We start from the raw sequence: 115,343 nt of genomic DNA on the forward strand, positions 1-115,343 counted from the left end.
CAGGATCAAACTCTCAAGTTGAAAATTTGATAATTGGCTATTTTGGTCAAAGCATTCTTCGTTGCCGAAAAACACTCAGAACCGTGGTCACGCTCAAATTTGACGAGAACATATTTACACACCAACTCTAATCTCAAAGGCCGAAGCCTAAGATCAAAGCCAGGTAACATATTCTATCAAGAAACGTGTCCGCCAAAGTTCTGTTCGAATATTCCAAATCCCTCTCAGGACCCGAAACATTCAGCAGACAATGCCGCCCACGTTTCTCTTTCTTCTGTATAAAATTATCAAAGAACAGACAGTTCAAAACCGTCGAAAACTCTTCCGCTTAACTCCGCGCTCCAATCTCAATCACCAGAACCATTCGGCCCCAACTCTCAATCTCGTCTCGCTCCGTCTCTGCGGTGCCGGGTATCTAGTCTACATCGTAAACCGTGTCAACCCATTTTTTTCAAGAAATTCACAGCCTTATCAACCGTTCCTTCCTCATCACATCAACAAGACTTCCATCTCACCAATGCCGCTCAACTAACCACTCTCAACATCTCTGTCAATCGCCATCCGCTGAACTACAAGGACGAAGCAACCTGCCGCTAGCAGCGTCGCCGCCCTCGTTGAATGCCATATAGACCCTACTTCCCGAAACTGTCAACGAACTTTCATAAAAAATCGCAAACTTTCTTTCCACAGCTAAACCAAAGCAATTTTATCAAAAATTAACCAACACAAACAACCCGATTCTGTCGCCATATATATAAGTGCATTCACGGCCCCTCTCCCGCCCTTCTTCGCGGATAGCGCTGCGCTAGATATCTGCAGTAGATCAGGAACAATAAGTGGGAACGCGAACAGGCATAATCCAGGGAAGAGAAATGTAAAGGGAGGAAAGCATGCCAAATATTATTCGCCTGCACCGCGTCATCGCGGCAAAGCCTGAAAAAGTCTATCGGGCATTCATTGAACCAGACGCGATTGCGAGCTGGCTTCCGCCTTACGGGTTCTTATGTACGGTGCATGAAATGAATGCAGAAGTTGGTGGCAATCACAAAATGTCGTTCCGCAATTTTACAACGGGCGAATCGCATTCGTTTGGAGGCAATTATATAGACCTCGTTGCCGGAGAGCGTCTTGTTTATACCGACAGGTTCGACGACCCTAACATGCCCGGCGAGATGAAAGTGACTGTCGATCTGAAAGCCGTGTCTGTTGGAACTGAAGTCACGATCATTCAGGAAGGCGTTCCGGATATTATTCCGCTTGAGGCCTGTTATCTCGGCTGGCAGGATTCACTCGATAAACTCAGAAAACTGGTCGAACCTGAAATCAATCAATAATCACATTCTGAATAAAACAATGCCGCCGCATCATATTTAAGATGCGGCGGCATAAGATCGGGAGTTAAACGTATATTATTCCCACTCAATCGTGCCCGGAGGCTTCGAGGTCACGTCGTAGACCACGCGGTTGATACCACGCACTTCATTGATAATGCGGGTCGCCGCATTGCCAAGGAAGTTCATGTCGTAGTGGTAGAAATCCGCAGTCATACCGTCAACTGAAGTCACGGCACGCAGGGCGCAAACGAATTCGTAAGTACGACCGTCGCCCATCACGCCAACAGTCTGAACCGGAAGCAGAACGGCAAAAGCCTGCCAGATTGCATCGTACAGGCCAGCCTTACGGATTTCGTCGAGATAAATCGCATCCGCTTCACGCAGGATTTCGAGCTTCTCGCGCGTGATGCCGCCCGGGCAACGGATCGCAAGACCCGGACCAGGGAACGGATGACGTCCGATGAAGCTGTCAGGCAGACCAAGTTCCTTGCCCAATACGCGTACTTCATCCTTGAAGAGTTCGCGCAACGGCTCAACGAGCTGCATGTTCATGCGATCTGGCAAACCGCCAACATTGTGGTGCGACTTGATTGTCACCGAAGGACCGCCAGTAAACGAAACGCTTTCGATAACGTCCGGATAGAGCGTGCCCTGTGCGAGGAAGTCTGCGCCGCCCAGCTTGTTCGCTTCTTCTTCAAACACTTCGATGAAAAGACGACCAATAGTCTTGCGCTTCTTTTCCGGATCGCTTTCGCCTTCGAGAGCGCCAATGAAACGGTCCTGCGCATTCACGAGGATGAGCGGCAGGTTATAATGTTCTTTGAACATAGCCACCACGTCGGCAGCTTCGTTCTTGCGCATCAAACCATGATCAACAAGGATACAGGTCAACTGATCGCCAACTGCTTCATGGATCAGTAGGGCTGCAACCGAGGAATCGACACCGCCGGACAGTGCGCAAATAACCTTGCCCTTACCGACCTGCTTACGAATGGCTTCAACAGCCTGTTCGCGATAGGCAGACATTGTCCAGTCTGGCTTGATGCCGACGATGTTGTGAACGAAGTTCTGAATAAGCTTTGCACCATCCGGTGTATGCACAACTTCCGGGTGGAACTGAACCGCAAAATACTTGCGCTTCTCATCCGAAATGGCTGCAAAAGGTGCATTTGGCGATGTGCCGATAACCTTAAAGCCTTCAGGAAGCGCGGTAACGCGATCGCCGTGGCTCATCCAAACCTGATGACGGGTGCCCTTAGCCCAAACGCCAGCAAACAGCGCGCTGTCTTCTTGCACTTCAAGGAAAGCACGACCGAACTCACGGTCATGGCCACTTTCGACCTTGCCACCCAGCTGGGCGCACATGGTCTGCTCGCCATAGCAGATACCGAGAACTGGAATTCCAGTCTCGAAAATCGCCTGTGGCGCGCGCGGGCTGCCAATGTCCGTTGTCGAGTGTGGGCTACCCGACAAAATTACCGCCTTCGGATTGATGCGCTTATAGGCATCTTCCGCAGACTGAAACGGAACGATCTCGGAATAAACTCCGGCCTCACGTACGCGGCGTGCAATAAGCTGCGTGACCTGGCTGCCAAAGTCGACGATAAGGATAGTGTCAGGATTTGCTGTGGTGCTCATGCCGAGCATCTAGATAAAAAGCGGCAAAAATGCAATGGACGAAGTGCCACGTTTCAACAAACAAACGAAGAAACTTGCCCTATACTGACACATCCTTGTCAGGAAGTGTCAGTGCGTCAGCAACAATCGCCGCTTCAAGCGCCTCAACGGCTGTCGCGAGCTTCTCATCGATGACGTCTAGAAACTCGGTCCAATCATCGACATGTCGCAACTCACGCGCACCATCTGAAATGCCACGCAGGCCGATCAGATCAACGCCATGCGCCTGACACGCACGCAGACACGCATAGGTCTCCATATCAACCATATCGGCTTCAATGGCTTCATAGGCTTTACCAGACACGATATTTGCACCAGTCGAAAGCGATGCGCGCGGCAGCCCTGGAATAATGCACGACATGTCGACGACTTTAGGTAAATTGAGAAACGGCGTGCAGCCTTTTTCAAATCCCAAAGGTGACGCGTCCATATCGCGGTAGCTAACGGATGAAACCTGAAACACCTCTGTTTGAGGCAGGCGAGCCGATCCAGCAGAACCGATTGAAACAACAATATCGGGCAATTCGCCTTGCTGTTCAAACACCGTCAGAATACGCATCAGATTGATTGCTGCTTCAACCGGCCCAACGCCGATCATTAACGGCAAAAACAGCGAACTCAAATACGGACCATATTCCGCTTCCGTCGCCATAACGTAAAGAAGACGCTTGCCTGCAATGGTTTTGATCATCCCTGTAGCCCCTTGATCCTGCACAACCACCATGTCTGCGTTGCTCGAGAATGACGGCTTCTGTGTTTTCGACAGAACAAACTTGCCCATCACGAACCATATAATAATGCTCTGGCGTTCTTACCTTACCAAAGCAGATAGCGATCACCTTTGTCGGGGAAAACAAAGTGATCAAAGGCACGTCGCTGCCAGCCAATTCGAGCAAAATCTACAGCATACCGACGTACTTAATATGTTCGCAATTACAGCGCCTGTCTAGCGCCGTAATTACAATTTATTCTTACAAAGCGGGAAGTATCTTACCTTTTTAACTTTGAAATAGGCATCCAGCACCTTGAGTTAAGTATTCCTTTGCAGAACACTCACATAAAACCCATCCGTATCGGTCGATAACGGGGAAAATACACTACCTCGAGCCGGAAAAACGGGTGAAACTGCCCCAGCATTTGGAACGATTGTCTGCCAGAGGTCTTGTGGTGCAGTTTCAGTGAAATTGCTGTTCTCATCGAGAAACCGTTCAACTTGCTGGGTATTTTCTTCAGCAAAAAGCGAACAGGTCACATAAACCAGACGCCCTCCCGGTTTTACATAATGCTTTGCGGCATCCAGAACTTCCTTCTGGTCTTGCAAACGACGCTCGAGTTGCTCGTCATTGAGACGCCATTTGGCATCAGGCCTGCGCCGCCAGGTGCCGGAGCCCGTGCAAGGTGCGTCCGTGAGAACCAAGTCCATACGTTCCATTAATGGCGTAAGCGCGTCGAGATTGCCATGGATCTGCGTATTGCGAACCCCTGCCCGTTGCAAGCGATCATGCATCGGCGAAAGCCGGGCACGCGCGGCATCATAAGCGTGAACCTGCCCACTATTTCCCATAGCTGCGGCCAGCGCCAATGTCTTACCACCCGCCCCTGCGCAATAGTCCAGAACCTGTTCGCCAGGTTTTGCACCTGCGAACAATGCGGCAAGCTGCGAACCCAAATCCTGCACCTCAAACCAACCGTCAAGAAACGACTGATCGGTTTGCACATTCGGATGACGGCCAAGCGCCTCAATGGGAGGCATACGCAAAGCCTGATTAAGCAATGGCGCTTTACCAACGCCCGCTTTTTCTAATGCTTCAATGACAGCTTCGGGTTTTGCTTTCAGCACATTTACCCGAAGATCAACGGGCGGACGTGTCGAAAGCGCTGCAGCCTCATCCACCCAATGTTCGCCGAACTGTGCTTCTAACGAAGCAACGCACCATTCTGGTACGTCAGCGCGAATATAGGCAGGCGCATTAGCGATATCGCGATTTGCCCACGCTTCACGCGGAGCCGCCTCCAACAGGGCAGGAGCAAACTTATCGCCTTCAAGTGCTGCATCAATAGCAGCAAAATCCAAACCGCCTTCGGAGACCAGCGCCCCATAAGCCAATGCGCGCGCATCATCGCTATCCATACGCCATGCGATAGACAATTTACGGCGCAGCGCATCATAAACAATATTGCCAATGACGGCACGATCACCCGCACCGGCGAAGCGATGCGATGCACCCCAATCCTTCAGTGCGTCGGAAGCCGGGCGTTTACCCGCTTCAATATCATTTAAAACCTCTATCGCCGCCTGAAGGCGTCCGCCAAGCCGCATTTCTGCTCCTTCATATTTATTACGTCGGGCATAGCCTTCCTTAATGGGAAAAGGCAATCGGCAAATCAGTTGCAGCGGATTTAAAGTCTTAGTGAAATGCAAAAAGCCGGAGCGGGGGCATCCGGCTTTTCACAAAATGAAGAAAATGGGCGGCTATTCCGCTGCATCCACTTCCTCATTAACGGCAATCGTATTGGCCTGATATCCATGGGCGTTATGCAACGCCTTGCGAACCCCAGCTTCATAGTCTGGATGAACCAGCTTGAAATGCGCCAATTGGCGTTCGACGATAAAGCCCGGTACGCCACCCATCGCGGCTGCAATGTTAGAGAACAGACGAGCCTTCTGGCCGTCATCAAACAGATTAAACAATGCGCGTGGCTGCGAATAGTCATCATTGCCGATGCGATGATTGTAGCGATCTGCATCACCGCTCAAACGCAGCGGCGGTTCTTTGGCAGACGGTTGCTCAACCGGGCCGTTAAACGAGTTCGGCTCATAATAAGCATCCGGGTTACCCGTTGCGATGCCGCCATAGGTGTTCATCTGACCATCACGGTGATAGTGATGCACGGGGCATTTTGGCTGGTTCACCGGTAGATTCTCATAATGCGTGCCAAGGCGATGACGATGGGCATCGGCATAAGAGAACAAGCGACCCTGCAACATCTTGTCTGGCGAATAGCTGATACCCGGCACAATATTGGACGGTGAGAAAGCCGCATTTTCGATCTCAGTGAAATAGTTTTCCGCATTGCGGTTCAATTCCATCACGCCAATATCGATCGGCGGATAGTCCGCATGCGGCCAGACCTTGGTGAGATCAAACGGATTGTAGGGCGTCTTGTCCGCATCGAGTTCCGGCATGATCTGCACCTGAACTTTCCACTTTGGGAACTCACCCTTATCGATAGAGGTGAACAGGTCTTCCTGCGTGGATTCACGCGTACGACCGATCACACGTTCAGCCTCTTCATTGGTCCAATGCTTGTGGCCCTGCAGGGTCTTGAAGTGGAACTTCACCCAATAACGCTCGCCAGCATCATTCCAGAACGAATAGGTATGCGAACCATATCCATTGATGTGGCGAACATCTGTTGGAAGGCCGCGATCCGACATAAGGATCGTCACCTGATGCAAGCTTTCTGGCGAAAGCGACCAGAAATCCCACATGGCAGTTGCCGAACGCAGATTGGTCTTGGGATGGCGCTTCTGGGTATGAATGAAATCCGGGAATTTCACTGGATCACGCACGAAGAACACAGGCGTGTTGTTGCCAACAAGATCCCAGTTACCTTCTTCGGTGTAGAACTTCAGCGCAAAACCGCGAACATCGCGCTCGGCATCTGCGGCACCCTGCTCACCGGCAACGGTCGAAAAACGCGCCAGCATCGGTGTCTTTGCACCCGGCTGCAATGCTTTGGCTTTGGTATATTTCGAAATATCGCCAGTAATGGTGAGTGTGCCAAATGCACCCCAACCCTTGGCATGCACAACACGCTCAGGAATGCGTTCGCGGTTCTGATGCGTCAGCTTTTCGATCAGCTGGTAATCCTGCATTAAAACAGGTCCGCGCTCACCAGCGGTAAGGGAATTCTGGTTATCCGGAACAGGCGCACCAGCGCTTGTGGTCATAATCGGACGGTCTGCCATGGGAACTTCCCTCCTAAAAAATCTATTGGTCGATCCAGCATTCAGCCTGGCTTTTGTGTGTTGCTATTCATCGGGCTCACACACTGGCTGGGTAACGCACGCAGTTTAGACTTATTCCAAATATAATCTCCAATTGCTTTTTTTGTTATTATTGATAAGATTTTCTTATCATGTTTACGATCAGACAAATGCGCTATTTCGATGCGCTCGCCACCACACTGCATTTCAGAAAAGCGGCTGAACTCGTGCATATTTCGCAACCTGCGCTATCGGCACAGATTGCTGAAATGGAAGCTGTGGCGGGTGCGCCCCTATTCGAGCGCTCGCAACGTAAAGTCATTATGACGGAGCTTGGGCGCGACCTGCTGCCCGGCATTCGCACTATTCTGAAAGAGTTGCATGCGCTCGAAGAAATCTCCGCGCAGAGCAAAGGGCTTCTGCAAACTCAGCTACGGTTGGGAATCATCCCCACCGTAGCGCCCTATCTGGTGCCGCATCTCATTCCGCTATTACGAGCGAAGCACCCGTCATTTCGTCTGCAATTGCGTGAGAGTGTGACAGCAAAACTGCTAGATGAGTTAAATGCTGGCGAAATCGACGCCATCGTTGCGGCTTTGCCGATTGCAGATGATCGTCTCGCGCATCTCAAGCTGTTTGATGATCGTTTTCTGATCGCCACCTCAAGCAACGACCAGACGGTCCTCTCATCGCCTATGACGCAGGACAGTGCAGCACTCGACCGGCTATTATTGCTTGAAGAAGGTCATTGCATGCGAGATCAGGCGCTGGCGGTTTGCTCACTGCCATCACAGCGGCAACTGGTGCGGTACGGGGCAACTAGCATGACAACTTTGCTGCAAATGGTCAGCCACGGAATGGGGCTGACACTTATTCCCGAAATCGCCGTTCGCGCAGAAGCACGCAGCAATCATATGCGCATTATCCCTTTTGACGGTGAGCAGCCGAAGCGGGAAATTGCTCTTTTCTGGCGCAGACAGAGCAAACGCCGCAAAGACTTTCAGGCGCTGGCAGACTGCATCGTGGAAAGCGCAGAAACCCTTTTCGTTAATGATGTGGAGCTTGCAAGTCTTGCGTCATGAAAAAGGCGGCCATAAAGGCCGCCTTAATATGTTATAACAGAGGGTATGATATTACATACCGCCCGGATAGTTCGGGCTTTCGCGAGTGATTGCCACGCCATGCGAATGGCTTTCGCGCAGACCGGCATTGGAAATGCGCACGAAGGTTGCCTTCTCGCGGAACTCTTCCAGCGTCTTTGCGCCCACATAGCCCATTGAAGCACGCAAACCACCCGCAAGCTGATGCAGAACGGCGGAAATCGGGCCCTTATAAGCAACCTGACCTTCGATGCCTTCAGGAACGAGCTTCAGTTCATCGCGAACTTCTGCCTGGAAATAACGATCAGCAGAGCCACGTGCCATTGCACCAACCGAACCCATACCGCGATAAGATTTAAACGAACGCCCCTGATGCAGATAAACTTCGCCCGGGCTTTCTTCTGTGCCTGCCAGCAGCGAACCAGCCATGGCAGCAACTGCACCTGCGGCAAGTGCCTTGGCGAAATCGCCGGAGAATTTGATGCCGCCATCAGCAATCACCGGAATATTCTGCTTATGCGCTGCTTCAACCGCTGACATGATTGCCGAAAGCTGCGGAACACCAACGCCTGCAACGATACGCGTGGTGCAGATCGAACCTGGTCCGATACCGACCTTAACAGCATCCGCACCGGCATCAATCAATGCCTGTGTACCGCCAGCAGTCGCAACATTACCGGCCAGAATAGCGATATTTGGATAAGCCTTCTTGATACGAGCAACCGCATCGAGAACACGCTGCGAATGGCCATGGGCCGTATCAACAACCAGCAGGTCGACGCCAGCATCGATCAGACGCTCAGCGCGCTCATAACCATCTTCGCCAACACTCGTTGCAGCAGCGGCACGCAGACGGCCCTGCGCGTCCTTGGCAGCATTTGGATTGAGCTGCGACTTTTCCATATCTTTAACGGTAATCAGGCCAACGCAACGACCCTTATCGTCAACGACCAATAGCTTCTCAATGCGGTGCGCATGAAGCAGGCGCTTGGCTTCGTCCTGATTGACGTTTTCGCGAACCGTGATGAGATTCTCGCGGGTCATCAGCTCATAAATCTTCTGTGCCGGATCAGATGCGAAACGCACATCGCGGTTGGTCAGAATACCAACCAATCGACCCGGGCCTTTCGCACCATTTTCGACAACTGGAATACCGGAAATGCGATGCGCCTTCATAAGTGCCTGCGCATCAGCCAGTGTTGCATCCGGTCCGATGGTAACAGGGTTTACAACCATGCCGGATTCGAACTTCTTAACCTGACGGACTTCTTCGGCCTGACGTTCAGGGGTAAGATTGCGGTGAATAACACCGATGCCGCCCGACTGTGCCATTGCGATGGCAAGACGCGATTCTGTGACCGTATCCATAGCGGCCGAAAGAAGTGGGAGATTCAGTTCAATGTCTTTGGCAATACGGGTGCGCAGGTCAACCTGACCCGGCATAACCTCGGAATGACCGGGCTGCAAAAGCACATCATCGAAGGTGAGAGCGAGAGCGCCGGTGGAAGATTCCACGATTTTAGCCATTGCCAATTCCTTTACCGGTTTTACCGAATGAGAAAAGCCGCCTCCGCCGGAAAGGAATCCGGGAGCTGCGACTGCACTTCGTTACATGTTGAATTGGCACCGGCTGGTAACATGCTTATGACTGGTTGGAAAGTCTTTTGCGGACAAGTTTGAGTTACTGGCTGCAATTTTTATGATAATTCGCTGAGCGTAATTTTCATAATGAGCCCAAAAGGGGCCAAAATGCGTAAATCATATCGTCGATTACCGCTGCTTCGCCGTTCTCATGCAATGTGGATGAACCCACGCTTATGGAAGCCGCGTCTTGTATTCTGGTGCGGTGCTATCGCAATCGGCCTTATCAGCGTCGCCTTCGCCGAAGCTGCTGATATTGCTCAGAGCCTTTTCAAAAATCTGACCGACGGCACAGAAAGCGCATGGCGGGCATGGCTACCACTCATCATTACGCCACTTGGCTTCATGCTTTGCTCGTGGATTGCAATTACATGTTTCCCCGGCTCTGGCGGCAGCGGCATTCCACAAGCCATCGCAGCACGACACCTCAACAATCCCAAAGACCGCTCTCTCCTACTGTCACTCAGAATCGCATTCGGAAAAATCATTCTGACAATTGTTGGACTGTTCTCGGGTGCGTCAATCGGGCGTGAGGGACCAACCGTACAGGTTGGCGCTTCGATCATGTTGTTATCAGCCCGTATAGGTAGCATGGAACATGCGCGCGGTCTCATTCTCGCAGGTTCTGCTGCGGGGATCGCTGCGGCCTTCAACACGCCCCTCGCAGGCATTGTCTTCGCCATCGAAGAAATGGGGCGCGCCTATGCCGCGCGCACCAATGGCCTTGTGCTATCGGCAGTTATTCTCGCGGGGCTGGCCTCACTCGGACTTGTGGGGAATTATAATTATTTCGGCCTCACGACCGTTACGGTAACGACCAATACGGACTGGGTTCTGGTAGCAAGCTGCGGTGTGATTGGTGGCGCATTTGGTGCTGCTTTCAGTGCCTTTGCACTAAGCCTCACAAAGCGCGTAAGACGCCGCGTGCTAAAAGCACCGCTTCGCGGGACAGTGATGATTGCAGGCCTGTGCGGTCTCGCTGTCGCTGTGATCGGCATTGCATCCGGCGGAGCAACCTTTGGCACAGGTTACGATCAGGCACGCTCTGCGGTCGAAGGGCTTTCACTACCGCCCTTCTATTTCGTAGAAAAGCTCGTCGCCGGCCTTCTTTCGATGATTTCGGGCATTCCGGGCGGTATCTTTGCCCCTTCGCTTGCTGTGGGCGCTGGCCTTGGCAGCACCGTCGGACTGCTGCTCGGCACCAGTACAAGCCTCGCAGCGGTGCTTGGTATGGCAGGCTATTTTGCGGGTGTTGTTCAAGCCCCAATGACAGCCTTTGTGATTATTCTGGAAATGACCGGCAACCATAACAATGTTATCCCGCTAATGTGTGCGTCCATGCTCGGCTACGGAACCGCCCGATTGGTTTCTCATGAGCCACTTTATCATGCTCTTTCCCGCACTTTTGTCGCGGACGTCTTGCGTCTTCGTCGTTCACAAGAGAAGAATATTACGACGGATTAAAAGTCATCCGGGGGGACAAGCTATGGACAGACGAACATTTACGAAATCACTTGCAGGACTTGGGACAATACCGTTCATTGTCAGTCAGGCGAGAGCCGAAAGCGGGGGAGACACACAAATGCTGGAACTGATGGGCGGGAGCATCACCGATGTACCGGGAATAAAGCTTGGACATCACACAATGAGCAAGCGTCCGACCGGCTGCACAGTTTTGCTCTGCGAAGAAGGTGCGACAGCCGGTGTTGATGTGCGCGGCTCAGCGCCCGGCACCCGTGAAACTGACCTGCTCGACCCTATAAATCTCGTTGATCGGGTAAACGCAGTCATGCTCTCAGGTGGCAGCGCATACGGTCTGAACGCTGCAACCGGCGTAATGCGCTATCTGGAAGAAAACGGCCTAGGCTTCAAAATCGGCAAAGGCGTGGTCCCGATTGTTCCAGCCGCAGTGCTCATGGATTTGGGCGTTGGTGATTTTTCTGTCCGCCCTGATGATGAAGCAGGATACCTCGCGTGCAAAGCGGCCAAAGCAGAAGCTTCGAACGAAGGCAATATCGGCGCAGGTGCAGGTGCGACCGTCGGCAAAATGTTTGGCATGGACTATGCCATGAAAGGCGGACTAGGTACGGCAAGCTATAAGGTGCCCGGCACAGAGATCGTGATCGGTGCGATTGTTGCCGTTAATGCCGTGGGCGATGTTTATGCGCCCAATTCGCAGCAGATTCTCGCTGGTGCGCGCAATGAAGATGGCAAAGGCTTCCGCAACATTATGAATGCGATCATGCAGGGCCGGAATGTTGTGAAATCGGCAGGTGCCAATACAACTATTGGCGCAATTGCAACCAATGTCCCATTTAACAAAGCCGAGTTGAAAAAAATTGCTGGCATGGCGCATGATGGCTTTGCACGAACGATTAACCCGATCCACACAATGTGGGATGGCGATACTATCTTTGCGCTCTCGACAGGCAAGGCAACTGGGGTTGAAGCTGATGTAACTGCAATCGGTGCGATTGCGGCGACTGTTATGGCGCAGGCCGTGGCCCGTGCGGTCGTACAGGCCGAAAGTCTGCCGGATCTCAACCTGCCTGCCCACCGTGATTATACGTGAGTAGAAAGTTCTCGATAACCACGTAAACATGCAATGATTGAAACGGCCTAAAATATACGCGATAGGAGACGCGGCGCAGTATATTGATATTCATCTCTAAAACAGGTTTGAGCAAGATATGACAGGCAATTCTCTTAAATTCGGCACAAGCGGCCTGCGCGGCCTTGCAACCGAGCTTAACGGATTGCCCGCCTATGCCTATTCGCTGGCATTTGTTGAGATGCTTCGGGCTCGCGGAAGCCTGAACGCAGGCGACAAGGTTTTTGTCGGGCAGGATTTGCGCCCTTCAAGCCCGGATATTGCTGCCCTCGCGATAGGCGCTATCGAAGATGCAGGCTTCACACCGGTTAATTGCGGCGTCCTGCCGACACCAGCTCTAAGCTATTATGCTATGTCGCAAAATGCGCAATGTATCATGATCACCGGCAGTCACATTCCAGATGATCGCAATGGTCTAAAATTTTACCGTGCGGATGGGGAAATAGACAAAGATGATGAGGCGGCGATCAGCGCTGCTTATGCAGCCCTGCCCGATGATGTTGTTGCGCGCAAAGCTGAAAATTTGCCAATAAGCGATCGGGCAATCAATGCCTATGCCGAGCGCTATATCACGCTGTTCGGCGCAAACAGCCTCGCAGGTTTGAAAGTTGGCGTCTATCAGCACTCATCAGTAGCCCGTGACCTTCTCACGAAAGTGCTCGACGCTCTTGGCGCAAAAACTACCACCCTTGGCCGCTCTGATGTATTCGTGCCAGTCGATACCGAAGCGCTGCGACAGGAAGATGTATCCCTTCTCGCAACATGGGCAGGCGAGAATCACTTCGATGCTATCGTCTCAACCGATGGCGATGCTGATCGTCCGCTTATTGCCGATGAACATGGGCATTTTGTGCGTGGCGATCTTGTCGGTGCAATTACGGCAGCATGGGTAGGCGCTGATGTGATCGTCACTCCTGTTACCTCGAATACTGCTTTGGAAGAATGCGGAAAATTCACCCGCGTTTTGCGTACCCGTGTCGGTTCGCCCTATGTGATTGCTGGCATGCAGCAAGCGCTGAGCGAAAATGCCAATAGCGTCGTTGGGTTTGAAGCGAATGGCGGTGTGCTGCTTGGAAGCAGCATTGAGAAAAACGGACATGAACTCTCTGCGTTGCCAACCCGCGATGCGCTGCTGCCAATTCTCGCATGTCTGAGCACGATCAAGGAAACGCAGAAGCCACTCTCTGAAATCGCCCAGAGCTACGGTTTCCGCATTGCGCTTAGCGACCGCTTGCAAAACGTTGCTCAAGAAAAAACTGCCGCATTCCTTTCTGTCATCACGCAGGAGGAGGCACGCTTAAACCTGTTTCCTTTAACGGACGCAATTATTCGTTTGGAAACAATCGACGGTGTGAAACTGTTTTTTGCATCCGGCAACGCAATTCACTATCGCGCATCGGGTAACGCACCAGAACTGCGCTGCTACGTAGAAGCCGCGACTGAAGAGCAGGCCGCAGAACTTTTGACCATGGGACTTGAGATCGCCCGTAACGTAACGAAGGATGAGAACAGCAAATGAGCTTTATTCCGGTTATCATCAGCGGTGGCTCTGGTTCGAGACTTTGGCCGCTATCGCGCGACGCACACCCAAAGCCCTTTATTGAACTGCCTGACGGCGGCACACTCATTGGCAAAACCTATGCGCGCGCATCACATCTTGCAGGTGTCGATCAAATCCTGACTGTCACCAATCGAGATTTCCTGTTTTTGACGCTGGATGCCTATGCCGCAGCGAATGCACGCAAGATCGAAAACACATTCCTACTTGAACCACTTGGTCGCGATACAGCTCCAGCCGTAGCCCTTGCAGCGCTTCAGGCCGCATCGGCCTATGGCGCTGACGCAACCTTGCTGGTTATGCCCGCCGATCATCTGATTGAAGATGAGGACGCGTTTGGTGAAGCAGTGCTCAAAGCTCGCAAGCTTGCAGATACGGGCCGAATCGCCACGTTCGGCATTGTACCTGACCATCCGGAAACAGGCTTTGGCTATATCGAAGTCAATGGCGAAGACGTCCAGCGCTTTGTTGAAAAGCCGGATGCTGCAACGGCACAGAGCTATGTCGATAGCGGACGCTATTACTGGAACTCTGGCATGTTCTGCTTCAAGGCTGCAACCATGATCGACGCAATGCAGCTTCATGCGCCTGACGTTCTCAATGGTGCAAAAGCAGCCCTCGATGCTGCGCGTCGTGGCGTTAATGGCGAAACGAAAACGCTTGAGATTGCAAAAGACCAGTTCGCCGCAACACCCGCAATTTCAATCGACTATGCCGTTATGGAAAAGGCCGACAACATTGCCTGCGTTCCCGTATCTTGCGGCTGGTCGGACATTGGTTCATGGGCTGCAATGGCAGATCTGATTGAGCCTGACGCAGAAGGCAATCGATTGCGTGGTGAAACCGTTCTTGAGGACACCACCGATAGCTTTGTTCTTTCCGAAACCCGGCTTGTAAGTCTCGTAGGCGTTCATGATCTGCTGGTTGTCGATACACCGGATGCACTTCTGGTTGCCCATCGCGATAAGGCGCAAGACGTTCGCAAAGTGTTCAACAAGCTGCGTGCACAGGGTCATGAAGCAGCGAAGCTGCATCGCACCGCACACCGTCCATGGGGCACCTATACAGTCCTTGAAGAGGGCGATGGCTTCAAGATCAAGCGCATTGAAGTGAAGCCCGGCAGTCGTCTCAGCCTGCAGGCACATCACCATCGTTCGGAGCATTGGATCGTCGTTTCTGGAACGGCCAAGGTCGTCAATGGCGAACGCGAAATCCTGCTCACCAACAACCAGTCCACCTATATTCCATGCGGCTTCAAACATCGCTTGGAAAACCCCGGCATTCTGCCACTGGTTCTGATCGAAGTGCAGAGCGGCGAATATCTCGGCGAAGACGACATTGTTCGCTTCGACGATATTTATGGGCGCAGCTGATCAAGATGATGTCGAATTAGCGGTTCTTCGCGAAAGCGAATCCGCTATAATCGCAACATGACGATCCAGCATTTAAGCGAAACCATTATTAACCAGATCGCAGCTGGCGAGGTGATTGAACGCCCCGCCAGTGTGATCAAGGAACTTGTCGAAAACGCAATCGACGCGGGCGCAACCCGCATTGAGGTTGTGACGGCTGGTGGTGGCAAGACGTTACTGCGCGTGACAGATAACGGTTCGGGCATTCCATCGAATGAGCTTTCGCTTGCCGTTTCACGACATTGCACCTCGAAACTTACCGATGACGTGAACGATATTCGTGCCCTTGGCTTTCGTGGTGAAGCATTGCCCTCCATCGGCTCGGTTTCGAAACTATCGCTCAAATCCCGCCCGCAGGATGCAGAATCCGGCTTTGAGGTGACCGTGAGCGGCGGACATCTGGAAGGTCCACGTCCGGCAGCGCTTAATCGCGGCACGATTGCCGAAGTCCGCGATCTTTTCTACGCAACCCCGGCCCGTCTCAAATTCATGAAGACCGACCGCGCAGAAGCGACAGCGATCACCGATGTAATCAAACGAGTCGCAATCGCTTTTCCTCACGTACGCTTTTCACTTGCAGGCACCGACCGTACCCCACTTGAATTGCCCGCAACAGGCACCGGCGTCGATGCAACACTAGAACGTATCGGGCAAATTCTTGGCAAAGAATTTTCCGATAATGCACTGCATATTGATGCCGAACGCGACGGGGTACGACTGGCTGGTTTTGCTGGCATTCCATCATTTAATCGCGGCAATGCACTGCACCAGTTTGCCTATGTGAACGGGCGTCCTATCCGCGACAAGCAGATATTTGGTGCGCTGCGCGGTGCCTATGCCGACGTAATCGCGCGTGATCGCCATCCGGTAGCCGTGCTATTTCTGACAATTGATCCGGCATTAGTCGATGTGAATGTGCATCCGGCTAAAGCTGATGTTCGTTTCCGCGATCCGGGTCTGGTGCGTGGACTAATCGTTGGCTCGATCAAACAGGCGCTGGCACAATCTGGCATTCGTCCTGCAACCAGCGGTGCGGAAGCGATGTTACAGGCGTTTCGGGCTGAAGGTTTCCAACCACGCACAACGACCAACACTTACGCAACACCATCGTGGCGACCAGCAACCACGGCCACACCGCGTAGCGAATGGTCACCGCAGACCGCTCACCCTGCGCATAAGCCGCTTGATTTAGATAACCCACGCGCCTTTCGCGAAGACGAACAGGCTACGATTTCAACTTTTGCAGCGCCTGCTGCCGATGCGCGCGCCACGATCGCGGACGCCCCGGTCGAGTTGATGCAAAAGCCTTTGGGTGCTGCTCGTGCGCAGGTTCATGAGAATTATATCGTCGCGCAAACCGAAGACAGCCTTGTAATCGTGGATCAGCATGCCGCGCACGAACGTCTTGTTTATGAAGCGTTGAAAAATGCACTGCATTCGCGACCAATTCGCGGACAAATGCTGCTAATCCCCGAAATTGTCGATCTGCCAGAAGACGATGCCGAACGGCTCGCCACTCATGCGGAAACACTGGCGCGCTTCGGTCTAGGGATCGAACAGTTTGGTCCCGGCGCAATCGCCGTTCGCGAAACACCTGCAATGCTAGGTGAGATGAACGTGCAGCAACTCATCCGTGATCTGGCCGATGAAGTTGCTGACCATGATACATCCGATGGTCTTAAGGCCATGCTCAATCATGTAGCCGCAACCATGGCATGTCATGGCTCAGTGCGTTCGGGGCGCCGCCTGAAACCGGAAGAAATGAACGCGCTCTTGCGCGATATGGAATCAACACCCGGATCGGGCACCTGCAACCACGGTCGCCCGACCTTTATCGAGCTGAAGCTTACTGATATTGAACGCTTGTTCGGAAGGCGCTAAGACTTTTCTTGCATCAAGGAATTACACAATGAATAAATTTGAATCACCACGCTCTTCAGAAGCCGTCCTGCGCTATCTTGATGGCGATTTTGAAATCGTCAAACACGGCTCGTATGTTGTATGTGCGGTTTCGGCTGTGCAGATTCCGCTTGATGAGCTGAAATACTGGAGCGTTGCGCGACAGGAAGCCTATGCGTCCGGCCTTATTTCCTATGAGCGTGAGCTGGAACTTAATCCTGAACTGCGCAGCCGTAAGAAAGCTTAAACAACGCCTAATGAGCGGGCTTTGAACCGCTCAGCGGCTTTATCAAGAATCTGGCGCAGCGCGTCTTTGCGTTCAAACTCCAGATCGATATCAAATACGGCCAGTTTGCGCATAAAGTCGTCGGGCACGTCACGCATAGTTGCCAGTCGAACATGGTCCTTGGCGGTGGTAATCAGCCCAGTGCCAAGTTTTTCTGCGGTTTCGATTAGTCTACGAATATCGTCAGGCTGATAGCTGTAATGGTCCGGGAATGTCTGGCCTTCTACAACTTCACCACCAGCTTGCTTCACGCTTGCAAAAAACTTCGACGGATTGCCAATTCCTGCAAAAGCCAACCAGCGCTTGCCAGAAACTTCCCCTAATGATGAAGGTATCAACTGCGCGTCGTAGACAGGACGCCCGGCCCGCGATGCCTGTCGCACCGCATAATCAGCCTCACTGCCTTGACCTATACGCAAAAGCGCATCGGTCTTGCGCATCTGATCAATCAACGGTGCGCGCAGTGGGCCTGCAGGAATGACCTTGCCGTTCCCGATGCCGCGCGTGGAATCAACCACCAGCAGCGCAAAGTCAGGATGAAGACGCGCACTCTGAAAGCCATCATCCATAATGATGAAATCACAACCGCGTGCCAGCAATTCCTGCGCTGATTTTAGTCGGTCGGGGCAGAGTGCGACCGGCGCATGACGCGCCAGCAAAAGCGGCTCGTCACCAACGTGACGGGCACTATCATTTGACGGGTCAACAATATGCAGCCCTTTATAATCGCCGCCATAACCGCGTGAAACAATGCCCGGATTAAGGCCACGTTCTTTTGCAGCTTTTGCAAAAGCTATTGCAGTTGGCGTCTTGCCGGCACCGCCGACCGTAAAATTACCAATGCATAAAACAGGAGCTGCGATCTTTGGTGGCTCAGTTTTAAGAAGTCTGCGACCGGCAATGCCTCCATAAACCCACGCAAGCGGCGCGAGACTATGCGCACGCCAGTCAGGTTTTCCCCACCAGAAGGGGGGTGCCTCGCTCGCCATGCTCAGATGCCGCCATGGATGAAAGCCGCTTCATTGCGATTTCCCGGCAATTGCGCTTGCAGCACCAACGGCTGAATGAACGGTTCCAACGAATTGAGCGTGCGGTTAAGCGCACCGCGCATATCTTTAACCGTATCAGCACCCGCACGGATCATCGTGTTCAGGTGTTCGGGATTATTGAAGAGAAAATTGATTGCGCCTGCGAGCATATTGCGATCTTTCACAACACGCGCGCCACCATTCTTAATGAGGCGCTGGAAAGAATCACGGAAGTTCTGAACATTCTTGCCAGTAAGAACAGCAGTCCCCATCATCGCTGGTTCGAGCGGATTGTGACCGCCTTCTTTGGTCAGCGAATTGCCGATAAAGGCAACTTCCGTGAGTTGCAGATAAAGCCCCATTTCGCCGATCGTATCTCCCAGCAGAATATCGGTATCCGCTTCGATCACATCGCCACGGCTGCGCGCTGCAACCTTCAAACCTTTTTCAGCGAGCATGGCTTCAATAGCGGGCGCGCGGTTAGGGTGGCGCGGAACGATTATCGTCACCAAACGCGGATAACGTACTTTCAGCATCTGATGCACTTCGGCGGCGATTTCCTCCTCACCGTCATGTGTCGAGATCGCTGCCCAGGTGCGACGTCCACCAATCTGATGCTGGAATGCAGCCAGTGCCTGCGGATCGGCTGGAGCCGGAGCTGTATCAACCTTAAGATTGCCAGAAACACTGACAGGCCGTGCGCCAAGTGTCCGGAAACGCTCACCATCAAGTTCAGATTGCGCAATCACATGCGCGAAATTTTCAAACAAAGCCTCTGCCAGTTCCGGGCGCTTCTGCCATGACGCGAACGAGCGGTCAGAAAGGCGACCGTTGACGAGAACCTGCGGAATATGCCGCGTGCCAAGAGACAGCACAGTTGCTGGCCAGATTTCAGATTCGCAGCCAATCACCAGATCAGGTTTCCAGTGATCGAGAAAATTATTGACGGCTGGTTGCAGATCAAGCGGCGCATATTGATGAATGACCTGATTGCCGAGCTGATCCGCGACAAGCTTTGCAGAGGTAACTGTCCCGGTCGTCATGACAATATGGATACCCGTTGCAGCAATGCTTTCGATCAACGGTGCCATCGCGACCGATTCACCCACACTGGCAGCATGCGCCCAGATCACAGGTCCTTGCGGACGGGCAATCAATGTCTTGCCATAGCGCTCGCGACGACGCGAGCGTTCTTCTTTGCCACGCGAGGCACGGTAGGAAATGTAGGTGCCGATAAAGGGATAAGCGGCAGAGCCGAGCATACGATAGGCCGACAACATGTTTCGCGCCCATCGTTCACTCATTTACCTGCCTCCAATGCAGCATAGGCTCTGTTCGTCGCGTCATTCAGCTGTCGCGTCAGTTCCATGCGCTTTTCTTCCAGTTGTGCCTCATCGGCATTTTCATCCACCCAGACCGGCTCTCCGCACACAATCATCGAGCGTCCGAACGGTAATGGAATAGTGGTCTTATCCCATGTCTTATGCAAAACATGATTCCGCGAAAAAGCATATGCAAAAGGCATTATTGGCCGACCTGAAAGCTTGGCCAGCAAAATAATTCCCTCGCCAGCTTCCCGCGCCGCACCGTGAGCAATATCGGCAATCATCGATGCCGATTGTCCCTTTTTCAACGCATTTTTCAATGTCAGAAGTGCGCGCGCACCACCTTTTTTCGCTGAATTCCCTTCGCCGCGTCCACCAGAGCCGCGCACGGTGATAAAGCCGAACTTTTCAGCAATACGCGCGTTCAGCTCTGCATCTGCACTTTTAGAAAACATGGCAACGACAGCCAAATCATGCGGACGCACAACCGGAGCCATAATATGCTGGCCATGCCAGAAGGTTATGATCGACGGGCTATTCTCACGCAAAAGAACCTTGATATCCGCCGAGCCTTTGCGCGGCGGATTGGTCAAGCGTACGAATTTCAGATAGCCGGAAATCAACTGCACCAGCGCAGATTTCACGACAGCCGAACGCGCAAGCGGGCCGCGAATGCGGCGCCACAAGCGCTTGGCAAAGCCATCAGAACGGTCGCGTGAACCAGACAAGCGTTTATTCCGCTTTCAGATCAACGCCTTCCGGATCGAGCAAACGATGCAAATGCACGATGAAATAACGCATATGTGCGTTATCAACGGTCTGCTGCGCCTTGGACTTCCATGCAGTCTTGGCCGATTCATAATCCGGGTAGATACCGACAACGTCGAGATTATCGAGATCACGGAACTGAACGGTCCCAAGCTTTGTCAGCTCACCGCCAAACACCAGATGAAGAAGCTGCTTCTTGTCGCCTTCGACGCTCATTATAATATCCCTTGAAATTACTTGTTTTGCGGCATGATTAGCTTAATGGCCAGTCGGCTACAACACTCAACATTTCCTGCAAAAGGTTTCCGCTGGATGCCACCAATGCTCCGTGTTGCAACGTTGGTCCACCATAATGAAGCGGCTGAGCATCGTGATTTAGCAACGCCCCGCCCGACTCACTTAAGATCAGATCAGCTGCAGCCAAGTCCCAATCATGCGAATTTGGCCGAATGAAGGTGCCTGCAATATCGCCGCGTGCCACCATTGCAATCCGGTAAGCGAGGGATGGCACATATGGATGGACGATCACGCGGTCGCGCCAGCCTTCCGGCAGCACATCAACCATGCGTTTTGCCGAAGCCATCGAGATTTTTTCTCCGGGAGGCGGCAAGCGCGTCTGGATCGGCAATCCGTTTTGCGAAGCACCAAAACCTTTGCCAGCTTCAATGACCTCATTGAGCACCGGGCATTGCAGCACACCCGCAATCGGTTTGCCATCTTCGACAATTGCGAGACTCACGCACCACTGAGACTGGCCATTAATGAAACCACGCGTACCATCAATCGGATCAATCACAAAAGAACGTCGACGCACCGCATCCGCACGATCATCCGTTGTTTCTTCTGAAATCCAGCCGTAATCGGGCCGTGCTTCGAGCAAAACCTGCTTCAAATAGGTATCGACCGCGAAATCAGCTTCGCTAACCGGCGACTGCCCTTCTTTGAACCAGACTTCCGGCGACTGGCCGAAATAACGCATGGCAATGCGACCTGCCTCACGCGCTGCGTGACGCAGAAGTTCAAGTTCGTTCTGAATATCTTTTCGTTTCTCAATTTCCGGCAAGGGTCATGCCTTCAATCACGAGTGTCGGGGCGGTCATGCCAAAGTTCCGGTCTATATCGGAAGCGGGCGTCATGTTCAGGAACATATCTTTGAGATTGGACGCAATCGTTACCTCACTCACCGGATAAGCCAGTTCACCGTTTTCGATCCAGAAGCCCGACGCGCCACGGCTATATTGTCCAGTGATCATATCAACGCCCTGACCGAAGACTTCCGTCACGTAAAAGCCAGTTCCAAGCGCACGAATAAGCGCTTCCGGCGTCTCGAGACCCGGCTCAATCGCAAAATTGGTAGATGCAGGTGATACACCAGAACCAGAACGCACACCGCGCCCATTGCCGATGAGGCCAAGTTCACGTGCACTCGAACCCGACAGCAGCCAATGTGCCAGCACGCCATTCTCAACCATTGTGAGCGGCTGGCCTTCAATGCCCTCGCCATCAAACGGACGCGACGACGATCCGCGAATGCGCAAAGGATTATCGGTGACGTTGATGCCGGATTTCAGAACCTGCTTGCCGAGACTATCGCGCAAAAAGCTGGTCTTACGCGCGACAGACGCGCCATTGATCGCACTTGCAAGATGCCCTGCAATTCCGCGCGCCAAACGCGGATCGAACACAACATTGACTGGGCCTGTTTTGGCCTGCCGCGCTCCAAGACGACGAACAGCGCGTTCACCAGCGCTACGACCAATATTTTCCGGCGTATCAAGATCAGCAAAATGCAGGCGCGAACTGAAATCATAATCGCGCTCCATCTTTGTGCCTTCACCTGCAATCGCAGACACCGAGCGACCAAAACGCGTTGCCGCATATTCGCCAGAGAAGCCGGATGATGTGACAAGCACCAGACCGCCCATGCTGCGCGATGCGCCTGCGCCACCCGAATTGGTTACGCCAGCAACCGCACGTGCCGCCTCTTCAGTTGCAAGTGCATCGGCTGTCAACCGCGCGGTATCAATTTCGGTCGCGTCAAAGAGATCGAGATCACGTGGCTGCCTGACGAGCAAATCTGGATCAGCCAATTGCTCAAACGGATCTTCCGGTGCCACCCGCGCCATAGCGACAGCACGCTCTGCCAGTTGATCTGGATTGCTACCTGCATTGGCCGAAACACTGGCGATGCGGCGACCCACAAATACACGCAGAGAAAAATCATCGCTTTCGGACGATTCGGTTCCCTCGACCTTGCCAAGCCGAACAGAAACACTCACCGAGCGAGCGCGGATCACAACTGCGTCAGCATGATCTGCCCCGGCGCGCTTTGCAGCAGCCACCAGCTGCGCCGCGCGATCAACAAATTTACCCGATGAATTGTCTGAAATCATTGTATAATCCAAGATTGAAATTAACGTTGGGTCCAGTAGGAAACCACGCTATGTAACCAGCCGTAATCGGAATTTGCAAAAAACTTATGTCAAATTATTCGACATCGGACTGATTAGAGACATATCGTGTTTCTATATGGCTGAAATCAGATGGCTTCAAGGGAAGCCCTCACATTCTTCGAATTCCAAGAGCATATCATGGTCCCAACTGGCGGAAGTCTCTACTTACAAGCGCTGATGATTCTGGGCGGCGCGATTATCGCGGCTCCGCTGTTCAAACGGCTCGGCCTTGGGACTGTTCTCGGCTATCTCGCGGCGGGCATTGTGATCGGCCCGGTGGCACGTCTCATTTCTGATGGCGAAGATCTGCTGCATTTCTCAGAACTTGGCGTGGTGTTCCTGCTGTTCGTCATCGGGCTTGAATTAAAGCCTTCACGTCTTTGGGCTTTGCGTCATGCGATCTTCGGTTTAGGTGCGGCGCAAGTCATACTGACAGGTTCTGCCCTTGCCGCACTCGGCATCTATCTTGCAGGTTTGACCACTGAAGCGGCGATTATAATCGGCTTTGGTCTTGCTCTGTCATCGACAGCTTTTGCCATGCAGGTGCTGGAAGATCGTGCAGAAACCAACCAGAAACATGGTCAGCGCGCTTTCGCGATTCTGTTGTTTCAGGATCTCGCGATCGTGCCGATTCTGGCAATTATTCCGGCGCTTTCCCCAAATGAGCCGTCCCAAGCCAGCGCCGGGTTTCACCTTGCAACAGCTATCGCAGCAATCGCGGCGCTTGTTATCGCCGGACGTTATCTGATCAACCCGATGTTCCGGATCATCGCCAACACCGGCGCGCGCGAAGTCATGATCGCAGCCGCCTTGTTTGTGGTGTTGGGATCAGCAAGCCTGCTACAAGCCGCTGGACTCTCCATGGCTATGGGCGCGTTCATTGCAGGCGTGCTTCTCGCTGAATCATCCTATCGTCACGAACTTGAGGCTGATATCGAACCATTCCGCGGTATTTTCCTTGGTCTGTTCTTCGTAGCCGTGGGGCTTTCACTCAACCTCACAGTCATTTTGCAATATTGGCAGACAATCCTGATTGCTGTTCCGATTTTTATGATCGTTAAAGCGGCCATTACCTATGTTTTGTGCCGGATATTCCGCTCAAAGCACAATGATGCCATCCGGGTTGCGTTTCTGCTGCCACAGGGCGGCGAGTTTGCATTCGTGCTTTTTTCCGCAGCCGCCGCCGCAGCCGTCATTTCAAATGCGCTGAGCTCTGAACTCGTTGCGGCTGTCACCGTCTCAATGGCACTAACTCCGCTCTCCGTTCTCATCGGCTCGAAACTTCTCATCAAGGAGAAGACAGAGGAGGTTATCGAGGAGGATTTCGATGGTGCAGGCGCAGACGTTTTGATGATCGGCTTTTCGCGTTACGGCCAGATTTCGGCGCAGATATTGCTCGCAGGTGGCATCGACGTGACGGTGATCGATAACTCACCCAATCGCGTTCGTGCTGCCGGGAAATTCGGTTTCCGCATTTATTTTGGCGATGGCACCCGCAAGGATGTGTTGGAAGCTGCTGGCATACGCAAGGCGAAACTCGTCGCAGTTTGTACGCATAAGAAGGAAATCACTAACCGGATCGTTAATCTGATCCAGTCTGAATATCCAGATGTCCGTCTGTTTGTTCGTTCTTATGACCGTGAACACACGCTGCAACTGCGCGCGCAAGGCGTGGAATATGAACTGCGCGAAACTTTCGAATCGGGCCTTTTGTTTGGTCAGCGCACTTTGGAAGGATTGGGCGTATCGGAAGCCGAGGCCTATAATATTCGCGAAGATGTGCGCCAGCGCGACGAGGATCGTCTGCATGTGCAGGCATCAGAAGGAATCATGGCTGGGCGCCACCTGCTCTTCAACAAGCCAGTTACACCGGAACCATTGGTGAAGCCTGCACGCGAAGGTCAGCGCATCGACAAGGGCGGTCACGATATGGATGAAAGCACATCTTCAGCCGCTGTTGCGGCTGAATAAATCAGGAAGCGGCAGCGGCAGGCTTGCCGCTTAAAACTGTATCCAACGCCTGTTTGAGTTCTTCACGAATGGGTGCTGTTTGCGACAGTATCTGTTCGAATTTCAGGAAGTCCAACAGGCCAATCCGCTCGACATTCGGGCGCAAGAAAATATGCGGTGGACGGTTGCGGAACTTGTTCTCAATGATTGAACACATGGTGAGCTGATTGGCTCCCATGACAGCTTCCATCGTGGTCGGCATATAATCATCCGGGCCAACCGGCGCACCAACAACATCAATACCGATAACAATATCAGCCTTTTCGAAGAGCAGATCAAACGGAACCGGATTAAGCAGTCCGCCATCAACGAGAATGCGCCCATCGCGACGCACCGGCCTGAAAACAGGGGGGATAGCGCAGGACGCAGCAATTGCCGAACGCAGATCACCTTGTTCAATGTTGAGTTCTGTTGCGGCATGAAAATCTGAGGCAGTTATGCTCATCGGGATTTTCAATTGCTCGACATTTTCTGGCAATGATGCCGGAAGAAAGACGTCTAATATCTTTTCAAGATTGAACTGGCTGACGCGGAAGCCGCCTTTGAGCAGTTCCACCCAGCGTTCAGGACGCGCCTGCCACATACGACGGGCGACTTCGGAACGGCGATTAAAAATCGCCGCCATATATTCGCGTATTTCAGCGCCACTCATGCCATTGGCCATGCCAGCGCCAACGATCGAACCGATGGACGAACCAGCAATCGCCACTGGCTTGATGCCAAGTTCGTCAAGCACTTCGATAATATGGATATGGGCGATACCACGCGCACCACCGCCGCCAAAAGCGACGGCGATACGCGGAGATGTTGGTGGTGTCATATCCATAAAGCTTTTCTCTCGCCTTATGCGCTTAGGACTGCGCAGGTCCGAAAATCAGAATTGCAGGTTCTGCTTCTAAAAGCTTTTTGGCAATAGCTTTGACCTGATCAAGCGTCACCGCATCGATCAATTCATTGCGCTTGTCGATATAGTCCCGATCAAGGTCCGCTTCCTGAAGACCAACAAGCGTGTCGGCAATCGAGATAGAGGAATCAAGATTGTTCACAGCATAAGAACCCTTGAGGTAGCTTTTAGCAGCCGCAAGCTCAGCTTCCGTTGGTCCATCATTTGCCATCTTCGCAACCTGCTCGCGAATAATCTTGAGCGATTCCTGTGCTTTTTCAGGGCGCGTAGCCGTCGAAATGGTCAGCGCCGAAACATGATCGCGTAACGACATAGACGAGGATACCGAATAGGCGAGGCCACGCTTTTCGCGCACTTCCGCATAAAGGCGCGATGTAAAACCGCCACCCAGAATGTGATTCATAAGGTAAGAAGCGAAGAATTCATCATCTTTGCGCGGCACAGCCGGATAAACAAAGCTGATCGACGTCTGCGGCATGTCAAAGCTGAGGCTGGTCGTGGTGCCAAGCGCGAGCTTCGCATCCGGCACCGGAACCAGTTCCGCCGTTGCTGGCAAATCGCCAAAGACCTCATCAAGCATTTCGCCTAAGTCTTTCGCATTGATCGAACCGACCACGCCAACCGTCAGCTTATCGCGGGCGAAATTCTTACGATGGAAGTTTACAAGATCATCGCGTGTGATTGATTGCAGCGACTTGACTGTGCCTTCGTCCGGTCGAGCATAAGGATGATTGCCATAAAGCACATCTGCAAACTTGCGCGATGCGATGGTTGATGGATTACGCTGAGAGGCTTCAAGGCTTGCAACCACTTGCTGGCGGATACGATCAATCGCGTCCTGATCAAAACGCGGTTTGTTGACCGAAAGCGCCAGAAGATCGGTAACAGGCTTGCGGTTCTCAGCCAGCATACGAATGCTACCGGAAACAGAATCCGGTGAAGCTGAGAAGCTCATTTCTCCGCCGAGATTATCAATGCGTTCCTGAAAGCTATCGGAATCAAGATCGCCAGCGCCTTCATCGAAAAGCCCGGTCATCAGATTGGCCAGACCTTCCTTGCCGGATGGATCCTGTGAAGCCCCGCCCTTAAATGAAAAGCGCATAGAAACAAGCGGCACAGAATTATCTTCAACCAGCCAGGCCTTGATGCCTTTGGGTGAAACGACTTCCTGAATTTCGATAGCGTTTGCAGGCAGGCTAACAGCCACCAGCAACAACATCGAACCGACAACGGCAGCAACAGCATTTTTCGCACGCAGAATGCTCAATACAACAACCTTACTCACTGGATTGCTCCTTCTGCGCCTTGACCAACTGCATCGCCTGCGGCGGCATTAGGGTTTTCATGGGCGTTTTCTGGCTCGGTATCGGGTGGCAGCAGATAGCTCGTCACGGACTGATCTTTGACAAGATAACGACCCGCCGCATCCTTGATCTGATCAACAGTCACCGATTTAATGAGGTCCGGCCATTTCTGAATATCTTCGATATTCTGGCCAATCGATAAGGTCGAACCGTAAATACGGGCCATGCCGGACTGGCTGTCACGTGCAAAAGTAATCGCTTTCAGGAAGCGATTGCGCGCCTGATCAAGTTCGTCTTGCGTCACACCATCTTTGATGATCCGCGCAAGTTCAGCATCGACAGCCTTCTCCACATCGGCGAGTGTTTTGCCATTTTGTGGCGATCCATAGACTGAGAATGTACCATCATCGAGCGGATCGCCGTCGTAGCTCGCACCCGTATTGGACGCGATGCCCTTTTTGACGATCAATTCCTGATAAAGACGCGAACGCAGTGAACCGCCCAAAATTTCACCCAGCAGATCAAGCGCAGGCGCATCGCCCGCTTTTACATCGGGGAAACGCTTCTCATTGGCATAAGACGGCACAAGCCACGACATGCGGAACGAAGGCGTGCTGACGCGATCATCATGCAATGTCACGACGCGCGCTGCGTGCTTTTCCGGCTCCTGTGGGCGCTCACGCGGCAACACATCCGCACGCTTGGGGATTTTAGCCCAGGTTTGCATGACCAAATCACGCACGCGTTCCGGCGTCACATCACCAGCGATGATAAGGGTCGCATTGTTTGGTGTATAATATTGCTGATAGAAATCAACCGCATCCTTGAGGCTGAGTTTCTCCATTTCCTGCCGCCAGCCAATAACTGGCACGCGGTAAGGATGGTTATAGAAAAGCACGGAATCAGTGTTTTCCATCAGCATCGCTGCGGGATTTGAATCCACACGCATGCGACGCTCTTCAAGGATCACTTCACGCTCAGTCGTTACGGCTTCTTCATCCAGCACCAGATTGGCCATGCGGTCGGCTTCATAGCCCATCACCATTTCAAGCGCATCTGGCGCGACGCGCTGGAAATAGGCGGTATAATCATAGGAGGTGAAAGCATTTTCCTGACCGCCAATTGCCGCAATCTTTGCGGAAAATTCACCAGCCGGATAAGTCTTAGTGCCCTTAAACATCAGATGCTCAAGGAAATGGGCAATGCCGGATTTGCCGGGCGCTTCATCAGCGGAGCCCACATGATACCAGATCATCTGCGTAACGACTGGCGCACGATGATCGGGAATCACAACGACCTTCAAACCGTTTTCCAGCGTGAAGCTGCTGATGTCCTCGGACTTTGTTATTTCTGGAAGATTTTGTGCCGGCGGCACGGCTGCGGCTTCAGTGGATACAGCCGGAGCGGGCGACTGCGCCTGAACTGAACCGGCTGCTAATGGCAAAGCCAGTGCGAAACCGATTGCCGTAGACAACAATAAGCGCCGGAGTGAGGGGTTATGCACCAAACGACATCTCCAATCAGTTTTCATTTCGCCCATTCAAAAGATCGAAATGCTTAAAAATCAATATCAAATAATATTGCCTGTCCCCGTCTCCGGGGGCAGGCCGGTTTCAGCCTTGCTTCAACTGGATAAGGCGAATGATGGTGCCACCATAATTGCGCTCTTCATGCACGACGAATCGTTCATCCAGCTCAAGCGATGCTTCTGTTTCCTCTTCAAGCACGATAAGTGCGTCAGGATTAAGCCAACCGCCTTCCAGCGCCGATAAAAGTGCTTTCTCGCCCATACGGCGACCATAAGGAGGATCGGCAAAAATCAGATCGAACGGCTCCATTGTGCCAGCTTCACCGAGTTTGCAGGCATCACGGCGCAACACTTTGGTCTGCCCCTGCAAACCGAAAGCCTCAATGTTCTGCCGTAAAATTCCGCGACCTTCCGCCGATTCTTCGACAAAAACCGCGTAACGCGCACCACGCGAAAGTGCTTCGAGGCCCAGAGCGCCAGTCCCTGCAAACAGGTCGAGAACACGACCGCCGTCTACTTTTTCGGGGAAACTATGTGCGAGAATGTTGAAGAGGCTTTCACGGGTGCGATCCGTCGTGGGACGGATCGCATTTGTTGTCGGTGTAACGAGCGCGCGCCCGCGGAATTTACCGCCGACGATCCGCACCATTGCCTCCAGGCTTGCCACCGCGTGGCTTTCCATCGTTTGGCCTGTTGCCGCTCGGCTTTCCGCCCGAACCGCCACGATCTGGTCCCTTGCTGAAACCACCCGGACCCTTTGACGGGCCACGACCTTCGCCGGAACGTGGTGCACCGCTGCGCGGACCACGCTCAGCATTGCCACCACCGAAACGGCCTTCGCTGCGAGGACCAGAAGGCTTGCCGAAACTGCGGCCTTCATACCCACCCGATGATCTTTCGCCGCCGTCTGCCTTCAGTTCAGCGCGTTCGCGCTTACCCGGACGACGCTCTTGCTTGCGGTCATCGCTGCGACCCTCTGGGCGCGGTCTACGATCGTCGCGACCTTCTGGACGTGGTGTGCGAGGCTCATACCGACCTTCCGAACGCCCTTCTGGGCGACCTTCGGAACGGTTTTCAAAACGACGCGGGCGTTCTTCACGTCCTTCATCACGGCGCTGATCACCATCACCGAAACGGCGAGGGCGTGACTGGAAGTCACCTTCACTTCGCGGGCCACGGTGTGGCGGGCGGCTTTCCGAACGGCCCTCTGGACGGCCAGCTGGCTTGTCAAAACGGCGTGGACGATCCTCACGACCTTCTTCACGACGCTGATCGCCTTGCTCAAAACGACGCGGACGCGACTGCAAATCACCGTCAGAGCGGCTTGCACGTTCACCACGGGCTGTCGCACGCGCTGCTTTTTCGGCAGCCGCTTTTTCGCCCTGAGGGCGCGCGCCAGATGCCATCCAGACATTGGAATTGCCGCGACGACGCGGTTCAACCTTGTCTTCTTTGTTTTCTTTCGGCTTGCGACGTTCTGGCTGGCTGGAAATCCATTCGCGTTGCGGGCGGCGATATTCGCCTTCTGGCTCGCGCTGTTCCATTTCGCGTGCAGTACGTCCCTGCACAACATCGTTAGAGAATTCCGTCATAATTGGCGCATCAAAATCAGCGCCGGATTCTTCAACAAGCTTTTCACCAAGCTGGTCACGCAGAATACGGCCACGAATTTCTCGCACACTGCCTTCTTCAAGATCGCCAAGCTGGAAAGGACCAAAGGAAACACGGATCAGGCGACCAACCGTCAGACCAAGCGCGCCAAGAATATTCTTAACTTCGCGGTTCTTGCCTTCGCGCAAACCAATCGAAATCCAGACATTGGCCCCCTGCTCACGCTCAAGCGTCGCTTCAATACTGCCGTAGAAAATGCCCTCCACGGCGATACCCTCTTTGAGCGTATCAAGCTGCGCCTGTGTAACCTTGCCATGAGCGCGGACGCGATAACGACGCAACCAGCCCGTTGAAGGCAGTTCAAGAACGCGCGACAGACCACCATCATTGGTGAGCAACAGCAAGCCTTCGGTGTTGATATCGAGACGACCAACAGAAAGCACTCGTGGCATTTCTTCTGGCAGCGCTTCAAACACAGTCGGGCGACCTTCGGGATCGCGGTTGGTCGTCACAAGACCAGCAGGCTTGTGATACAGCCAGAGACGTGTGCGCTCAGCCTGTTTCAGCTGCTTGCCATCAACTGTGATGACGTCCGTGCGCTTGACGTTAACAGCCGGTGTCGAAAGCACTTTGCCATTTACGGTAATACGACCAGCCGCAATCATCGTCTCAGCTTCGCGACGCGAGGCAATGCCAGCACGCGCTAAGCGCTTAGCGATACGTTCACCGCTATCTTCACCGTCCTGTGCGTCGCGTGCTCCAAACTTGCGCGGAGCGCCGCGATCATCGTCACGACGTGGCCTATCATCACGGAAGCCACCTTCACGTGGCTTAGCATCACGAAAGCCACCTTCGCGTGGCTTGTCATCGCGAAAACCCGGACGACGCTCACCGCGTTCGCCACGCGTGCCATTAGGACGATCTCCGCGACCTTCGCCGCGTCCATCACGTCCATCACGTCCAAATGGAGGACGTCGACCGCCCTTATTGTCGTCTTCTGTACTCATCTGATATTAGCCTCTCAGCAGCGCCGCCGTGGTGTCTCTGGCCGCTGGGGAGCTGGCAAAGAACGGTCCGGTCAAGAGCGCTGTATAAATCCGTTCGTAAATCGGTTTTGATTTCGTGACTTATGCAGTAACAAATCGCTCATAAGCTTGCGAGCGAAATTTCCCTCTACCGGCCATGAAATGAGGTTGGATTGAAAAAAGTTGCAGATATTTCATCCCCGAACGGCGTTACGTTTATGGATATTGCGCTTGAAGAAGCAAAATCTGCGGCCCTTCGTGGTGAGGTGCCGATTGGTGCGGTACTCGTTCATGATGGCGAAATCATAGCACGCGCTGGCAACCGAACACGTGAATTGAACGATATCACCGCGCATGCAGAAGTGCTTGTAATCCGGCAGGCTGGTGAAACGCTCCAATCGGAAAGGCTTATCGACTGCGACCTCTATGTCACGCTTGAACCATGCGCGATGTGCGCGGCCGCGATCTCATTTGCACGTATTCGCCGTCTCTATTATGGGGCCGCAGACCCTAAGGGCGGCGGAGTTGAATATGGGCCGCGCTTTTATACGCAGCCCACATGTCATCACGTTCCTGAAATCTACACCGGTTTCTCGGAAGAAGAATCTCAGACCCTGCTCCGGGACTTCTTTCGCGAGAAACGCTGAACCAACTTAATTGGTTACGCGATGTCCTGTCATGTGTCGCAGCGTGTCATCACGCAGCACAAAATGATGAAGCAGCGCCATGGCCACATGACCAGCGATCACGGCCAACAACACCCAGCCCAACAGGCCATGCGCAGCATTGCCGGGAGCAGTTAAAGCCGCATCCTGAACACCGGTTTTCGCAAAAATCTCCATCCCGAGAAATGTAAACCCACGGCCATTGCCGTAAGTACGCAGCAGCGCAAGTGCTGGCACGACGAACATCAGCGCATAGATGACCAGATGCCCAAGACCTGCGAGCTTACCACTCACGCCCGCATAAGGCGGGCGCTTGGAAATATTAAGCAACCCCCACACGCCTCTGGCAAGAACCAGTAACAGTAGAGCAAAACCTACCTGATAATGCGTTGGCCAGATGAAATTATAAAGTGAAGTATCTTTGACGAATATACGAAGAATTGTTGAAGTGAATTGCCAGACGAAAATCATTGCCATCAGCCAATGAAGGCAACGACTGACCAGGCCGTAACCATTGGGAGAGTCCCATATACGGTTTAATTTATTCATAATAAGCACCTTACATCCCGAAAAGAAGCAGATTACGCTCTGCCAGAATATGTTCGTTGATTGAAATCAAATATTGTTCAGAATAATCAACATTAAAAATAATTAATATTATAAATCAAACCCATTAAATGTGTCACTTCGATGACGATGCTCCAGATATAAAAAATCAGCCGAAAGATTAATCTTTCGGCTGATAAAATATTCATCAAGAGTATTTTAGATAATCAATTCCAAGGCAGCATATCGCGCCAGCTCTTGCCGCCACCACCAGCGGCTTTCTTGCGCTCACGTTCTTTCTGCGCTTCATCCTGCCCCAGTTCACCTGTGGTCGCAGACGATGCTGGCTCACGATAAGCCAAAGGCGGCTCACTCAAATATTTACGCGTTGAAGAAGAACCCTGAGCCTGCTGCTCGCGCGCCTTCTTCAACTCTGCAATACGTACTGGATCGGCAGTCGGCGTGCGCGTTGCAAAATCTTCGCGACGGCTGTTGCCACCCGGAAGATGGCTGGCATTGCTTGCAATTGGCGCATCCTGCTCAATTGGCGACACGAAGTTCGGATTATCGCGATTTGCTGTAATCTCATCACGCAAACGCTTGCGGCGCTGCTCTGGCGATTCCGGCCAAGAGGGATCACCGGCACTGGCAAGGCTTTCCTGCGGCGCTGGCAGCGAACCCTTATCGCCCTCTGCAGGACGAACAAGATCAGGACGCGGTTTATAATCAATGCGGTCTTTTTTCTTGCCCTGACCGAAGCTTGCCATATTCGACATATCGTCGAGAAGCTGCGCACCTGCGGTTTTGTCGGTGCCATAGGTCGGCGACGACACGCAGCCAGACAGTGCGAGACCCGCAACTGCCGTCATCAAAACCAGAACTCGTCCTTCAATCTTCATTAGCGCCACTTCTTTTACGCCTGTCGATTTTCTCTTTGTCAGAGAAGCTTTCACTCCTCTGCCTCAGAAAACCGGCAACTCCAAGGCAGATTGCAAGTTTATCTTAAGGACAGCCTTTTACATGAGACCATCTCTACGGGCAATCGCGATATTAACCGCTATTTCACCATGTCCTCACATTATAAGGCAAGCGTTATAGCGAAAAAAGCCCGGAACCAATCGTGGTAACCGGGCTTTTTATTATTATGCAGAAAGCTTACCGAGAGCTTTCAGTTCATGCAGGGCAGCGGCATCACGGGCCGAAACTTCCGGAAATTCTGAGTCGGAACCCACATCAGTCGTATAACGCCACGAACGTGCACACTTCTCACCTTCAGCGCGAACAGGAACAACGGCCACGCCTTTAACGTCATCCAGCGTGAATGCGTCTTCAGGAACAGCTGCATCGCTCACCGAAATATCGCTCGTGATGCAGATCTCAGCGAAATCCAGACCTTCTAGCGAATCGGCAAGGCTATTGTCAGCGATATAAACAACCGGAGATGCTTCAAGCGACGACCCAATGCGCTTATCAGCGCGTTCGAGTTCGAGAGCGCCGGTAACAACGCGGCGGACATTGCGCACCTTGCGCCACTTCTCGGCCAGCACATCATCGCGCCATTCAGCCGGAATTGCCCGGAATTGTTCCAGATGCACGGAAGCTGCGTTCGGATAGCGATCAAGCCATGCTTCTTCCGTGGTGAAAGGCAGCATTGGCGCAAGCCAAGTCGTCACACGATCAAAGATCGCACGAACTGTCTGAAGTGCTGCCTTACGGCGAACGCTGGATGGCGCATCGCAATAAAGCGCATCTTTGCGGATATCGAAATAGAAAGCCGAGAGTTCGACATTCATGAAATCAATCAGTGCGCGGGCAATACGCTTGAAATCAAACGCGTCATAGCCGGAACGGACGACTTCATCGAGTTCCGCCAAGCGGTGCAGCATCAGACGCTCAAGCTCAGGCAGATCGGCATGCGGCAGCGTTTCGCCTTCATCATGGGCGAGCGTACCAAGCATCCAGCGGATTGTGTTACGCAGCTTGCGATAGGCATCGATATTGGTCTGGATGATGCTCTTACCGAGGCGCTGATCTTCCCAATAGTCGGTCGTCATAACCCAAAGACGCAGAATGTCGGCGCCGGAATCCTTGATGACGTCCTGTGGTGTCACAGTGTTTCCGAGCGACTTCGACATCTTCTTGCCGTTCTCATCCATGGTGAAACCATGAGTGACGACCGCATTGTAAGGCGCACGGCCACGCGTTCCGCAGCTTTCCAGCAGCGATGAATGAAACCAGCCGCGATGCTGATCCGAGCCTTCAAGGTAAACATCGGCAGGCCATTTCATGTCCGGGCGATCTTCGAGCGTAAAGGTGTGCGTCGAACCCGAATCGAACCAGACGTCGAGAATGTCGCGAACCTGCGTCCAGCTTTCACCGGCGCGATTGCCAAGGAAACGCTCACGCGCACCATCAGCGAACCATGCGTCAGCGCCTTCTTCCTCGAAAGCTTCGAGAATGCGCTTATTGACGGCATCGTCTTGCAAGATATTGCCTTCTTCATCGGCAAACACGCAGATCGGCACACCCCATGCGCGCTGACGCGACAGCACCCAATCCGGGCGGCCTTCGATCATGGCGCGCAGACGTGTCTGACCAGCGGCAGGCACGAAGCGGGTTTCTTCAATCGCTTTCAACGACCGCGAACGCAGCGTGGTGCCGTCGCCGAGGTTCTTGTCCATATAGACGAACCATTGCGGCGTGTTGCGATAGATGATCGGCTTCTTCGAGCGCCACGAATGCGGATAAGAATGCTTGATACGCCCGCGCGCGAACAGATTGTTATGCACAATCAGCTGCTTGATAACGGATTCGTTCGCATCGCCCTTTTTGCCGTTATCATCGATGACGCGTGCAGGACCACCTTCACGATCCGGGCCAAAGCCCGGCGTGTCCTTGGTGTAATAGCCATCATCGCCAACCGGGAACGGGATGCTTGGATCAATGCCGCGTGCTTCTAGTTCACGCGCTGCATCCATCCATGCCTCAAAGTCTTCGCGACCATGGCTTGGAGCTGTGTGAACGAAACCTGTACCCGCATCATCGGTAACGTGATCACCAGATATCAATGGAACAGTGAATTCGTAACCGCCGCCAAAGCCTTTAAGCGGATGGTTAAGTGTCACCGCGCCCAGCTCTTCAAACGACACATCACGCAGACGCTTGAATTCAAGCTTTGCCTTTTTCGCACATTCTTCAGCGAGCTTGTCACCGAAGATAAGCTTTTCACCAGCCTGCGGGCCGAAATCATTTTCAGCAGCAACGACTTCATAAAGGCCATAAGCAACGCGGTTTGAATAGGAAACTGCGCGGTTGCCCGGGATCGTCCATGGAGTCGTCGTCCAGATAACGACCGAGCTTCCGGAAAGATCACTCGCACCTGCAACAGGGAACTTTACCCAGATCATATCCGACTCAATGTCGTGATACTCAACTTCTGCTTCGGCTAGTGCTGTGCGCTCGACAACCGACCACATGACCGGCTTTGAACCACGATAAAGCTGACCGGAGGCTGCAAACTTAAGCAACTCGCCAGCAATGCGCGCTTCCGAATGGAAGTTCATCGTCGTGTATGGGTTTTCGAAATCACCACAGATTGCAAGGCGCTTGAATTCTTCCGCCTGAACCTTGATCCAGCTTCCGGCAAATTCGCGGCATTCCCTGCGGAATTCGTTGATTGCGACTTCGTCTTTGTTCTTGCCCTGCGCGCGATATTTTTCTTCGATCTTCCACTCGATCGGCAGGCCGTGGCAATCCCAACCCGGCACATAATTCGAGTTGAAACCGCGCATCTGGAACGAGCGCGTGATGACGTCCTTGAGGATTTTGTTTAGCGCGTGGCCGATATGGATATTGCCGTTTGCATAAGGAGGGCCGTCGTGCAGCACATACAGTGGACGGTCTTTCGCATCTTCGCGCAATTTCTTGTAAAGGTTCATTTCCTCCCAGCGCTGCACAAAAAGCGGCTCGCGCGCTGGCAAGCCTGCGCGCATCGGAAATTCGGTCTGCGGAAGATTGAGCGTCTTGGAATAATCGATCTTGGCGGTCGTGTCGGTCATTTTATCATTTGCCTGTAATCCCGCACGGCAATGTGGCGGGTGAAAATGCTTGAATATTTAGAAAGTTGCGAGGCATAGCCGGTCGTTCCCGGACCTTCCTGCCATGCATTGCAATTCACGCAACGCCATCAAGGCTTAGAGGAAGGCCGGGCCAATAATTCGTATGGCCGCAATAATATGCCGAAAATCCGTCATCATGGAGATGCTTTTAGCAATGACCTTCGCAGGAATAAAGAGGCAGGGCGCAATAAACTTGCAGCCCTGCCCCAATAAACTTTACAGATTGAAAACTTTACAGATTGGCTTGGTTTGATCAATCCAGCGAGAAATCGAAACGATAAGTTGCCGAAACGCCGACTGTGAACTGGTTTGCAGAACCATGTTCTTTCACGATGCTCGAATTTTTGGCTTTGTCCTGAAGACGGCTATATTCGCCAAAAAGACTTGTGTCGATTTTTTCAGTCGCACGCCACGTCACAGCACCTCCAACACCGACTGATTCCCAACCGCCGCCCGGACGATATTCTTTCAGACCAGAAGCCACGGATTCTTCAGCTGTCACACCATAATAAGTGCGCATATAATCTTTAGAAGCAAAGGTAGCGCGCGGGCCAGCCGAAACACGCACAACAGGTGTCACGTCATAAAAAGCATCTGCCGCGATATCAGCGACAACGCCCTTATGCGCACGGATACCGTGGCGCACTTCACCGCGAACACGCAGCCAATCGGTTGGATATACATCGACAAAACCACCGGCTTCACCACCGAATTTTGTTTCCTTGATGCCATCAATGTCTGTGTCGCGCTTGAACATCAGCTTGCCAACTGCACCTGCACGGAAACGATCCGTGTCGATGAAAGCAAAGGCCGCATTGTCATTGCGCGAGGAAAAACGCTCATATTCGCCCTGACGACCAAGCGAAATCAGCGGCTGTCCTGAAAAACGATACTTGTTTGATCCCTCAAACTTTGGCGCAATCATTCCGGCTGCGCCGACCTTTAGATACCAGTCGCCCGACCACGGATATTTGCGGGCAGGCTTCACTTCCTGAGTCGCATAAACATCTGTCTGCTGCATATCTGCGGCAATGACCGAAAGAGGACCAACGAACAATGCGGCGCCTGTAACAAAGGCGAGAGGGACAATACGCGTCACATGAAACTCCGAAAAACAGTTCCCCATAAAATTTAGGGATATTTATTACTGTTGAACGGAATATGTAAAATTAAACTTAAATCAGAGGTAGAAACATCAGCACATCTTTATCCAAGTGTTGCAAGTAAACACTAATATGCTGGAAATGACAGAAGTCGATCCAGTTCTGACAAGGGTTTTGCACCCGCCAAAATCGCTCGTGATTCTTCTTCGTCACGTTTCATCTGCGCAATCAGCGGATCAAGACCGTCGAATTTCACTTCGCCGCGCAGATAGCCGAAGAAAGAAACTTCAACGATTTCGCCATAGAGATCGCCGGTAAAATCAAAAACAAATGTTTCGAGCAGCGGCTTTCCATCACTTGCCACTGTTGGACGTCGGCCAAAGCTCGCAACACCATCATGCAGCACGCCATCTGCTCTGCGGAATCGAACGGCGTAAATACCGTGTTTCAGACTAACGTGATCGTCAATCACCATATTGGCGGTCGGAAAACCAAGGGTGCGACCAAGTTTCTGCCCGTGGATGACTTCGCCACTCACGCGATAGCGATAGCCAAGCAAGCCTGCCGCTTCCGCCACTTCACCAGCACATAAGAGCGAGCGAACACGCGTTGATGAAACGAGATTGCCACCTTCATCGCTAAATGCATCTACGAGGGACACACTAAAGCCTGATGATTGACCGGCCTCTTCCAGAAATTGCGGTGTGCCCCGGCGTCCTTTGCCGAAATGAAAATCATAGCCAGTCACGACGCGGCTGGCATGCAGCCGATCGACGAGGATATTACGCACAAAATCTTCAGCGGACTGGCCCGAGAATTCAGCCGTAAACGGCTGCTCGACCACGGCATCAAACCCCATCAACCGAAGGATTTCCGCTTTTTCGACCGCATCGGTGAGCCGTTCGATAGGCTCATCAGGTTTGAAGAAACTGCGCGGATGCGGCTCAAACGTCAAAACAACTGCGGGTAGATTATCCCGATCTGCTAATTCCAGCGCGCGCTCTAGCACAGCCTGATGACCGCGATGAACACCATCGAAGTTGCCAATCGCCACCACGCAATCACGCAGCGTAAGCGGCAATGCATCTGTTCCTGAAAGACGCTGAAAAGCAGATTTTGTCATGGTCGAAGCAGATTCTCGAAACAGGTATCAGACAAGAGCATAAAGCGAGGCGATGGGAGAATGTCCATGTTTTTGCAGGAAAGCAGTCATTCTGTCGAGATCAACATGACCATCCAACGCATAATCGGCTGCATGAACACCGCCCGAAATGTAAAGCACGTCGAGACCGTAATCCGCAGCGCCCTTCACATCCGTCAGCACGCCATCACCGATGCCAAGAATACGAGACTTATCAACGGCCTGTCCGCGAACTTCTTCAACGGCTTTCGATGCGGCTTCATAAATTGGGCGATGTGGCTTTCCGGCGATCAGCGTACGACCACCAAGCTGGCTATACTCGCGCGCAAGTGCACCACCACACCAGATCAGGCGCGGACCACGTTCAACCATAATGTCGGGATTGGCACAAATGAAAGGCAGATTGCGTGAGCGGATGCGCTGCAACAACTCAGCATAATTTTCAGGGGTCTCGGTTTCGTCGTCATAAAGCCCTGTGCAGACAACACCAGCGGCTTCAAATTCTTCAACCAGTTCGACATCGAGACCTTCATAGATCGCCAGTTCACGTTCACTGCCGATATGGAAAATCTTGCGCGGACCTTCAATGATCAAATCGCGGGTAACATCACCCGACGTAACAACGCGATCATAAGCGTCTTCTGGCACGCCTAGCAGCGTCATTTGCGCGATCACGCTACCAAACGGGCGCGGCGCATTGGTTACGAGAACAACAGTGATGCCCTTAGCTCGCGCACGTTTAAGTGCCGCGACCGCAGAGGCGAATGCAACTTCGCCATTATGCAAAACGCCCCAAACATCACAGAAGATCGCATCATATCCATCCGTCAGATCGTCAAGGCGTTCAGGCAGCTTCATTGTTTTCCTCAATACATTTCCTCCGGCCTATCACCGGTTAAATCGGAAGATGCGCAGTCGCACCATGCGGTCTCCTCTACAAGAATGAGCCCGCCATGTCACCCGGCTTGAAGCGCACGCGTCCAAATGAACAGCCCCATCAAGGAATAGTGTTAACCAAAAGCGCTATTTCCTGAATATAACCAAGCGCGCGACGTTATTTTTCCGTCCAGCTTGCCGAGGGGCTGTATATTCCCCACATGCTTAGCAAAGCACAGTTGTGCCGCAACAGCGCTTATCGGCGGATTTTATTTTCCGAACTGTCAAAAAACGGCAACGATCCTTGACAAATAATAGGTGCGCTTCTATCTCAGTGGCACGTTAGCACTCAACAAGAAGGAGTGCTAATAAGCGCGGATCGGGTCGATCCGTAACAGGGTTCAACGTCTATAACACCAAGGGTTATACCATGGCTGATATCAAGTTCCGCCCGCTTCATGACCGCGTCGTCGTTCGTCGCGTTGAATCGGAAGCTAAGACTGCTGGCGGCATCATTATCCCTGACACCGCTAAGGAAAAGCCACAGGAAGGCGAAATCGTCGCTGCAGGCGCTGGCGCCCGTGACGAAGCTGGCAAGCTGATCGCTCTTGAAGTGAAGGCTGGCGACAAGGTTCTGTTCGGCAAGTGGTCGGGCACCGAAGTCAAGATCGGCGGCGAAGACCTGCTGATCATGAAAGAATCCGACATTCTGGGTATTGTCGGCTAACGCCTCCGGCTGGGCATCGTAAGCTGATTCAGCCTTTAGAGCGGCTTCGCTCTTACCAGAAATCAATTCACCATAATCTGACCGGGATATTTCCCAGGAGAGTAAAATGGCTGCTAAAGAAGTAAAATTCGGCCGCACTGCGCGCGAAAAGATGCTGCGCGGCGTCGATATCCTCGCTGACGCTGTTAAGGTAACGCTCGGCCCTAAGGGTCGTAACGTTGTTATCGACAAGTCCTTCGGCGCTCCACGCATCACCAAGGACGGCGTATCGGTCGCTAAGGAAATCGAACTTGAAGACAAGTTCGAAAACATGGGCGCACAGATGCTGCGCGAAGTTGCTTCCAAGACCAACGACACTGCTGGTGACGGCACGACCACTGCGACCGTTCTCGGTCAGGCTATCGTTCAGGAAGGCGCAAAAGCTGTTGCTGCCGGCATGAACCCAATGGACCTGAAGCGCGGCATCGATCTGGCTGTGACTGAAGTTGTTGCAAACCTTCTCGGCAAGGCCAAGAAGATCAACACTTCGGAAGAAGTTGCACAGGTTGGCACAATCTCCGCTAACGGCGAAGCCGAAATCGGCAAGATGATCGCTGAAGCGATGCAGAAAGTCGGCAACGAAGGCGTTATCACGGTTGAAGAAGCCAAGACCGCTGAAACCGAACTCGAAGTCGTTGAAGGCATGCAGTTCGACCGCGGCTACCTGTCGCCATATTTCGTAACTAACCCAGAAAAGATGATTGCGGACCTCGAAGACGCATACATCCTTCTGCACGAAAAGAAGCTTTCGAACCTTCAGGCTCTTCTGCCAGTTCTCGAAGCTGTTGTTCAGACCTCGAAGCCACTCGTCATCATCGCTGAAGACGTAGAAGGCGAAGCGCTTGCAACTCTCGTTGTTAACAAGCTGCGTGGCGGCCTGAAGATTGCTGCTGTTAAGGCTCCTGGCTTCGGCGATCGTCGTAAGGCAATGCTCGAAGACATCGCAATCCTCACCGGCGGTCAGGTTATTTCCGAAGACCTCGGCATCAAGCTCGAAACCGTTACGCTCGACATGCTCGGCCGTGCAAAGAAGGTTTCGATCTCGAAGGAAAACACAACGATTGTTGACGGTGCAGGCCAGAAGGCTGAAATCGACGCACGCGTTGCACAGATCAAGCAGCAGGTTGAAGAAACCACTTCTGACTACGATCGTGAAAAGCTTCAGGAACGTCTTGCTAAGCTTGCTGGCGGCGTTGCAGTTATCCGCGTTGGCGGTGCAACTGAAATCGAAGTTAAGGAAAAGAAGGACCGCGTTGACGACGCCCTGAACGCAACCCGCGCTGCGGTTGAAGAAGGTATCGTTGCTGGTGGTGGTACTGCTCTGCTCCGCGCTTCGGCTCAGATCGTTGCTAAGGGTGCAAACGCTGATCAGGATGCTGGTATCAACATCGTTCGTCGCGCTCTGCAGGCTCCTGCTCGCCAGATCACGACCAATGCTGGTGAAGAAGCTTCGGTTATCGTTGGCAAGATCCTTGAAAACTCCTCAGAAAACTACGGCTACAACACAGCCAATGGTGAGTATGGCGATCTGATCAAGTCTGGCGTTGTTGATCCAGTTAAGGTTGTTCGTACTGCTCTGCAGAACGCAGCTTCGATTGCTGGTCTTCTGATCACCACTGAAGCCATGATCGCTGAACTGCCTAAGAAGGATGCAGCTCCTGCTGGCATGCCTGGCGGTATGGGCGGTATGGGCGGCATGGATTTCTAAGAAGTCTATAAAACACGCTCTGAACTATAGAAAAGGCGACCTTCGGGTCGCCTTTTTTACATTGCGTAACTCTTTGTGATTTATAGAAAATTCATCTAAATCGAGCTTTTCCGTAGATAGACCCCGTATTTTAGAATTTTCTGATTTACATTCCCCGGCTTTCATGGTCAATCGCGAGTGTAATACGAGATAGACTTCCTATTTGCCCCCGCACTTGGAAGTCTTGTCTCAGGCAACAGGAAAGGCAGGCGCAAGCCTGCCTTTCCACTTTTATGCCCCTCGCTTATTGATCCCTATTCAGCCGCTTCTGCCCGCACATCATCACCAGCCGCACGTGCGTCATAATGCACCCGCGCCATCATGACATGTGCTTCATTGGCAATGGCCCATTCACCCAAAGCACGGACAGGCTTCAGCAAATCACGGCCCAGATCGGTCAATTCATATTCCACCTTGGGCGGAATAGTCGGAAAAACGGTTCGCGATACGAACCCGTCACGTTCCAAATTGCGTACCGTCGTCGTGAGCATTTTCTGGGAAATACCATTCACCGTGCGACGCAGTTCATTAAAGCGCATCGGACCATTTCCAAGATAGCTCACCACCAGGACAGTCCACTTATCGCCGACGCGCGACAGAATATCAGTCACAGCCCTGCAAGCACTGGTTTCCTCGAAGTCACCGGGTTTCATAAAAGTGCCTCCTTGCGCCTGATCCAGTCACCAGTATAGCGTTAGTTTCCATTGGTTACCATCAAAAAGGAAACACCCATGAGCAAGCTAAAAGTCGCCGTGATTGTCGGCAGTACCCGCGAACAGCGTTTCTCGCCCGTATCGGCAGAATGGATTGCGAAGGTTGCCGCTCAACGCCCTGAGTTCGAGGTTGAAGTTCTGGATCTTGCCGATTACCCAATGGGCTTTTATGGCGATAGTGCAACGACAACCGCACAGGCAGAAACCGCCGATAAGTGGAAAACCAAGCTTCGCACGTTTGACGCTTACATCCTCACTGCGGCTGAATATAACCATGCCCCCACGGCTGTTTTGAAAAACGCCATCGACTATGGTGACTGGATTCAGAAGCCAATGGGCTTTGTCGGCCATGGTGGCGTTGGTGGTGCTCGCGCTGTTGAGCAGCTCCGCATGATTGCCGTTGAAATGTCGTCCATGTCGGTGAAGACTGGCGTCCATATCCTGTTCCCGGATTACCTTGCCGTTGTCAAAAAAGAGAACACGCTGGATGATTTCCCGCATCTCGCTGAAGCGGCAAAGAATATGCTCGACCAGTTGGCCTGGTGGGGCCACGCTTTGAAAGCCGCTCGCCTCGGATAAATAATTGGCGACAAGCTGGGTTCTCCCGGCTTGTCGCAATGCTGTTTCGCCCTATGATTATATTAAGTTAACGGAGATTGGATAATCATATGCGCAAAGAACTACCAATAGCGACGGCTCCGCAAGATGGTCGCAAAGTAACCGTGGTCTGGATCGATGACGACGATCAGCGCAATGAGTCGGTTGGCCAATATCGCTCGCTCGACAAGCTGAAAGCTGGCGGCGGTGATTGGGATGAAACGGACACTGGTTGGTGGATTTTCACCGATAGCAAGACCCAGCAAAAAGTCGAGCCGACTGCGTGGATTTCGGAAACCGATGACGGTGATGACGACAACGAAGATAACTAGGTTTTGATACCGTATAACGCTCAATAAAATTTGACTTTTATAATCATATTTTATCAAATGGTTACGCGATTTCGCGTTACCATGGACGCATGGCGTAGCCTATAATCGCCCAATGCTGTTATTCTCGAATCGATAGGCGGGCGTTTGCTGCCTGAAACCATAGCCGGAGACTGAAAATGACTGCCACGCGTACCGAAACAGATACGTTCGGACCGATTGACGTTGCCTCGGATCGTTACTGGGGTGCACAGACACAGCGCTCTTTGCACAATTTTAAGATCGGCGGCGAGCGTATGCCCCTGCCCCTCGTCCATGCATTGGGTGTGGTGAAGCGCGCGGCAGCAGAAACAAACATTGCGCTGGGCAAGCTTGATCCGGTTCTGGGACAGGTGATTGCCGTTGCGGCATCGGAAGTGATCGAAGGCAAGCTCGACGATCATTTCCCACTAGTTGTCTGGCAGACTGGCTCCGGCACGCAGTCGAACATGAATGCCAACGAGGTTATCTCAAACCGCGCGATTGAACTTCTCGGCGGTGAATTAGGCTCTAAGAAGCCAGTTCATCCGAACGATCACGTCAATATGAGCCAGTCGTCAAACGACAGTTTCCCGACGGCAATCCATATTGCAACGGCCGTTGAAGCCGTTAACCGCCTCTATCCAGCGCTTGAGCACCTGACCAAGGCACTCAAAGACAAGGAAGAAGCGTTCAAAAACATCATCAAGATTGGCCGCACCCATACACAGGATGCGACGCCAGTCACACTCGGACAGGAATTCTCCGGTTATCGTGCAGCACTCGAATATGCGCGTCATCGCATTGAACAGTCGCTTGCCGATGTCTTCCTGCTGGCGCAGGGTGGCACTGCTGTTGGCACGGGTCTCAACGCGCCGAAAGGCTTCGATACCGGCTTTGCCGATGCGGTGAGCGAAATCACTGGCCTCAGCTTCAAGACCGCACCGAACAAGTTTGAGGCGCTTGCAAGCCATGGCGCGCTCGCAAATTTCCACGGGAGCCTCAACTCGCTTGCCGCCGATCTCTTCAAGATCGCTAATGATATTCGTTTCCTTGGCTCAGGTCCGCGTTCGGGTCTTGGCGAACTCTCGCTGCCAGAAAACGAGCCCGGATCATCAATCATGCCCGGTAAGGTAAACCCGACACAGGCCGAAGCTCTGACAATGGTCGCCACGCAGGTCTTCGGCAATCAAACCACTGTGACGGTTGCTGCAAGCCAGGGTCATTTTGAGCTTAACGTCTTCAAGCCGGTTATTGCTTATAACGTGTTGCAGTCGATCCGAATCTTGAGTGATGCCATGGTTTCCTTCGCCGATCATTGCGTCGAAGGCATTGAGGCCAATGAAGATCGCATCAAAGATCTTCTGGAACGCTCGCTGATGCTCGTTACCGCTCTGGCGCCAGCCATCGGCTACGACAATGCTGCCAAGATCGCAAAGACCGCACACAAGAATGGTACGACCTTGCGTGAAGAAGCACTCAGCAGCGGCCACGTCTCTGAAGAAGACTATGAACGGCTTGTTCGCGCTGAGAAAATGATCGCTCCGGAATAACTGTTCACAAAAAACGAACAAACTGTCGAGGAATATCTATCTTTCCTTGACAGTTTGAGGCATGTATTTGGTAGCTCATATTAATTTGGAGATACCCCCTGATGTCCTCGATTACTCCTCAGAGCAATGGCGTTGCCACTCTCGTTGCACGCGTTTTCATTTCCATCCTGTTCATCCTTGCGGGCTTCGCAAAGCTGACAGCAATTTCCGGCACAGCCGGTTACTTTGCTGGCCTCGGCCTTCCAGCGCCAACCATCACCGCGATTGTTGTTGGCCTGATTGAATTTGTCGGCGGTCTCGCCATTCTCGTTGGTTTCCAGACACGCCTTGCTGCTGCAATCGTCGCTCTGTTCACCATTGGCGCAACTCTCGTTGCTCACATGAACTTCGCCGAAGGCATGAACGCTCTGATGGCACAGAAGAACCTTGCCATTGCTGGCGGTCTGATCCTTCTGACATTGCAGGGTGCAGGTTCTATCTCGATCGATGCCAAGCGCGGCTAATCAAAGCCTCTCCACGCAAATTCAAAAAGCCGTGCCTCATCAGCACGGCTTTTTTAGTATCTGCTTTATCAAGACACGCAACTGTTACTTATAAGGCGCAGAGATTGCATCGCGTTATCTTGTAAGTTAATGCAACTGCCTATTTTAATTTTGGAAAGACATATCGTCCTCCCAGACGTGTCTCATAACTTAGTTTGTAGAGAAAAAATGGCCGTTTCCCCGACAACGAACACTCAGCTTCGTGCTGACTCTCATTCGAGCAAAAACTACAGTTTTGCTCTTGCCAGCCTCACCATGCTGTTCTTCATGTGGGGCTTCATCACGTGTCTCAACGACATTCTGATCCCACACCTCAAGGGTGTCTTTCAGCTCAACTATTTCCAGTCGATGCTGATTCAGTTCTGCTTCTTCGGCGCATATTTCATTGTGTCGCTGCCTGCAGGTGCACTGGTTAAACGCATTTCTTATAAATGGGGCATCGTAACCGGTCTTGTGGTCGCTGCCATCGGCTGTGCGCTGTTTATCCCGGCTGCATCTTATCGCGTTTACGAACTCTTCCTTGGAGCTCTGTTCGTTCTGGCATCGGGCGTCACCATTCTTCAGGTGGCAGCAAACCCTTATGTCACCATTCTGGGCGCGCCTGAAACCGCTGCAAGCCGTCTAACCCTAACACAGGCTTTCAATTCGCTTGGCACGACCATTGCGCCAATCTTCGGTGCATTTCTCATTCTTTCAGCCGCAACGTCTGATGCCGCAAGTGCCGCAGACGCAGACGCTGTGCAGTTTCCATATCTTTTGCTTGCACTGGCTTTCGCAGTTCTCGCAATCGTTTTCGCGATTCTGAAACTTCCTGATGTGCAGGAAGAAGAAACGGATGTGATCACCAAGGAAGACGGTTCAGCCTGGCAATATCGTCATCTCGTGCTCGGCTCCATCGGCCTCTTCGTTTATGTTGGCGCAGAAGTCAGCGTTGGTAGCTTCCTCGTCAACTTCCTGAGCGACCCGAATGTCGCTGGCCTCGCTGAAGCTGAAGCCGCTCACTATGTTGCCTATTTCTGGGGCGGAGCCATGATTGGCCGCTTCATTGGTGCAGTTGCAATGCGCTATATAGATGACGGCAAGGCACTAACGTTTAACGCAGCCATGGCAATCATTCTGCTACTCATCACCGTTGCTACCACAGGCCACGTCGCCATGTGGTCGGTTCTGGCAATTGGTCTGTTCAATTCGATCATGTTCCCGACGATTTTCAGTCTGGCATTGCATGGTCTTGGCAAGCACACCAGTCAGGGTTCCGGCATTCTGTGTCTGGCAATTGTTGGCGGCGCGATCATCCCGCTTATTCAGGGTGCTTTAGCTGATAGCGTTGGTATTCATCTGGCATTCCTGATGCCAATCATCTGCTACATCTACATTGCTTATTATGGTCTTGTCGGTAGCAAGCCTAAAAACTAACAATAAAAAAAGCCGGTCTGAATTTCAGACCGGCTTTCTAAATTTGATATAATCTTTGCTAGCCAGCAAGACCCTTGCGGATACGCGAAACGACCTCTGCAACTTTTGCATTGGCTTCGTTGCGACGTGCTGAAACCAGACAAGCCTGCGAGCGCAGGATAATACCATCTTCAAGCACTTTGAGCTTGTTTGCAGTCAGCGTTGAGCCGGTCGATGTGATATCGACAATCATATCCGCCGAACCTGCCGCAGGTGCGCCTTCGGTAGCACCCAGACTTTCGACAATGCGATAGACCTGAATACCGTGCTTTTGCGAGAAGAACTGCTGCGTCAAGCGCCAGTATTTGGTGGCAATGCGCAAACGGCGACCGTGACGCTGGCGGAAATCTGCAGCAACATCATCCAGATCGGCCATTGTGGTCACATCGCGCCAGACTTCCGGCACCGCAACGACCACATCCGCATGACCAAAACCAAGCTCTGCTTCAATGGCCACACGCTCATCGGCATGAGCAAGCGTTTCGCGGATCAGGTCTTCACCCGTCACACCCAGATCAACGCTGCCATAGCCAAGCTCGCGTGCGATTTCCGATGCCGACAAAAACAGAATATCGAGATCATTCTCGCCTTCAACCCGCGCACGGTAATTGCGTGAGTCATCTGGTAGAATGACATTATATCCGGCCTTTTCCAGCACGGCGAGCGTCTGCTCTTTCAATCGTCCCTTGGACGGAAGTGCGAGCGTTACAGTCATGATTGTTCTCCGCTCAGCGCCTCAAGCCTGTCGAGCCAGATCGAAAAACCAACGCCCGGAATATTTTCGGATGCACCAAGCATAGTCAGCAAGCGGTCGTAACGACCGCCACCGGCCAGCACCATGTCTTTGTCGCCACCAGCCTGACGGATTTCATAAACGAGGCCCGTGTAATAATCGAGCGGCCGTCCAAAAGACGCATCGTAGACAATATCTTCGGCAGCAATTCCAGCAGCATAAATCGCATCGGTACGTGCTTCGAATTTTTGCAGGACAGCGCTCAGGTCAAGCGCATTGTCAGCGGCAAAAGCGCGAAGCGTGATGCCCGCAGTTTCAAGCGACACACGGATTGCGAGGAAGCGCTTTAGGACCTCAAGCGCAGATGAAGGGAACCGGGCCGCAGCCAGATCTTCCTTCTCGATCAGGCGGCGAGCGATTTCCGCAGGCGTGCGTCCAGCCCCCGGCGACATGCCGGCTTCGAGCATTTCTGCTTCCAGCATACGCGCCAAACCTGCCTCGTCACCTTGCGCCACGAGACCAGCCAGATTTTCCGGCAACGGGTCACTGCGCTGTTCGCCAGTCAGCTCGGCAAAAGCTGCTTCCATCGTATGTTCATCGCCAAAAGCACGCAGCAGCTTCTTGCGCCATCCTTGCGGAAGGCCCAAAGCTTTCAGCATGCCCGCAAAAACGGATTGATCGCCTAGCACGATTTCGAGCTTTGCATTGGGAGCAGCAGCATGAACACAGGACAGCGCATCAGCAATCGAACGCGCGTCGGATGCTGCCTCGTCCGTTGCACCAAGATCCTCGATACCGGCCTGAAGAAATTCAGCAGCACCATCACGACGCTGACGGAACACCTCCCCAAGATAGGCATAACGCTTTGGAGTTGCAGCATTCAGCGCAATATGATTGCGGCAGACCGGAATGGTAAATTCCGGGCGCAGGCAAAGACTGTCGCCATTTTCATTCTCAGTAAGAAAAATACGGCGGCGCAAATCTTCGCCCGCCATATCCAGAAACGGATCGGCAGGCTGGATCAGCGGAATATCGACAAGCTCGGCTTCGCTGGCACCAAGCTGCCCGCGAAGCGTCGTGAAGACCAAAGATGTACGTTGACCAGCCATGTTATCCGTCACTTCGTCTTCTGTGCGCGATCACGTGCTTGCGCATCAAGGATTTCGCGCACTGCCGCAACAATACCCTCTTCCTTGACCGTGACCTGCGCCGGGCGGCTTTCTCGCCAGGTTGCATTGTCTTCGATCTCGGCAGAGATACGCTTGCCTTCGATCAGATCCTTGATCTGAACTTCGCCCGCTTCACGTTCCTGCGAACCCTGAATGATGACGCATGGCGCATCACGACGGTCGGCATATTTCATCTGCGCTTTCATGCCGGAACCGCCGACATACATTTCAGCGCGGATACCAGCCTGGCGCAGCTGAGAAACCATCTTCTGATAGCCACCAAGGCTCTGCGCATCCTTGTCCATAACCAGCACGACGACTGGGCCAACGACATCGGACACATCCAGCTTGCCGAGGTTTTTCAGCGCCGTCATCAAACGCGAAACGCCGATGGAGAAGCCCGTTGCAGGAACCGGCTCGCCACGGAAACGTGACACCAAACCGTCATAACGACCGCCGCCGCCAACCGAACCGAACACGACCTTCTGGCCATCTTCGTTGGTGACATCAAACAGAAGCTCGGCTTCAAACACCGGACCAGTGTAATATTCGAGACCACGCACAACTGAAGGATCGATCTTCACGCGACCTTCATAGCCGCCAGCGTCAAACAAAGCTTCCATATCGGCAAGCTCTTTCACGCCTTCTTCACCCTTGGCGTTACCCGCAACAACGGCCTGCAAATTGGCGATGGTTTCAGCACCGGTTGCGCCACCGGCAGCGGTGAAGGCTAGAACCTTGTCGACCGCCGTATCATCAAGAAGAGCGCCCTTGGTGAAATCGCCGCTTTCATCCAGACGACCCTTGCCCAGCAGAAGACGCACGCCTTCAGCACCGAACTTGTCGAGCTTATCGATAGCACGCAACACATTTAGACGCTTGCCAGCATTGTCATCGCCTTCAAGGCCAATGGCTTCAAGCACGCCGTCGAGAACCTTACGGTTGTTGACGCGGATCACGTAATCGCCGCGCGCAATGCCAAGGCGTTCAACAGTATCGGCCATCATCATGCACATTTCAGCATCAGCCGAAACATTCGGCGCGCCAACTGTATCGGCATCGAACTGCATGAACTGACGGAAACGACCCGGGCCCGGCTTTTCGTTACGGAAAACCCAACCGTTACGATAGCTGCGATAAGGCTTCGGCAGGCTTTCGTAGTTTTCAGCCACGAAGCGCGCCAGCGGCGCAGTCAGATCATAGCGCAGCGACAGCCACTGTTCGTCATCATCCTGAAACGAGAACACGCCTTCATTCGGACGATCCTGATCCGGCAGGAACTTTCCGAGCGCATCGGTATATTCAATAAGCGGCGTTTCCACCGGCTCAAAACCATAAAGGTCGTAGACTTCGCGGATGGTCGCGGTCATCTTTTCGGTGGCACGCAGATCATCTGGCACCCGATCGACAAACCCGCGCGGCAACCGCGCCTTCATCTTGTCCGCTTTATCGGCCATTTTTCCCGCCTGATCACTGATTTTGTTCATATTACGCCAGAAAAAACCGGCAAATTCATTGCCGGTTTCCTAACGTATCAAACGGGGTGCGGCAAGTGCAGGAAGAGTTTTAAAAAGACGCGCTTAACGCGTGGCTATCGCAACTGCAGCGCCTGCCATCATCCCGGCACTTGTCCGATTGGCAATTCTCATAGCACGCGGACTGCGCAGAAAACGGCGCGCCTGTGCTGCAAGCACCACCCAAGCACTATCGACTGCAGCCAGAACCGCAAACATCACCAGCAGCAATTCGAGCCAGCCGACAACCGAAACATGCGTAATATCGATGACTGTCGGCAGGATCGCTATGTAAAACACCATGATTTTTGGATTGCCGAGCGTTACAGCCAGCGCGCTGAAAAACAGCTTTCTTGCTTCACCATAACTGGGAATTGCGCTTTCATCTGCTGTTGTTTCAACAGGTGCAATCCACATTTTCCATGCAAGATAGATCAGATATGCGACGCCGAGATATTTAAGAACAAGGAAAACAGTGTGGAAGCTGTTAGCAATTGCCGACAGGCCCCATACAGCCAGTGAGAGCCAGATAGCATCGCCGAGCCAAAGGCCAAACATGAATGGAAACACACCCTTGTGGCCACGGCTGATAACCCGCGCAACCAAAGCGCCAACATTCGGACCCGGCGTGCCTGCCGCAACAACCAGAATACCGGCAAAAACCACAAGCGATGTCAGATCCATTTTTTTCTCCTGTCGCGGCTTTCTGCCAGAAAAATAATGCAAACGCAATCAATGCCTAAGGGCGCGCAAACGACGTTCTTAGGTCTTCAATATGCGGGCGACAATGACAGCCTTCGATATGGTCATTCACCAGCCCCATGGCCTGCATGAACGCATAAACAGTGGTCGGCCCGACGAAAGACCAGCCACGCTTTTTCAGGTCTTTGGAAATACGCGTTGAAGTCGCCGTTGTGGGGTTGGCAATAAGGGTTGGGTAATCCACAACCTGCGGGCGATCCTCCGCCCCCGGCTCGAACGACCAGAAATAGGCGGCAAGCGAGCCTTTTTCTTTCACCAGCTCAATGGCTCGATTTGCATTGTTGATGGTGGAGACGATCTTACCGCGATGACGCACAATACCTTTGTCGCCAAGCAGCCGCTCAATATCCGTGTCATCGTAAAGTGCGACGCGATTGAAATCGAAGCCATCAAAGGCTGCGCGAAAGTTCTCACGCTTACGCAGGATCGTTAGCCATGACAGACCCGACTGAAAACCTTCGAGGCAGATCTTCTCAAACAGACGTCGATCATCTGTAACCGGCACGCCCCATTCATTGTCATGATAGGCGATATAATCAGGCAGCTCACCGGGCCAGAAACAACGCATTCTACCATCTGCATTTACGATCAAGCCGGTCTTTTCCTGCACTGCATCGCTCATGTCTGTCCCCTGAACTTTCATCAACTCTTAATCATGTCGCGCAACCTCGCGCTAACCACAACTACAATTTGAAGCCGTCTGTCGATCCAGGCGGCCCAAAATTTACCTTTATGATTCCATTGCCCGGCACAATAGCCTCATGAATTTCGGGTTCGTACTCCTGACAGGACATGTCAGGGATATGAAGGGCAACAGCGTCAGCGAGAATGCAGGACGCAGAATAGACGGATTTGGCTTATGAAACCACGTCATCTGCTTTTAATCGGATCAATTGCGGCAATCACCGTTTCTATCGTCACGACCAGCATGGCTTTTGCCAATGATCGTTATGCAACCCAGCCGCCGGTTCGGGTCGATAGTGAAACATCACAGCGCTGGCTCGCACAGCTTGGAGGCCCTGCTGTACGCGTATTACCACGAGCCGAGCCTGCACAGCCTCAGAAACGTACCATTGTTAAAAAGAAACAGCCGTCTGAAGCTCGCATTCAAAATGTGAGCCAGCAGCGTCCTGCCGGTAATCCGGCAAAGGTTGTGCGCAAGAAACAACAGCTTGACCCGATGTTCCTGCCGCAGGTTGTCTCCTATTCCGGTGGCGAAAAGCCCGGAACTCTCGTCATCGATACCGGAAAGCGCTTCCTTTATCTCGTCGAAGGAAATGGTCAGGCGCGTCGTTATGGTATTGGCGTTGGCAAACAAGGCTTCGGTTGGAAAGGCACCCAGAAAGTAAGCCGAAAGGCCGAATGGCCAACATGGACGCCCCCCAAGACGATGATCGAACGCGAACGCAAGAAGGGTCGTATTCTGCCAGCCCAAATGAAGGGCGGGGTAAACAATCCGCTTGGTGCACGCGCGCTTTATCTTGGCTCCACACTTTACCGCATTCACGGCACCAATCAGCCATGGACCATCGGCAAAGCCATGTCTTCGGGTTGTTTCCGTATGCGTAACGAAGATGTGAGCGATCTTTATGGTCGTGTCCCTGTCGGCACACGCGTTGTCGTTCGCTGAACAAAGCCCTTGATTGATCGCAAATTCAGGCCGTTGTCGCAAAACGCGACAACGGCTTTTTTGTCATCGAATTGAAATTTTTGGCGTTTTTGTAGGAAAAGCACTCGCCTTTACGCACAAAGGTAGACGAAAGGTCTTTCACTTTTCATGCGAACACCCATATGCTGTAAAAGCAAAATGAAGAGTATATATGTAAGAGGGAAGGACTGAACATGACCGTACCGGCGGTAAAACTGAACGACGGCAATCATATCCCGCAGCTCGGTTACGGTGTCTGGCAAGTTGGCAATGACGAAGCCATCGCGGCTGTCAGCGAAGCGCTGAAAGTGGGCTACCGGCACATTGATACTGCTGCCATTTATGGCAATGAAGAAGGCACCGGCAAGGCAATCAACGAGTCCGGCATCGCGCGCAGCGATATTTATCTCACGACAAAACTCTGGAATAAAGAGCAGGGTTATGAGTCAACGCTCAAGGCTTTTGACGCAAGTCTCAAGAAACTCGGCACGGATTATGTTGATCTCTATCTGATCCATTGGCCGTTGCCATCCAAAGACCTGTTCATGGACACATGGCGCGCTTTAATCAAGATTAAAGAAGAAGGCCGTGCCAAATCGATCGGCGTATCGAATTTCCAAACAGCTGATCTTGAGCGCATTCTCAAAGAAAGCGATGTTGTTCCGGTTATCAACCAGATCGAATTGCATCCGCAATTTCAGCAGGACGAGTTACGCCTGTTCCACAGCAAGCATGACATTGCAACCGAAGCTTGGAGCCCGCTTGGACAGGGCACGATTCTGGAAAACCCGACGCTGAAAACGATTGCTGAAAAGCACGGCAAATCGGTCGCTCAGGTCATCCTGCGCTGGCATATCGAAACCGGCAATATCGTTATTCCAAAGTCGGTTACGCCAGCACGCATCAAGGAAAACTTTGAAGTCTTCGACTTCAGCCTCAATGGCACCGACCATGATGCGATCACCAAGCTGGACAAGACAGACGGTCGTATCGGACCGAACCCTGCGACGTTCTCGGTGGTTTAATGGAAATGAAAAGCCCGGAGTTTTCTCCGGGCTTTTTTTATCGCAGCAGTTTCAAGCTGCCCGTTAGCGAGCGCACCCATTTCGATGGGCCTGCAATTCCCAGCCCGTCAATTACCTCGGTCGCAAGTTGTTTTTCAGGAAAAGCCGCTTCATATTCTGCATAAACATGCAGCGAACGCGCGAAGGCAGGGAAGGCAACAACAGCCTGTCGGTCTTCAAAACCCGCTGCTTTTAATGCGATGGTCCGAATAGTTTCCGCATCAGCCTGAAGAATTGGCACCGGACGATCAGAACTGATGTCGATTAAGACGCCCGTTTTATCGACCAGTTGTCGGGCGGCAATGAAGGGCAGCTTCGCACCCAGCCCAATGGAAATTGCGCCAACCGTATTGGCGAGCAGACCCAGCGGCAGTTCTGGATTAACAATGATAGCGAGGCGTAAATCTTCGTGCATAACGGCTCCTGAAACAGAAATCTCTCACCGAGAAGTACACCGCATCACGAGGTCAATCTTGCCTATCTGTCCCGCCTTACATAGATTTCTGGTAGGCTTTACCAGAAAGAGCCGATTCTGAGGTAAATCTACATGGGTACACTCGATACATCTGACATTAGGATTCTTGAAGCCTTGCAGGATGACGGTCGCCTCACAAATCAGGCGCTCGCTGATCAGGTCGGCATGTCTACGTCTCCAAGCTGGCGCAAAGTTCGCAAACTGGAGGAAGACGGCGTGATACAGGGTTATCGCGCTACGCTGGATCGAAAAGCCATTGGACTTGGCGTTCTGGCTTTCGTCCGCATCAAAATCGATAGTCACAGTGAAGCGGAAGCCGAACAATTTGCGGCTGAATTGATGAGCCTTGATGAAGTTATCACTTGTTACAGCATTGCCGGCGACGCCGATTTTCTGCTGCAAGTCGTATCGCACGATCTCGATACCTATGCCGATTTCGCAATGTCCACGCTGCGCCGCCTGCCCCGCATCAAGGAAATGCAGACGACTTTCGTGCTGAAGGAAACGAAAGGCTTCAAGGGCTTTCCACTCAAATATGCGCGGTCAGTGAAGACTGGAACCTGAAAGCACAACAGGCTTTGGCCCGCCATAGGCCCAGTCGAGCAATTCAACCGTGTGCACAATCGGCAGTTTGCTGCCTGTTGCGATCTGCGTCATACAACCAATATTGCCGGTCGCAATCAGATCGGCACCAGTCGCCTCAATATTCCTGACCTTACGATCGCGAAGTTTGGTCGCGATCTCCGGCTGCATAATATTATAGGTGCCCGCCGAACCGCAGCAGAGATGTCCTTCCAATGGCTCTTTCACCATGAACCCGGCTTTTGAAAGCAGGTCTTTCGGTTGACGCACAATCTTCTGGCCATGTTGCATGGAGCAAGCCGAATGATAGGCAACCGTCAGCACCTTCGGCTTTTCGGGTTGCGGCAGTTCGATGGTCGTCAGATATTCGGTAATATCCTTGGCGAGCGATGATACAAGCGCAGCTTTATCCTTATAGGCCGGATCGAGCCGCAGCATATAACCATAATCCTTGATCGTCGTTCCGCAGCCCGACGCTGTCACGATAATCGCATCAAGACCGCCCACCTCAATCTCCCGCGTCCAGACATCGACATTGTGCCGGGCCTGATCGAGCGCCTGCTCCTCGCGCCCCATGTGGTGAACGAGCGACCCACAGCAGCCTTCATCCTTTGGTGCCACCACTTCAATGCCAAACCGATTGAGCAATCTCAGTGTCGCGGCATTGATGCCGGGGTTAAGCACGGGTTGCGCGCAGCCATTCAAAATCGCAACACGCCCGCGCTTTTCGCCCTTGGCTACGCTGATTTGGATAGGATCCGCTTTGGCGGGAAGACTTTGCGGTGCGAGTTCCAGCATGACTGCAATGGGCTTTAAGCGCTCACTTTTGCGAAACAAGGGAGCCAAGGGACGCCCAAGTTTGGCAAGCTTGAGTGCAATACGAAACCGGCTCGGATAGGGCAGAACTTGCGCCAGCACTCCGCGCAGAAAGCGGTTCATAAATGGACGCTTATAGGTCTTTTCAATATGCGCACGCGCATGATCGACCAGATGCATATAATTGACACCCGACGGACAGGTGCTCATGCAGGAAAGGCAAGACAGACATCGATCAACGTGGCGCACAACTTCTTCATCCGCCGGACGTCCGTTTTCGAGCATATCCTTGATCAGATAAATGCGTCCGCGCGGACTATCGAGTTCATTGCCAAGCGTCACATAGGTCGGGCAGGTCGCCGTGCAGAAGCCACAATGCACGCATTTACGCAGAATTTTATCGGCTTCGTTGACACCGGGATCGAGCAATTGTTCGGGACTGAAATGGGTCTGCATGGCTTACGCTCCCGCCTGCTCAGGATACATACGTCCCGGATTAAGAATGTTCTCCGGATCAAACTGATGCTTCAGCCTCTGTGAAAGTGCTGCAAGCGCTGCCGGTTGCGGCTCAAAAACATCCATGTTGGCTCGCAAAAATTCCGGTGCGCGTATCAGCGTTGCATGACCACCGCCATATTTGGCAATCAGCTTCCGCAGCATACCTGCTTCCGGCTCGGCTTCCATCCGCATCCAGATCAAACCACCTTGCCAATCGTAATAGGCATCAACACCTGCATAGCGGCGAAACTCATCAATCATACGCCAGCCTTGCAACGGGGCCATCGAAACGCGCCAGACCGCGCGCGTATCACCTGCCTGCGCATAGGGCAGCACATCGCGAACTTCTGTCCAAAGCTTTGTCGATTGAGGCTCGTCAATTGTGTCAATTGTCCCTGCCCGGCCTAACAGAGCCTGTAATTGCCTGCTCCGATGCGCGACGGACGGCGCGAAACCTTCCAGCCTCAGAATGGTTGCCGCTTCCCAGCCGAGCTTGCCATCGAGAAAACGATTGGCGACAGTGGGCGGTAAATGCGCACTCGATGCCACTTCCTCGCGCGATCCCATCGCCATGGCCATGACGCGAGAAGCCTGCTCGTCATCCAGTCCCCGAACAGCAAGTGTCACAGAAGTCTCAGGCTTAGGCAGAACTTTGAATGTAACTTCGGTTGCCACGCCCAGCGTACCCCAGGAATTGGCCATACCCTTGGACAAATCATAGCCGGTGACGTTCTTGACAACGCGCCCACCGGATTTGAACAATTCCCCACGGCCCGAAACCACCCGCACACCCAGGATATGATCGCGCGCAGCGCCCGCCTTCAACCGACGCGGCCCCGACAGATTAGCAGCCAACACACCGCCAATTGTGCCGCAACCTGCTTCAACGCCAAGCAGCGGACCATAATCCATCGGTTCAAAATGAAAGCATTGGTGGCTTGCCGCCAGCAATTTTTCAATTTCGGCAATAGATGTACCCGCCTTTGCTGACAGCACCAGCTCGTCTGGCTCATAGAGTGTTATGCCTGAAAGCTGCGACACATCTAGAACATGCCCAGCCTGCACCGGGCGACCTATCCCACGCTTTGAGCCGTTGCCGATAATCTCCAGCGGCGTTGACGTGCCGAGCGCCCACTGGACCGCCTCGACGACACCCGATTCATCCTGCGGTATTAAGGTATTTGCATCAGTCATTTTCAAACCACAGATCAGAAACGCGGAAGGTCGGGGAAGGCCAGCTCGCCGCGATGCACATGCATACGACCAAGCTCGGCACAGCGGCGCAATTGCGGAAAAACCTTCCCCGGATTAAGCAGGTGCTTGGCATCAAACGCACATTTCACACGCATCTGCTGGTCGAGATCTATTTCGTTGAACATCACCGGCATCAGATCGCGCTTTTCGATACCCACGCCATGCTCGCCGGTCAGCACGCCGCCAACCTTCACGCAAAGACGCAAAATGTCGGCACCGAAATCTTCAGCAGCCTCCAGCTCTCCGGGAATATTTGCATCATAAAGGATAAGCGGATGCAGATTGCCATCGCCCGCATGAAACACATTAGCGACACGAAGCCCGTATTTTTCGGATAGCTCGCGCATACCAGACAAAACACGCGGCAATTCTTTGCGCGGAATAGTCCCATCCATGCAAAGATAATCCGGCGAAATACGCCCAACAGCCGGGAAAGCCGCCTTACGGCCCGCCCAGAATGCCAGTCGCTGTTCTTCGGAATGCGAGAGTGTACAGGTGGTCGAACCATTTTTGAGCGCGATTGCTTCAACTTGTCCAATCAAATGATCGACCTCAACCGGAGGACCATCAAGTTCGACGATCAGCAGCGCCTCGACATCAAGCGGATAACCAACACGAACAAAGTCTTCGGCTGCCCGAATTGCTGGTCGGTCCATCATTTCCATGCCACCCGGAATGATCCCTGCGCCGATAATATCGGCTACGCATTGCCCCGCCTGCTCACTCGATGGAAAGCCGACCATGACAGCACGCGCGGTTTCAGGCTTCTGCAGAATACGAACAGTGATTTCCGTCACCACTCCAAGCAGACCTTCGGAGCCAGTCATAAGCCCCAGTAGATCATAGCCTTCGCTATCAAGATGCTTGCCGCCAAGGCGCAGAACTTCGCCGGTGATCAGCACCATTTCGATGCCAAGAACGTTGTTGGCGGTGAGACCATATTTCAGGCAATGCACACCACCAGCATTCTCCGCAACATTACCGCCTATCGAGCAGGCAATCTGCGAGGATGGATCAGGCGCATAGTAAAAGCCCTCATGCTCAACAGCTTTGGTAATACCGAGATTGGTCACGCCGGGCTGCACAACAGCCACGCGATTGGGATAATCGATCTCTAGAATGCGATTGAAGCGCGACATGCTAAGAAGCACCGCATCGACCAGCGGCATAGAGCCACCGGAAAGCGATGTGCCAGCACCGCGCGGCACAACACGAATGCCATTGTCGTGACAATATCGCAGAACCTCTGAGACTTGATCGACGGTTTCCGGAAGGACAACGACCAGCGGCAAAGATCGATGCGCTGTCAGCCCATCGCTTTCGAACACGCGCATCGCATTGACGGTATCGACAACGCCCTCACCCGGCACGATATTGCGCAAGTCGGCAACGATGCTAGCCCGCCTTTGCAAGACGGCCGCATCCGGCTCTGGCATGATCAGTCCGCTCATATGCTCCTCCGCCTCCCAGCGACTTCACATAACTGGTAAACTAATTTTACCAATTGTGCCTATGGCGAAACAGTTTTAACGCTGCGGCATAATCGCCTTGCGATTTCTGCAGAGCCTCGGCTAGATGAGCGCATGCATATATCTGCCGGGGAGCATTTGAAACTAACATGATGAGCAGTCTGGCCGATATGGAGATTTTCGCGCGTGTTGTCGCAACCGGCAGCATGTCAGCCGCGGCACGCGATCTTGGGCTATCACCAGCCGTCGTTTCCAAACGTCTCGGCAGACTTGAAGAGCGCCTCGGCACTCGCCTTCTCCAGCGCACAACACGACAGATTGCACTCACAGAAGCCGGACAAGGCTATCACGAGCGCGTACTGGCCATTCTCGGCAACATCGAAGAAGCGGAAGCCTTTGTTGCACGACGGTCAGCCGATGCGCGCGGCACACTGAAAATCTCAGCCCCCACCACCTTCGGGCGCATGCATATCGCGCCTTATCTGGTACCATTCATGCGGGCCAATTCAGATCTCACCGTCAACATGCAGCTTTCGGACGAGATGGTAGATATTGTCGGCGACGGTTATGATCTTGCTATCCGCATTGGAGAATTGTCCGACTCAACCCTTGTGGCGCGCCGCCTCGCACCTGTGCGGCGTATTCTTGTGGCCTCGCCCGCTTATATTGCTGAGCGCGGCACACCACAGACAATCGAAGACCTCTCCGAACACATTTGTCTTGCACCCCATAACAACGATCCTTGGCGGCTTGAAGGTCCGAAAGGTCCGATCACTATTCGCCCGGTCGGCCCGCTTCAGACCAACTCGAGCGAACTGGTGCGCGAAGCCGTGCTTGCAGGTCTTGGTATTGCGCAACGCTCAACATGGGATGTCGGACCAGACCTCGCCGCCGGAAAGCTGGTGCAGGTATTGCCTGACTATGCAGCGTCCCGAAATGTCGCCGTTCATGCAGTTTATCCATCAAAGCAGTTTTTGCCCGCCAAGGTGAGACTCTTCATTGATTATCTGGCCGATCTTTATGGTCCCGTTCCTTATTGGGAAAGTGGCAGCACTCCACAAGGCATGTCTAAATAATAGACGGAGCGGACATGATTGCGTATGAACGCAGTCGGTCGGTAAGGCGTTAGCCCAAACCACGGCCATAGAAAATTAAGGAATGAAAATGAACACAGCTCCCCGCCTTATTCTCGCACTCGTCACCGCCGTTATCGTTGGCTGCGGCTTCATGTTTTACGACAAGTCGCGCGGCGCTGAGTGGGTTGTCTCCCCACAGCAGATCGAACAGGCAAAAGCTGAAGGCAAAACAGGCTTTGAAAGCCGTCCGGGTACTGTCACAGTCCTTCCAATCCGCAGCGAAACCGCCGATGTATTGCCCTTCAAATGGGCGATGTTTGGCCTCGTCGCTGGTTTGGTTGTTTTCGTAAGAACACGCAAGCGCAAGACGGCCTGATCAAGGCTTCAACGTTTTCAAACCCCGGATGCATCGCTTCCGGGGTTTTTGTTTACACATTTCAGAGACCCGTTGCCGTAACCTCCGCTTGGGGCTAGTTTGCGACCATGACCGAACCAGTGTTTTCCCGCATTCTCGCAAGCCGCACGGCAGATGATGTGGTCCATCAAATCGAGAGCCTGATCCTTGAAGGCGTCCTACGCGGCGGCGATAAGCTTCCGGGTGAACGTGATCTTGCATTACAACTCGATATTTCACGCCCTATCCTGCGTGACGCGCTTAAAAGACTGGAAAACGCGGGCCTTCTCACATCACGTCATGGTGGTGGAACATTTGTGGCCGATGTCATCGGACAGGTTTTCAGCCCACCCGTTGTAAAGCTTTTTGCTGAACACCGAAAAGCCACGACTGACTATCTCGAATATCGTCGTGAGATCGAAAGCATTGCCGCCGAATATGCGGCCCTGCGCGCAACATCTGCCGATAAAGCATTGCTCGCTGAAATCATGACGGCGATGGAAGACGCCAACAGCGCCAATGATCTTGATAAGGGTGCGCAGCTCGATGTTGAGTTTCACAATGCCATTGGCGAAGCCGCACACAACATCGTGCTGCTGCACACATTGCGCTCTTGTTATCAGTTGCTCAAAGACGGGGTTTTCTACAATCGAAGTCTGATTTACAGCTATCCCGGCGTGGCTGACATGCTGTTGTCACAGCATCGCGCCATTTACGACGCGGTGATTGCGGGCAACCCGCAAGCGGCACGCGAAGCGGTGCAAAAGCATATCCGCTTTGTCGAACAGGCAACCAACGACCGCGAACTCAACGACGAGCGTGAACGCGTATCGCGATTGCGCTATCGGCAGCGAGCTGGAAAAGACGTGAAAGAGAGCGGCGATTCATGAGTGGCATTACTCTAAAGGACGCAAAAGGCCCGGCAGGTATCCGGCTTTATGCCATTGGCGATGTGCATGGTCGCCTTGATCTTTTGCAGGATATGCATGGGCTGATCCGCGCCGATATCGACCGTAACCCAACGCATGACTGGCGCATCATTCACCTTGGCGATTACATAGACCGGGGACCGGATTCCAAAGGCGTACTGGATTTTCTGATCCATGCCTCAACGCATGATCCGCGCATTCTTTCACTGATCGGCAATCATGATGATGGATTTCTGCATTATCTTGCGACCGGCGATACAAATGGCATTTTTGCATTGCATGGCGGCAGCGACACTGCCCGATCATACGGCGTTGAGGTCGATTATACTGATCCCGCATCGGCGAAAGCCGCATACCCGCAACTGCTAAACGCAATTCCGCAAGCGCATATCGACTATATCCGCTCGATGCCGTCGTCAGTGAGTTTTGGAGATTTCTTCTTCTGCCATGCGGGCGTAAACCCGGTGGTGCCGCTTGATGCGCAGGACCGCGATGACCTGATGTGGATTAGAACCCTGTTTCTGAAATGGACTGATCCAATGGAGAAGGTCATCATCCACGGCCATACGCCGCAGAGCATTGTCGATGTTCAGCCCAACCGGGTTAATCTCGACACATATGCATGGAAAAACGGAAAGCTGTCGGCCATCGTCATCGACGGCCCGGAAAAGCGCTTTCTGGAAGCGACTGGTCCAGCCGCCAAACCAGTAATTTAGCGCGCGCTGGAAATGCCGTAGCCGTCGGTGGAAGTCATGCTGTTACCGGCATCGACGGTAAAAATGCCAACTGCCATGAACACGATCGCAGAAACCATCAGAACTGTGAGAAGTGCAGCATGCTTAGCGGTCATAATCGAAAACTCTTTGGACAGGTTACCGGACAGTCGGAGACCGAGCTTTCGTAATGGGCAAGGTTTGCACCTTGTCCGACCATTTGCCACCCGGAACGTGGCCTCAGTTACACCTGAAAAAAGTTACCCGCAACTGAACGTCACAGTTACAATTGTTGCTTTCAGGCTGAAAAACCCAAATGATTTTCACCTGTGGCAAAGTGGCAACGAATTGTCAGATCAGACTGACCCATGCCCGCGCAAGAGCAGCACCTGCTCTGTCAGCGACAACACCTGACAGTTGCACATTTCGAGGAAACTCAGCCGCCCATTGAGAATCGAAGCCGGCAATAATCTCTCGCAGAGATTCGCTCCATTCCGAGACCAGCTTGGTGTCAGCTTCAAAGTGAAACTGGGTGCCATAGGTCGCGCGCCCGATCCTATACGCCTGATTGACCGTCATATCGCTGGTTGCCATATGAACAGCCCCATCAGGCAACGAAAACGTATCACGATGCCAGTGGAAAATAGGGAACGTCGCTCCTGCTGCCGAAAGAACCGGATCCGTAGCACCTCGCTCTGTGAGCCGAACCTCATGCCAACCAAATTCCATCGGGCGGTTGAGAATATTCTCGCCGCCATAAGCGCGCGCGATACGCTGGCTGCCAAGGCAAATGCCCAAAACTGCCTTATCGTGTTCCCCGAATGCTCGGATCAGATTAAGCAAATTCGGAAAGTAGGGAAACTCATCATCAGCAAGTGCGTTTTGGTCACCGCCCAGCACGATAAGCGCCTTATGATTGCTATCGTCTTCTGGAAGCGTTTCGCCATTATAGGCGTGTATGAGATCGATTGCGTATCCCGCTTCAATCAGGATTGGTTCAATCTGGCCAAGACCCGAGTCCGGATAATTTTGGATGACCAACACACGCATGGCTCAAGCCCCCGATTTTGCATGACCAATCGCTAACATGAAAAAAGCCCGGACAATAGCCGGGCTTTGCTTTCCAATTGACGCACTTTTATTCAACGACAGACACGCTGACGGTGCGACCAGCCACAAGATGTACGCCCGCTGGAATATCTTCCAGTTTCACACGTACTGGAACGCGCTGCGCCAAACGCACCCAGTTGAAGGTCGGTGAAACATTAGCAAGCAGGCTTGTGGAATCAGTGCGCTCACGATCCTCGATGCCACCAGCGATACCTTCAACCTTGCCTTTGAGTTGCACCTTGCTACCCATCACATCAATGACGACCGGATCGCCAATTTTGATGCGCTCAAGTTTGTTTTCCTCAAAATAGCCGGAGACATAAAATGAGTCTGTATCGACCAGCGCCGTCACTGCAGAACCTGCAGTTACATAATCGCCCGGCTGAAGCGAGAAGTTGGTGATGACACCATTCACCGGCGCTTTCACAGAAGAACGATCCAGATTGAGCGATGCCAGATCACGGTCGAGTTCGGCCTGACGATAGGTGGCTTCAGCCTGCATTGTCGTGGTTTCGATCTGCTCCATCTTCTGCTGTGTAACAGTCGTGTCATTGAGCTTGCGATAGCGTGTGAGGTCGCGATTGGCCATATCAAGCGCCGCCTTGCTGCTGGCGAGCTTTGCATCTGCCTGCTGGAGAGCGAGCTTGTAACGCGCCTGATCAATGCGGAAAATCACATCGCCCTTTTTGACGTCCTGATTGTCATGCACCAGAACCTCGGTCACGAGACCCGATACATCGGGCGCGAGACGCACAACGTCCGCGCGGATTTTGCCGTCACGCGTCCATGGCGCATTCATATAATAATCCCAGAGATGCCAGCCGAGGAGCCCTGCCATTGTAACCATGACGAGGGTTAGGAAGACCCGGCCGGAATGTGCAAAAAGCTTCTTCATAGTGGTATTCCGTTCAAGATAACGGCGCTTACGCCGAGAATGCAAAAATACATGGCGGCATCAAACAAAGGCCTGTGCCACACAAAACGATAAAAGCGCACACGCGCGAGCAAGCGTTGCATCAGCGAGTTTGCGAAATAGGCGCCCAATGCCAGAACCGCGAGGCTCGGCAAGTAGATTCCATAGATGTCGAATTCTGGTCTCATAACTTTAATTCCATTCGTCCAGTTCGTCTCAGGCGGCCTGCGGCAGTTCGAGTTGTGATTGTGGTGGCAACTCAAAAGGCGGCGCCTTCGGAAACAGGTTAAAACGCAAGCCAACAAGTGCTATGCGCGGTCTTTTGGATATAGCTGGCGATCCATTCTCAATAATTGCGCTGATCGCATCATCAATGGCCACAAGCAGTCGCACATCGATTTCCTGACGCACGCTTTCGCTTGCTTCACGCGACAACGCTTTATAATGCGCACCCACACCATCAAGCACACGGTCCACTGCCTCGCGTAGCGGCTCTGGCATCTTTGCGCGATACTGCTGCAAGTCGATGGTGTTCATGCCGTTTCGCAGATCGCGCAGCAGATCGACCTTGGCTATGTCTGCAGCTGGTATCAGTGCAAGGCGTGGGGTCATCATGCCAATGCGATCGATCATTTTCAGCAGCAGACGGTTCATCCGCTGACGACGATGACGTCCGGGCTGACGTTCTGTTGCCAGAACAATATCGTTCCAGCCTGTTCTAACGAGACGACGCACACTCCATTCGGCACCCACCGAACGAACAATTGAGGTCACGACAGCGGCAATCACAATCCCAAGAACCGTTGCCAGATTGGCATTGGCGAAGCTGACGAAGTCATGGGTGAGATGCCCCTGCAACATCAGCATGTTTGGCAAGTTGACACAGAGCACCATGCCCAGCAAAAACTGCGATGGAATTGCCAGCAGCAGACCAGCCGGGATCAAAAACAGGCCCAGCACCAATACGAGCGGCAAGAAGCCATCGACCAGCGGCAACAACGCAAATTCAAAGATGAAGGCTGCAACGATCACGATCAGAAGTAACCAGCTGAACTTGCGCATAACCGGAACCGGATCATCCATCGCTGCAAAAATACAGCAGAAGATGCCAGCCATCATTGCTGCCGCACTGCCCTGTGACCAGCCGGTGGCAATCCAGAAAGCTGTTGCAATACAGGTCGCAAGCAGTGCCGAGAAGCCTGACAGGAAAGCCATGCCATAATCTCTATGCTGCGGACGTCCTTTCAGATGAGCATCATAACGACGCCAGCGCAGTGAATGCCGTGAGCCCGAAACTATATCCTGACGCAACGTGATACAGTCGCTCCAAATCTGCACAAGATCACGAACACGGGCTGCCAGATTGAACGGCAGCAATTCGTCCCAACTGTCAGCGTTCTTGCCGTGGCGTTCAATTTCTTCAACATAGCCAAGCAGAACTGCACGGCGCTGTTCAGTCAGACTTTCTCCGCTTTCAAGCCAGTCGCATGCCTCGTCCAGAAGCTTCTGAACTGCTGGATGCCAAGGCTTTTCGCCTTCATCGGGTTTAAGCACAAGCACATCATGCAAGCTTGAAACGATGGGCAAAAGGGCAACCATGCGCTGCTGCATGACATGAAGGAGCGTTCCGACATTGCGGATGGACGATGTATCATAAGCAACATGCGTTGTGAGATTGCGCAATTCGAGCGCATCGGCTGCAAGCCGCTGACGGTCGCGCAGAAATTCAGGGCTATCACCCTCTCCGCGCAATGTGGCAACCGCAAGCTTTGAACCATCGCGCAGCCAATTATCAATACGCGCAACGAGAACTGGGCCGCTGTGGCGTGGAAATACCAGACGATTGACCACTGCAGCACAGATGATGCCAATAGCTATTTCTTCGACGCGGCCTACCGCATAATTGAATGTGGTTTCAGGAGCCGAAACGACAGCAAAACTCGCAATTGCAACCGTATAACCGGCCAACATGAAGAGATAGCTGCGCGGTGTGCCATCAAGCAAACTGATTGCCAGACAAAGACCCATCCACAAGCCGATGGCCAGTGTCAGGATTTCAGGCGAATTGACCAGATGCGGCACAAACAGGATCGTAACAGCACCACCAATGATCGTGCCGATCAGTCGATAAAAGCCCTTCGATGTTGTCGCACCCGAAAGCGGATGCGCCACGATATAAACCGCAGCCACCGACCAATAGGGATTGGGCAGGTCCGCTATTAGAGCGATCCACAATGCAAGCATAGCGGCCGCAAAGGTCTTCAGCGAGAAGACCACGTCCCAAAATCGTGGCAATGTTTCAGCAGGCTTAATCATTTTCTTTACGGCTATGGTTGTTGAAGCGTTTTCTGCTCAGGAAGGTTGGTTTTGAAACTTCTCATGAAGCTTACGCAGCACATCCATCGCGATATCGACAGCCTCCGGATCAAGATCACCCAGAAAGGCTGTGCGCAATCGCGCTGCAGTCTTTTCGACCTTCTGCGCAAGGGCGCGACCCTCATCGGTAAGTTGAATAAGTTTCACCCGGCGGTCCGAGTCGTCTGCGATACGGCGGATCAGGTTTTCTTTTTCCAGATCATCCACCACGCGAACAATCGTTGCGCCCTCAATGCCTACTCTTTCAGCCAGCACACCTTGCGGAATGCGGTCGCCGTGGCGCAGAAGCGTCATGAGCGGTATGGCTTTTGCATCGGAAAGACTGTGCTCTGCCATTGCCGCATCAAAAGCTTTACGCCATCCGCGCGAATTGGCTGAGAGCAGCGGTGCAAATTCGACCCAGGCCTGTTTCATGATTTAAGTTCCATTCAAATAGATAGGTTCATATCTATATGGATACAATCTTGTTTATTTCAACTGGTTTTTATTGGTATCAATTAAACGTGTAACTTCACTCATGACGCTTCGGGTGTAACCAAAAAGCTTGACCATCGGCACCGGCCTCTGTCATCGATGCGATCATGCGCGCAAATTATAAAATGCAACGAATTTACATTGAAGCCCAGCTTGCTGACAGCGCAAGCGTCGAAGCTCCAACCCAAGCCGCCCATTATCTAACCCATGTGCTGCGGTTGAAGGAAGGCGACGAAGTTCTGGCCTTTAACGGGCAGGACGGCGAATGGAAGGTCAAGCTTCGCCCCGAGGGCAAGAAGCGGCTTTTTCTCGAAGCAATTAAACAGACCCGCCCGCAGCCAGAAGCTTGCGATCTGATCTATTGTTTTGCACCGCTCAAACAAGGTCGGCTTGATTATATGGTGCAGAAGGCCGTTGAAATGGGTGCAGGTGTGCTGCAACCCGTGGTTACGCAGCATACGCAAGTGCCCAAACTTGGCACGGATCGCATTAAAGCAAACGCGATTGAAGCTGCGGAACAATGCGGCGTGCTGGCAATCCCAGAATGTCGCGATGCAATACGCTTTGACCGCTTTTTAGGACAGTGGGACCAGTCGCGCCGCCTGATTTTCTGCGATGAAGGCCATGAGACCGATGATCCGCTGACTATTCTGAGCAACTTAAAACCCGGCCCTTATGCTGTGTTGATTGGGCCAGAAGGCGGCTTTTCGGAAAGCGAGCGACAGCAATTGCGCAGCCTGCCTTTTGTGACCGCCATTCCACTTGGGCCACGCATTTTGCGCGCAGATACCGCAGCCGTTGCAGCACTAACGCTTGTTCAGGCCGTGCTGGGCGACTGGAAAGCACCAGCATGAATTCAAGAAAATTCAATCATCAATGAAATTGACTTGCGCGATTTGACAAATTTGTCCAATCACGCTCACAAACACAAATTCGACTAGGGACAAACTATATGGCGCGCGACACGACCGATGAAACAGCACTGACTGGTGTTGAAGAACTCGCAGCCTATCTCGCCGAAGGCAGCAAGCCAAAAGATGCTTGGCGCATCGGCACTGAGCACGAAAAATTTCCGTTCTATGTCGCGGATAACAGCCCTGTTCCTTATGATGGACCGCGCGGTATCAAAGCCATTCTCGAAGGTATGAAAGCCAAGCTTGGCTGGGAGCCGATCATCGATGAAGGCAATATTATCGGCCTCGTTGAACCAACCGGACAGGGTGCGATTTCACTCGAACCGGGCGGCCAGTTTGAATTGTCGGGCGCACCGCTCTCTTCGATTCACCAGACATGCCGCGAAGTGAATGCGCATCTTTCGCAGGTGCGTGAGATCGCCGAACCGCTCGGCATTCGCTTCCTCGGCCTTGGCGGCAGTCCTAAATGGACGCTGGCAGAAACGCCGGTTATGCCGAAGTCGCGCTATAAGATCATGAGCAACTACATGCCGAAAGTCGGGCATGAAGGTCTCGACATGATGTATCGTACTTGTACGGTGCAGGTTAATCTCGACTTCAGCTCCGAAACCGACATGCGCCGCAAAATGCAGGTTTCGATGAAGTTGCAGTCAATTGCGACTGCGCTCTTTTCAAGCTCGCCTTTCACCGAAGGCAAGCCAAACGGTCTTCAATCATGGCGCTCAGATATCTGGCGCGATACCGACAATCAGCGTTCAGGCGTGCTGCCATTTGTCTTCTCGGAAAACTTCGGCTTCATTGATTATGTCGAATGGGCGCTCGACGTTCCGATGTATTTCATCCTGCGTGACGGCCGCTATCATGACTGCACGCATGTCACCTTCCGCCAGTTTATGAATGGCGCGTTGAAGGGTGAAGTGAGCGATCCCGTGCCGAACATGGGCGACTGGACCAACCATCTTTCCACTCTGTTCCCGGAAGTCCGCCTTAAGCGCTTCCTCGAAATGCGCGGAGCTGATGGCGGCCCATGGCGTCGTATCTGCGCCCTGCCTGCTTATTGGGTTGGTCTGCTTTATGATGATGAAGCGCTCGATGCCGCAGAAGATCTGACGAAAGACTGGACCTATGAAGAGGTCCTGGCGCTGCGCAATGATGTTCCTGCAAAGGCACTCAATGCTACGTTCCGTGGCAAGCCAGTGGCACAGATCGCCCGGAAGACACTGGAAATTTCGCGTCTTGGCCTTCTCAACCGCAAACAGCTGAACAGCGACGGGTTTGACGAAACGCATTTCCTCGCACCGCTTGAAGAAATCATAGCCGCTGGCATCACCGATTCCGAACGCATGCTCAAAGCTTACAACAGCGTCTGGGCTGGTTCTATCGAGCCGATCTTCCTCGAATACGCTTACTAATTTTTAAAAACGGTCGAGCTTATCTTCGACCGTAACCAGCGATGCGCCGGGTCACTTTCCCGGCGCTTATGCCATATCTGCACAAAGGGTATCGGCGGCAGTTTCACCGGCACCGGCATCACGATGAGATTGTCATCCGGCGGCAGATTTTTCAAACCACCGCGCGCAATAGTCAAAATCAGGTCTGTACCCGCAATCAGGTGCGGAGCAACACCCCAATGCGGCACGACCACTGCAATGTGCCGCGTGTGGCCTTCTCGTTTTAAGCTCTCTTCAATCTCTGTCGTGGCATCGCCCCGCACAGCCACAAGCGCATGAGGGCGTGCGAAATAGGCTCTCGCATCAAATGCCCGCCCTTCAAGGCTGCGTTGATCCAGAAGACAGACATATTCGTCCTGCATCAGGATATCGGCAGCGATCTGCGCTGGCAGATGCGGAAACACACCAAAGCCGAGATCAATCTCGCCATCCAGAACACGCGCAATCATACCTTCCCGGCTATACTGACTGATCGAGAGATCAATCCCCGGCGCGTCTCTCCGCAATTCGCGCACCAGCCCCGGCAGCACAATGCTGCCGCCATAATCTGACATCGACAGATTAAAGCGATGCTGCGTCGTTGCCGGATCAAAACCTTGCGGCCCTAGCACAGCGCGCACGCCTGATAGCGCTTCCGTCAGAGGCTTTGCGATTTCCATGGCCTTAATGGATGGCACAAGACCAGCGCCTTCCCGGATGAGAAGTGGATCATCCAGCAACTCACGCAGACGCGCCAAGGCATGACTGACCGCGGGCTGGCTCATATTGAGTCGAACGGCTGCGCGAGAGACATGGCGCTCTGTAAGCAGCACATCCAGAATGACCAACAGATTAAGATCGACATTTCTGAGATTATTCATCTGCTGCATAATTGATCCAATAATCTGAATTTCACATTCATCTCATCTATATCTAGATTTGAGCCGAAAGAACACAGGAAAGGCCACTCTCATGCAGGCTCAAGGATCACTCACATTCCTAATCGCCGCCCTTATCGCGGGCGCTGTTGTACCGTTTCAGGCAGGCGCGAATGCCGCATTGGGCCGCGCACTTGGTCATCCATTGTGGGCAACCATCGCTTCGCTCATCGTCAGCATCATTTGTGTGCTGCCAGTTTTGCTGGCGATGAAAACCTCGTTGCCCACATTGACTGGTCTTGCAGGACAGCCAAAGTGGATATGGATTGGCGGTGTTGCCGGTGTGGCTTACATCACGGCAGCTATTCTGTTCGCACCAAAACTTGGTGCCGCAGGCTTTATGACCGCAGTCATTGCCGGGCAGTTGATCGCTGCCGTGCTGATCGACTATTTCGGCATTATGGGGTTTGCTTCAAGAGAAATCACACCATCGCGCATAGTGGGTGTTCTCTTGGTGGCTGTGGGCGTCGTCGTAATGCAGGGATCATCGCTCTGGCGCGGAGCAGAAACAATCGCTGCGGCAACAGGCAGCAAATAAACAAAAGGCGCGGAAATCCGCGCCTTTTGCTGTTGGTTAAGCTGAAACCTGCGTTCCTTTGCTCGGATCAGGGATCACCACAATCGTACTGCCATCGCGCACATTGTTATAAAGATCAATCACATCCTGATTGAGCAGGCGAATACAACCCGACGACACCGCTTTGCCGATACTCCACTCTTCAGGAGAACCATGAATACGATAGATCGTGTCGCGGCCATCCTTGTGGATATAGTGAGCGCGTGCGCCAAGCGGGTTTTTCAACCCCGGGGGCATGCCGCCATTGGCGATGCTATAAGGCTGGAGTGCTGGTTGGCGTGCCACCATTTCATCCGGTGGTGTCCAACGCGGCCACTCACGCTTATAAGCGATGATCGCGCGGCCAGCCCATGAGAAGCCATCGCGGCCCACACCAATACCATAGCGCATGGCGCGACCGTTGCCACGGATATGATAGAGATATTTGTTTGGCGTATCGACAATCACGGTGCCGACTTTTTCACTGGTTGGATAATCGACTTCCTGTCGCCAAAATTTCGGATCGACCTTAGCAACATTCACCGCAGGCAGCGGGAACTGCTCATAGGGCATCGCTTCATACATCGGCGGTACAGCACGAACCGGCGCAGGAGCTTTGGCAACCTTAGCCGGTTCCGGCTGCTGTGCTGTCGAAACACAACCCGAAAGCGCCAATGCACTTGTACCAATCAAAAAGGCACGGCGGCTCGTTACACCATGGCCTTGGGAAAACTTAACCGACATTCAAAAACTCTTTCAGCTTCATCTCTTTGAGCCATGTGACTCGCTGGAATAGCGAAAAAGAAAACCAAACTTAAGTCAGCCTTAAGAGTGCGCAAAGAATTGCTATTTATGTGAAATGGCTTTGGATTTGTTGCTAAAATAACGAGTTTTGGTCATCGGAACCCGGTGTGCTGGTTTTGCTCGCTTTTCCTTTTGAGGTGGCTCTTGAAGCTAAACCTGCAACTGCTGTCACATCACCATCGCGGAATCGAATCGACAAAGCATCACCTTCAGCGACATTCACAGCCTGCTTCACTGGCTTGCCTTCCGCATCAAAGACAACCGCAAAACCCCGATCAAGAACACTTTCATACGAAAGTGTGCGCATCAGCCGTTCCAGTTCCTGCCCGCGTCTTTTGGTGCGCTCAATTAATATATTAATCGCCTGATCGCGACGGCGGTCAAGCTGCTCAACAGCACTCTTCGCAAGCGTGGTGCGCCGCAGCAAAGGCTCCGGTGTCAGCCGGTCGGCACGCCTTGCAAACACTATGCGGCGCTCGCGCAAAAATGCTTCCAAAGCGCGTGGCAAGCGCTGCCCGAGCAGCTTAATATGACGCTTCTGCTCATCAAAGCCGCGTTGAAGCAAGCGATGTGACAGCTGCCTTGCACGACCTTCAAATTGTACGCGTTTCTTTTGCGTGTTCACAAACAGTCCACGCGTGAGGCGCGATGCAGCCTCATCAAAGCGACGACGCGGCAGGGCAAGCAGTTGATCGGCTGATGGCAGCGCACGACCGGCAGCGCGATAAGACTGACGCTTCTGATCAATGAACCGCGACATGGCTGCAGACAAGCGCGCAGATTGCGTGGCAACAGTTGCCACCAGATCAGCCTTCACAGGCACCGCCATTTCGGCTGCACCTGTCGGCGTAGGTGCGCGCACATCTGCTGCAAGATCAATCAGCGTCCAATCGGTCTCATGGCCAACAGCCGCGATGACCGGAATATGTGAGGCCGCAACCGCCCGCACAACGACTTCGTCATTAAAACCCCAAAGGTCTTCAAGACTGCCGCCGCCACGCGCTACGATTAGCACATCAGGCCGTGCGATTGCTCCATCTTCCGGTAGCGCGTTAAAACCTTCAACTGCAGCCGCAACCTCGGCACCGCTTGTCTCGCCTTGCACACGCACGGGCCAGACAATCACATGCAGCGGATAGCGATCCGAAATGCGATGAATAATATCGCGAATAACAGCGCCTGTCGGCGATGTAACAACCCCAATCACCCGCGGCATGAAAGGCAAAAGCTGTTTTGCAGCCGGATCGAACAGACCTTCCGCACCAAGTCTGCGCTTGCGTTCTTCAAGCAGCGCCATCAGAGCACCAGCGCCTGCCGGTTCCATCTGCTCAATCACGATCTGATATTTGGATGAGCCCGGATAGGTGGTCAGCTTACCAGTGGCAATGACCTCCATACCCTCTTCGGGGCGAAAGCGCAAACGCCCCATCGAGCCGCGCCAGATCACAGCCTCAAGCCGCGAGCGATCATCCTTCAACGCAAAATAAGCATGTCCTGAGGAGTGCGGTCCACGATAGCCGGAAATTTCACCGCGCACGCGCACATGCGCAAACGTATCTTCGACCGTACGCTTCAAAGCGCCGGAAATCTCAGAAACGCTATATTCCGCTACATTGGAAGCGGTGCCCTTAGGATCAGAATCGAAGCCCATGCTCATAATGTAATTGGTATCAGTCGCGGAACAGGGGTCAACGGGACAAGACGCCACTATGCATGCTTATGCACGTTCAACGCTCACCAGCCCGGCAATAATTCGTTGCTGCGCACGCGACGCGTTCGGACGGACGGGAAAGATGCAACTTCGGCAGAGGCAAGAGCTGCGGGTGCAGGCGAAGAAATATTATCAAGACTTTCAATAATATGCTGTGCCAATGCATCCACAATTGCGTTCTGCTTGGTATGCCCGCGCATAATACCGATGCCAAATTCTGGCAAACGTCCAAAGCCATCAGCCTCACCCAAAACACGCATTCCCGGTCGCAATGCGCATTCAGGCAAAACCGAGACAGCGAGTCCGGACAGAACAGCGGCGGCAAGAACGGTCGCCGACCAACTCGTGATAATGATCCGGTAATCGCGCTCAGCCTGTTCGAGCACATCAATTGCCGCGTGGCGCCATATGCATGTCGGGCGCCCAACAGCCAATGGTAACATAGCCTCTTCATGCACCGCATGATTGGCCGATGTTACCCACAACAACGGCTCGGTTCGCACCACTTCAGACCGGCGCTTGTCATCGCATTGCGTGACAAGAGCGATATCGAGCGTACCGCGCCTAATCATTTCATCGAGATTGACCGTCGGCTCACAAACCACAGACAGCTCTACACGCGGGTTTGAACGCGCAAATCGCGCCATGATTTCAGGCAAAAACCGATCTGCGTAATCATCCGGCGTACCAATGCGCACATGGCCTTCGAGTTGCGTGTCGTCAAAGGCTGCAATCGTTTCACCATTAAGCAAAAGCATTCGACGCGCATAGAGCAACAGCCGCTCACCATCTTCAGTCAGACGATTAATTCGCCCATCTCGTTCGAATATCGATTTGCCGATGCGTTCCTCAAGGCGGCGCATCTGCATCGAAACTGCTGATTGCGTTTTGAAGACAGCGTCGGCGGCTTTGGTAAAACTACCTGTATCCGCGATGGCAATGAAGGTTTGCAACTGGTCTAGATCTAAAGGCGCACTCATCGAAATGATCCATCACGAATATTGAACTGTTACATTAAAAACATTCGTTGGAACAATCAATTCTATTATTGGATAAAGCTGGCGTCGCAGGGAATGGAGACGCGAAAGCGAATGACCTGACGATAGAAACATTTTGACCAAGCGCGCTTAAAGGAGAGCGGCAATGACAGCGATCAGCAAGACCACCATGACACATTTACCAGCAACCAGCACAACCAGTTCGGTGCTTAGCCAAGTGGTACAATCCGTGTTTACGTCGGTTATGCGTCGCTGGACGCTTTTCCGAAATCGACGCCATGTTGCTCACCTTAATGAACTTGATAGCTACCTACTCAGGGATATCGGGGTTCATAGTGGAGATATTTATACTGCGAACCATACACGTATGACGGATGATCCAACCCGTATACTGGCCGCACTTGCAGATGCACGCGCACGCGTGGAGGCGACGCGCCACATCTGCTGAACGAACATCTGGCGGGCGCCACCTTCACAGCCGGGAACCCTCTCGGCCAGCCTGCCCTTTTGCCCGGCCGCACCTCTGCTGCCGGGCTTTTTTTATGCGCGTTGAGTAAGCTGTAGTACGAAGCGTATGCTTTTGAAGCACAATAAAGAAATAACTGAATTTGCCATATTTTTTTAAAAGAAGGGCTTGCGCTACCCGTTTGAGTTCGCTAGATGGTGGCCACCGACTAATGAAGCATCTAGCTTCTGTCGAAATCGCACTCAGTTACACTGAACTGAAATGCGACCCTGCTGGGGAATAGGTTAACGGTAGACCCACGGACTCTGACTCCGTTAGTCCTGGTTCGAATCCAGGTTCCCCAGCCATTTGATTTCATTAGATAATTTCCGGTTTTTACTCGCGTTTTTTAGCTGTTCTGGTTTGTAAACTGTGCAAACTGAGCCTTTTTGAAAAGCATAAATGACTGTTTTTAATATAGTTTAATTCCAGAACAGCGGTACACTTTCTAAACCTTTTGGAATCAGCCGTTTGCCACTGCTCCCGAACGGCATTATTGGATCTATCTGCTTGTGACTGAGATGTGGTGGGAAGCGGGCCATCCGCATTACGGCACTGTAGTGAGATAACCTACACTTCTCTATTTACATTCATTTCAGCAATTTGAGTCCCTTTAGTATTTTATCGGCGGTCTTACGTTCGCAACGGAACGCTAGCCCAACGATATCAAGGTGCGCAGCCTGAACGCCGGCAACTGCAGCACGATTGTCGTCGTCGTTGAAGGTGCCAAAAAGATCGCGAGTAAAGAGTGAAAATGGCACCTCCCTCGATCTCGCGCGTTCTGCAGTTCGCTGTATTTCCGAGGCGTCGGCTCCAAAGACTAGAACCGCATCTTTGAACATTGGGAGATACGTATTTCCGGACGCGTCAGCGTAAACTTGGCCAGTGGCACCGACCTGTGCGCCAACGCCGCTTATGGTGAATGCGGCAACATTGAGCCTCTGCCAGGGTTCCAGATCATCTCTAAGGACGATTGCTATTTTCATTCCCACCTCGACTTCGTCGAGTGACGGTGAATTTGGGGAGTTTATAGTCATCTTGAATTCCTTGATTGTGTTGTTGTGTGGTTTTGGTCGCTACAGAGCAGCTTAATGTATGCGCTCGACGATGAGAAAGACGGCTATGCCCATCATGGCCGCACCGGAGAACCTTCCAACCATCTGAGCAACGGTGGGACGCGAGCGCAGGACCGCTTTGGCGAAGACTGACACGAAGATATAAATAACTGCGCAGTTGAAAACGTGCAGGAGTCCTAGAGCTCCCATTTGCACTGACACAGGCCAAGAAGCTTCCAAATCCGTGAACTGGGGTAAGATTGCCAAAAACAGCAGGAAGACCTTCGGGTTGAGACCACTGACACCAAATCCCTTCAGCGCCCAGCGCCACCACACCGTCTGTGTGTCAGTGTCCTGATTTGTGGCTTTTGGAGGGTTTCGGAGCATAGCAACACCAAGCCACAAGAGATACGCAGCGCCAACCATTGTCAGCGTCGTGGTTGCATGAGGCACGCTGGTTATCAGTGCGCCAGCCCCTATTGCGACAATAATGGTAGCGACTAAGTGTCCGAGCAATAAACCTGAGACGGATGGAACGGCTGCGCGGTTAGTTAATCCGGCACTGATTGCGTAGGCCCAGTCAGCTCCTGGTGTAATTACGAACAACATGGATACCGCCCAGAAACCGGCTACGGTGACAATTTGCATCAAAAATCTCCTTGGTCAGAAACATATCCGTTGATTGCAGGAATGAGCTTCTGATATCTTCTCTGAAAATATCAATTATAGGGAGAATTTGCGCCTTGGATGACTTTGACCGGAAGATCCTTTCCGAGCTACAAGATGACGGCAGATTGTCGCTCACCGATTTGGCTGATAGGGTTGGTCTCAGCTTATCCCCCTGCCACAGACGGGTGAGATCGCTAGAACAGGCTGGTGTTATTCAAGGCTATAGAGCCCATCTTCACCCAGCAAAGGTTGGCCTGAACTTTTCGGCGATTGTGTTCGTCACATTGCGGGAAGTGAACCGGGATGCTGTGGAGGTCTTTGAGAGAGCAGTTATGGCAATAGATGAGGTCGTTCAGGCGCAACGTCTATTTGGCGATACGGACTATATGCTACATGTCATGAGCAAGGACCTAGAAAGCTTTCAAAAACTCTACGACACCAAACTGACAGCTCTGCCGTCAATATTGCGTCTGAACTCAACGCTGGTGATGAAAACTGTCATACAGAATCGTCGGTTGCCTCTCTAGAATAAATTTGAGGTGGCCTGTTTTCATTTCTTGGAAACCTGAGACGGACACAAAGGGCTGGAATAGGCTTGAAAGCTGACGTTCAATTGACCCGAGGCAGGCTAGCATTTCGACGATAAACAATTGTGGGAAACTGCTACAAATTGGTTTGCATTTCTGAGCTAACATATTGATTCACAATCTGCGTTAAATGCATTATTTTGCAAAATAAACATTATATATCAATATTTTGGCCGGGACTCTGATTCCGTTAGTCCTGGTTCGAATCCAGGTTCCCCAGTCATTTATCTTCCTAAAAAACCATCATTCCAGCCTACGAAAAACGCAGTATTTCTTGAGCGTATAGGCCACCATATTTGTGACGCCATTAGAAACTTAGCAGTTTGCCGCATTATTTGACGGCATACACTTGGCTTGAGACGCAGCATTGATTGAATACTTAGCGCGCTACAACTTACAGAAAACGCGCCAATGCGAATCTGTCACACATTATTCCAGTACGCGATGAAGTGACGGCCGAGTTTGTTCGCAAACGATTTAGTCCCCCAAGAGCTGCCGGTCATCGCCATCACGAGAGCGAACAAGTTCTTCCTTAATCTGTCGAAGAATGCGAACCGCACGATTACGATCCGCGTAGGCCACCATATTTGCTAGAATATCGATAGCCGCGAGATATGCATAACGCGTCGATGTTGGCCTAAAAATATTATTCCCCTCCTGAAGATCAACAGCGATCAACACATCGCAGGCTTTTGCTAAAGGAGAGTGGCTTTGCGTAATTGCGATTGTTGGAATGGATCTCTCACGCAAAAGATTCATACAGTGCAATAGATCCGGATCGCGGCCGGTAATTGAGGAGCCAATAACAACAGTCCCGGGCAAAGCTGCGGATGAAAGCATAATATTCATACTGTGATCATTTGAAGAATGAATATGGCAGCCAAGCCTAAAAAGACGATTATGCAACTCGTTTGCAATCATCGCAGAGTTTCCGCTCGCACCAAAAGCATGAATGAAATTGGCATTACGCAATAAATGAGCAGCCCTATCAATCGCATTCAGATCAAGCTGCCGATGGAGCTGAAACAACGCATTCTGAGCTTTGGTAACAATATCCTCGGCAACTTCTTCAACGCTGTTTGTTTGGGTTTCTGGGGTCAAATACCTCAAACCAACATAAGAAATTTTGGCCAACTGCACCTTAAAATCAGAATAGCCCTGACAGCCTAAATGACGGCAAAATCGGGTGACTGTCGGAGCAGAAACCTTTGCTTTTTCAGCGAGCTCACTAATGGATGACGTGACAACAAAATCGACATTATCAAGCACAAAAGCAGCGAGCTTTTTCTCGGAGCCTGACAGTTTGTTCTCATCATCACTCAATGCATGAATAATATCCATGTGAAAACACAAACCTTCGTTGTCGGTTGATAATGAAAAATAATTTCACTTTTATGAAAAATATCTGCCATATTGTCAATAAGATCAGCATTTTCCTGCTATTTAGGAAAATTATATACATCACCACATATAAAGCGCATGAAAGGTTATCGGATGACGTTTCCCTGGCCCGTAGCTGGCACGCGGATCGAAGAGCTACCCACCCCTCTGCCAATCATTGATGAAGATCGGCTAACGGCCAACATCACACGGGCCCAGATCTATATCGAACAGAGTGGAAAAACTTTCCGTCCACATATCAAGACGCATAAGATCCCAGCCGTTGCCCGTCAGCAAATAGAGGCCGGCGCCCACGGCATTAATTGCCAGAAGGTAACAGAAGCCGAAATATTTGCAGATGCGGGTTTTGATGACATCCTGATTACCTACAATATTCTTGGCTCTGCGAAAGTTGGTCGTCTCAAGGCGTTAAATGAAAAAATCAGTGCACTCAAAGTAACAGCAGATAATGAAACCACCATCAGAGGACTTGCTGATGCTTTCGTGGCTGCTAGGCCACTATCAGTGTTGGTTGAGTGCGACACAGGCGGCAAGCGTTGTGGCGTACAAACGCCTGAAGAAGCTGCGGCATTGGCACAATTAATCAACGCTCAACCGGGATTACACTTCGCAGGAATCCTGACCTATCCCGCCACTGGCGGCGCAAAAGAAGTTGAAAGCTTCATCGTTGAAACTATCAAGCTTCTTAAGCTGGGCGACTTAGATTGTCCAATTAGATCCAGCGGCGGTTCTCCCGATTTATATTCCGCGCATTTGGTACCATCAGCAACAGAACACCGTGCTGGCACCTATGTTTATAATGATCGCAGCATGGTTCGCGCCGGTCATTGCACAACAGATGATCTGGCAATGCACATTTTAGCAACCGTCGTCTCACGCCCAGCAAGCAACCGCGCGGTTCTTGATTGTGGCTCAAAAGCACTGACATCCGACCTTCTTGGCTTTAGTGATTTTGGTATTATTGAAAATTTTGAATCTGCACGCATCATCTCTTTGTCAGAAGAACATGCCGTGGTCGACCTCAGCGATTGTCAGGACGACTTCCCTGCAATCGGCTCTGTAGTCCGCGTTGTTCCTAACCACACCTGCGTTGTCAGCAATCTATTTGACCAAATGGTTTTCCATCGAAACGGTATCGTCACACGTGTAGAACCTGTTTCAGCACGCGGAACAGTTTGGTAGCCATAAGCCACATCAAACACGCGTATGAAAAAAGGGGCCGCTAAACGCCCCTTTTTTTCATAATAGAACTGAGCCTTTCGTACTTTATGCAAGTTTCTCCAAAATCGGCCTGTTACTAAATCATTATTTTAATTGTTCATTTCAATAAACCCGCACATCTACAGCGGGCGAAGCCTATGAAAAAGTGAAAATCAATTTCACATTATTTTCATTCCTCTTAGATTTTTTAGATTAATCTGCCAAAATCGATTGACTTATGTGACGCTTGACGCATTATTAAGAAAATAAATTACAAAAATAGCGGCGGAACATAATAAACGAAATCTGGACCCTTTGATGATTGTCTGAACATCAAACTTAGCGCTTGTGCAGATAATGTGGGGTTCGGGTTCCTGAGTATGGGCATCACATGCGTATTTTTACAGCCTCTTTGGCGACGGAAACGAATACTTTTTCACCTGTGCCAACAGATATGGATGCGTTTAAGGCCGCTTTCTATGCTGGCCCGGGCGAGCATCCAGACACGCCTACACTTTGCTCATCTGTTGTGCCAATCCTCCGACGCCGCGGGAAGATTGAAGGTTTTAGTGTCATTGAAGGCACCTCCTGCTGGGCCGAACCCGCTGGGCTTATTCAGCGCAAAACCTATGAGACCCTGCGCGATACCATTTTGGATGAATTGCGTGCCGCATTACCTGTAGATGGTGTGATTTTGGGCCTCCATGGCGCTATGGTCGCACAGGGCTACGACGATCCGGAAGGAGATTTTCTGGCACGTATTCGCGAAATCGTCGGACCGAATGTTCTGATCGCAGCCGAGTTCGACCCGCACAGTCATTTAACGACAAAGCGTATTGCCAACCTTAATATCATGGCAACATTTCTCGAATTTCCGCACACGGATTTCGAGGAACGGGGTGAGCATGTTGTCGATCTCGCTTTGAGAACGCTTAAAGGTGAATTTGAGCCGGTCATATCCACTTTCGATTGCCGGATGATATCCATCTATCCAACAAATCGCGAGCCTATGCGCTCGTTTGTTGATCGTTTGGTGGCCTTAGAAGGCAAGGACAGCATTCTTTCTATCTCTGTAATTCACGGTTTTATGGCAGGCGATGTGCCAGACATGGGCACGCGTATTGTTGTTGTAACGGACAATGCGAAGACAAAAGGTGATGCTCTTGCGCGCCAGCTCGGACATGAGCTTTACGCAATGCGCAAAACCACGGCGATGCCAATGTTTGATACAGAAGCAGGCCTTGATCACGCTATCGCCGTGCGCAATGCAAATCCCACTCTGCCCGTTGTCATATCCGACATATGGGATAATCCCGGTGGCGGTGTCGCGGGCGATGCAACCCATATTATTCGCCGTATGTTGGAACGTGGTCTGGATAACTTTGGCGTTGCAACATTATGGGATCCCGTCGCCGTTTCTTTCTGTCATGCAGCCGGCGAAGGTGCGGAACTCAATATTCGCATCGGAGGAAAATCGTCTTGGCAAGGCGGTGAACCGCTTGATCTGCGGGTTACAATAATAAAAGTCATGGACGCTGGATGGCAGAGTTTCCGCAATAGCCGCGTCAATTTAGGGCGCGTTGCTGTTATCCGCCCTTTAGGAACTGAAGTTGATATTATTCTGATTACCAGCCGCTCGCAAACCTATGAGCCCGATATCTTCACCAATCTTGGAATTGATTACAGATCAAAGAACTTCCTTCTGGTTAAATCCACCAATCATTTTCAAGCGGGCTTCCAACCGATCACTTCAGAGATCGTCTATATTGCGGCCCCAACATCCTACCCAACAGATCCGGCAACAACACCATACCGCAAAGCCAGCCTAGAGCTCTGGCCGCGTATCGCTGACCCATTGGGACTTGACTAATTATAGCGAAAATGACCGGTACGCCGGTTCAAAAAAGGGGAGTAAATCATGAAAAAAACTTTGTTATTTGTCGCCGCAGCGGCGGCCCTTGCATGTACCAGTACCATAGCGATAGCACAGGCATCTGATGGCATTCTCACAATTGCTACCATAGGTGAACCACCTAGCCTCGACGTCATGCAAACGCCAACAGACATCGTCCTGACGATAGATCAGCATATTTTTGAAACGCTTTTCACTTATGATGATCAGTGGAAATCTGTTCCGCTGCTTGCCGCGGCAATGCCAGAGATTTCAGAAGATGGCCTCACCTACCGCATCGCATTGCGTGATGGCGTAAAGTTCCATGATGGTAGCGACCTGGATTCCAAAGACGTTGTTGCGTCTCTTAAGCGCTGGATGGAGATTAACTCTAAAGGCAAACAAGTTGCAGAAGTCGTCGAAAGTGTGAATGAAGATGGAGACCATGCGGTCATCATCAAACTCAAATCGCGCTATGCGCCACTTCTCGCTACACTTTCACAAGCCTCGGTTATCATTCCGTCAGAAACGGTGGAAGATACACTTACCAAGTTTATCGGTACTGGCCCATATGCCCTTAAAGAGCGCAAGCCTGATCAATATACGCAGCTCGTGCGTTTTGATGATTACAAATCTCCGGAAGGAGAGCCAAGCAACTATGCTGGAAAACGTGCAGCAATCGCTAAAGAGCTGCGCTTCGTACCCGTTCCCGATGCAAACACCCGCGTCGAAGGTCTGATTTCCGGGCAATTCGATTTTGCGGATTCACTGCCTGTAAGCGCCTATCAACGTGTGGAGGCCAGCGACAAAGCAAAACCCGTCATCTTCGAGAATTCCGGCTGGGCTTCTCTCAACATGAATATGAAAGAAGGCGTTCTTGCAAATAAGGAACTGCGGCAGGCCGTGCAAGCTTCACTCAATGCCTCTGACATGATGCTTGCAGCGTTTTCGGATGATCGCTTTTACAGTGTTGATGGCTCTATTTTCCCAAAAGGTTTTTACTGGAATACGGACGCAGGCGTAGTTCGTTATGGAGAAGGTGATCCGGAAACGGCCGCCAAACTGCTCAAAGATGCAGGTTATACAGGCGCCCCTATCCGCTTACTGACAAGCCGTCAGTATGAATTCCACTATAAAATCGGAGAAGTTGCCAAAGCCTATCTTGAGGCTGCGGGTTTCAAAGTGGACTTACAGGTTGTCGACTGGGCTACCCTAACCACCCGTCGTGCGGATCCAACACAATGGGATATTTTCATTACCCATTCCAACTTCCCTGGAGATCCTACAACGATCAACACCATTACGGATTCTTATCCAGGCTGGTACGTGTCTGACCAGAAAACAGCAGCCGTCAAAAACTATATGAATGCCACCACAGACGACGAGAAACTCAAAGCATGGGAGGGAATACAAACCGTCATTTATGACGATGCTCCTCTCTACAAGGTTGGCAATTTTAATGCTCTCTCAGGCATTGCCAACGGAGTGGAAGGATACACGCCTACCTATTGGCCCCATTTCTGGAATGTAACTCCTAAGCAGTGAGGCATGGAAAATGGAACGGATCGCCTGGGCATTGTTGAACCGATTAGTTGGCATGTTAATCGTGCTGGCTCTTGTCGTAACAGTAGTCTTCATCATTGTTCGTGTAACGCCAGGCGATCCGGCCGCTGTCATGTTGGGATCAGATGCCACCCCACAAGACATAGCCGATCTGCGCGCCAGAATGGGGCTCGATGCGCCCATTCTGATACAGTATGTCCATTTCATTATGGGCATATTTCAGGGTGATCTCGGACAATCTATCTTCCTCAATCAGCCCGTTACGACAGCCTTGGCATCTCGCGCCGAGCCCACATTCTTCCTCACCTTATTCTCAATCCTGATAGCAGTCGCCATCGCTCTGCCCGTTGGCATTTTCTCGGCCGTAAAACGCGGTACGATTTTTGATCAGTCCGTCGTTACATTGACCATGATCGCAGCCAGCATTCCCAGTTTCTGGCTCGGCCTTATCCTGATCCAAACTCTTGCCGTGGGGATGGGGTGGTTCCCTGCTTCGGGTTATGGCGGGCCGGATGCGAGTTTTTTCGACAGGTTGCAGCATTTGGTATTGCCAGCACTGGCGCTTGGTATCGTAAACTCAGCACTGATAACCCGCTTCACGCGTGCGGCAATGCTTGATGTACTCAGTGACGACTATGTGCGAACGGCGCGCGCTAAGGGGGCTCGTGAACGCAGAGTAATCCTCAAGCACGCATTTAAAAACGCGCTTGTTCCAATCATTACCGTTATCGGACTTTCAATCGCCATGCTAGTGGCAGGTGCTGTAGTGACAGAGACAGTTTTTGGTCTTCCAGGCATTGGCAATCTGGTCGTGTCAGCTGTTCTCCGCCGCGATTATCCGGTCATTCAGGGAACTTTGCTTGTCGTGGCTGCGATCTACGTCCTGATCAATTTCACCGTGGACCTTCTTTATATTCTGGTTGATCCGAGGGTAAAACTTTGACACTCGCTTCTTTCTCAATGCCATTTATCGATAATCTGCGGCGTCTTTTCGGCAACCGCGCCATTGCGCTGGGCGTAGTCATTCTTCTGGCCGTTATCCTTGCCGCACTCTTAGCACCATGGGTCGCTCCATATGCGCCCAACAAACTCTCTATAGTCAATAAGTTGCAAGGGCCCTCCTGGTCTCATTTTTTCGGAACCGATGAATTTGGACGCGATATTTTCTCTCGTGCTATTTATGCGGGGCGCATATCATTGCTTGTAAGTCTCGGTGTCGTTGCAATATCGACCATTCTGGGCATTTTCCTTGGTGTGACCGCAGGATATTTTCGAAGGCTTGACGCGCCAATCTCCCGCCTGCTGGATGCCATGATGTCATTTCCCGACATTCTGCTTGCAATCGCTTTGGTAGCGGCATTGGGACCATCGCTCATAACAGTTATCATTGCACTCGGCATTACCTATGCGCCGCGGCTCGCACGTATTGTGCGCGGCTCTACTCTTGTTATCCGTGAGATGCCCTATATCGAAGCCGCGATTTCGTTGGGACTACCAACCTGGCAAGTTCTTCTGCGCCACGTTCTGCTCAATCTGGCTTCCCCTATCCTCGTTCAGGCAACTTTCGTGTTTGCATCAGCTATGCTTGCAGAAGCGAGCCTATCCTTCCTTGGTATCGGCGTTTCATCAGACATGCCGACCTGGGGAACAATGCTGGCCGCTGGACGCGAATATATGAACAATGCGCCATGGTTGATGCTGTTTCCGGGTTTGGCGATCATCCTTTCCGTACTTTCACTGCAACTTGTTGGTGACGGGTTACGCGACATGGTTGATCCCCGTCTTGCGAAAGAAAACTGACCATGACCGACAACAATCACAACCAGAAGTCAGTTCTGACCGTTGAAAATCTGACCACTTCATTCAAGGCCGCAGATGGCTGGCGCGCAGTCATACGCGATATAAATTTTCATGTGGATGCTGGTGAAACCGTTGCCATCGTCGGCGAAAGTGGCTCTGGCAAAAGCGTGACAGCGCTTTCGACTATGCGATTGTTACAGAAAGACAAATCGCGCATCGAAGGACGTATTCTGCTTGAAGGTCGCGACCTGTTGCAACTGCCAGAAGCCGAAATGCGCTCAGTGCGCGGCGGTTCGATTGGCATGATTTTTCAGGAACCGATGACGTCCCTTAATCCGGTTTTCACAATTGGAAATCAGTTGGCCGAAGCGCTGGTATTGCACCGAAATCTTAGCTGGAAGCAGGCTGAAGCCGAAGCGATACAGCTTATGGAGCGCGTGCGCATTCCAGCGGCTCGGACACGATTGAATGAGTATCCGCACAAATTTTCTGGCGGAATGCGCCAGCGTGTCATGATAGCAATGGCGCTTGCATGCAGGCCCAAGCTCCTTATTGCAGATGAGCCAACAACCGCACTGGATGTAACTATTCAGGCCGAAATCCTGCATCTCATTCGGGAGCTACAGCAGGAAGAGAACATGGCAGTGCTTTTCATCACCCATGATATGGGCGTGGTTGCTGAAGTTGCGGACCGCACTGTCGTCATGTTACGTGGTGATATGGTGGAAACCGGTGCTACCAAAGACATTTTCGCAAAACCAAAAGCTGTTTATACAAAATCGCTTTTAGCGTCCATTCCACGCCTCGGCACTATGGGCGACACAATAGCGCCGAAACGCTTCCCGGAAGTGGACCCTAAAACCGGAGAGGCCAAAGATGGCCGCGTGACCAAGCCAGTTCCATCCAGTCGCGAACCTATCCTTAAGGCATCCAATATTGTTGTGCGATTTGACCTGCCCAATGGCCGCATCCATGCCGTTGAAAATGTCTCATTTGATTTGCGCCCAGGAGAAACACTGGCACTTGTAGGCGAGTCCGGCTGTGGCAAATCCACAACCGGACGCGCAGTTATGCGACTTCTTGAACCCACTTCCGGCAACATCATTATTGATGGTCAGGACGTCACGAAGCTAAATGCCTCATCTTTGCGTAACATGCGACGCAATGCGCAAATGATCTTTCAAGACCCCTTTGCCTCACTCAATCCCCGCATTCGTATTGGTGCGGCGATTGCAGAGCCGATGATATCCCATGGCCTGATGGACAAGAAGCAGGCGAAGGAAAAAGTTGCGGAACTCCTTGAACAGGTAGGACTTACAGCTTCGATGGCAACGCGCTTTCCGCATGAATTTTCAGGCGGGCAGCGTCAGCGCATCTGCATCGCCCGTGCACTGGCGCTTAACCCGAAGCTCATCGTCGCGGATGAGGCCGTTTCAGCACTCGATGTTTCGGTGAAAGCACAGGTTTCCAACCTTCTGTTGGATTTGCAGGAAAAGCACGACCTCGCCTATTTGTTTATCAGTCATGACATGGCGGTTGTTGAGCGGATCAGTCATCGGGTGGCGGTTATGTATCTGGGTGAAGTCGTTGAGATCGGTCCGAGAGTATCTATTTTCAATAATCCCCAGCACCCCTATACGCGTCGGCTTATTGATGCCGTTCCTGTTCCTGATCCCCTAGCAAAAAAACTGGTGCGCCCTGATCTTGGAGAGGAAATTAAAAGCCCACTCCGACCACTCGATTATGTGGCCCCAAAGAAAAGCTATCGTGAAGTTAGTACCGGACATTTCGTGCAGATAAATGATGAGAACCGCGAAGAAAGCACGGCGGCATGAAATGCGCTCAGTCACCAATTCCAGCCTTCGTTGGCGTTGACTGGGGCACTAGCAGTTTTCGTGCTTGGCTTATGAGCGCTTCAGGCGATGTTATTGCCCAAAGCAAATCTGGCGAGGGTATGTTGCATTGCGCAAAGAGCGGCTTTGCACCAGTATTGGAGCGGCATCTGCGCAAGCTTGGCGCTACAAACGATTTGCCGGTTTTAATCTGTGGTATGGCTGGCTCACGCCAGGGCTGGGTAGAGGCACCTTATCTCCCCACGCCGACAACACTTGATCATCTGTATCAAGGTGCCCAAAGAATAGAATGCGACATGAACGTGCAAATTCTGCCGGGTGTTGCGCAGAAAAATGTTCACAATCCAGATGTAATGCGAGGTGAAGAAACCCAAATTCTGGGAGCAATCGATAATAGCTTTACCGGTCTCGTCTGTATTCCTGGCACTCACAGCAAATGGATCAAGATCTCAAATGGCATTATCCAGTCGTTCCAAACCTATATGACGGGGGAGCTTTTTTCCCTTCTATCGAGCCAAAGTATTTTAATGCATGCTGTTGAATGCGATGACAATCATATTGTCGATGATGCTGCATTTCTGTCCGGCTTTGAGATTGGACTAGAAAGCCCCACGAACTTAACAACAAACCTGTTTCGTTTGCGCGCGAGCCAATTGTTAGGCTTTTCACAGCGTAAGGATGGATACCATTGGCTATCAGGTCTGTTGATTGGTGTCGAGTTGGCTGACGCTCTTAAGGACTGTCATAAAGATATACCACTTATCTTGATAGGCGTGGGTCGCCTCGCCACCCTTTACGATAAAGCCCTGCAACATTCTGGCTATCAACCCCAAATAATCGATGCAGAAGAGGCATCACGTAAGGGACTGCTTAAAGCTGCCCGTAATCTCTAGAATATGAAAGAACAATAAGATGTCTCAGCCGAGTGTCAAATGGCCTGCGTTTAAGCGTTCTTTGGTTGCCATTTTACGTGGTATAAGGCCCAGCGAAGTTGAAGCAATCGGCGAAATGCTTATAGGTGCGGGTTTCGAGGCTATTGAAGTACCGCTCAACTCGCCCAATGCCCTTTCTTCGATTGAGCGCCTGAGCAAGCGCTTTGGTGCGGATAGCCTGATTGGTGCTGGAACGGTTTTAACAGCGGACGACTGTGCCCGGGTAGCAGATGCCGGTGGGTGCCTGATGGTCAGTCCCAACATCGATGCCGATGTGATGCGGATAGCCAAGGAACGCTCTATGGTCACATTGCCGGGTGTATTCAGTCCGACTGAAGCGCTGAAAGCAATTGAGCTTGGAGCATCGGCATTAAAGTTCTTTCCTGCCTCGGTTCTCGGCCCATCGGGTATTTCTGCGCTAAGCGCAGTGCTTCCTAAAAATATAGTGATCGGCGCTGTTGGTGGCGTCTCCCATCAAAACTTCCACGACTATATAACTGTTGGCATTCGTACCTTCGGATTGGGAAGCAGTCTTTATCGGCCCGGACAGAACGCAAAGATAGTTGAGGCGAATGCCATTGAAGCGGTCACGGCCTATGACGAAGCAATTTCTACAGCCAATTCTGGAGTATAGATAACATGACTGATAATCAGATAATTCGGTATGAAACCGCAGACAATCAAGCGGGCGGTCAGCCTCGCCCTTTCGCCAAAGCCGTACGCGCCGGTGACTTTGTTTATGTTTCAGGTCAAGTACCCACAATGGATGGCGAAGTCGTCGCCGGTAATATTGTGGTGCAAACCGAACAAGTCATCTCAAATATTAAGTCAGCTTTGGCGCTTGCAGATTGCACATTGGCCGATGTGGTTAAAGTGAATGTCTGGCTGGATGACGCTCGCGACTTCTCAAGCTTTAACGCAGTTTTCAAGAAACATTTTCTCGACCATCCACCAGCGCGGTCCACTGTGCAATCGCCGCTTATGGTTGATGCTAAAGTGGAGATGGACGTAATAGCTTACAGCAAACCAAAAGTCATTTAATGAAATAATAGACTTACATCCTTATGAAACACAGATAGACCAATTTTGGGAGTGCACAGACAGCAGGTTTTCCCTGTGCCCTTCCATCATTTCCGTCCCTCTTTTACGAGTAGCCAGAGGAAGTATATGCCTCCGATGCTAACAGTCATGATGCCGACGGGAAGCTGTGTTTCGAAGGCGTGCTGAGCGGCATAATCTGCGGCAGCAAGAAGCCCACTGCCTGTCAACGCTGAAGGAATAAGCGCAACACCTGCAGAACGCGTGATCCGACGTGCAATCTGTGGGGCAGCAAGCGCAATAAACGAGATCGGTCCAGCGGCGGCCGTGACAATAGCCGTGAGTGCAACGCCAAGGATCATCAACGCCGCCCTCGTGCGATTGGCATTCACACCAGAGGCGCGCGCTGCATCATCTCCCATTTCGAGTTGTCGCATTGGTCGTGCAAGAAGCATCGTCAAGGGCATGATAATGAGAAGAACAATTGCAACGGGCACCAGCTGATCAAAGCCCAGACCATTGAGCGAACCCGCGCCCCAGATAGCAGCTGACATCGCCACATTAAGATCAGCCGCCTTGATCATCCAACCATTGAAGGCGGATAACATAGCTGAGATGCCAATACCCACAATGATCAGCCGGAAGCCTTGCATACCATTGCGCCAAGCCAACATATAGACAGCGAGCGCTGTAATCACGCCACCTGTCAACGCTCCTGCGGCAACTTCATAATAGCCGCCAGACAAAAGCAGGATGACGATCAATGCACCTGTATAAGACCCCGCCGCAAAGCCAATGATATCCGGGCTACCCAGTGGATTGCGGGTCAGTGATTGGAAGATCGCGCCGCTCATGCCAAGTGCTGCGCCCAATAAAATGGCCAGCAGAACACGCGGCAACCGCCACTCAACAACAATCATCCGCACCATATCCTCACCCTCGCCGCGTAAGGCACGCAGCGCATCGGGGATCGGAATTTGGTAACTGCCACTGGTGAGCGATGCGATTGCAACAAGCAAAATCAACGCAATGAGAGCAAATCCAATCAGCAGTCCACGTCGATGCAGGCGAAGGGAAAAGCGACCTCCAAAGAAGCGAATGACCGCGATATGGCCAGTTCCAACACGTGTTGAAGGTGTTTCTGTCATAGTCCACTCACCTTCCTGCGTCGTGCCAGCGCAATAAGCACCGGCGCACCAATAAAGGCCGTCACAATGCCCGCTTCGAGCTCGCCTGGATAAAGCACCAGGCGTCCGACAATATCGGCACTGAGTAGAAGGACCGGCGAGAAAATCAGCGTGAAGGCAACAATCCGTCTCTGATCAGGACCAGTAAACCAGCGCACCATATGCGGCACCATCAGACCGACAAACCCAATAGGACCACAAGCCGCAGTTCCAGCACCCGCGAGCAGTGTGACAGCAATCACCACAAGAATACGCGCACGCAGGATACTTGCTCCCAATGAGCGCGCAAGATCATCACCCAGTGCCACTGCATTGAGCGGTCGCGCGGCCAACAATCCAATAACAAGGCCAGCGAAGATAAACGGAGCAACGCGCGCCACCACATGCATGTCGCGGCCTGCAAGCGAACCAATCGACCACATACGCAGCGCATCAAAGGTTTGCGGGTTCAGCAACGTCATGGCAGAGCCAATACCACCCAACACGGCTGAGAGTGCCACGCCAGCCAGAACCAGTCTAATGGGCGTTGCACCTTCTCTTCCGCTGGCACCCAGCGCATAGACAATCAGCGTGATGATAATAGCACCAGCGAAAGCCGCCCAGATATAGGTGTCAATCGACTGCCAGCCCAAAAGGCCAACGGCCAGCGTGACGAAGAAAGCAGAACCGGCATTGACGCCCAAGATTCCGGGATCGGCCAAAGGATTGCGGGTCGCAGCCTGTATCAGTGCGCCCGACACGCCAAAAGCTGCACCGCATAACAGTCCAAGCAAAGTACGTGGCAGGCGATAATCAAGCAGTATAATTTGCTCGGCTGATGATCTGTTCTGCCCTGACAAGGCTTGAAGCAGCACATCAGGCAAAAGCATCCGCGTTCCAACAAGAAGGCTGGCAAAACTAAGCGCAACCAATAGACCAAAGCCGCAGAGTAGAAACAGGAAACTGATCCGCATTGTTGGAGCTGAAGCATTGACGGGTAACCGAACGGGCCTGTCTACTTTCAACGATTGGTCCTTTTGATTATCAATCATTGTGCTGACCTAATGGAATACCTGCCGCCGACCAGGCTGGCCATCGCTCTAACCGCTTGCTGCTCTTCTATGCATTGCTTGTTCTTCACGTATCCATCAGACTCGTGCCTGTCCTTCAATCCAGTAACCAATCTCATCAATACGCTTCTTCTCAAAGCTGAACCCATCAAGCAAAAACTTGAAGCAATCGAAAACACAAAGACTTCACCTGCGATATAGAGATAACCCACACCGTAGGGCAAGCATGGAATGTTTCGTGCAAGCCATGGCAGTCCTTCGTGGCGCTGATCTCTATCTCAGAACAAGCTTTTCCCACGAATTGCAAATATTCAGCCGTGGCTTCCTTCAGTCGGCACAAGCGGGACCGTATCTTTCTTTACCTTCTCGCGATGGAAGATAAACAGACCCGCCAAAACGATAATCGCGGCGCCTCCCAATGTTTGCACATCAGGCAACTCATCAAAGAACATCCACCCAAACAGAATAGCCCATAGCAACAAGGTATATTGCAGCGGCGCGAGAATTGAAGCAGGCGCAAGCTTTAGTGCACGCGTTATAAGCAAATGCGCAAGGCATGCAACGATGCCGAGTAAGAGCAAGGCAAGCAACTCACCTGTGTCGAACGATGTCCAGTTCCCTATACTCAGGGCGCCACCAACGACCAGACAGCCTATTGTTTGCCAAGTGACCAGCGTTGTATCGGGCGTCGATCTGAGCACGCGCCCCAGAACCAGTGTCAGGGCAAAGGACAAGCTACCCAACAGACCGAACATAGAAGGCCAGGAAAGCATGGCTGAGGATGGTCGCAATGCGATAATCACGCCGACAAAGCCAATAAATACGGCCAACCAGCGTCGCCAACCGATACGTTCACCCAAAAGAAAATGTGAAAGGGCCGCAACGTAAATTGGGCCAGCCATATAAAAGGTCATCACATCTGCCAGCGGAAGGAATGTAACTGCAGCATAAAAAAGGCCGGTATCCGCTGTTGCAAGCACAACACGCGCGAATTGCAGGGATGGCTTTTCTACTTGGAACAGACTTGCAGCTGGCTTTCGCGCAAGCATCGGCCCAAGCACGAAGAACGCACCAAACGATCGGATAAGAAGGACCTGACCAACAGAGAAACTTGCGACCAGCCATTTACCCATGGCATCATTGAGCGCGAACATGAAATCGCCAAGCAGCATTAACAGGATGCCAACCAAGACTGCATTTCCGCCCACGGCAAGCACCGTTTTTTTGTTCATAATTAATTGGTGGTCCCGGCCACAAAAACCAGCATTCTTCGCGCACAAATCCGTTGCTGAGCTTGGCCGACTATACTGCTGCATGTTGGAGTATTACTCTGCTTACTCCGCACATGAAGGCTTTGCAAGATGCTGCTGCAAGTGCACCCTCTTCGTTACTTTTCAAGTCATGCGCAGTAGGCTATAGCGCTTCACATAGCGTCGCGAGGTCGCGCGTTGTGAGGTCAGCATGAGCACTGAGTCCAAACCTATTGTCGGGATAGCATTAGCTTCAGCAGGCTATGCCTGCTTTGCGCTACAGGACGCGATTGTAAAATGGCTCGTCGCTGATTACGCAGTGCCGCAAATTCTTTTCATGAGAAGTCTGGTTATTGTCCTGATAACCGGCGGGTTAGCCTGGCATTTCCGCCATCCTTCAATATTTAAAAGCAAATACCGGGGAACACTGGTTCTTCGCGCAGCTTTAATGCTGTTGGCCTGGCTGCTTTTTTATAATGCCGCTCGATATTTAGGTCTTGCAGAATTAACGACACTATATTTTTCAGCACCAATAATGGTCATGTTCTTGTCGATTTTTATACTGAAAGAGAAGATCGGCACAGGACGCTGGATCGCTTGTATCGGTGGCTTCATTGGCGTTCTGATCGCAGCAAATCCAACGCATTCTCCAAATCTTATCCCAGCACTGATGTGTGTTGTTGCCGGTTTCTGCTGGGCTCTGAGCACGATTTTGATACGCCTTGTGAGCAGGACTGAAACAACACTGACCCAGATGTGGGCTACAAGTCTTCTGTTCGGAATTGCATGCGCTGTTTCCTTTCCATGGATCTGGAAAACACCTGACGCGACTGGGTGGCTTTTGATGCTCATACTGGGACTGGTCGCGACCGTTGGACAATATCTGCTTTATGAAGGCTTCCGTCATGCGCCCGCTTCCGCTCTTGCACCAACGGAGTTCTCGGCACTGATCTGGGCATTTATCTACGGCTATGTGCTCTGGGCAGAAATCCCCACCGAGAACGTTTTGATCGGCGCAGTATTGATTGTTTTTTCAAGCATGGTTTTGGTCGCCTGGGAGCGCCGTGCTGAACGTGCTGCGCAAGCCGGATAACCGTTTCTCGCGATGTGCTTAACAATCAGAAACCAGTGCTTAACGCCCAGACAAAATAAAAACATTCACTTTGTACTCATATTTATTTAGTAAGAAAAGGCTTGATAGAGAATCGACGCGCATCTCGTTCAATATGCCGATATAACAACTTGAATTGCGTTAAAGCGTCTCTCGTAAAGCTGTTATGGGACCAGTTCGAAAGCGTTATCATGAATTTGAATTTGCTTCCATTTCTGATGGCACGGTCTTTTTTCGTCACGTCTGTTTTGACAGATAGTTCGGGGCGTTGAACTTTGTCGCTCGTTCTTAATTCGGTTTATGCATCGCAACGCCAGTCTGTGCTTAGCACTGTATTTCGGATTGTCCGGGATGCACAAATTGCTGAAGACTTGGCGCAAGAGACATATATTCGTGCAAAGAGAGCAATCGACAGCGCACCGATAGAGCATATCGAAGGATATCTTCACCAGACAGCCCGCAATCTTGCCTTGGATTATCTCCGTCGCAAGAAGACGCGCAGCTCCGTAGAGAGTGAGACAACGGACCCATCCGTTATCGATGTTATCGCCAGTGATGTTATATCTATCGAAGAAGCGATCATTGAGCGCCAGAAATTCCATCAGTTTAAGCACGCACTGGCTGGCTTACCGAAGAGAGCTCAGGCAGTACTGATACTCAGTCGAATAGATGAATGGCCTCAGGCGAAAATTGCTGAACATCTTGGTATATCGGAACGAACGGTATTTAATGATTTGAAATTGGCGCTTGGTCATTGCAGAGATATTTTACAGCGATATGAAAAACCTTAGATCTTTTGGATTTGACCAATCATTTTGCCGGTTACAACAGTGTCAGGCGTCAAATGTATAAAGAGTGCTGCTGCACTGACTATGGGATGGCCTGAGTGGAACGTCGCGATACTGACAAGAATAAGGCTTCAGGTGAGACTTACGCTCATGACGACGCGGTTGTCGACGAAGCTTTGAATTGGTTTCTGAAGCTCAACGACCGGCCGCAGGATGAACAGCTGCAAAATGCTTTTGAAGCATGGCTGAATGTGTCTCCAAGTCATATTATCGAGTTTCGCAATATAGAGAATCTGTGGGGCTCGAAAGTGTTTCAGGCCGCAGTCGAAACCTTGCCGCAGACAAGTGTAAGATCAAAACGGCGGCAACCATGGTTTAGCTTCAGAAATATTGCCATCGCCGCATCGCTTGCCGCAGTTACAGCTGTCGGTGCCATGCGTCTTCCAGACATGATGCTTTGGATGGAAGCTGACTACATGACTGCTACCGGCGAGATCCAGCAACAGAATTTACCGGATGGATCATCGGTTTTACTCAACACCGGTTCTGCAATCAAATTTGACTTTGAGAATGGAAAACGCTTCGTCTCTGTTTTGAAAGGTGAAGCTTTCTTTGACGTTAAACACGATCCAGAGCACCCTTTTCGGGTTAAGAGCGCTTTTGGCAGCGTTGAAGTAAAGGGCACAGCCTTCTCCGTGAAAGAGGCGACAAACCACGTCGATGTGGTATTGGAGCGAGGAGAAGTTGAAGTTCGTTGTGATTGCGAGCAAGGCGCAATGGCTCTTTTAAGACCGGGCGAAACAATCACATTGACGTCAGATTCACTCTCCGCAATCAAACCCATTGATGCAGAGCAAGCACTGGCTTGGCGTGATGGCCGCATGATTTTTACAGACGTGGCACTCTCAGCCGTCCTCAGCGAGCTTAAACGTTATTATTCGGGCAAGATTTTTGTTACTGACGACCGTATCAACCGTTTGATCGTGACGGGTAACTATCGCCTTGATAATATTGAGGGTGCGGTGCGAACGCTTGCTGATGCGGCAGGTGTTTCTATGACCCGCATTCCCGGCGGCATTATAATTCTTCGCTAAATTCTCAAGTTTTTTTTCTGGTTCTCGTTGTCTGCTGCGTCAAACCCTTTGAGAGCGGTGTTCGACGATCTGCGAACGCCCACTGTAAGCATTAAGAGGGTATTGAAATGTCAATATGGCGGGAACATTCTTGTTTGTCACGAAACTCTAACCGACCCGGTTCAAGACGGCTATCAACTACATTGCTGATGGCATCAACAGTGGTCAGTTTAGTTTCTATGAGCACAATGGGGCCAGCTCACGCACAAACCGGACAAGCTTCTGGTGACATACAACAATCCCGCAGTTTTGAAATTGCTCCGCAGCCTCTGTCATCCGCGATTAACAAATTCATCAGTCAAACCGGTTGGCAAATCAGCTACTCGTCAGAACTGGTCCGCGGAAAACAATCGCAAGGCGTCAGTGGTCCGCTGACACCAGCGGCTGCGTTACAGCGACTTGTGGCTGGCACCGGGCTTGCAATCCGCATTGGAGCGCCGGGGTCCGCAGCCTTGGTTGATCCTGCCCGATCAGCAATTAATTCCAGCGCAGCCGATGGCACTCTTTTGCTGGATACCATTACGATTGCAGCAGGTGCAGGCGCGTCAGGGCTTACAGAAGGCAGCAATTCATATACGACATCAGAAGCGGGGATGCTGAAAGGTATCGAAAGCCTGCGTGAAACACCGCAGTCAGTCAGCGTCATTACGCGCAAGCAGATTGAGGACCAAAACCTCACCTCGCTGAGCGATGTGCTGAGCAAAACCAATGGCCTCACCCTGCAACGAGCCAGCAGTTCAGCGGGATCATCGCTGGGCAACGATACCAATTTTTACTCACGCGGTTTTCAGGTTGGCAATATCCGTATCTACGGTGGTGCCGCGATGGACACTGTTCTAAACGGATTTGGATCGATCAGCGGCATTGATATGGCGCAGTATGATCATGTTGAGTTTCTGCGTGGAATTGATGGTCTCTATTCCAGCACTGGTGATCCAGGCGGTACAGTTAATCTCGTCCGCAAGCGTGCCAAGGCCGAAAAGCAGACAACGTTTTCAACGAGTGCCGGGAGCTGGAACAATTATCGCGTTGAGGCAGATACCACCGGCGCTTTAAATGAAGATGGCACTATCCGGGGCCGTGTCGGGGTCGCATATCAAGATCAAAAATATTTCTACGAAACCGCAAAAATGCGAAATGGTCTGGTTCATGGTTCTCTCGAATTTGACCTCACGCCTGATACACTTTTGATCTTGGGCGGCAGCTATAAAAAGACAGATGGAAAGCCCGATTTTGCGGGCCTTCCCCGCTATAGCAATGGCGCTGACCTTGATCTGTCGCGCAAAACATCGCTTATCCCTGACTGGTCCTACACGCACGATACCTCAACCGAACTTTACACACGGCTTGAGCATAATTTTAATGAGAACTGGGCTGTGAACGCCAATGTTCTCTATTCACGTATGAAGCGTGATCACAGCGGAGCTTATGTATTTGGTGGCGTTGATGCTGCGACGGGTGCCGGAGGCTATCTCTATAGTTTTCCTGAAACCAATATCATGAACCGCATAGCCGCCGATATTAATATCAAAGGCAATGTCGAGGCATTTGGTCAGGAGCACACACTCCTGTTCGGTACGGACTATCAGCGCGGCAAAGCTGATTCTGAGCAATATACTGGGTATCTTGGCTACCCAATGGATGTATTTAATCCAGTATTCCCAGATGAGAACCTGCCAGCCTCTCCACTCAAGGATAGCTATTACACGACGGAAAAACAGTCATTCTACGGAATGGGACGGTTCGGCATCGTCGACGGTTTGCACTTGATAGCTGGCGGCAGGCTATCGAACTATTCATATAAGAGTGAATCTTGGGAAACGAACGGAACCGGCTATGTGCAGGGTTTACGCCATCTCAAAGAGAAAAATGTTTTCACGCCTTACGTTGGGTTGACTTACGACGTCATGGACAACTGGACAGCCTATGGTAGCTATGCGGAAACATACAAACCGCAATATATGTATCGTGCTGGCCCTCTGCCGGGAACACCACTTGATGCCGTAGAAGCCAAGAATTATGAGTTGGGTATCAAGGGCGAAATCCTTGGTGGTCTAGCAAACACATCCTTTGCACTTTATCGCATCGAACAAACTGGTGCCGCAGTTGAGAACCCAGACTACCCATTGAGCTATGGCGCATTTATCTGCTGCTATCTCAATCAGGGCAAAGTTGTCAGTGAAGGATTTGAGGCCGAGATCTCCGGCGAAGTTCTGTCAGGACTACAGCTTTCCGCAGGTTATACGTACAACCAGAATTCTGACAAAGATCAAAACCGTTCATACAGCACCATTACACCGAAACATATGTTTAAGCTGTGGTCGACCTATAAACTGCCAGGCAAGCTGGAGGGATTAACCCTTGGTGGTGGAGTGGTTGCACAGAGCAAAACATTCGTTCGTGGTAGTGCTGTAACCTACAATCCCGATAGCGGTAAGTGGGATGGTGCCTCAGTACCGTTTGAATTTACCCAGTCGGGATACTCAGTCTGGAGTACGCGTATCGACTACGAAATAAGGCCAGACTTGAATATAGCACTCAACGTCAACAATATTTTCGATAAGAAATATTATTCGACAGTTGGCTCCAGCTCGACGGGGAATTTTTATGGGGAACCACGCAGCTTTACTGTATCTCTAAGTGGCAAATTCTAAAATGTACTGCTAACACACTGTGTAAGCGAGCATAGCGTAACTTGAAAATGATGATATCGTTTTGCAGCCTGAGAAACCCGGTTTTTGGGCTGCAAAACGAAGACAGGTGGTGAATTTGAGAACTACATTTTCACGCTTTATAGGTGTTTTACTGCTTCTTGTCGGACTGTCGCTTAGTCCAGCTTTCGCGGTAGAACCCAATCATCCGCGCACTGTCAATCATGCTCTTGGCACGACTGAAATCCCTTCTGATCCACAGCGCATTATAACACTTGGCTGGAGTGGTGAAGATGCGGTGCTCGCATTGGGCAAAGTACCAATCGCGATGATGCATTATGGCCTGTTTGAAAGTGGTGTTTCCCCTTGGAATGAAATTAAACTTGGTAACGAAAAGCCAGTCTTCATCCATGCCGGACCGTTGGACTTTGAAGCCGTCGCAGCATTAAAACCTGATCTTATCCTTGGCATCTATTCCGGCATTGACGCAGTTGCATATAAGCGGCTTTCTGCAATTGCACCGACTGTCGTTTATCGCTCCGGTCCGTGGCAGGCCGATTGGCGAGAGCAGACGACATTAACAGGTGAAGCGCTCGGCCAGACCGAATTGGCAGCGCAACTCATTGATCAAACGAACAAGTATTTACAAGAACTCGGTGGGCAGCATCCCGATCTGAAGGGCAAGAGCTTCATTTTCGGCACCTATTTTGCCGGCAGCAACAGTGTGGTGGTTTATCTTCCTGCTGACCCACGTGTGCAGGCGCTAACGGAACTGGGTCTGAAAATTCCAGATGGTGTTGAGGTTCTAGGCCAAACGCACAAAGGTGATTTTTCAACCTCTGTAAGCCTTGAGAATATCGGTAGTATCGACGCCGATATACTTATCATGTGGTATAGGGATGGAGCACGAGAGGCTGCCGAAGCCCAACCTTTGTTTACAGCGCTGAACGCTGTGAAGCGAGGCTCTTATGTTCCACTTGAAGATCCGGTTTCGGTCTGGTCTACATCGGCATTGAGTGTTCTTTCGATTCCTTACGGGTTTTCTAAATTTGTGCCGCATCTGGCTGAGGCTGCACGCAAAGCGGAGCAGCAATAATGATGCATGACGACACACATAATCACGATGCCCACTCAGACGATCATGATCACCACCATGATGAAGATGATGGTCATCATCACGATCCCTATGTGGAAGATTATTTTCTGGGTGAAGCGATAGACGTTGAACAACTATCGCCATCGATGATCCGGGTTGTTCTAAAGATCATAGGCGGAGAACGCCTGATCCCATCGGGCCATGCGGATGAATGGGTGCGTCTTGCGCTACGGCCTGATGCAGATACACCGGTTACGCTGCCGGTTCTGATGGAAGACGGCAAGTGGGGCAGACCTGATGGCTCGAAGCATTGCCCGAACCGTCCTTATACGATCCGCCGCTGGGATGCTTCACGCTGCGAGATGACGATTGATATTGTTGTGCATGAGGGCGGGGTCGCAGCAGGCTGGGCGATGTCTGCAAAAATTGGCGATGTGGTTGGCATTTGTAACCCGGAAGGCCGGTTATGGATTCCCAAGGGCAGCAGCTGGATATTGATGCTGACTGACATTACCGCTCTGCCTGCTGTTGGCCGTGTTCTGGAGGAACTGCCAGAGGGTTTTCAGGCAGTTGTGCATGTAGAAGTGCCGCTTGATGAAGACAGGCAAGAATTGACGACACAGGCCAATGCCAGCATTCACTGGCATGTCTGCCATGGTCTGAAAGCTGAACGTCCGGGCTATACTGAACTGCCACGCATTGCACAGGCTATCGATCACCTGCCGGATGGTCCGGGTTATATTTATATCGCCGGTGAAGCACGCGCGGTATCGGATTGCCGCAAGCATTTCCGCGATACGCTTGGCTTCGACAAAAAGCGGATTGATGCAATCGGTTATTGGATTGAAGGACAAGCGCGGGTTTAATGGTCTCGTAGTGGTGTTTGCTGAGACCCGCAAACACCCACCCCCACATATTTTTAAATAGCAGTTTAGGCGCTTTCTCTTTTCACCACATCATACCCGATATCGATGATGGAATTGCTTACACCTGGTCCCGAAACACGATGGATGATGAGTTCCATACTTCTCTCGCCCATCTCATAGGCATTGGGTTGAATAGTCGAAAGACCTGGTGTGATTTCTGAAGCGATTTCATAGTCCCCCCATCCTGTTACCGCCAGACGATCAGGAACTTTCCAGCCAAGACGCGTACACTCAAAAATTACGCCCGCCGCAACGATATCCGTTGGGCAGATCACCCCATCAATATCAGGATCAATGAGACGCAGTGCCTCCAAGGCTTTCGGACCAGCGCCAAACCCATCAGCTTCATCTACAACACAAACGCGATGGCTTTCTAAACCTGCCACCACAACAGTTTCTGTAAAGGCTGGTAGTCGGTCGCTATACCGTCGGGCAGATGTGCTACCATATCCAACAAACCCGATACGCTGACAGCCTCGCTCTATTAAAAGCCGCGTCATCGACCGCGTTGCATCAGTCATCGAATAACCAACCGCCATATCTAGCGGATCTTGAGTTACCCAACTTTCAACAACAGGTGTTTGGGTTTTGTTGATGAGATCTATTGCCTCTTGCGAATGCTGGTTGCCGACCAGCGCAATACCAGCAACACGTAACCCGATGAACGTCTGAATTGCGGCAGTTTCGTCTTCTTTGGTTTCCGCAAGTTTCAAGATCAATTCATAACCGCTCTCCGTTGCACGATCCTGCATACCGCGTACATATTTATAGAAGCTCGAATTCTTCATCGAAGGAATAACAGCTCCAATCACACGGCTTTGTCCTGATGACAAAATACCCGCTGAATGATTGGGGACATAACCAAGTTCAGCTGCCACCTGAAAAACGCGAAGGCGCGTTTCTTCCAACACCCGCTCAGGATATCGGAACGAATTTGATACAGTCATAGGTGACACACCAGCGGCTTTTGCGACCGACTGCATCGTTATGAGAATTTTACTATGAACCAGATTATTCATGATTAAGGCACAAATTATTACCACAAAAACCTGTTTTCAAGGTTTTATATACTATTGAATTGAAGTTCATAAGAAAATACATCCTTGACCAAAACCGCTTAAAGATTGATTGTAGCGCTACAATATAATGCAATTTCTGGAAATGCATATGGTTTTTGGTTTGGGTGAGAGGGCAGATCGCGAGATGCCCTTATGAATTATCATGCTGAGAATGGAGCTAGTCCACTGGTGCTGCAAGCTGTTACCAAACGGTACGGCTCAGCTATCGCCGTCGATAATCTTGATCTGACGATTGAAGCGGGCAAACTTGTTTCACTGCTTGGGCCATCAGGATGCGGAAAAACCACCACCTTGCGTATGGTAGCCGGTTTTGAGCGCGCAGATTCAGGATCTATCCGCATCGGAAATGCCGATGTAACGACCCTTCCACCGCATCGCCGCCAACTCGGCATGGTCTTTCAAAACTATAGCCTCTTTCCCCATCGAACGGTCGCCGAGAATATAGGATTTGGTCTGAAGATGCAGGGGATTGGTCGTGCTGCACATGATGAGCGCATCAAATCAATGCTTGACCTCATCCAGCTGTCGGGGCGTGGTGATACCTACCCCTCGCAACTCTCTGGTGGTCAGCAGCAACGTGTAGCGCTCGCTCGATCCCTTGTTGTCAACCCAAAGGTTCTTTTGCTTGATGAACCACTAAGCGCACTCGACAAATCTTTGCGCGAAAGCATGCAGTTTGAAATTCGCGCGATGCAGGCGCGTCTTGGCATCACCACTTTGCTGGTCACGCACGATCAGGAAGAAGCGCTGTCTATGGCAGATCAGGTCGCAGTTATGAAAAGCGGTCGAATTCTCCAGCTCGGTACGCCGGGAGACATTTATGACCGACCGCGGAGCCGTTTTGTCGCGGAGTTTCTTGGTGCTTCAAACATATTCGAAGGCACGACATCGCAAGATGGTACTGCGCTGCTTTTATCAAATGGCCAGAGTAAAGTTAGCATTCCGCTTGCCGCTCCTCAGCCTGCTGGGGCGTCAGTGATCCTATCGATCCGCCCTGAACGTATTGTTCCGCTGAATAAGGACGAAGGACTGCTTGAGGGTCGCGTTGTTGGCGCAGTTTTCCGAGGGAATTATGCTGCGTATCAGGTCGATATCCCGGCGTTGCGCCGCGAAATCGTTATCTACAGACAGGCTGAAAGCAATCTCGGTGAACTGGCCTATCATCTGAATCAAGACATTACGCTTGGCTGGAAACCGCAGGATGCGGTCGTCGTAGTGCCAGAATAATTGGAAGACCAGACTATGCAGAAGAACGGCGCACGTATCGGCATTGATGTGGGCGGAACATTCACCGATTTTGTTCTGTTCGATCCCGACAGAAAAAAACTGATACATTACAAAGAACCATCAACACCCGATGATCCGTCAAGGGCGCTGATTGTCGGATTGCAGGCGCTTCTGCAAAAAGCCGAACTTCAGGCTAATGATATCGGCACGCTGATGCACGGCACGACAATTGGCCTGAACGCAATCATTCAGCGTCGTGGCGCCAAAATCGCGCTGATTGTCAGTGAAGGCTATCGCGACATTCTGGAAATCGCGCGCAGCCGAATGCCCTCCTCCTTTGATTTTCATGCCAGAAAAGAAGAGCCGCTGGTGCCCCGGCATCGCATCATTGAAATTGGTGCGAGACTATCGGCTCAGGGTGAAGTCACACAATTCGCAGATGAAGCTGCTATCAGTGACATTGCAAAAAAGTTGAATACGCTTGACGTTGAGGCCGCAGCACTGGTGCTAATCAACGGCTATACCAATCCAGCAATCGAACGCGAACTTTCTGAGAAAATCTCCAAGAAAGCCGGAGGACTTTCTGTCACCTCTGCTGCAGCAATCTGGCCAGAAATCCGTGAGTATGAACGCACGCTTGTCGCCTGTCTTAACGCCTATATTCAACCGCTTATGGGCCACTATTTTGATGGCCTGAAAGAGGGTCTGGCCCGCGATGGCGTGACTGCGCCTATATTGGTGACAGCATCCAATGGCGGTTCGCTCAGCCTTGCATCGGCACAAGAACGCCCGGTCGAGACAATTCTTTCCGGACCTGCTTCGGGTGTTATGGCTGCTGCGCGGCTTGCCAATGCTGCGCAAGTCAGTTCGATTATCACATTCGACATGGGAGGCACCTCCTCCGATATTGCGGTGGCGCAGGATGGCGCCGCACAACTGGCAACGAAAACCGACATTGGTGGACTTCCTCTGGTGCTTCCAGTTGTCGATGTTTCAGCAATTGGCGCAGGCGGCGGCTCAATTGTCTGGGTCGATGATCATGGCGTCCTGAAAGTAGGGCCGCGTAGCGCAGGGGCCATGCCGGGACCTGTTTCTTACGGTCGCGGCGGTACCGAACCCGCAGTCACCGATTGCTATCTGACGCTAGGCTATATCGATCCAATGGGCTTTCTCGGCGGTCGTATGCAGCTTGATAGTCAGGCCGCGCAGGAAGCCTTGGCACGTGTTGGCCATCGCATCGGTTTTAACGGCGACGAAGCAGCGGCGAAAGCCGCAGAAGGAGCGCTCGCAGTAACCACGGCAGGCATGGCAACTGAACTCTACAAAACACTTGCTTCGCGCGGCCTTGATCCGGCAAGCTTTGCTCTGGTGCCATTTGGCGGCGCCGGGCCGACACATGCCAATCTGCTGGCTGAAGAAGTGGGCATCTCTCATATTATCATCCCGCCAGCAGCAGGTACCTTTTGTGCCCTGGGTGCTGCTGCAGCCGATCTGCGTCGTGATTTTGTGCGCAGCCTGCGCCGCTCACTTGATAATGAAAGTGCTGCTTTGCTTGGCGAAACATTTGCCACACTTCAAGCCGAAGGCAGCAAATGGCTTGATGAAGAAGGCGAACAGAGCAGCGGACGGCATTTAGACAAGGCCGCAGATATGCGTTACGTCGGTCAGGCCTATGAACTTCGTGTAGCACTCAACGCAGTTTCCACTGATGCAGAATCTATTGCCGAGGCATTCCACCGCGAACATGAGCGCATTTACGGCTTCCGAGATACGCAGGCAGAAGTGGAACTTGGCACCGCACGACTTGCGGTCATTGGTATTACGCCTGAGCTTAGCGCGCCGGAAATTGCAACAGGTACAGGTGACCCAAAACCCAATGCCTCCCGCCCGCTTTTTCACAAGGGCGCATGGCTTGATGCAGCGATTTTCAGCCGCAATGCACTTGGCGCTGGCGACCAGATAAGTGGTCCCGCCATTATTGAACAGGATGACACAACCACGATCTTGCTGCCTGACTGGATCGCACGCTGCGATACGTCCGGAAATCTGCATCTTGAAAGGCTGACCAAATGAAACTCGATCCGGTCACACTTGCCATTCTCGGCAATAAGCTTGCAGCCATCAGCGAAGAGATGTGCCTGACGTTACAGCGTACTGGCCGCACTCTCTATGTTAAAGAAACGGCTGATTTTGCCTGTGCGCTGGCAGGACTTGACGGGCGTTTTTTTGCCTATCCGCGCTCAATAGGCGTTTCCGGGTTTGTGGGACTTGAATGCGGACCAACGATCAATGCCGTTGGACCGCTGGAGCCGGGTGATGTCATTCTGACCAACGATCCTTATCGTTCCGAAGGTCTTGCAACCCATTTGCCTGATCTGCACATGATCGAACCCTATTTCCATGAGGGCCGTATTGTCGCCTATGGTTGGTGCTTTGTGCATTGCTCAGATGTCGGCGGCCGTGTGCCGTCAAGCATCTCTCCGGTCAATACGGAAATCTTTCAGGAAGGTTTGCGCATCCCGCCCGTCAAGCTGATGAAGCGCGGTGAAATATCGCCGGAAGTTAAGCTTTTCCTTGATGCAAACAGCCGTACACCAGAAGCCAATATGGGCGATATTCGTGCAATGCTTGCAGCGCTTAGCGCCGGTCGTCGCCGCTTTGAACAGGCAATCGCGCAACATGGCGTGGATGCGGTCGCGACCGCAAGCACGGACCTTGTTACTTATGCATCCGAGAAGGCACATGCGGTCCTGCGCAAGGTACCCGCAGGGACTTATGCCTTCTCAGATTATCTCGACGATGATGCTGCCGGAAAGTTACCAGTTCGGATTGCACTAAACGTTACTTTTGAAGATGGAAAAGTCCATCTCGATTTCACGGGAACTGATCCACAGGTCGCAACTGCGATGAATATTCCATCACGCGGCAGACCTCATGCATGGCTCACGCTTCGTGTGCTGGCACTGGTCAACACGCTTGACGCAACTGTTCCGCTCAATGTCGGACTGCTTGATCCGGTGCGCATCACGGCACCTGAAGGAACGCTTGTTAATCCGCAGGAACCTGCCGCTACCGGTGTTCGCCACGCAGCCGCCATTCGTGTCAACGACGTACTCAACGGTGCTTTTGGTCAAGCCTTGCCCAACGTAATGCCCTCCGCATCGTCAGGCACAGTGATCCCGGTGGTTATGGCAGAGCCCGATGGCAAAGGCGGTCGTCGCGTTCAGGTTATTGAACCAATGATCGGCGGCACAGGCGCGCGCAACGGGCACGACGGCGTGGATGGTCGCGATAGCGGCATCTCAAACCTCGCCAACAATCCCGTTGAAACAGTTGAGGCCGAACTCGGCATCGAAATCCTGCGCTATGCGCTGCGCCCGGATTCAGGTGGTACCGGTAAATGGCGCGGCGGATGTGGTATGGAACTAACTTTCCGCATCCTGACCGATGATAGCAATGTACTGGGCCGTGGCATGGAGCGTCTGCTGTTCCGACCATGGGGCGCTTATGGCGGACAGGCGGGACTACCCGGCCAACTGATCGTAAATCGCGGCAAGCCGGACGAACAAAAGCTTGGCAAAATCGATGTTTTGACAGTTAACACAGGCGATACAGTAACATTTCTGACGCCCGGCGCTGGCGGTTGGGGCAATCCGTTTGAACGATCACCTGCGGCTGTCATGCGTGATGTAAAAGACGGTTTTATTTCAGCTGAAGCAGCCCTCACCTTCTATGGCATCGTTATCAGGGACGGCCAGATTGATGACGCCGCAACCGCTCAGCACCGCACAACGCTATCTAAAGCAGCGCCCACTGACGGTCGCGGACCAGAGCGCCAAAGATGGGATGAAGTCTTTGAACCATCTTTGATGGGTCAGCTCAACCACGCGTTAATTGCACTCCCGGCGACCGTGCGACAGCGCCGTCGCACCCAAGTTTTCCAGACCGTGCTCGAGCAATTGCCGGATGGTTTCCCGCGCATCAATGCGACCCAAAATGCTGCGTCTGCGGCCAAAGCAAAGCTCGCAGCAGAAGTTGAAAATTTACTCGAAAATATCTGACATATTCTGATCGGAGAACCGAAATGCCTATTTTGACAAGACGCAACTTTCTCGGCTCCGGCGCTATGCTGGGTCTGGGCCTCGCCACCGGCAATCTGCCTCGCTTTGCCCATGCGCAGAGCGCACAAGAAATTACAGTCACTGCTTTTGGCGGCGTATGGGAAGAGGCCATCCGCAGTTGTTTTGTTGCGCCATTTGAAGCCAAATCGGGTGCAAAAGCAAATGTCGCGCTCGGTGGCCCGCCGCAATGGCTGGCGCAAATCGAAGCAGCGCCGCAGAAGCCCCCGCTTGATGTGCTGATCATGACTCCGGATCTCGCTCTCACTGCCGCCAAAGCTGGTTTGGTCGATGAGTTCACACTCGACAAACTGCCCAATCTGGCAAAAATTCCACAGGAGTTGACTAACTCGGTTGAGAGCAAAGGAACACTGTTTGACTATGGCGTCGCTGGCATCACTTACAACAAAGATAGGGTGAAAAACCCTCCAAAATCATTCGCTGAATTTGTTGATCGCGTCGCCAGCGGTGAATTTGTCGCTTCGGTTCCATCAATCAGCTATGCAGTCACCCCTATCATGCTCATCTGGGCAATGGCCAAGGCTCTGGGCGGTGGTGTGGAGAATGTCGATCCATTCTTCAAAGCTGTTGAGAAGATGAAAGATAATCTCATCTATTGGGCAAGCCCCAACGACTTTTTCAACCACTTGTCCTCCGGCGAGGCCGATATTGGCATTTATTTCGATGGTCGCACCTGGAACCATTATGATGCTGGCGCAACCTGGATTGACTTCATCAATCCGGCAGAAGGCGGATCGCTCAATGGACTTGCCGTGCAGAAGCCGAAAAATGCCAACCCACTGGCATGGGACTATATCAACGAAGTTCTTGATGCCGCAAACCAGACCAAGTTTGCCGACATTATGAATTACGGTGTGACCAATATTGACGTGGTTTATAGCGAAAAACTGAAGCCTCGCATCACTCCATGGCAGAAAACAGCTTTCCCACCTTACGAGCAGATCGCAGAAGTTCGCAATGAATGGGTTGATCGCTGGAACCGTGAAATCGGTCAGTAAGCCTGTGCCTTGGCGTTCTCGGAGTAGAAATATGAACCAGACGAAACCATCCGAGACTGTAGTAGCAAAGGGGCTCGCCTTACCGGGCTGGCTCCTTGCGCTGCCCGTTTTGGCGTTTCTGCTAGTCTTTTTTGTACTTCCGCTTTTTGACAACAGCATCCGCAGCTTTGTTGATGCTGAAGGTGACTTGACGTTCACTCGCTATATCAAGCTACTAAGCGACCCATTTTACCTGCGCATTATCGGCGAAACACTTTTGCTTTCCGGCGGCGTGACGCTGATATGTGTGGTGATTGGCTATCCTGTTGCTTATTTTCTGGTGCGCAAAGCTGGCCGATGGGCCAGCCTCATCGTATTTTTGCTGATCGCACCTCTTCTGACATCGATTATTATGCGTACATTCGGCTGGCAGGTTCTGTTTGCTCGTCGCGGTCTTATCAATAACCTGCTGGTAGACCAGCTTGGTATCATTTCAGCACCGTTGCGTTTCACCAACTCGCCTGAAATCACTATAGCCGCTTTGGTGCATGTGCTTGTCCCATTCATGGTTCTATCTATCAGCACTGTTCTGCAAGGGATTGATCGCCGGCTGGAGGAATCCGCCAAAATTCTGGGTGCAGGTCGGCTGCGTACATTCTGGGAAATAACCTTGCCGCTTTCCCTCGACGGTATCGGCACTGGTGCAATTCTGGTATTCATGATCGCCAATGGCAGCTTCGTGACACTGGTAATGCTGGGTGGCGGTCTGCAAACCTTGCCACTGATGATCTATCAGCAGTTCAACACGACACGGGATTTTGGCATGGCCAGTGCAATGAGTACAATCCTGCTGGTGATAGCTATTGCTTGTCTCTTCCTGCAACTCCGCCTCGTGCGACAACGGGGAGCCTGATCTATTGAAGACTCTTCATAAAGACTGGGCCGGAATTGCCCTCACCACTTTCGTAATCGCGTTCTTCATTTTCATGCTAGCACCTATTCTCGTTGTCGTCGTAGTATCCTTCACGTCAGCGGGCTATGTCTCGTTCCCAATCCCCGGCTGGTCGCTGAAATGGTTTGCAAATATCTTTGCCTATCAGCCTTTTGTAGATGCGATAATCGTAAGTCTTAAAATCGGTCTGGGCGCAACTGTGCTTTCCAGCCTGATCGGCATTCCGGCATGTCTCTATCTTGCAAGATCCCGTGCCGGATGGGCCAATGCTATCATGACTTTCCTGCTATCCCCTTTATCGATGCCGATGATCGTCATCGGCTTCGCTTCACTGTTTTTCATGAGCTGGCTTGGACTTGGTATTTCATTCACAGCTCTGCTCATCACCCACACTGTGGTTTGTCTGCCCTATGTAGTGCGAACGGTCGCCGGTGTTTATGGAAATCTGCCACGGCGCTTTGAAGAGGCGGCTGCAATTCTCGGTGCCAATCCTTTACAGGTTTTCTGGCACGTAACACTGCCATTAATCCGCCCCGGAGTGATGGCGGGGTCGCTGTTCTCATTCCTGACATCGTTTGACAATCTGCCAGTCAGCTACTTTTTCGCAAGTGCTCAAACAAACACCCTACCAGTCGTAATGTTGAGCTATCTTGAACACCAGTTTGATCCAACAATTGCAGCGCTCAGCACACTACAACTGTTTATGGCAATCATTACACTGCTCATCGTGGATCGCATTTATGGCATCAGTAAAATGACCGTGGCAGCGTAATTTCCGTTGCAAACAGCCAGATCAGACAATCGAAGGAACATTCATGCCTCGCGCTGCCGTTATTCAGCTCTTTCACGAAGCCAATGCGTTCACTCCGGTTTGGGCAAATTACGAAGGGTTTCTGTCTGCACAATATTTTCGCGGCGAAGACGTCAGGCGTGAATTTGGATCAACGAGTAACTGGCTTGGTGGTGTCACTGAAGCACTCGATGAATCTGGATATGACATTGCCTACGGCGTCTGCACAGGATGCCTGCCGGGTGGTACATTAGAAACAGAAAGCTATCACCAGCTGGTTTCAGAGATCATTCAATCACTTGGAGATATTGTTGCGGCTGGCCCGGTGGATATTGTGGCGCTCTTGCTGCATGGTGCTTTGGTGGTTGACGGTGTTGCTACACCCGAAACCGATCTTGCACGAAAAGTCCGCGCAATCGTCGGGCCAGATGTTCGCATCGCTGTTCCACTCGATTTTCATGCCAATGTTGAGCCACTGCTTCCTCATGTGGTGGATGTGATTATTGGCGGCAAATTATATCCACATGCTGATACGCATGCGCGCGGCAAGAAGCTCATGCAGCTCGCACTTGATCCAACGAGCGGAAAAACCCGGCGCTTTCGTCTGCCAGTGGCTGCTCCCATGAGCGCACAAACAAGCGATGCAGAACCGTTTAAAGGTCTGGTTGCGCTGTCTGATGAAATTGAGCAACGCGCTGGTCTCGCCGATGTGGTCGTTATGGGGGGATTCCCCTATGTGGACTCTGATGAAGTCGGTAGTTCGGTGCTTATAACCGGAACTGACGCTGACGCCATGAAACAGGCCTATCGCGACATGGCAGAAGTAATATGGGAAAACCGGGAAGCGATTACAAAGCCAGCACCTTCATTCGAAGAAGTCGCAACTGAGATCTATGCGCGTGCCGCAAAGGGACGTCTCGTGATTGGCGATGCGGGTGATAATCCCGGTTCGGGCGGCGTTGCCAATGTTGCTGATATTTTTGCAAGTCTTTCGGCACAGGACTTGCCCTTTGCAGCGGGTTTTATGGTCGATGGCGAGGCTGTTTTGGCAGCGCAGGCAATTGGCGAAGGCAATCGCGGTGCGATTGCGATGGGACGCCTCCAAAATGGATCCCCATTTGTCGTTGATGCATTTGTAGAGCGCATAACCGACGTTCGTTATCGCAATGAAGGTGCCAACTTGCATGGGGAGTTATTAGAGGGTGGTTTGGGTGCGGTCCTTCGGATTGGCGACCATGGTCATATCGTGCTCGTTACAGAGCGTATTCAGGCTTATGACACACAAGCTTTTCGCAACCTTGGGATAAGCCTTGAAAGCAAGGCGATTATCCACGTTAAATCGAGCAACCATTTCCGCACATCATTTACGCCATTGGCAGAGCAAGGCGTCTTTGTCGTTGATAGCGGGGGCTATGCTTCAACGGATGCTACCAAGTTTCCGTTTACCAAGCGTGCAACCCGCATTCTTCCGCTGGCATCACTCGACAAAAGTGAATGGGACCGTCAAGTCGCAGAAGAATGCGAGATCGCATTTCAGTCTTTATGATGAATAGTCTTTGACGACCTTGCCGCCTTTGATGACAATTCGCAGGTGATCAGCAAAGTTTTCCAGAGTGCCTTTATCAAGTGGATTGGCTGAGAGGATATTGAGATCGGCCCGGTAGTTTTCTTTGACTAAGCCGATTTCATTCTCAAGACGCACCAATTTTGCCGCCGTAATTGTTGCTGCGCGCAGCAGATCGAGTGGTGGAACAACATCCGCTCGCAGTGCAAATTCATGCAATTGGCGAGAATGCATTGGTCCGATCAAATCGGTGCCATATGCCATGGGAACACCCGCACGATAGGCAAGCTCTACCGCATAAAGACCGGAGTCTAGCACCAGCTTAATCTTGTCCATCCGATCTTTGGGAAAACCGCTTTCAGCTCCCACTTCAGCCAGCGCACGGAAGCATGAAAGCGTTGGTGTGAGAAAACTCCCTGCCCGCTTCATCAGCGCGACAGTCTCTTCATCGAGCAAATTGCCATGCTCAATTGAGCGGACGCCATTGCGCACTGCACGCGCAACCGAGCGTGCAGTATAGGTATGCGAGACGACATAGAGATCAGCCATATTGGCCTCATCCACGATCGCTGCAATTTCATCTTCAGAGAATTGATCCGACGTGATGCGGTCGGTTGGCGAAGAGATACCACCATTGGCCATGATCTTGATGTGGTGTGCGCCGCGCCTGATCTCATCGCGCGCAGCGCGACGAACCTCGTCAACACCGTCACAACGTCGGCCAAGACTCACCTGCGCATAGGTTTCATCCGTCCGATCCACACCCATAGCGCGGTGATCGCCATGACCACCACTGGCCGAAAGCGCCTTACCGCCATAAAGAAGCCGCGGCCCTGAAATCAGTCCTTCTTCGACCGACTGTGCAAGACCAAAATCCGCACCACCAACATCGCGTACAGTCGTAAAACCACGCGAGAGCATTCCATCAAGTACCTTTGCTGCACGCGCTGCGACATACATAGGAGACTGGCGCGGAAGCTCGCCAAGGTTAGCGGTGTATGCAGTGGCATGGACATGGGCGTCGATCAGTCCCGGAATAACAAAAGCACCTTTGAGATCAATACGGTTTGCATCAGCTTGCGAAAGCTTGCCGGTGTCGATTTCACGGATAAAGCCATTTTCCAGAACAAGATTTTGATCAGCGTGAATAGCTCCGCTTTCAACATCGACAACATTGGCATTTTCAAGGATTGTAATCACTGTAGTTTTTCCTGCCAGAAAACTTGGAAACGGCAAAAGCCGGACTGGTTACCAGCCCGGCTTTTGTTGTGCGATTTGGCTTATTTTTCTGACCAGCCAACACGATTGAGAAAGAGGTTCTCGTTTGGCAAAGGCGTAAATTCTGCATTCTTGGCCGCGCCATAAAGCACCGAAGCCTGATAGAGCGGGATGATGTAATTTTCGGCAGCGACAATCTCGTGCACCGACTTGTAGAGTTCAAGACGACGTTCCGGGTTGATCACGGTTCGCGCCTCATCCAGCGCCTTGTCCAGACGATCATCCTTGATTGTTGACCAACTGCTCGAAGAGTGCAGAAGCGGATAGAGCGTGCCATCGGCGTCCTGACAGCCGCAGCTCCAGCGTCCAAAAGCTGCCGAAGGGATAGTGTCGGAGCCGGATTGCATCTGCTGCATCCAGTTGCCCATATCAGTCGTGACAATTTTCACATTAAGGCCGACATCATTGAGCATCTGCTGAATTGCCTGCACGACGCGCTGATCGTAGGTTGGCGTGGTAAGCAGTGTAATCTCTGTTTTGGCAGCGTCGCCGACTTCAGCCACAAGCTCTTTCGCCTTTTCAGGATTATATTCTGGTGCTTTGATGCCTTCGACAAAGCCAAAAGATACCGGCGAGGTCAGTTCGTCAATCGGTGCATCGTAGCCGCCCAGAATACCTTCGACGATACCTTGCTTATCAATAGCATGGGCAACTGCCAGACGAATGCGCGGATCATCAAGCGGCGCTTTGTTGATATTGAGCGAGAAGAACGCAATGCGCTCGCCGCGAACCGGCAAAACCTTGCCCTGTCCCGAAGCTTCTAACTGAGCTGCAAGATCATTGTCGAGATTGCTTGCAAGGTCGGTTGTTCCCGCCTGCAAGTTGGCGATACGCGTTGAGCCATCCGGCACTGCACGGAATGCAACTTTCGGAAACTCGCCTTTTTTGCCCCAATAATCATCGTTGCGATCAAGCAGAACTTCGACGCCACGGTTCCAGCTCTCAAGCTTATATGGACCTGAGCCAATCGGCTTGATGTTGAACTCATCTTTACTGACAGCCTCAACGACATGCTTCGGCACGATGGAAAGCTTGGTGAACTGAGCAAGCAGAACTGGATATGGACCCTTCGTCGTCACAACAACGGTGGTGTTATCCTTGGCAACGGCGTCAGTGATCTGATTGAACTGACCAATCTGCGGGCTTGCGAAAGCAGGATCGATAATACGTTTGATGCTGAACGCGACATCTTCAGCCGTCAGTGGCTTACCGTCATGGAATTTCACATCATCGCGGATTTTAAACTCGATCTCTGCATCAGAGAGATATTTCCATTCAGTAGCGATCTGCGGCGTGATCTCGCCCTTGTCGTCACGCGTCAGCAGATTGTCAAAAATGTTGCGGTAGACGTTAAAGCTATCAGTATTCCACTGCACATGTGGATCAAGTGAGCTGGGTTCAGCAATGAAATCCACCGACAGCACATCTTTGGCATTGGCGTTGTACGGTTGAGCGGCAAGCGTCGTTGCTGCCAGCATTGCTGCAAAGAGTGCGTTTCTAAAGCGCATCAACATATCTCCAATAGGTTCCCCGATTTTTCGGTTCAATGCGGCATTATGCAAATCAGACTGGATTTTTGACATCTCAGTTTTTATATTTGCAATATTAATATTGAATAGTGTCACCTTATAAAAATCGACGCAACTGGTGGACATTCTAAATCTTAGCTCAATTGAAAAATGTCATTTCATTTTCACACCTGAAAGAGAAACAGTTGATTTATAGGAACTGTAGAGGCAACATGCTCTTGTTTCCTCTTGAGCGCGATATGGAGATAAATTCTTCACTTCAGCGATTGGGAATGGAAAATACGTTCTTTTCTTTGGCCGAAAGAGATTTCAAAATACGCAACTGAGAGGTCAGTTATAAATGTTGGATAATGATGTCTACACGTCTCCTGTTTCGCTGGAAGGCAAGGGAGACCTGGCAGAAAAGGCACTCCGAAGTGCAATTGTGAATTGCGTTCTGGCACCGGGAGAGCGGCTGTCGGAATCCGCACTTGCAAATGAATTTGCCCTTGGACGCGGTGCTTTACGTGCAGCACTTGCGCGCCTTAAAGCAAGCGGGCTTGTTTCATCTTCAGCGCGAAGCGGTTGGGTTGTTACGCCAATTTCTGCAGGAGAAATCCGCGAGTTGAGTGCAGCAAGACGGCACCTGGAACCTTTGCTTTTTGCAGCTGTACTTGATGAAGCTTCTATCCAACGGCTGACCGCGCTTGGTGAAATGCATTCTGCACTCACGCAGCGCAATGAACTTGGAGGCGACATTCTTCCGACAATCCGCCGCTATGAGCGCGAAATATTGGAGCTGCTGGCTACGCGTCTCAATATGCCGATTGTGTCGGGCTGGCTGACCGATCTTTGGGACCGCGCCGTAAGGCTGGTTAACTTCTTTGAGAAAACGGGGCGTGTCAGACTGATCCCTGCCAACCGTTCGCTGCTGATCAGCGCGATTATTGAGGGCCGCAAGAGCGAGGCTCTGGAATTATTTGGTGCTGCCAACACGGCGCTCGAAACCTATCTGCTCGACCGCTTTCTTGAATCCGAAGCTATGGTCGGCACGAAACCTGTCCGCCGCGATGCAGGCAAAAGCAAAACTGAAAAACAAACACGTTCAGAAGCAAACTTAGAGAAACCAGGGGCATTATAGATATGAAAGTAGCGAGCCGTTCGATCCGTTCCGCCATTGCAGGCCTCAT

At 52.0% G+C, this 115,343-nt stretch carries 104 protein-coding genes and 1 tRNA gene (1 of these 105 running past the window's edge); 54 read left to right on the plus strand and 51 right to left on the minus strand.

Going from position 1 to position 115,343, the window contains the following annotated elements:
- Window positions 1-890 precede the first annotated feature (890 nt).
- On the plus strand, window positions 891-1,334 hold the full coding sequence (locus ACOZHT_RS20890; RefSeq protein ID WP_339515385.1) for an SRPBCC family protein: 444 nt from the start codon (window positions 891-893) through the stop codon (window positions 1,332-1,334).
- A 75-nt stretch (window positions 1,335-1,409) separates the two neighbouring features.
- On the opposite strand, the gene guaA is transcribed toward ACOZHT_RS20890, so the two are convergent.
- The 4 genes from guaA to katA form a co-directional block, all read right to left on the minus strand.
- Entirely contained in the window at window positions 1,410-2,972 is a 1,563-nt protein-coding gene (guaA, locus tag ACOZHT_RS20895) for a glutamine-hydrolyzing GMP synthase (RefSeq protein WP_339515383.1), read from the minus strand.
- A 79-nt stretch (window positions 2,973-3,051) separates the two neighbouring features.
- The gene (locus ACOZHT_RS20900) at window positions 3,052-3,702 is read right to left on the minus strand and encodes a 5'-methylthioadenosine/S-adenosylhomocysteine nucleosidase (RefSeq protein ID WP_339515389.1); all 651 of its coding nucleotides are present in this window, start codon (window positions 3,700-3,702) and stop codon (window positions 3,052-3,054) included.
- A 339-nt stretch (window positions 3,703-4,041) separates the two neighbouring features.
- The gene (locus ACOZHT_RS20905) at window positions 4,042-5,331 is read right to left on the minus strand and encodes an RsmB/NOP family class I SAM-dependent RNA methyltransferase (RefSeq protein ID WP_339515387.1); all 1,290 of its coding nucleotides are present in this window, start codon (window positions 5,329-5,331) and stop codon (window positions 4,042-4,044) included.
- Between the two features lie 153 nt (window positions 5,332-5,484).
- Entirely contained in the window at window positions 5,485-6,984 is a 1,500-nt protein-coding gene (katA, locus tag ACOZHT_RS20910; protein WP_421566512.1) for a catalase KatA, read from the minus strand.
- A 170-nt stretch (window positions 6,985-7,154) separates the two neighbouring features.
- On the opposite strand from katA, the gene ACOZHT_RS20915 reads away from it, so the two are divergent.
- A complete protein-coding gene (locus tag ACOZHT_RS20915; RefSeq protein ID WP_339512274.1) occupies window positions 7,155-8,084 on the plus strand; it encodes a hydrogen peroxide-inducible genes activator in 930 nt (309 codons plus the stop codon).
- A 51-nt stretch (window positions 8,085-8,135) separates the two neighbouring features.
- Here ACOZHT_RS20915 and guaB read toward each other — a convergent pair whose 3' ends face one another.
- Window positions 8,136-9,629, minus strand: a complete 1,494-nt coding sequence (gene guaB, locus ACOZHT_RS20920) for an IMP dehydrogenase (RefSeq protein WP_339512273.1) — start codon at window positions 9,627-9,629, stop codon at window positions 8,136-8,138.
- Window positions 9,630-9,851: 222 nt separating this feature from the next.
- On the opposite strand from guaB, the gene ACOZHT_RS20925 reads away from it, so the two are divergent.
- The 6 genes from ACOZHT_RS20925 to ACOZHT_RS20950 all read left to right on the plus strand — a co-directional run bounded on the left by ACOZHT_RS20925 (window position 9,852) and on the right by ACOZHT_RS20950 (window position 17,470).
- A complete protein-coding gene (locus ACOZHT_RS20925) occupies window positions 9,852-11,207 on the plus strand; it encodes a chloride channel protein (RefSeq protein ID WP_421566513.1) in 1,356 nt (451 codons plus the stop codon).
- Window positions 11,208-11,229: 22 nt separating this feature from the next.
- A complete protein-coding gene (locus ACOZHT_RS20930; RefSeq protein WP_339512269.1) occupies window positions 11,230-12,315 on the plus strand; it encodes a P1 family peptidase in 1,086 nt (361 codons plus the stop codon).
- 118 nt (window positions 12,316-12,433) lie between these two features.
- The gene (locus tag ACOZHT_RS20935; protein ID WP_339512267.1) at window positions 12,434-13,873 is read left to right on the plus strand and encodes a phosphomannomutase; all 1,440 of its coding nucleotides are present in this window, start codon (window positions 12,434-12,436) and stop codon (window positions 13,871-13,873) included.
- Window positions 13,870-15,285: a mannose-1-phosphate guanylyltransferase/mannose-6-phosphate isomerase gene (locus tag ACOZHT_RS20940; protein WP_339512265.1), complete on the plus strand. Its 1,416-nt coding sequence runs from the start codon at window positions 13,870-13,872 to the stop codon at window positions 15,283-15,285. Before ACOZHT_RS20935 ends, ACOZHT_RS20940 begins: the two co-directional genes overlap by 4 nt.
- A gap of 57 nt (window positions 15,286-15,342) precedes the next feature.
- Entirely contained in the window at window positions 15,343-17,205 is a 1,863-nt protein-coding gene (gene mutL / locus ACOZHT_RS20945) for a DNA mismatch repair endonuclease MutL (RefSeq protein ID WP_339512263.1), read from the plus strand.
- A gap of 28 nt (window positions 17,206-17,233) precedes the next feature.
- Complete coding sequence (locus ACOZHT_RS20950; protein WP_339512261.1) at window positions 17,234-17,470, plus strand: DUF2093 domain-containing protein; 237 nt, start codon at window positions 17,234-17,236, stop codon at window positions 17,468-17,470.
- On the opposite strand, the gene lpxK is transcribed toward ACOZHT_RS20950, so the two are convergent.
- From lpxK to ACOZHT_RS20980, 6 genes are read right to left on the minus strand one after another with little or no spacing between them, the layout of a single operon-like run.
- The gene (gene lpxK / locus ACOZHT_RS20955; protein ID WP_339512259.1) at window positions 17,467-18,498 is read right to left on the minus strand and encodes a tetraacyldisaccharide 4'-kinase; all 1,032 of its coding nucleotides are present in this window, start codon (window positions 18,496-18,498) and stop codon (window positions 17,467-17,469) included. The genes ACOZHT_RS20950 and lpxK overlap by 4 nt on opposite strands.
- 2 nt (window positions 18,499-18,500) lie before the next feature.
- The gene (gene waaA, locus ACOZHT_RS20960) at window positions 18,501-19,841 is read right to left on the minus strand and encodes a lipid IV(A) 3-deoxy-D-manno-octulosonic acid transferase (protein WP_339512257.1); all 1,341 of its coding nucleotides are present in this window, start codon (window positions 19,839-19,841) and stop codon (window positions 18,501-18,503) included.
- A complete protein-coding gene (locus ACOZHT_RS20965) occupies window positions 19,838-20,590 on the minus strand; it encodes a lysophospholipid acyltransferase family protein (RefSeq protein ID WP_339512255.1) in 753 nt (250 codons plus the stop codon). The genes waaA and ACOZHT_RS20965 overlap by 4 nt, the downstream gene beginning before the upstream one ends.
- A gap of 4 nt (window positions 20,591-20,594) precedes the next feature.
- On the minus strand, window positions 20,595-20,846 hold the full coding sequence (locus ACOZHT_RS20970) for a DUF4170 domain-containing protein (RefSeq protein WP_339512253.1): 252 nt from the start codon (window positions 20,844-20,846) through the stop codon (window positions 20,595-20,597).
- A gap of 37 nt (window positions 20,847-20,883) precedes the next feature.
- Complete coding sequence (locus ACOZHT_RS20975) at window positions 20,884-21,693, minus strand: 3'(2'),5'-bisphosphate nucleotidase CysQ (protein WP_339512251.1); 810 nt, start codon at window positions 21,691-21,693, stop codon at window positions 20,884-20,886.
- Complete coding sequence (locus ACOZHT_RS20980; protein ID WP_421566514.1) at window positions 21,680-23,023, minus strand: TldD/PmbA family protein; 1,344 nt, start codon at window positions 23,021-23,023, stop codon at window positions 21,680-21,682. The genes ACOZHT_RS20975 and ACOZHT_RS20980 overlap by 14 nt, the downstream gene beginning before the upstream one ends.
- A 198-nt stretch (window positions 23,024-23,221) precedes the next feature.
- On the opposite strand from ACOZHT_RS20980, the gene ACOZHT_RS20985 reads away from it, so the two are divergent.
- Window positions 23,222-25,054: a monovalent cation:proton antiporter-2 (CPA2) family protein gene (locus ACOZHT_RS20985; RefSeq protein WP_421566515.1), complete on the plus strand. Its 1,833-nt coding sequence runs from the start codon at window positions 23,222-23,224 to the stop codon at window positions 25,052-25,054.
- 1 nt (window position 25,055) lies between these two features.
- Here the strand turns inward: ACOZHT_RS20985 and ACOZHT_RS20990 are convergent, their stop codons facing one another.
- The 5 genes from ACOZHT_RS20990 to ACOZHT_RS21010 form a co-directional block, all read right to left on the minus strand.
- A complete protein-coding gene (locus ACOZHT_RS20990) occupies window positions 25,056-25,919 on the minus strand; it encodes a patatin-like phospholipase family protein (protein ID WP_421566516.1) in 864 nt (287 codons plus the stop codon).
- A 25-nt stretch (window positions 25,920-25,944) separates the two neighbouring features.
- Window positions 25,945-27,216 carry a pitrilysin family protein gene (locus ACOZHT_RS20995; RefSeq protein ID WP_339512347.1) on the minus strand — a complete coding sequence of 424 codons (1,272 nt, stop codon included), beginning with the start codon at window positions 27,214-27,216 and terminating at the stop codon, window positions 25,945-25,947.
- 62 nt (window positions 27,217-27,278) lie between these two features.
- A complete protein-coding gene (locus ACOZHT_RS21000) occupies window positions 27,279-28,805 on the minus strand; it encodes a pitrilysin family protein (RefSeq protein WP_339512245.1) in 1,527 nt (508 codons plus the stop codon).
- 109 nt (window positions 28,806-28,914) lie between these two features.
- On the minus strand, window positions 28,915-29,475 hold the full coding sequence (gene rsmD, locus ACOZHT_RS21005) for a 16S rRNA (guanine(966)-N(2))-methyltransferase RsmD (protein ID WP_310015998.1): 561 nt from the start codon (window positions 29,473-29,475) through the stop codon (window positions 28,915-28,917).
- Window positions 29,456-31,447 (minus strand): pseudouridine synthase, encoded by a 1,992-nt coding sequence (locus ACOZHT_RS21010; protein ID WP_339512243.1) that lies wholly within the window; start codon window positions 31,445-31,447, stop codon window positions 29,456-29,458. The genes rsmD and ACOZHT_RS21010 overlap by 20 nt, the downstream gene beginning before the upstream one ends.
- A 236-nt stretch (window positions 31,448-31,683) precedes the next feature.
- Between ACOZHT_RS21010 and ACOZHT_RS21015 the strand changes: the two genes are divergently transcribed.
- Window positions 31,684-32,112 carry a nucleoside deaminase gene (locus ACOZHT_RS21015; protein ID WP_421566529.1) on the plus strand — a complete coding sequence of 143 codons (429 nt, stop codon included), beginning with the start codon at window positions 31,684-31,686 and terminating at the stop codon, window positions 32,110-32,112.
- A gap of 6 nt (window positions 32,113-32,118) precedes the next feature.
- On the opposite strand, the gene ACOZHT_RS21020 is transcribed toward ACOZHT_RS21015, so the two are convergent.
- The 6 genes from ACOZHT_RS21020 to ACOZHT_RS21045 form a co-directional block, all read right to left on the minus strand.
- Window positions 32,119-32,679, minus strand: coding sequence for a cytochrome b (locus tag ACOZHT_RS21020; protein ID WP_339512239.1), 561 nt, complete (start codon window positions 32,677-32,679; stop codon window positions 32,119-32,121).
- Between the two features lie 224 nt (window positions 32,680-32,903).
- A complete protein-coding gene (locus tag ACOZHT_RS21025; protein WP_339512344.1) occupies window positions 32,904-33,575 on the minus strand; it encodes a hypothetical protein in 672 nt (223 codons plus the stop codon).
- Window positions 33,576-33,818: 243 nt separating this feature from the next.
- The gene (gene ileS / locus ACOZHT_RS21030; RefSeq protein ID WP_339512237.1) at window positions 33,819-36,734 is read right to left on the minus strand and encodes an isoleucine--tRNA ligase; all 2,916 of its coding nucleotides are present in this window, start codon (window positions 36,732-36,734) and stop codon (window positions 33,819-33,821) included.
- 313 nt (window positions 36,735-37,047) lie between these two features.
- Window positions 37,048-37,893 (minus strand): MipA/OmpV family protein, encoded by an 846-nt coding sequence (locus ACOZHT_RS21035; protein ID WP_339512235.1) that lies wholly within the window; start codon window positions 37,891-37,893, stop codon window positions 37,048-37,050.
- A 131-nt stretch (window positions 37,894-38,024) separates the two neighbouring features.
- Window positions 38,025-39,020, minus strand: a complete 996-nt coding sequence (locus ACOZHT_RS21040; protein ID WP_310015898.1) for a bifunctional riboflavin kinase/FAD synthetase — start codon at window positions 39,018-39,020, stop codon at window positions 38,025-38,027.
- Between the two features lie 27 nt (window positions 39,021-39,047).
- Window positions 39,048-39,896, minus strand: a complete 849-nt coding sequence (locus ACOZHT_RS21045; RefSeq protein WP_339512231.1) for a TIGR01459 family HAD-type hydrolase — start codon at window positions 39,894-39,896, stop codon at window positions 39,048-39,050.
- A gap of 448 nt (window positions 39,897-40,344) precedes the next feature.
- Between ACOZHT_RS21045 and groES the strand changes: the two genes are divergently transcribed.
- Window positions 40,345-40,641 carry a co-chaperone GroES gene (gene groES, locus ACOZHT_RS21050; RefSeq protein WP_105545271.1) on the plus strand — a complete coding sequence of 99 codons (297 nt, stop codon included), beginning with the start codon at window positions 40,345-40,347 and terminating at the stop codon, window positions 40,639-40,641.
- A gap of 106 nt (window positions 40,642-40,747) precedes the next feature.
- Window positions 40,748-42,388 (plus strand): chaperonin GroEL, encoded by a 1,641-nt coding sequence (gene groL, locus ACOZHT_RS21055; protein WP_339512228.1) that lies wholly within the window; start codon window positions 40,748-40,750, stop codon window positions 42,386-42,388.
- Between the two features lie 293 nt (window positions 42,389-42,681).
- Here groL and ACOZHT_RS21060 read toward each other — a convergent pair whose 3' ends face one another.
- Window positions 42,682-43,080 carry a helix-turn-helix domain-containing protein gene (locus ACOZHT_RS21060; protein WP_339512227.1) on the minus strand — a complete coding sequence of 133 codons (399 nt, stop codon included), beginning with the start codon at window positions 43,078-43,080 and terminating at the stop codon, window positions 42,682-42,684.
- A gap of 78 nt (window positions 43,081-43,158) precedes the next feature.
- On the opposite strand from ACOZHT_RS21060, the gene ACOZHT_RS21065 reads away from it, so the two are divergent.
- The 5 genes from ACOZHT_RS21065 (at window position 43,159) to ACOZHT_RS21085 (ending at window position 47,595) form a co-directional block, all read left to right on the plus strand.
- A complete protein-coding gene (locus ACOZHT_RS21065) occupies window positions 43,159-43,719 on the plus strand; it encodes an NAD(P)H-dependent oxidoreductase (RefSeq protein WP_339512226.1) in 561 nt (186 codons plus the stop codon).
- An 89-nt stretch (window positions 43,720-43,808) separates the two neighbouring features.
- Complete coding sequence (locus tag ACOZHT_RS21070) at window positions 43,809-44,069, plus strand: hypothetical protein (RefSeq protein ID WP_339512225.1); 261 nt, start codon at window positions 43,809-43,811, stop codon at window positions 44,067-44,069.
- Between the two features lie 176 nt (window positions 44,070-44,245).
- Window positions 44,246-45,637, plus strand: a complete 1,392-nt coding sequence (gene fumC, locus ACOZHT_RS21075) for a class II fumarate hydratase (protein ID WP_339512223.1) — start codon at window positions 44,246-44,248, stop codon at window positions 45,635-45,637.
- 101 nt (window positions 45,638-45,738) lie between these two features.
- Window positions 45,739-46,140 carry a DoxX family protein gene (locus ACOZHT_RS21080; RefSeq protein WP_339512221.1) on the plus strand — a complete coding sequence of 134 codons (402 nt, stop codon included), beginning with the start codon at window positions 45,739-45,741 and terminating at the stop codon, window positions 46,138-46,140.
- 207 nt (window positions 46,141-46,347) lie between these two features.
- On the plus strand, window positions 46,348-47,595 hold the full coding sequence (locus tag ACOZHT_RS21085; RefSeq protein ID WP_339512219.1) for a sugar MFS transporter: 1,248 nt from the start codon (window positions 46,348-46,350) through the stop codon (window positions 47,593-47,595).
- 58 nt (window positions 47,596-47,653) lie between these two features.
- On the opposite strand, the gene hisG is transcribed toward ACOZHT_RS21085, so the two are convergent.
- The 5 genes from hisG to ACOZHT_RS21110 all read right to left on the minus strand — a co-directional run bounded on the left by hisG (window position 47,654) and on the right by ACOZHT_RS21110 (window position 52,434).
- Window positions 47,654-48,349 carry an ATP phosphoribosyltransferase gene (hisG, locus tag ACOZHT_RS21090; RefSeq protein ID WP_339512217.1) on the minus strand — a complete coding sequence of 232 codons (696 nt, stop codon included), beginning with the start codon at window positions 48,347-48,349 and terminating at the stop codon, window positions 47,654-47,656.
- A complete protein-coding gene (locus ACOZHT_RS21095; RefSeq protein WP_339512215.1) occupies window positions 48,346-49,476 on the minus strand; it encodes an ATP phosphoribosyltransferase regulatory subunit in 1,131 nt (376 codons plus the stop codon). Before ACOZHT_RS21095 ends, hisG begins: the two co-directional genes overlap by 4 nt.
- An 8-nt stretch (window positions 49,477-49,484) precedes the next feature.
- Window positions 49,485-50,993, minus strand: a complete 1,509-nt coding sequence (gene hisS, locus ACOZHT_RS21100; RefSeq protein WP_339512213.1) for a histidine--tRNA ligase — start codon at window positions 50,991-50,993, stop codon at window positions 49,485-49,487.
- Window positions 50,994-51,116: 123 nt separating this feature from the next.
- Complete coding sequence (locus tag ACOZHT_RS21105) at window positions 51,117-51,734, minus strand: LysE family translocator (protein WP_310015919.1); 618 nt, start codon at window positions 51,732-51,734, stop codon at window positions 51,117-51,119.
- Between the two features lie 55 nt (window positions 51,735-51,789).
- On the minus strand, window positions 51,790-52,434 hold the full coding sequence (locus ACOZHT_RS21110; protein WP_339512211.1) for a DNA-3-methyladenine glycosylase I: 645 nt from the start codon (window positions 52,432-52,434) through the stop codon (window positions 51,790-51,792).
- Between the two features lie 237 nt (window positions 52,435-52,671).
- Here ACOZHT_RS21110 and ACOZHT_RS21115 point away from each other — a divergent pair, with 237 nt between their 5' ends.
- Together ACOZHT_RS21115 and ACOZHT_RS21120 are read left to right on the plus strand one after the other, a co-directional pair.
- The gene (locus ACOZHT_RS21115) at window positions 52,672-53,442 is read left to right on the plus strand and encodes a L,D-transpeptidase (protein ID WP_339512209.1); all 771 of its coding nucleotides are present in this window, start codon (window positions 52,672-52,674) and stop codon (window positions 53,440-53,442) included.
- A 212-nt stretch (window positions 53,443-53,654) separates the two neighbouring features.
- Entirely contained in the window at window positions 53,655-54,485 is an 831-nt protein-coding gene (locus ACOZHT_RS21120; protein ID WP_339512207.1) for an aldo/keto reductase, read from the plus strand.
- 37 nt (window positions 54,486-54,522) lie between these two features.
- Here the strand turns inward: ACOZHT_RS21120 and ACOZHT_RS21125 are convergent, their stop codons facing one another.
- The gene (locus ACOZHT_RS21125; RefSeq protein ID WP_339512205.1) at window positions 54,523-54,939 is read right to left on the minus strand and encodes a DUF2000 domain-containing protein; all 417 of its coding nucleotides are present in this window, start codon (window positions 54,937-54,939) and stop codon (window positions 54,523-54,525) included.
- Between the two features lie 132 nt (window positions 54,940-55,071).
- Between ACOZHT_RS21125 and ACOZHT_RS21130 the strand changes: the two genes are divergently transcribed.
- Window positions 55,072-55,563: an Lrp/AsnC family transcriptional regulator gene (locus ACOZHT_RS21130; RefSeq protein WP_339512203.1), complete on the plus strand. Its 492-nt coding sequence runs from the start codon at window positions 55,072-55,074 to the stop codon at window positions 55,561-55,563.
- Here ACOZHT_RS21130 and glcF read toward each other — a convergent pair.
- From glcF to ACOZHT_RS21145, 3 genes are read right to left on the minus strand one after another with little or no spacing between them, the layout of a single operon-like run.
- Window positions 55,543-56,853, minus strand: coding sequence for a glycolate oxidase subunit GlcF (glcF, locus tag ACOZHT_RS21135; RefSeq protein ID WP_339512201.1), 1,311 nt, complete (start codon window positions 56,851-56,853; stop codon window positions 55,543-55,545). The two genes, ACOZHT_RS21130 and glcF, sit on opposite strands and share 21 nt — an antisense overlap.
- 3 nt (window positions 56,854-56,856) lie before the next feature.
- Window positions 56,857-58,089, minus strand: coding sequence for a glycolate oxidase subunit GlcE (glcE, locus tag ACOZHT_RS21140; protein ID WP_339512199.1), 1,233 nt, complete (start codon window positions 58,087-58,089; stop codon window positions 56,857-56,859).
- A gap of 14 nt (window positions 58,090-58,103) precedes the next feature.
- Window positions 58,104-59,600, minus strand: coding sequence for an FAD-linked oxidase C-terminal domain-containing protein (locus tag ACOZHT_RS21145; RefSeq protein WP_339512197.1), 1,497 nt, complete (start codon window positions 59,598-59,600; stop codon window positions 58,104-58,106).
- A gap of 167 nt (window positions 59,601-59,767) precedes the next feature.
- On the opposite strand from ACOZHT_RS21145, the gene ACOZHT_RS21150 reads away from it, so the two are divergent.
- The 4 genes from ACOZHT_RS21150 (at window position 59,768) to ACOZHT_RS21165 (ending at window position 62,733) form a co-directional block, all read left to right on the plus strand.
- Window positions 59,768-60,694 carry a LysR family transcriptional regulator gene (locus ACOZHT_RS21150; protein ID WP_250043212.1) on the plus strand — a complete coding sequence of 309 codons (927 nt, stop codon included), beginning with the start codon at window positions 59,768-59,770 and terminating at the stop codon, window positions 60,692-60,694.
- An 88-nt stretch (window positions 60,695-60,782) separates the two neighbouring features.
- Window positions 60,783-61,070 (plus strand): hypothetical protein, encoded by a 288-nt coding sequence (locus ACOZHT_RS21155; RefSeq protein ID WP_339512194.1) that lies wholly within the window; start codon window positions 60,783-60,785, stop codon window positions 61,068-61,070.
- A 107-nt stretch (window positions 61,071-61,177) separates the two neighbouring features.
- Window positions 61,178-61,978: an FCD domain-containing protein gene (locus ACOZHT_RS21160; RefSeq protein ID WP_310015930.1), complete on the plus strand. Its 801-nt coding sequence runs from the start codon at window positions 61,178-61,180 to the stop codon at window positions 61,976-61,978.
- Window positions 61,975-62,733 carry a metallophosphoesterase gene (locus ACOZHT_RS21165; RefSeq protein WP_339512190.1) on the plus strand — a complete coding sequence of 253 codons (759 nt, stop codon included), beginning with the start codon at window positions 61,975-61,977 and terminating at the stop codon, window positions 62,731-62,733. Before ACOZHT_RS21160 ends, ACOZHT_RS21165 begins: the two co-directional genes overlap by 4 nt.
- Here the strand turns inward: ACOZHT_RS21165 and ACOZHT_RS21170 are convergent.
- From ACOZHT_RS21170 to ACOZHT_RS21195, 6 genes are all read right to left on the minus strand, one after another.
- On the minus strand, window positions 62,730-62,867 hold the full coding sequence (locus tag ACOZHT_RS21170; protein WP_250043203.1) for a hypothetical protein: 138 nt from the start codon (window positions 62,865-62,867) through the stop codon (window positions 62,730-62,732). The two genes, ACOZHT_RS21165 and ACOZHT_RS21170, sit on opposite strands and share 4 nt — an antisense overlap.
- Before the next feature lie 214 nt (window positions 62,868-63,081).
- Window positions 63,082-63,780, minus strand: coding sequence for a type 1 glutamine amidotransferase (locus tag ACOZHT_RS21175; protein ID WP_421566517.1), 699 nt, complete (start codon window positions 63,778-63,780; stop codon window positions 63,082-63,084).
- Window positions 63,781-63,868: 88 nt separating this feature from the next.
- The gene (locus tag ACOZHT_RS21180; protein WP_250043198.1) at window positions 63,869-64,735 is read right to left on the minus strand and encodes an efflux RND transporter periplasmic adaptor subunit; all 867 of its coding nucleotides are present in this window, start codon (window positions 64,733-64,735) and stop codon (window positions 63,869-63,871) included.
- A complete protein-coding gene (locus ACOZHT_RS21185) occupies window positions 64,732-64,941 on the minus strand; it encodes a DUF1656 domain-containing protein (RefSeq protein WP_250043196.1) in 210 nt (69 codons plus the stop codon). The genes ACOZHT_RS21180 and ACOZHT_RS21185 overlap by 4 nt, the downstream gene beginning before the upstream one ends.
- 28 nt (window positions 64,942-64,969) lie before the next feature.
- Window positions 64,970-67,069, minus strand: coding sequence for an FUSC family protein (locus ACOZHT_RS21190; protein ID WP_339512183.1), 2,100 nt, complete (start codon window positions 67,067-67,069; stop codon window positions 64,970-64,972).
- A 36-nt stretch (window positions 67,070-67,105) separates the two neighbouring features.
- Window positions 67,106-67,543: a MarR family transcriptional regulator gene (locus ACOZHT_RS21195; protein ID WP_339512181.1), complete on the minus strand. Its 438-nt coding sequence runs from the start codon at window positions 67,541-67,543 to the stop codon at window positions 67,106-67,108.
- A gap of 167 nt (window positions 67,544-67,710) precedes the next feature.
- On the opposite strand from ACOZHT_RS21195, the gene ACOZHT_RS21200 reads away from it, so the two are divergent.
- Window positions 67,711-68,457, plus strand: coding sequence for a 16S rRNA (uracil(1498)-N(3))-methyltransferase (locus tag ACOZHT_RS21200; RefSeq protein WP_339512179.1), 747 nt, complete (start codon window positions 67,711-67,713; stop codon window positions 68,455-68,457).
- Window positions 68,458-68,555: 98 nt separating this feature from the next.
- Entirely contained in the window at window positions 68,556-69,929 is a 1,374-nt protein-coding gene (locus ACOZHT_RS21205; RefSeq protein ID WP_339512177.1) for a glutamate--cysteine ligase, read from the plus strand.
- Here ACOZHT_RS21205 and ACOZHT_RS21210 read toward each other — a convergent pair.
- The gene (locus tag ACOZHT_RS21210) at window positions 69,926-70,837 is read right to left on the minus strand and encodes a LysR family transcriptional regulator (RefSeq protein ID WP_339512175.1); all 912 of its coding nucleotides are present in this window, start codon (window positions 70,835-70,837) and stop codon (window positions 69,926-69,928) included. The genes ACOZHT_RS21205 and ACOZHT_RS21210 overlap by 4 nt on opposite strands.
- 82 nt (window positions 70,838-70,919) lie before the next feature.
- On the opposite strand from ACOZHT_RS21210, the gene ACOZHT_RS21215 reads away from it, so the two are divergent.
- Window positions 70,920-71,423 carry a DMT family transporter gene (locus ACOZHT_RS21215; protein WP_339512173.1) on the plus strand — a complete coding sequence of 168 codons (504 nt, stop codon included), beginning with the start codon at window positions 70,920-70,922 and terminating at the stop codon, window positions 71,421-71,423.
- Window positions 71,424-71,459: 36 nt separating this feature from the next.
- On the opposite strand, the gene ACOZHT_RS21220 is transcribed toward ACOZHT_RS21215, so the two are convergent.
- The 3 genes from ACOZHT_RS21220 to ACOZHT_RS21230 form a co-directional block, all read right to left on the minus strand.
- Window positions 71,460-72,185, minus strand: a complete 726-nt coding sequence (locus ACOZHT_RS21220) for a L,D-transpeptidase (RefSeq protein ID WP_339512171.1) — start codon at window positions 72,183-72,185, stop codon at window positions 71,460-71,462.
- A gap of 133 nt (window positions 72,186-72,318) precedes the next feature.
- Window positions 72,319-73,902 carry an exodeoxyribonuclease VII large subunit gene (xseA, locus tag ACOZHT_RS21225; RefSeq protein ID WP_421566518.1) on the minus strand — a complete coding sequence of 528 codons (1,584 nt, stop codon included), beginning with the start codon at window positions 73,900-73,902 and terminating at the stop codon, window positions 72,319-72,321.
- Between the two features lie 77 nt (window positions 73,903-73,979).
- Window positions 73,980-74,936: a LysR substrate-binding domain-containing protein gene (locus tag ACOZHT_RS21230; RefSeq protein WP_339512169.1), complete on the minus strand. Its 957-nt coding sequence runs from the start codon at window positions 74,934-74,936 to the stop codon at window positions 73,980-73,982.
- Window positions 74,937-75,099: 163 nt separating this feature from the next.
- Between ACOZHT_RS21230 and ACOZHT_RS21235 the strand changes: the two genes are divergently transcribed.
- Both ACOZHT_RS21235 and ACOZHT_RS21240 read left to right on the plus strand, forming a co-directional pair.
- Entirely contained in the window at window positions 75,100-75,402 is a 303-nt protein-coding gene (locus ACOZHT_RS21235) for a DUF1127 domain-containing protein (RefSeq protein ID WP_339512166.1), read from the plus strand.
- Between the two features lie 291 nt (window positions 75,403-75,693).
- Window positions 75,694-75,767 (plus strand) — tRNA-Gln (locus ACOZHT_RS21240).
- 282 nt (window positions 75,768-76,049) lie between these two features.
- On the opposite strand, the gene ACOZHT_RS21245 is transcribed toward ACOZHT_RS21240, so the two are convergent.
- A complete protein-coding gene (locus ACOZHT_RS21245) occupies window positions 76,050-76,496 on the minus strand; it encodes a DUF2000 domain-containing protein (RefSeq protein ID WP_339512164.1) in 447 nt (148 codons plus the stop codon).
- A 51-nt stretch (window positions 76,497-76,547) separates the two neighbouring features.
- Window positions 76,548-77,162: a LysE family translocator gene (locus ACOZHT_RS21250; protein ID WP_339512162.1), complete on the minus strand. Its 615-nt coding sequence runs from the start codon at window positions 77,160-77,162 to the stop codon at window positions 76,548-76,550.
- A gap of 95 nt (window positions 77,163-77,257) precedes the next feature.
- Between ACOZHT_RS21250 and ACOZHT_RS21255 the strand changes: the two genes are divergently transcribed.
- Window positions 77,258-77,710: an Lrp/AsnC family transcriptional regulator gene (locus tag ACOZHT_RS21255; protein ID WP_339512160.1), complete on the plus strand. Its 453-nt coding sequence runs from the start codon at window positions 77,258-77,260 to the stop codon at window positions 77,708-77,710.
- Window positions 77,711-78,247: 537 nt separating this feature from the next.
- Here the strand turns inward: ACOZHT_RS21255 and ACOZHT_RS21260 are convergent.
- Complete coding sequence (locus ACOZHT_RS21260) at window positions 78,248-79,111, minus strand: MurR/RpiR family transcriptional regulator (RefSeq protein WP_339512158.1); 864 nt, start codon at window positions 79,109-79,111, stop codon at window positions 78,248-78,250.
- Between the two features lie 153 nt (window positions 79,112-79,264).
- On the opposite strand from ACOZHT_RS21260, the gene ACOZHT_RS21265 reads away from it, so the two are divergent.
- The 9 genes from ACOZHT_RS21265 (at window position 79,265) to ACOZHT_RS21305 (ending at window position 89,451) form a co-directional block, all read left to right on the plus strand.
- A complete protein-coding gene (locus ACOZHT_RS21265) occupies window positions 79,265-80,353 on the plus strand; it encodes a D-TA family PLP-dependent enzyme (RefSeq protein WP_339512156.1) in 1,089 nt (362 codons plus the stop codon).
- Window positions 80,354-80,762: 409 nt separating this feature from the next.
- Window positions 80,763-82,241 (plus strand): M81 family metallopeptidase, encoded by a 1,479-nt coding sequence (locus ACOZHT_RS21270; protein WP_339512154.1) that lies wholly within the window; start codon window positions 80,763-80,765, stop codon window positions 82,239-82,241.
- 48 nt (window positions 82,242-82,289) lie between these two features.
- Window positions 82,290-83,807, plus strand: coding sequence for an ABC transporter substrate-binding protein (locus tag ACOZHT_RS21275; RefSeq protein WP_339512152.1), 1,518 nt, complete (start codon window positions 82,290-82,292; stop codon window positions 83,805-83,807).
- A gap of 10 nt (window positions 83,808-83,817) precedes the next feature.
- Window positions 83,818-84,768 carry an ABC transporter permease gene (locus tag ACOZHT_RS21280; RefSeq protein ID WP_421566519.1) on the plus strand — a complete coding sequence of 317 codons (951 nt, stop codon included), beginning with the start codon at window positions 83,818-83,820 and terminating at the stop codon, window positions 84,766-84,768.
- A 17-nt stretch (window positions 84,769-84,785) separates the two neighbouring features.
- Complete coding sequence (locus ACOZHT_RS21285; RefSeq protein ID WP_339512340.1) at window positions 84,786-85,625, plus strand: ABC transporter permease; 840 nt, start codon at window positions 84,786-84,788, stop codon at window positions 85,623-85,625.
- 2 nt (window positions 85,626-85,627) lie between these two features.
- Complete coding sequence (locus ACOZHT_RS21290; protein ID WP_421566520.1) at window positions 85,628-87,460, plus strand: ABC transporter ATP-binding protein; 1,833 nt, start codon at window positions 85,628-85,630, stop codon at window positions 87,458-87,460.
- Window positions 87,457-88,371: a 2-dehydro-3-deoxygalactonokinase gene (locus ACOZHT_RS21295; protein ID WP_339512148.1), complete on the plus strand. Its 915-nt coding sequence runs from the start codon at window positions 87,457-87,459 to the stop codon at window positions 88,369-88,371. Before ACOZHT_RS21290 ends, ACOZHT_RS21295 begins: the two co-directional genes overlap by 4 nt.
- A gap of 19 nt (window positions 88,372-88,390) precedes the next feature.
- Window positions 88,391-89,044: a 2-dehydro-3-deoxy-6-phosphogalactonate aldolase gene (locus ACOZHT_RS21300; RefSeq protein ID WP_339512146.1), complete on the plus strand. Its 654-nt coding sequence runs from the start codon at window positions 88,391-88,393 to the stop codon at window positions 89,042-89,044.
- Window positions 89,045-89,049: 5 nt separating this feature from the next.
- Window positions 89,050-89,451 (plus strand): RidA family protein, encoded by a 402-nt coding sequence (locus ACOZHT_RS21305; RefSeq protein WP_339512144.1) that lies wholly within the window; start codon window positions 89,050-89,052, stop codon window positions 89,449-89,451.
- Window positions 89,452-89,537: 86 nt separating this feature from the next.
- On the opposite strand, the gene ACOZHT_RS21310 is transcribed toward ACOZHT_RS21305, so the two are convergent.
- The 3 genes from ACOZHT_RS21310 to ACOZHT_RS21320 form a co-directional block, all read right to left on the minus strand.
- Complete coding sequence (locus ACOZHT_RS21310) at window positions 89,538-90,596, minus strand: FecCD family ABC transporter permease (RefSeq protein ID WP_339512142.1); 1,059 nt, start codon at window positions 90,594-90,596, stop codon at window positions 89,538-89,540.
- Window positions 90,593-91,666: a FecCD family ABC transporter permease gene (locus tag ACOZHT_RS21315; protein WP_421566521.1), complete on the minus strand. Its 1,074-nt coding sequence runs from the start codon at window positions 91,664-91,666 to the stop codon at window positions 90,593-90,595. Before ACOZHT_RS21315 ends, ACOZHT_RS21310 begins: the two co-directional genes overlap by 4 nt.
- 329 nt (window positions 91,667-91,995) lie before the next feature.
- Window positions 91,996-92,916, minus strand: coding sequence for a DMT family transporter (locus ACOZHT_RS21320; RefSeq protein ID WP_339512138.1), 921 nt, complete (start codon window positions 92,914-92,916; stop codon window positions 91,996-91,998).
- Between the two features lie 229 nt (window positions 92,917-93,145).
- Here ACOZHT_RS21320 and ACOZHT_RS21325 point away from each other — a divergent pair, with 229 nt between their 5' ends.
- From ACOZHT_RS21325 to ACOZHT_RS21350, 6 genes are all read left to right on the plus strand, one after another.
- Complete coding sequence (locus ACOZHT_RS21325) at window positions 93,146-94,027, plus strand: DMT family transporter (protein WP_339512136.1); 882 nt, start codon at window positions 93,146-93,148, stop codon at window positions 94,025-94,027.
- A gap of 293 nt (window positions 94,028-94,320) precedes the next feature.
- Complete coding sequence (locus ACOZHT_RS21330; RefSeq protein WP_421566522.1) at window positions 94,321-94,836, plus strand: RNA polymerase sigma factor; 516 nt, start codon at window positions 94,321-94,323, stop codon at window positions 94,834-94,836.
- Window positions 94,837-94,931: 95 nt separating this feature from the next.
- Window positions 94,932-95,927: a FecR family protein gene (locus tag ACOZHT_RS21335; RefSeq protein ID WP_339512132.1), complete on the plus strand. Its 996-nt coding sequence runs from the start codon at window positions 94,932-94,934 to the stop codon at window positions 95,925-95,927.
- Between the two features lie 227 nt (window positions 95,928-96,154).
- Window positions 96,155-98,620, plus strand: a complete 2,466-nt coding sequence (locus tag ACOZHT_RS21340) for a TonB-dependent siderophore receptor (protein WP_421566523.1) — start codon at window positions 96,155-96,157, stop codon at window positions 98,618-98,620.
- A gap of 115 nt (window positions 98,621-98,735) precedes the next feature.
- Window positions 98,736-99,713 (plus strand): iron-siderophore ABC transporter substrate-binding protein, encoded by a 978-nt coding sequence (locus ACOZHT_RS21345; RefSeq protein ID WP_339512128.1) that lies wholly within the window; start codon window positions 98,736-98,738, stop codon window positions 99,711-99,713.
- On the plus strand, window positions 99,713-100,579 hold the full coding sequence (locus ACOZHT_RS21350) for a siderophore-interacting protein (protein WP_421566524.1): 867 nt from the start codon (window positions 99,713-99,715) through the stop codon (window positions 100,577-100,579). The genes ACOZHT_RS21345 and ACOZHT_RS21350 overlap by 1 nt, the downstream gene beginning before the upstream one ends.
- 65 nt (window positions 100,580-100,644) lie before the next feature.
- Here the strand turns inward: ACOZHT_RS21350 and ACOZHT_RS21355 are convergent, their stop codons facing one another.
- Window positions 100,645-101,658 carry a LacI family DNA-binding transcriptional regulator gene (locus ACOZHT_RS21355; protein ID WP_421566525.1) on the minus strand — a complete coding sequence of 338 codons (1,014 nt, stop codon included), beginning with the start codon at window positions 101,656-101,658 and terminating at the stop codon, window positions 100,645-100,647.
- Between the two features lie 192 nt (window positions 101,659-101,850).
- Here ACOZHT_RS21355 and ACOZHT_RS21360 point away from each other — a divergent pair, with 192 nt between their 5' ends.
- Genes ACOZHT_RS21360 through ACOZHT_RS21390 form a run of 7 tightly spaced genes read left to right on the plus strand, consistent with a single transcriptional unit; the run spans window position 101,851 to window position 111,349 of the window.
- Complete coding sequence (locus ACOZHT_RS21360) at window positions 101,851-102,945, plus strand: ABC transporter ATP-binding protein (RefSeq protein WP_339512124.1); 1,095 nt, start codon at window positions 101,851-101,853, stop codon at window positions 102,943-102,945.
- A gap of 15 nt (window positions 102,946-102,960) precedes the next feature.
- Window positions 102,961-105,018, plus strand: a complete 2,058-nt coding sequence (locus ACOZHT_RS21365) for a hydantoinase/oxoprolinase family protein (RefSeq protein ID WP_339512122.1) — start codon at window positions 102,961-102,963, stop codon at window positions 105,016-105,018.
- On the plus strand, window positions 105,015-107,006 hold the full coding sequence (locus ACOZHT_RS21370; RefSeq protein ID WP_421566526.1) for a hydantoinase B/oxoprolinase family protein: 1,992 nt from the start codon (window positions 105,015-105,017) through the stop codon (window positions 107,004-107,006). Before ACOZHT_RS21365 ends, ACOZHT_RS21370 begins: the two co-directional genes overlap by 4 nt.
- A 23-nt stretch (window positions 107,007-107,029) precedes the next feature.
- Entirely contained in the window at window positions 107,030-108,082 is a 1,053-nt protein-coding gene (locus ACOZHT_RS21375; RefSeq protein ID WP_339512118.1) for an extracellular solute-binding protein, read from the plus strand.
- 31 nt (window positions 108,083-108,113) lie between these two features.
- Window positions 108,114-108,974: an ABC transporter permease gene (locus ACOZHT_RS21380; RefSeq protein WP_339512116.1), complete on the plus strand. Its 861-nt coding sequence runs from the start codon at window positions 108,114-108,116 to the stop codon at window positions 108,972-108,974.
- A 4-nt stretch (window positions 108,975-108,978) separates the two neighbouring features.
- Complete coding sequence (locus ACOZHT_RS21385) at window positions 108,979-109,785, plus strand: ABC transporter permease (RefSeq protein WP_339512114.1); 807 nt, start codon at window positions 108,979-108,981, stop codon at window positions 109,783-109,785.
- Between the two features lie 43 nt (window positions 109,786-109,828).
- On the plus strand, window positions 109,829-111,349 hold the full coding sequence (locus ACOZHT_RS21390) for a M81 family metallopeptidase (RefSeq protein WP_339512112.1): 1,521 nt from the start codon (window positions 109,829-109,831) through the stop codon (window positions 111,347-111,349).
- Here ACOZHT_RS21390 and ACOZHT_RS21395 read toward each other — a convergent pair.
- Window positions 111,344-112,567 carry a metal-dependent hydrolase family protein gene (locus ACOZHT_RS21395; RefSeq protein ID WP_339512110.1) on the minus strand — a complete coding sequence of 408 codons (1,224 nt, stop codon included), beginning with the start codon at window positions 112,565-112,567 and terminating at the stop codon, window positions 111,344-111,346. The genes ACOZHT_RS21390 and ACOZHT_RS21395 overlap by 6 nt on opposite strands.
- An 80-nt stretch (window positions 112,568-112,647) precedes the next feature.
- Window positions 112,648-114,153 (minus strand): ABC transporter substrate-binding protein, encoded by a 1,506-nt coding sequence (locus ACOZHT_RS21400; RefSeq protein WP_339512108.1) that lies wholly within the window; start codon window positions 114,151-114,153, stop codon window positions 112,648-112,650.
- 361 nt (window positions 114,154-114,514) lie between these two features.
- On the opposite strand from ACOZHT_RS21400, the gene ACOZHT_RS21405 reads away from it, so the two are divergent.
- Both ACOZHT_RS21405 and ACOZHT_RS21410 read left to right on the plus strand, forming a co-directional pair.
- Entirely contained in the window at window positions 114,515-115,294 is a 780-nt protein-coding gene (locus tag ACOZHT_RS21405; RefSeq protein WP_339512106.1) for a GntR family transcriptional regulator, read from the plus strand.
- A gap of 2 nt (window positions 115,295-115,296) precedes the next feature.
- On the plus strand, window positions 115,297-115,343 hold the start of the coding sequence (locus ACOZHT_RS21410; RefSeq protein ID WP_421566527.1) for an ABC transporter substrate-binding protein. Its footprint extends 1,462 nt past the window's final position; 47 of the gene's 1,509 nt are visible here — the first part of the coding sequence; it begins with the start codon at window positions 115,297-115,299; its stop codon lies off the right edge, out of view.

The organism is Ochrobactrum sp. EDr1-4, from assembly GCF_049199085.1.
Lineage (GTDB): Bacteria > Pseudomonadota > Alphaproteobacteria > Rhizobiales > Rhizobiaceae > Brucella.

Bases quoted from the DNA above. Each gene is read 5' to 3' on its own strand.
- ACOZHT_RS20890 (WP_339515385.1), top strand. From the start codon at position 891: ATGCCAAATATTATTCGCCTGCACCGCGTCATCGCGGCAAAGCCTGAA.
- guaA (WP_339515383.1), bottom strand. From the start codon at position 2,972: ATGAGCACCACAGCAAATCCTGACACTATCCTTATCGTCGACTTTGGC.
- ACOZHT_RS20900 (WP_339515389.1), bottom strand. From the start codon at position 3,702: ATGATCAAAACCATTGCAGGCAAGCGTCTTCTTTACGTTATGGCGACG.
- ACOZHT_RS20905 (WP_339515387.1), bottom strand. From the start codon at position 5,331: ATGCGGCTTGGCGGACGCCTTCAGGCGGCGATAGAGGTTTTAAATGAT.
- katA (WP_421566512.1), bottom strand. From the start codon at position 6,984: ATGGCAGACCGTCCGATTATGACCACAAGCGCTGGTGCGCCTGTTCCG.
- ACOZHT_RS20915 (WP_339512274.1), top strand. From the start codon at position 7,155: ATGTTTACGATCAGACAAATGCGCTATTTCGATGCGCTCGCCACCACA.
- guaB (WP_339512273.1), bottom strand. From the start codon at position 9,629: ATGGCTAAAATCGTGGAATCTTCCACCGGCGCTCTCGCTCTCACCTTC.
- ACOZHT_RS20925 (WP_421566513.1), top strand. From the start codon at position 9,852: ATGCGTAAATCATATCGTCGATTACCGCTGCTTCGCCGTTCTCATGCA.
- ACOZHT_RS20930 (WP_339512269.1), top strand. From the start codon at position 11,230: ATGGACAGACGAACATTTACGAAATCACTTGCAGGACTTGGGACAATA.
- ACOZHT_RS20935 (WP_339512267.1), top strand. From the start codon at position 12,434: ATGACAGGCAATTCTCTTAAATTCGGCACAAGCGGCCTGCGCGGCCTT.
- ACOZHT_RS20940 (WP_339512265.1), top strand. From the start codon at position 13,870: ATGAGCTTTATTCCGGTTATCATCAGCGGTGGCTCTGGTTCGAGACTT.
- mutL (WP_339512263.1), top strand. From the start codon at position 15,343: ATGACGATCCAGCATTTAAGCGAAACCATTATTAACCAGATCGCAGCT.
- ACOZHT_RS20950 (WP_339512261.1), top strand. From the start codon at position 17,234: ATGAATAAATTTGAATCACCACGCTCTTCAGAAGCCGTCCTGCGCTAT.
- lpxK (WP_339512259.1), bottom strand. From the start codon at position 18,498: ATGGCGAGCGAGGCACCCCCCTTCTGGTGGGGAAAACCTGACTGGCGT.
- waaA (WP_339512257.1), bottom strand. From the start codon at position 19,841: ATGAGTGAACGATGGGCGCGAAACATGTTGTCGGCCTATCGTATGCTC.
- ACOZHT_RS20970 (WP_339512253.1), bottom strand. From the start codon at position 20,846: ATGAGCGTCGAAGGCGACAAGAAGCAGCTTCTTCATCTGGTGTTTGGC.
- ACOZHT_RS20980 (WP_421566514.1), bottom strand. From the start codon at position 23,023: ATGATTTCAGACAATTCATCGGGTAAATTTGTTGATCGCGCGGCGCAG.
- ACOZHT_RS20985 (WP_421566515.1), top strand. From the start codon at position 23,222: ATGGTCCCAACTGGCGGAAGTCTCTACTTACAAGCGCTGATGATTCTG.
- ACOZHT_RS20990 (WP_421566516.1), bottom strand. From the start codon at position 25,919: ATGGATATGACACCACCAACATCTCCGCGTATCGCCGTCGCTTTTGGC.
- ACOZHT_RS20995 (WP_339512347.1), bottom strand. From the start codon at position 27,216: ATGTTGTTGCTGGTGGCTGTTAGCCTGCCTGCAAACGCTATCGAAATT.
- ACOZHT_RS21010 (WP_339512243.1), bottom strand. From the start codon at position 31,447: ATGAGTACAGAAGACGACAATAAGGGCGGTCGACGTCCTCCATTTGGA.
- ACOZHT_RS21015 (WP_421566529.1), top strand. From the start codon at position 31,684: ATGGATATTGCGCTTGAAGAAGCAAAATCTGCGGCCCTTCGTGGTGAG.
- ACOZHT_RS21020 (WP_339512239.1), bottom strand. From the start codon at position 32,679: ATGAATAAATTAAACCGTATATGGGACTCTCCCAATGGTTACGGCCTG.
- ACOZHT_RS21025 (WP_339512344.1), bottom strand. From the start codon at position 33,575: ATGAAGATTGAAGGACGAGTTCTGGTTTTGATGACGGCAGTTGCGGGT.
- ileS (WP_339512237.1), bottom strand. From the start codon at position 36,734: ATGACCGACACGACCGCCAAGATCGATTATTCCAAGACGCTCAATCTT.
- ACOZHT_RS21040 (WP_310015898.1), bottom strand. From the start codon at position 39,020: ATGACAAAATCTGCTTTTCAGCGTCTTTCAGGAACAGATGCATTGCCG.
- ACOZHT_RS21045 (WP_339512231.1), bottom strand. From the start codon at position 39,896: ATGAAGCTGCCTGAACGCCTTGACGATCTGACGGATGGATATGATGCG.
- groES (WP_105545271.1), top strand. From the start codon at position 40,345: ATGGCTGATATCAAGTTCCGCCCGCTTCATGACCGCGTCGTCGTTCGT.
- groL (WP_339512228.1), top strand. From the start codon at position 40,748: ATGGCTGCTAAAGAAGTAAAATTCGGCCGCACTGCGCGCGAAAAGATG.
- ACOZHT_RS21060 (WP_339512227.1), bottom strand. From the start codon at position 43,080: ATGAAACCCGGTGACTTCGAGGAAACCAGTGCTTGCAGGGCTGTGACT.
- ACOZHT_RS21065 (WP_339512226.1), top strand. From the start codon at position 43,159: ATGAGCAAGCTAAAAGTCGCCGTGATTGTCGGCAGTACCCGCGAACAG.
- ACOZHT_RS21070 (WP_339512225.1), top strand. From the start codon at position 43,809: ATGCGCAAAGAACTACCAATAGCGACGGCTCCGCAAGATGGTCGCAAA.
- fumC (WP_339512223.1), top strand. From the start codon at position 44,246: ATGACTGCCACGCGTACCGAAACAGATACGTTCGGACCGATTGACGTT.
- ACOZHT_RS21080 (WP_339512221.1), top strand. From the start codon at position 45,739: ATGTCCTCGATTACTCCTCAGAGCAATGGCGTTGCCACTCTCGTTGCA.
- ACOZHT_RS21085 (WP_339512219.1), top strand. From the start codon at position 46,348: ATGGCCGTTTCCCCGACAACGAACACTCAGCTTCGTGCTGACTCTCAT.
- hisG (WP_339512217.1), bottom strand. From the start codon at position 48,349: ATGACTGTAACGCTCGCACTTCCGTCCAAGGGACGATTGAAAGAGCAG.
- ACOZHT_RS21095 (WP_339512215.1), bottom strand. From the start codon at position 49,476: ATGGCTGGTCAACGTACATCTTTGGTCTTCACGACGCTTCGCGGGCAG.
- hisS (WP_339512213.1), bottom strand. From the start codon at position 50,993: ATGGCCGATAAAGCGGACAAGATGAAGGCGCGGTTGCCGCGCGGGTTT.
- ACOZHT_RS21105 (WP_310015919.1), bottom strand. From the start codon at position 51,734: ATGGATCTGACATCGCTTGTGGTTTTTGCCGGTATTCTGGTTGTTGCG.
- ACOZHT_RS21110 (WP_339512211.1), bottom strand. From the start codon at position 52,434: ATGAGCGATGCAGTGCAGGAAAAGACCGGCTTGATCGTAAATGCAGAT.
- ACOZHT_RS21115 (WP_339512209.1), top strand. From the start codon at position 52,672: ATGAAACCACGTCATCTGCTTTTAATCGGATCAATTGCGGCAATCACC.
- ACOZHT_RS21120 (WP_339512207.1), top strand. From the start codon at position 53,655: ATGACCGTACCGGCGGTAAAACTGAACGACGGCAATCATATCCCGCAG.
- ACOZHT_RS21125 (WP_339512205.1), bottom strand. From the start codon at position 54,939: ATGCACGAAGATTTACGCCTCGCTATCATTGTTAATCCAGAACTGCCG.
- ACOZHT_RS21130 (WP_339512203.1), top strand. From the start codon at position 55,072: ATGGGTACACTCGATACATCTGACATTAGGATTCTTGAAGCCTTGCAG.
- glcF (WP_339512201.1), bottom strand. From the start codon at position 56,853: ATGCAGACCCATTTCAGTCCCGAACAATTGCTCGATCCCGGTGTCAAC.
- glcE (WP_339512199.1), bottom strand. From the start codon at position 58,089: ATGACTGATGCAAATACCTTAATACCGCAGGATGAATCGGGTGTCGTC.
- ACOZHT_RS21145 (WP_339512197.1), bottom strand. From the start codon at position 59,600: ATGAGCGGACTGATCATGCCAGAGCCGGATGCGGCCGTCTTGCAAAGG.
- ACOZHT_RS21150 (WP_250043212.1), top strand. From the start codon at position 59,768: ATGATGAGCAGTCTGGCCGATATGGAGATTTTCGCGCGTGTTGTCGCA.
- ACOZHT_RS21155 (WP_339512194.1), top strand. From the start codon at position 60,783: ATGAACACAGCTCCCCGCCTTATTCTCGCACTCGTCACCGCCGTTATC.
- ACOZHT_RS21160 (WP_310015930.1), top strand. From the start codon at position 61,178: ATGACCGAACCAGTGTTTTCCCGCATTCTCGCAAGCCGCACGGCAGAT.
- ACOZHT_RS21165 (WP_339512190.1), top strand. From the start codon at position 61,975: ATGAGTGGCATTACTCTAAAGGACGCAAAAGGCCCGGCAGGTATCCGG.
- ACOZHT_RS21170 (WP_250043203.1), bottom strand. From the start codon at position 62,867: ATGACCGCTAAGCATGCTGCACTTCTCACAGTTCTGATGGTTTCTGCG.
- ACOZHT_RS21175 (WP_421566517.1), bottom strand. From the start codon at position 63,780: ATGCGTGTGTTGGTCATCCAAAATTATCCGGACTCGGGTCTTGGCCAG.
- ACOZHT_RS21180 (WP_250043198.1), bottom strand. From the start codon at position 64,735: ATGAAGAAGCTTTTTGCACATTCCGGCCGGGTCTTCCTAACCCTCGTC.
- ACOZHT_RS21185 (WP_250043196.1), bottom strand. From the start codon at position 64,941: ATGAGACCAGAATTCGACATCTATGGAATCTACTTGCCGAGCCTCGCG.
- ACOZHT_RS21190 (WP_339512183.1), bottom strand. From the start codon at position 67,069: ATGATTAAGCCTGCTGAAACATTGCCACGATTTTGGGACGTGGTCTTC.
- ACOZHT_RS21195 (WP_339512181.1), bottom strand. From the start codon at position 67,543: ATGAAACAGGCCTGGGTCGAATTTGCACCGCTGCTCTCAGCCAATTCG.
- ACOZHT_RS21200 (WP_339512179.1), top strand. From the start codon at position 67,711: ATGCGCGCAAATTATAAAATGCAACGAATTTACATTGAAGCCCAGCTT.
- ACOZHT_RS21205 (WP_339512177.1), top strand. From the start codon at position 68,556: ATGGCGCGCGACACGACCGATGAAACAGCACTGACTGGTGTTGAAGAA.
- ACOZHT_RS21210 (WP_339512175.1), bottom strand. From the start codon at position 70,837: ATGCAGCAGATGAATAATCTCAGAAATGTCGATCTTAATCTGTTGGTC.
- ACOZHT_RS21215 (WP_339512173.1), top strand. From the start codon at position 70,920: ATGCAGGCTCAAGGATCACTCACATTCCTAATCGCCGCCCTTATCGCG.
- ACOZHT_RS21220 (WP_339512171.1), bottom strand. From the start codon at position 72,185: ATGTCGGTTAAGTTTTCCCAAGGCCATGGTGTAACGAGCCGCCGTGCC.
- xseA (WP_421566518.1), bottom strand. From the start codon at position 73,902: ATGAGCATGGGCTTCGATTCTGATCCTAAGGGCACCGCTTCCAATGTA.
- ACOZHT_RS21230 (WP_339512169.1), bottom strand. From the start codon at position 74,936: ATGAGTGCGCCTTTAGATCTAGACCAGTTGCAAACCTTCATTGCCATC.
- ACOZHT_RS21235 (WP_339512166.1), top strand. From the start codon at position 75,100: ATGACAGCGATCAGCAAGACCACCATGACACATTTACCAGCAACCAGC.
- ACOZHT_RS21245 (WP_339512164.1), bottom strand. From the start codon at position 76,496: ATGACTATAAACTCCCCAAATTCACCGTCACTCGACGAAGTCGAGGTG.
- ACOZHT_RS21250 (WP_339512162.1), bottom strand. From the start codon at position 77,162: ATGCAAATTGTCACCGTAGCCGGTTTCTGGGCGGTATCCATGTTGTTC.
- ACOZHT_RS21260 (WP_339512158.1), bottom strand. From the start codon at position 79,111: ATGGATATTATTCATGCATTGAGTGATGATGAGAACAAACTGTCAGGC.
- ACOZHT_RS21265 (WP_339512156.1), top strand. From the start codon at position 79,265: ATGACGTTTCCCTGGCCCGTAGCTGGCACGCGGATCGAAGAGCTACCC.
- ACOZHT_RS21270 (WP_339512154.1), top strand. From the start codon at position 80,763: ATGCGTATTTTTACAGCCTCTTTGGCGACGGAAACGAATACTTTTTCA.
- ACOZHT_RS21275 (WP_339512152.1), top strand. From the start codon at position 82,290: ATGAAAAAAACTTTGTTATTTGTCGCCGCAGCGGCGGCCCTTGCATGT.
- ACOZHT_RS21280 (WP_421566519.1), top strand. From the start codon at position 83,818: ATGGAACGGATCGCCTGGGCATTGTTGAACCGATTAGTTGGCATGTTA.
- ACOZHT_RS21285 (WP_339512340.1), top strand. From the start codon at position 84,786: ATGCCATTTATCGATAATCTGCGGCGTCTTTTCGGCAACCGCGCCATT.
- ACOZHT_RS21290 (WP_421566520.1), top strand. From the start codon at position 85,628: ATGACCGACAACAATCACAACCAGAAGTCAGTTCTGACCGTTGAAAAT.
- ACOZHT_RS21295 (WP_339512148.1), top strand. From the start codon at position 87,457: ATGAAATGCGCTCAGTCACCAATTCCAGCCTTCGTTGGCGTTGACTGG.
- ACOZHT_RS21300 (WP_339512146.1), top strand. From the start codon at position 88,391: ATGTCTCAGCCGAGTGTCAAATGGCCTGCGTTTAAGCGTTCTTTGGTT.
- ACOZHT_RS21305 (WP_339512144.1), top strand. From the start codon at position 89,050: ATGACTGATAATCAGATAATTCGGTATGAAACCGCAGACAATCAAGCG.
- ACOZHT_RS21310 (WP_339512142.1), bottom strand. From the start codon at position 90,596: ATGACAGAAACACCTTCAACACGTGTTGGAACTGGCCATATCGCGGTC.
- ACOZHT_RS21315 (WP_421566521.1), bottom strand. From the start codon at position 91,666: ATGATTGATAATCAAAAGGACCAATCGTTGAAAGTAGACAGGCCCGTT.
- ACOZHT_RS21320 (WP_339512138.1), bottom strand. From the start codon at position 92,916: ATGAACAAAAAAACGGTGCTTGCCGTGGGCGGAAATGCAGTCTTGGTT.
- ACOZHT_RS21325 (WP_339512136.1), top strand. From the start codon at position 93,146: ATGAGCACTGAGTCCAAACCTATTGTCGGGATAGCATTAGCTTCAGCA.
- ACOZHT_RS21340 (WP_421566523.1), top strand. From the start codon at position 96,155: ATGGGGCCAGCTCACGCACAAACCGGACAAGCTTCTGGTGACATACAA.
- ACOZHT_RS21350 (WP_421566524.1), top strand. From the start codon at position 99,713: ATGATGCATGACGACACACATAATCACGATGCCCACTCAGACGATCAT.
- ACOZHT_RS21355 (WP_421566525.1), bottom strand. From the start codon at position 101,658: ATGAATAATCTGGTTCATAGTAAAATTCTCATAACGATGCAGTCGGTC.
- ACOZHT_RS21360 (WP_339512124.1), top strand. From the start codon at position 101,851: ATGAATTATCATGCTGAGAATGGAGCTAGTCCACTGGTGCTGCAAGCT.
- ACOZHT_RS21365 (WP_339512122.1), top strand. From the start codon at position 102,961: ATGCAGAAGAACGGCGCACGTATCGGCATTGATGTGGGCGGAACATTC.
- ACOZHT_RS21370 (WP_421566526.1), top strand. From the start codon at position 105,015: ATGAAACTCGATCCGGTCACACTTGCCATTCTCGGCAATAAGCTTGCA.
- ACOZHT_RS21375 (WP_339512118.1), top strand. From the start codon at position 107,030: ATGCCTATTTTGACAAGACGCAACTTTCTCGGCTCCGGCGCTATGCTG.
- ACOZHT_RS21380 (WP_339512116.1), top strand. From the start codon at position 108,114: ATGAACCAGACGAAACCATCCGAGACTGTAGTAGCAAAGGGGCTCGCC.
- ACOZHT_RS21390 (WP_339512112.1), top strand. From the start codon at position 109,829: ATGCCTCGCGCTGCCGTTATTCAGCTCTTTCACGAAGCCAATGCGTTC.
- ACOZHT_RS21400 (WP_339512108.1), bottom strand. From the start codon at position 114,153: ATGCGCTTTAGAAACGCACTCTTTGCAGCAATGCTGGCAGCAACGACG.
- ACOZHT_RS21405 (WP_339512106.1), top strand. From the start codon at position 114,515: ATGTTGGATAATGATGTCTACACGTCTCCTGTTTCGCTGGAAGGCAAG.